101 protein-coding genes, 1 tRNA gene and 1 riboswitch (2 of these 103 running past the window's edge) are annotated in these 113,907 nt (G+C 63.0%); of the genes, 63 read left to right on the top strand and 39 right to left on the bottom strand.

What is annotated here, in order from left to right; genetic code table 11:
• The 14 genes from AC0L2H_RS23025 to trmB all read left to right on the top strand — a co-directional run.
• Nucleotides 1-164, top strand: partial view of a di-heme oxidoreductase family protein gene (locus AC0L2H_RS23025; protein ID WP_473592343.1) — the final stretch only. 1,360 nt of this gene lie to the left of the window's left edge; the window shows 164 of its 1,524 coding nt (coding positions 1,361-1,524); its start codon lies beyond the left edge, outside the window; it ends in the stop codon at nucleotides 162-164.
• Nucleotides 164-1,243 carry an imelysin family protein gene (locus tag AC0L2H_RS23020; protein WP_473592342.1) on the top strand — a complete coding sequence of 360 codons (1,080 nt, stop codon included), beginning with the start codon at nucleotides 164-166 and terminating at the stop codon, nucleotides 1,241-1,243. The genes AC0L2H_RS23025 and AC0L2H_RS23020 overlap by 1 nt, the downstream gene beginning before the upstream one ends.
• 2 nt (nucleotides 1,244-1,245) lie before the next feature.
• The gene (locus tag AC0L2H_RS23015) at nucleotides 1,246-2,352 is read left to right on the top strand and encodes a DUF1513 domain-containing protein (RefSeq protein WP_473592341.1); all 1,107 of its coding nucleotides are present in this window, start codon (nucleotides 1,246-1,248) and stop codon (nucleotides 2,350-2,352) included.
• A 155-nt stretch (nucleotides 2,353-2,507) separates the two neighbouring features.
• On the top strand, nucleotides 2,508-3,200 hold the full coding sequence (tsaB, locus tag AC0L2H_RS23010; protein WP_473592340.1) for a tRNA (adenosine(37)-N6)-threonylcarbamoyltransferase complex dimerization subunit type 1 TsaB: 693 nt from the start codon (nucleotides 2,508-2,510) through the stop codon (nucleotides 3,198-3,200).
• Complete coding sequence (rimI, locus tag AC0L2H_RS23005; protein WP_107649420.1) at nucleotides 3,200-3,694, top strand: ribosomal protein S18-alanine N-acetyltransferase; 495 nt, start codon at nucleotides 3,200-3,202, stop codon at nucleotides 3,692-3,694. The genes tsaB and rimI overlap by 1 nt, the downstream gene beginning before the upstream one ends.
• A gap of 45 nt (nucleotides 3,695-3,739) precedes the next feature.
• Entirely contained in the window at nucleotides 3,740-4,540 is an 801-nt protein-coding gene (gene olsA, locus AC0L2H_RS23000) for a lyso-ornithine lipid O-acyltransferase (protein WP_473592339.1), read from the top strand.
• Nucleotides 4,541-4,603: 63 nt separating this feature from the next.
• Complete coding sequence (miaB, locus tag AC0L2H_RS22995) at nucleotides 4,604-6,013, top strand: tRNA (N6-isopentenyl adenosine(37)-C2)-methylthiotransferase MiaB (RefSeq protein WP_473592338.1); 1,410 nt, start codon at nucleotides 4,604-4,606, stop codon at nucleotides 6,011-6,013.
• A gap of 83 nt (nucleotides 6,014-6,096) precedes the next feature.
• On the top strand, nucleotides 6,097-7,089 hold the full coding sequence (locus tag AC0L2H_RS22990) for a PhoH family protein (RefSeq protein WP_245437063.1): 993 nt from the start codon (nucleotides 6,097-6,099) through the stop codon (nucleotides 7,087-7,089).
• 17 nt (nucleotides 7,090-7,106) lie between these two features.
• Nucleotides 7,107-7,613, top strand: a complete 507-nt coding sequence (ybeY, locus tag AC0L2H_RS22985; RefSeq protein ID WP_473592337.1) for an rRNA maturation RNase YbeY — start codon at nucleotides 7,107-7,109, stop codon at nucleotides 7,611-7,613.
• A 28-nt stretch (nucleotides 7,614-7,641) separates the two neighbouring features.
• A complete protein-coding gene (locus tag AC0L2H_RS22980; RefSeq protein ID WP_097574343.1) occupies nucleotides 7,642-8,715 on the top strand; it encodes a hemolysin family protein in 1,074 nt (357 codons plus the stop codon).
• A 770-nt stretch (nucleotides 8,716-9,485) separates the two neighbouring features.
• Nucleotides 9,486-11,078 carry an apolipoprotein N-acyltransferase gene (lnt, locus tag AC0L2H_RS22975; protein ID WP_473592336.1) on the top strand — a complete coding sequence of 531 codons (1,593 nt, stop codon included), beginning with the start codon at nucleotides 9,486-9,488 and terminating at the stop codon, nucleotides 11,076-11,078.
• A gap of 142 nt (nucleotides 11,079-11,220) precedes the next feature.
• On the top strand, nucleotides 11,221-11,640 hold the full coding sequence (locus AC0L2H_RS22970; RefSeq protein ID WP_107649427.1) for a helix-turn-helix domain-containing protein: 420 nt from the start codon (nucleotides 11,221-11,223) through the stop codon (nucleotides 11,638-11,640).
• Between the two features lie 352 nt (nucleotides 11,641-11,992).
• Entirely contained in the window at nucleotides 11,993-13,270 is a 1,278-nt protein-coding gene (gene metK / locus AC0L2H_RS22965) for a methionine adenosyltransferase (RefSeq protein ID WP_473592335.1), read from the top strand.
• 11 nt (nucleotides 13,271-13,281) lie between these two features.
• Nucleotides 13,282-13,998: a tRNA (guanine(46)-N(7))-methyltransferase TrmB gene (gene trmB, locus AC0L2H_RS22960; protein WP_473592334.1), complete on the top strand. Its 717-nt coding sequence runs from the start codon at nucleotides 13,282-13,284 to the stop codon at nucleotides 13,996-13,998.
• Nucleotides 13,999-14,067: 69 nt separating this feature from the next.
• Here trmB and AC0L2H_RS22955 read toward each other — a convergent pair whose 3' ends face one another.
• Nucleotides 14,068-14,232 (bottom strand): hypothetical protein, encoded by a 165-nt coding sequence (locus AC0L2H_RS22955; protein ID WP_473592333.1) that lies wholly within the window; start codon nucleotides 14,230-14,232, stop codon nucleotides 14,068-14,070.
• A gap of 330 nt (nucleotides 14,233-14,562) precedes the next feature.
• Between AC0L2H_RS22955 and rimP the strand changes: the two genes are divergently transcribed.
• From rimP to AC0L2H_RS22905, 10 genes are all read left to right on the top strand, one after another.
• A complete protein-coding gene (rimP, locus tag AC0L2H_RS22950) occupies nucleotides 14,563-15,201 on the top strand; it encodes a ribosome maturation factor RimP (protein WP_473592332.1) in 639 nt (212 codons plus the stop codon).
• Nucleotides 15,202-15,256: 55 nt separating this feature from the next.
• Nucleotides 15,257-16,852, top strand: coding sequence for a transcription termination factor NusA (gene nusA, locus AC0L2H_RS22945; RefSeq protein ID WP_473592331.1), 1,596 nt, complete (start codon nucleotides 15,257-15,259; stop codon nucleotides 16,850-16,852).
• Between the two features lie 38 nt (nucleotides 16,853-16,890).
• Complete coding sequence (locus AC0L2H_RS22940; RefSeq protein WP_473592330.1) at nucleotides 16,891-17,541, top strand: RNA-binding protein; 651 nt, start codon at nucleotides 16,891-16,893, stop codon at nucleotides 17,539-17,541.
• Nucleotides 17,538-20,105 carry a translation initiation factor IF-2 gene (gene infB, locus AC0L2H_RS22935; RefSeq protein ID WP_473592329.1) on the top strand — a complete coding sequence of 856 codons (2,568 nt, stop codon included), beginning with the start codon at nucleotides 17,538-17,540 and terminating at the stop codon, nucleotides 20,103-20,105. Before AC0L2H_RS22940 ends, infB begins: the two co-directional genes overlap by 4 nt.
• A gap of 209 nt (nucleotides 20,106-20,314) precedes the next feature.
• Nucleotides 20,315-20,752, top strand: a complete 438-nt coding sequence (gene rbfA / locus AC0L2H_RS22930; RefSeq protein ID WP_473592328.1) for a 30S ribosome-binding factor RbfA — start codon at nucleotides 20,315-20,317, stop codon at nucleotides 20,750-20,752.
• Nucleotides 20,752-21,732: a tRNA pseudouridine(55) synthase TruB gene (gene truB / locus AC0L2H_RS22925; RefSeq protein ID WP_473592327.1), complete on the top strand. Its 981-nt coding sequence runs from the start codon at nucleotides 20,752-20,754 to the stop codon at nucleotides 21,730-21,732. The genes rbfA and truB overlap by 1 nt, the downstream gene beginning before the upstream one ends.
• Nucleotides 21,733-21,777: 45 nt before the next feature.
• Complete coding sequence (corA, locus tag AC0L2H_RS22920; RefSeq protein WP_473592326.1) at nucleotides 21,778-22,872, top strand: magnesium/cobalt transporter CorA; 1,095 nt, start codon at nucleotides 21,778-21,780, stop codon at nucleotides 22,870-22,872.
• Nucleotides 22,873-23,014: 142 nt separating this feature from the next.
• Complete coding sequence (gene rpsO, locus AC0L2H_RS22915; RefSeq protein ID WP_274609724.1) at nucleotides 23,015-23,326, top strand: 30S ribosomal protein S15; 312 nt, start codon at nucleotides 23,015-23,017, stop codon at nucleotides 23,324-23,326.
• 402 nt (nucleotides 23,327-23,728) lie between these two features.
• On the top strand, nucleotides 23,729-25,876 hold the full coding sequence (pnp, locus tag AC0L2H_RS22910) for a polyribonucleotide nucleotidyltransferase (RefSeq protein WP_473592325.1): 2,148 nt from the start codon (nucleotides 23,729-23,731) through the stop codon (nucleotides 25,874-25,876).
• A 74-nt stretch (nucleotides 25,877-25,950) separates the two neighbouring features.
• Nucleotides 25,951-26,964, top strand: coding sequence for a class I SAM-dependent methyltransferase (locus AC0L2H_RS22905; RefSeq protein WP_473592324.1), 1,014 nt, complete (start codon nucleotides 25,951-25,953; stop codon nucleotides 26,962-26,964).
• Between the two features lie 10 nt (nucleotides 26,965-26,974).
• On the opposite strand, the gene AC0L2H_RS22900 is transcribed toward AC0L2H_RS22905, so the two are convergent.
• The 4 genes from AC0L2H_RS22900 to fabA form a co-directional block, all read right to left on the bottom strand.
• Nucleotides 26,975-28,516, bottom strand: a complete 1,542-nt coding sequence (locus AC0L2H_RS22900) for a putative bifunctional diguanylate cyclase/phosphodiesterase (RefSeq protein WP_473592323.1) — start codon at nucleotides 28,514-28,516, stop codon at nucleotides 26,975-26,977.
• A gap of 82 nt (nucleotides 28,517-28,598) precedes the next feature.
• A complete protein-coding gene (gene fabI, locus AC0L2H_RS22895) occupies nucleotides 28,599-29,411 on the bottom strand; it encodes an enoyl-ACP reductase FabI (protein WP_473592322.1) in 813 nt (270 codons plus the stop codon).
• A gap of 15 nt (nucleotides 29,412-29,426) precedes the next feature.
• The gene (gene fabB / locus AC0L2H_RS22890) at nucleotides 29,427-30,647 is read right to left on the bottom strand and encodes a beta-ketoacyl-ACP synthase I (RefSeq protein ID WP_473592321.1); all 1,221 of its coding nucleotides are present in this window, start codon (nucleotides 30,645-30,647) and stop codon (nucleotides 29,427-29,429) included.
• Nucleotides 30,648-30,678: 31 nt separating this feature from the next.
• On the bottom strand, nucleotides 30,679-31,197 hold the full coding sequence (fabA, locus tag AC0L2H_RS22885; RefSeq protein WP_473592320.1) for a 3-hydroxyacyl-[acyl-carrier-protein] dehydratase FabA: 519 nt from the start codon (nucleotides 31,195-31,197) through the stop codon (nucleotides 30,679-30,681).
• Nucleotides 31,198-31,542: 345 nt separating this feature from the next.
• Between fabA and irrA the strand changes: the two genes are divergently transcribed.
• A complete protein-coding gene (gene irrA, locus AC0L2H_RS22880) occupies nucleotides 31,543-31,974 on the top strand; it encodes an iron response transcriptional regulator IrrA (protein ID WP_473592319.1) in 432 nt (143 codons plus the stop codon).
• A gap of 66 nt (nucleotides 31,975-32,040) precedes the next feature.
• Here the strand turns inward: irrA and AC0L2H_RS22875 are convergent, their stop codons facing one another.
• Nucleotides 32,041-32,598, bottom strand: a complete 558-nt coding sequence (locus tag AC0L2H_RS22875) for an SH3 domain-containing protein (protein ID WP_107649445.1) — start codon at nucleotides 32,596-32,598, stop codon at nucleotides 32,041-32,043.
• Between the two features lie 158 nt (nucleotides 32,599-32,756).
• On the opposite strand from AC0L2H_RS22875, the gene AC0L2H_RS22870 reads away from it, so the two are divergent.
• Nucleotides 32,757-33,758, top strand: a complete 1,002-nt coding sequence (locus AC0L2H_RS22870; RefSeq protein ID WP_473592318.1) for a 2-hydroxyacid dehydrogenase — start codon at nucleotides 32,757-32,759, stop codon at nucleotides 33,756-33,758.
• A gap of 39 nt (nucleotides 33,759-33,797) precedes the next feature.
• Here the strand turns inward: AC0L2H_RS22870 and AC0L2H_RS22865 are convergent, their stop codons facing one another.
• From AC0L2H_RS22865 to AC0L2H_RS22825, 9 genes are all read right to left on the bottom strand, one after another.
• On the bottom strand, nucleotides 33,798-34,286 hold the full coding sequence (locus AC0L2H_RS22865) for a GNAT family N-acetyltransferase (protein WP_473592317.1): 489 nt from the start codon (nucleotides 34,284-34,286) through the stop codon (nucleotides 33,798-33,800).
• Nucleotides 34,287-34,289: 3 nt separating this feature from the next.
• Complete coding sequence (locus tag AC0L2H_RS22860; protein ID WP_473592316.1) at nucleotides 34,290-35,039, bottom strand: molybdopterin-synthase adenylyltransferase MoeB; 750 nt, start codon at nucleotides 35,037-35,039, stop codon at nucleotides 34,290-34,292.
• A 31-nt stretch (nucleotides 35,040-35,070) separates the two neighbouring features.
• Nucleotides 35,071-36,216 (bottom strand): DNA replication/repair protein RecF, encoded by a 1,146-nt coding sequence (recF, locus tag AC0L2H_RS22855; protein ID WP_473592315.1) that lies wholly within the window; start codon nucleotides 36,214-36,216, stop codon nucleotides 35,071-35,073.
• Nucleotides 36,217-36,416: 200 nt separating this feature from the next.
• Nucleotides 36,417-37,535 carry a DNA polymerase III subunit beta gene (gene dnaN, locus AC0L2H_RS22850; protein WP_473592314.1) on the bottom strand — a complete coding sequence of 373 codons (1,119 nt, stop codon included), beginning with the start codon at nucleotides 37,533-37,535 and terminating at the stop codon, nucleotides 36,417-36,419.
• 346 nt (nucleotides 37,536-37,881) lie between these two features.
• A complete protein-coding gene (gene dnaA / locus AC0L2H_RS22845) occupies nucleotides 37,882-39,426 on the bottom strand; it encodes a chromosomal replication initiator protein DnaA (protein ID WP_473592313.1) in 1,545 nt (514 codons plus the stop codon).
• 849 nt (nucleotides 39,427-40,275) lie between these two features.
• Nucleotides 40,276-40,542 carry a 30S ribosomal protein S20 gene (rpsT, locus tag AC0L2H_RS22840; protein ID WP_473592312.1) on the bottom strand — a complete coding sequence of 89 codons (267 nt, stop codon included), beginning with the start codon at nucleotides 40,540-40,542 and terminating at the stop codon, nucleotides 40,276-40,278.
• A gap of 160 nt (nucleotides 40,543-40,702) precedes the next feature.
• On the bottom strand, nucleotides 40,703-41,476 hold the full coding sequence (locus tag AC0L2H_RS22835; protein ID WP_473592311.1) for an enoyl-CoA hydratase: 774 nt from the start codon (nucleotides 41,474-41,476) through the stop codon (nucleotides 40,703-40,705).
• 50 nt (nucleotides 41,477-41,526) lie between these two features.
• Nucleotides 41,527-42,417, bottom strand: a complete 891-nt coding sequence (gene mutM / locus AC0L2H_RS22830; RefSeq protein WP_473592310.1) for a bifunctional DNA-formamidopyrimidine glycosylase/DNA-(apurinic or apyrimidinic site) lyase — start codon at nucleotides 42,415-42,417, stop codon at nucleotides 41,527-41,529.
• On the bottom strand, nucleotides 42,410-43,648 hold the full coding sequence (locus AC0L2H_RS22825; RefSeq protein WP_473592309.1) for a phosphopentomutase: 1,239 nt from the start codon (nucleotides 43,646-43,648) through the stop codon (nucleotides 42,410-42,412). Before AC0L2H_RS22825 ends, mutM begins: the two co-directional genes overlap by 8 nt.
• Before the next feature lie 163 nt (nucleotides 43,649-43,811).
• Here AC0L2H_RS22825 and AC0L2H_RS22820 point away from each other — a divergent pair, with 163 nt between their 5' ends.
• Nucleotides 43,812-44,735 carry a phosphate/phosphite/phosphonate ABC transporter substrate-binding protein gene (locus AC0L2H_RS22820; RefSeq protein ID WP_473592308.1) on the top strand — a complete coding sequence of 308 codons (924 nt, stop codon included), beginning with the start codon at nucleotides 43,812-43,814 and terminating at the stop codon, nucleotides 44,733-44,735.
• A gap of 14 nt (nucleotides 44,736-44,749) precedes the next feature.
• On the opposite strand, the gene AC0L2H_RS22815 is transcribed toward AC0L2H_RS22820, so the two are convergent.
• From AC0L2H_RS22815 to AC0L2H_RS22805, 3 genes are all read right to left on the bottom strand, one after another.
• Nucleotides 44,750-45,370, bottom strand: coding sequence for a TadE/TadG family type IV pilus assembly protein (locus tag AC0L2H_RS22815; RefSeq protein ID WP_473592307.1), 621 nt, complete (start codon nucleotides 45,368-45,370; stop codon nucleotides 44,750-44,752).
• Nucleotides 45,371-45,407: 37 nt separating this feature from the next.
• Nucleotides 45,408-45,965, bottom strand: a complete 558-nt coding sequence (locus tag AC0L2H_RS22810) for a TadE/TadG family type IV pilus assembly protein (protein ID WP_473592306.1) — start codon at nucleotides 45,963-45,965, stop codon at nucleotides 45,408-45,410.
• 159 nt (nucleotides 45,966-46,124) lie between these two features.
• Entirely contained in the window at nucleotides 46,125-46,547 is a 423-nt protein-coding gene (locus AC0L2H_RS22805) for a pilus assembly protein N-terminal domain-containing protein (protein WP_473592305.1), read from the bottom strand.
• Nucleotides 46,548-46,904: 357 nt separating this feature from the next.
• Here AC0L2H_RS22805 and AC0L2H_RS22800 point away from each other — a divergent pair, with 357 nt between their 5' ends.
• The 9 genes from AC0L2H_RS22800 to AC0L2H_RS22760 all read left to right on the top strand — a co-directional run bounded on the left by AC0L2H_RS22800 (nucleotide 46,905) and on the right by AC0L2H_RS22760 (nucleotide 56,097).
• Entirely contained in the window at nucleotides 46,905-47,075 is a 171-nt protein-coding gene (locus AC0L2H_RS22800; protein WP_473592304.1) for a Flp family type IVb pilin, read from the top strand.
• Between the two features lie 157 nt (nucleotides 47,076-47,232).
• The gene (locus AC0L2H_RS22795) at nucleotides 47,233-47,751 is read left to right on the top strand and encodes an A24 family peptidase (protein WP_473592303.1); all 519 of its coding nucleotides are present in this window, start codon (nucleotides 47,233-47,235) and stop codon (nucleotides 47,749-47,751) included.
• Between the two features lie 225 nt (nucleotides 47,752-47,976).
• Nucleotides 47,977-48,792, top strand: a complete 816-nt coding sequence (gene cpaB, locus AC0L2H_RS22790; RefSeq protein WP_473592302.1) for a Flp pilus assembly protein CpaB — start codon at nucleotides 47,977-47,979, stop codon at nucleotides 48,790-48,792.
• Nucleotides 48,789-50,327, top strand: coding sequence for a type II and III secretion system protein family protein (locus AC0L2H_RS22785; RefSeq protein ID WP_473592301.1), 1,539 nt, complete (start codon nucleotides 48,789-48,791; stop codon nucleotides 50,325-50,327). The genes cpaB and AC0L2H_RS22785 overlap by 4 nt, the downstream gene beginning before the upstream one ends.
• A gap of 15 nt (nucleotides 50,328-50,342) precedes the next feature.
• Nucleotides 50,343-51,086, top strand: a complete 744-nt coding sequence (locus AC0L2H_RS22780) for a CpaD family pilus assembly protein (RefSeq protein ID WP_473592300.1) — start codon at nucleotides 50,343-50,345, stop codon at nucleotides 51,084-51,086.
• A gap of 129 nt (nucleotides 51,087-51,215) precedes the next feature.
• On the top strand, nucleotides 51,216-52,499 hold the full coding sequence (locus AC0L2H_RS22775; protein WP_473592299.1) for a CpaE/TadZ family protein: 1,284 nt from the start codon (nucleotides 51,216-51,218) through the stop codon (nucleotides 52,497-52,499).
• 29 nt (nucleotides 52,500-52,528) lie between these two features.
• A complete protein-coding gene (locus AC0L2H_RS22770; RefSeq protein ID WP_473592298.1) occupies nucleotides 52,529-54,031 on the top strand; it encodes a CpaF family protein in 1,503 nt (500 codons plus the stop codon).
• A 23-nt stretch (nucleotides 54,032-54,054) separates the two neighbouring features.
• Nucleotides 54,055-55,068, top strand: a complete 1,014-nt coding sequence (locus tag AC0L2H_RS22765) for a type II secretion system F family protein (protein WP_473592297.1) — start codon at nucleotides 54,055-54,057, stop codon at nucleotides 55,066-55,068.
• Nucleotides 55,069-55,080: 12 nt separating this feature from the next.
• Nucleotides 55,081-56,097, top strand: a complete 1,017-nt coding sequence (locus tag AC0L2H_RS22760) for a type II secretion system F family protein (RefSeq protein ID WP_107652316.1) — start codon at nucleotides 55,081-55,083, stop codon at nucleotides 56,095-56,097.
• Nucleotides 56,098-56,290: 193 nt separating this feature from the next.
• Here AC0L2H_RS22760 and AC0L2H_RS22755 read toward each other — a convergent pair whose 3' ends face one another.
• Nucleotides 56,291-57,112: a tetratricopeptide repeat protein gene (locus AC0L2H_RS22755; protein ID WP_473592296.1), complete on the bottom strand. Its 822-nt coding sequence runs from the start codon at nucleotides 57,110-57,112 to the stop codon at nucleotides 56,291-56,293.
• Nucleotides 57,113-57,232: 120 nt separating this feature from the next.
• Here AC0L2H_RS22755 and AC0L2H_RS22750 point away from each other — a divergent pair, with 120 nt between their 5' ends.
• The 5 genes from AC0L2H_RS22750 (at nucleotide 57,233) to pdeM (ending at nucleotide 63,250) form a co-directional block, all read left to right on the top strand.
• Complete coding sequence (locus tag AC0L2H_RS22750; RefSeq protein ID WP_473592295.1) at nucleotides 57,233-58,594, top strand: leucyl aminopeptidase family protein; 1,362 nt, start codon at nucleotides 57,233-57,235, stop codon at nucleotides 58,592-58,594.
• 57 nt (nucleotides 58,595-58,651) lie between these two features.
• Nucleotides 58,652-59,002 (top strand): MarR family winged helix-turn-helix transcriptional regulator, encoded by a 351-nt coding sequence (locus AC0L2H_RS22745; RefSeq protein ID WP_473592294.1) that lies wholly within the window; start codon nucleotides 58,652-58,654, stop codon nucleotides 59,000-59,002.
• A 55-nt stretch (nucleotides 59,003-59,057) separates the two neighbouring features.
• A complete protein-coding gene (locus AC0L2H_RS22740; RefSeq protein ID WP_473592293.1) occupies nucleotides 59,058-59,918 on the top strand; it encodes a C40 family peptidase in 861 nt (286 codons plus the stop codon).
• Nucleotides 59,919-59,987: 69 nt separating this feature from the next.
• Complete coding sequence (locus tag AC0L2H_RS22735; RefSeq protein ID WP_473592292.1) at nucleotides 59,988-62,537, top strand: ligase-associated DNA damage response DEXH box helicase; 2,550 nt, start codon at nucleotides 59,988-59,990, stop codon at nucleotides 62,535-62,537.
• Nucleotides 62,534-63,250 (top strand): ligase-associated DNA damage response endonuclease PdeM, encoded by a 717-nt coding sequence (gene pdeM / locus AC0L2H_RS22730; protein ID WP_473592291.1) that lies wholly within the window; start codon nucleotides 62,534-62,536, stop codon nucleotides 63,248-63,250. The genes AC0L2H_RS22735 and pdeM overlap by 4 nt, the downstream gene beginning before the upstream one ends.
• Nucleotides 63,251-63,253: 3 nt before the next feature.
• Here pdeM and AC0L2H_RS22725 read toward each other — a convergent pair whose 3' ends face one another.
• Genes AC0L2H_RS22725 through AC0L2H_RS22715 form a run of 3 tightly spaced genes read right to left on the bottom strand, consistent with a single transcriptional unit; the run spans nucleotide 63,254 to nucleotide 67,860 of the window.
• Nucleotides 63,254-64,183, bottom strand: coding sequence for a dimethyl sulfoxide reductase anchor subunit family protein (locus AC0L2H_RS22725; RefSeq protein ID WP_473592290.1), 930 nt, complete (start codon nucleotides 64,181-64,183; stop codon nucleotides 63,254-63,256).
• Nucleotides 64,184-64,198: 15 nt separating this feature from the next.
• Entirely contained in the window at nucleotides 64,199-64,933 is a 735-nt protein-coding gene (locus AC0L2H_RS22720) for a 4Fe-4S dicluster domain-containing protein (protein WP_473592289.1), read from the bottom strand.
• Complete coding sequence (locus AC0L2H_RS22715; protein ID WP_473592288.1) at nucleotides 64,930-67,860, bottom strand: molybdopterin oxidoreductase family protein; 2,931 nt, start codon at nucleotides 67,858-67,860, stop codon at nucleotides 64,930-64,932. The genes AC0L2H_RS22720 and AC0L2H_RS22715 overlap by 4 nt, the downstream gene beginning before the upstream one ends.
• Nucleotides 67,861-68,135: 275 nt before the next feature.
• Here AC0L2H_RS22715 and AC0L2H_RS22710 point away from each other — a divergent pair, with 275 nt between their 5' ends.
• Nucleotides 68,136-69,026, top strand: a complete 891-nt coding sequence (locus AC0L2H_RS22710; RefSeq protein ID WP_473592287.1) for a LysR substrate-binding domain-containing protein — start codon at nucleotides 68,136-68,138, stop codon at nucleotides 69,024-69,026.
• 5 nt (nucleotides 69,027-69,031) lie between these two features.
• Here the strand turns inward: AC0L2H_RS22710 and AC0L2H_RS22705 are convergent, their stop codons facing one another.
• The 4 genes from AC0L2H_RS22705 to AC0L2H_RS22690 all read right to left on the bottom strand — a co-directional run bounded on the left by AC0L2H_RS22705 (nucleotide 69,032) and on the right by AC0L2H_RS22690 (nucleotide 76,410).
• Nucleotides 69,032-70,288: an Hsp70 family protein gene (locus tag AC0L2H_RS22705; protein ID WP_473592286.1), complete on the bottom strand. Its 1,257-nt coding sequence runs from the start codon at nucleotides 70,286-70,288 to the stop codon at nucleotides 69,032-69,034.
• A gap of 249 nt (nucleotides 70,289-70,537) precedes the next feature.
• Entirely contained in the window at nucleotides 70,538-71,332 is a 795-nt protein-coding gene (locus AC0L2H_RS22700; protein ID WP_473592285.1) for a TIGR02186 family protein, read from the bottom strand.
• Nucleotides 71,332-72,255 carry a sulfite exporter TauE/SafE family protein gene (locus tag AC0L2H_RS22695; protein WP_473592284.1) on the bottom strand — a complete coding sequence of 308 codons (924 nt, stop codon included), beginning with the start codon at nucleotides 72,253-72,255 and terminating at the stop codon, nucleotides 71,332-71,334. The genes AC0L2H_RS22700 and AC0L2H_RS22695 overlap by 1 nt, the downstream gene beginning before the upstream one ends.
• A 192-nt stretch (nucleotides 72,256-72,447) precedes the next feature.
• Nucleotides 72,448-76,410, bottom strand: coding sequence for a peptidoglycan-binding protein (locus tag AC0L2H_RS22690; protein ID WP_473592283.1), 3,963 nt, complete (start codon nucleotides 76,408-76,410; stop codon nucleotides 72,448-72,450).
• A 474-nt stretch (nucleotides 76,411-76,884) separates the two neighbouring features.
• Here AC0L2H_RS22690 and AC0L2H_RS22685 point away from each other — a divergent pair, with 474 nt between their 5' ends.
• The 8 genes from AC0L2H_RS22685 (at nucleotide 76,885) to AC0L2H_RS22650 (ending at nucleotide 86,554) form a co-directional block, all read left to right on the top strand.
• On the top strand, nucleotides 76,885-77,346 hold the full coding sequence (locus AC0L2H_RS22685; protein WP_097572854.1) for a MerR family transcriptional regulator: 462 nt from the start codon (nucleotides 76,885-76,887) through the stop codon (nucleotides 77,344-77,346).
• Nucleotides 77,347-77,642: 296 nt separating this feature from the next.
• Nucleotides 77,643-79,439, top strand: a complete 1,797-nt coding sequence (locus AC0L2H_RS22680) for an acyl-CoA dehydrogenase (protein ID WP_473592282.1) — start codon at nucleotides 77,643-77,645, stop codon at nucleotides 79,437-79,439.
• Nucleotides 79,440-79,503: 64 nt separating this feature from the next.
• Nucleotides 79,504-80,676 carry an acyl-CoA dehydrogenase family protein gene (locus tag AC0L2H_RS22675; protein WP_473592281.1) on the top strand — a complete coding sequence of 391 codons (1,173 nt, stop codon included), beginning with the start codon at nucleotides 79,504-79,506 and terminating at the stop codon, nucleotides 80,674-80,676.
• A gap of 30 nt (nucleotides 80,677-80,706) precedes the next feature.
• Nucleotides 80,707-81,915 carry an acetyl-CoA C-acetyltransferase gene (locus AC0L2H_RS22670; protein WP_473592280.1) on the top strand — a complete coding sequence of 403 codons (1,209 nt, stop codon included), beginning with the start codon at nucleotides 80,707-80,709 and terminating at the stop codon, nucleotides 81,913-81,915.
• Nucleotides 81,916-81,929: 14 nt separating this feature from the next.
• Nucleotides 81,930-84,149 (top strand): 3-hydroxyacyl-CoA dehydrogenase NAD-binding domain-containing protein, encoded by a 2,220-nt coding sequence (locus AC0L2H_RS22665; RefSeq protein ID WP_473592279.1) that lies wholly within the window; start codon nucleotides 81,930-81,932, stop codon nucleotides 84,147-84,149.
• A 66-nt stretch (nucleotides 84,150-84,215) separates the two neighbouring features.
• Nucleotides 84,216-84,890, top strand: a complete 675-nt coding sequence (locus AC0L2H_RS22660; protein WP_473592278.1) for a methyltransferase family protein — start codon at nucleotides 84,216-84,218, stop codon at nucleotides 84,888-84,890.
• 142 nt (nucleotides 84,891-85,032) lie between these two features.
• Entirely contained in the window at nucleotides 85,033-85,683 is a 651-nt protein-coding gene (locus AC0L2H_RS22655; RefSeq protein ID WP_473592277.1) for a S24 family peptidase, read from the top strand.
• A gap of 10 nt (nucleotides 85,684-85,693) precedes the next feature.
• Nucleotides 85,694-86,554 carry a thermonuclease family protein gene (locus AC0L2H_RS22650; protein ID WP_473592276.1) on the top strand — a complete coding sequence of 287 codons (861 nt, stop codon included), beginning with the start codon at nucleotides 85,694-85,696 and terminating at the stop codon, nucleotides 86,552-86,554.
• Here AC0L2H_RS22650 and AC0L2H_RS22645 read toward each other — a convergent pair.
• Nucleotides 86,517-88,166: a lysine--tRNA ligase gene (locus AC0L2H_RS22645; protein WP_473592275.1), complete on the bottom strand. Its 1,650-nt coding sequence runs from the start codon at nucleotides 88,164-88,166 to the stop codon at nucleotides 86,517-86,519. The genes AC0L2H_RS22650 and AC0L2H_RS22645 overlap by 38 nt on opposite strands.
• A gap of 153 nt (nucleotides 88,167-88,319) precedes the next feature.
• Between AC0L2H_RS22645 and AC0L2H_RS22640 the strand changes: the two genes are divergently transcribed.
• A complete protein-coding gene (locus AC0L2H_RS22640) occupies nucleotides 88,320-88,733 on the top strand; it encodes a tellurite resistance TerB family protein (protein ID WP_473592274.1) in 414 nt (137 codons plus the stop codon).
• Nucleotides 88,734-88,791: 58 nt separating this feature from the next.
• Here the strand turns inward: AC0L2H_RS22640 and AC0L2H_RS22635 are convergent, their stop codons facing one another.
• Nucleotides 88,792-89,607, bottom strand: a complete 816-nt coding sequence (locus AC0L2H_RS22635; RefSeq protein WP_473592397.1) for a transporter substrate-binding domain-containing protein — start codon at nucleotides 89,605-89,607, stop codon at nucleotides 88,792-88,794.
• A gap of 270 nt (nucleotides 89,608-89,877) precedes the next feature.
• On the opposite strand from AC0L2H_RS22635, the gene AC0L2H_RS22630 reads away from it, so the two are divergent.
• The 3 genes from AC0L2H_RS22630 to AC0L2H_RS22620 all read left to right on the top strand — a co-directional run bounded on the left by AC0L2H_RS22630 (nucleotide 89,878) and on the right by AC0L2H_RS22620 (nucleotide 92,108).
• Nucleotides 89,878-90,609 (top strand): helix-turn-helix transcriptional regulator, encoded by a 732-nt coding sequence (locus AC0L2H_RS22630; RefSeq protein ID WP_473592273.1) that lies wholly within the window; start codon nucleotides 89,878-89,880, stop codon nucleotides 90,607-90,609.
• 97 nt (nucleotides 90,610-90,706) lie between these two features.
• On the top strand, nucleotides 90,707-91,345 hold the full coding sequence (locus AC0L2H_RS22625) for an acyl-homoserine-lactone synthase (protein WP_473592272.1): 639 nt from the start codon (nucleotides 90,707-90,709) through the stop codon (nucleotides 91,343-91,345).
• Nucleotides 91,346-91,358: 13 nt separating this feature from the next.
• Nucleotides 91,359-92,108, top strand: a complete 750-nt coding sequence (locus AC0L2H_RS22620) for an enoyl-CoA hydratase-related protein (protein ID WP_473592271.1) — start codon at nucleotides 91,359-91,361, stop codon at nucleotides 92,106-92,108.
• A gap of 74 nt (nucleotides 92,109-92,182) precedes the next feature.
• On the opposite strand, the gene ppk2 is transcribed toward AC0L2H_RS22620, so the two are convergent.
• Complete coding sequence (gene ppk2, locus AC0L2H_RS22615; RefSeq protein WP_473592270.1) at nucleotides 92,183-93,091, bottom strand: polyphosphate kinase 2; 909 nt, start codon at nucleotides 93,089-93,091, stop codon at nucleotides 92,183-92,185.
• Between the two features lie 122 nt (nucleotides 93,092-93,213).
• On the opposite strand from ppk2, the gene AC0L2H_RS22610 reads away from it, so the two are divergent.
• Together AC0L2H_RS22610 and phoU are read left to right on the top strand one after the other, a co-directional pair.
• The gene (locus tag AC0L2H_RS22610) at nucleotides 93,214-94,479 is read left to right on the top strand and encodes an ATP-binding protein (protein ID WP_473592269.1); all 1,266 of its coding nucleotides are present in this window, start codon (nucleotides 93,214-93,216) and stop codon (nucleotides 94,477-94,479) included.
• 211 nt (nucleotides 94,480-94,690) lie between these two features.
• Complete coding sequence (phoU, locus tag AC0L2H_RS22605; protein WP_473592268.1) at nucleotides 94,691-95,416, top strand: phosphate signaling complex protein PhoU; 726 nt, start codon at nucleotides 94,691-94,693, stop codon at nucleotides 95,414-95,416.
• A gap of 328 nt (nucleotides 95,417-95,744) precedes the next feature.
• Here phoU and AC0L2H_RS22600 read toward each other — a convergent pair whose 3' ends face one another.
• Entirely contained in the window at nucleotides 95,745-96,263 is a 519-nt protein-coding gene (locus tag AC0L2H_RS22600) for a GcrA family cell cycle regulator (protein ID WP_473592267.1), read from the bottom strand.
• A 357-nt stretch (nucleotides 96,264-96,620) separates the two neighbouring features.
• Between AC0L2H_RS22600 and AC0L2H_RS22595 the strand changes: the two genes are divergently transcribed.
• The 3 genes from AC0L2H_RS22595 to AC0L2H_RS22585 all read left to right on the top strand — a co-directional run bounded on the left by AC0L2H_RS22595 (nucleotide 96,621) and on the right by AC0L2H_RS22585 (nucleotide 99,892).
• Nucleotides 96,621-97,820 (top strand): acetylornithine transaminase, encoded by a 1,200-nt coding sequence (locus tag AC0L2H_RS22595; RefSeq protein ID WP_473592266.1) that lies wholly within the window; start codon nucleotides 96,621-96,623, stop codon nucleotides 97,818-97,820.
• 17 nt (nucleotides 97,821-97,837) lie between these two features.
• Nucleotides 97,838-98,749 (top strand): ornithine carbamoyltransferase, encoded by a 912-nt coding sequence (argF, locus tag AC0L2H_RS22590; RefSeq protein ID WP_107652291.1) that lies wholly within the window; start codon nucleotides 97,838-97,840, stop codon nucleotides 98,747-98,749.
• A 108-nt stretch (nucleotides 98,750-98,857) separates the two neighbouring features.
• The gene (locus AC0L2H_RS22585) at nucleotides 98,858-99,892 is read left to right on the top strand and encodes an Hsp33 family molecular chaperone (protein ID WP_473592265.1); all 1,035 of its coding nucleotides are present in this window, start codon (nucleotides 98,858-98,860) and stop codon (nucleotides 99,890-99,892) included.
• 6 nt (nucleotides 99,893-99,898) lie between these two features.
• On the opposite strand, the gene apaG is transcribed toward AC0L2H_RS22585, so the two are convergent.
• Entirely contained in the window at nucleotides 99,899-100,291 is a 393-nt protein-coding gene (apaG, locus tag AC0L2H_RS22580; protein ID WP_473592264.1) for a Co2+/Mg2+ efflux protein ApaG, read from the bottom strand.
• A gap of 325 nt (nucleotides 100,292-100,616) precedes the next feature.
• On the opposite strand from apaG, the gene AC0L2H_RS22575 reads away from it, so the two are divergent.
• Nucleotides 100,617-101,762 (top strand): ceramide glucosyltransferase, encoded by a 1,146-nt coding sequence (locus AC0L2H_RS22575; RefSeq protein ID WP_473592263.1) that lies wholly within the window; start codon nucleotides 100,617-100,619, stop codon nucleotides 101,760-101,762.
• Nucleotides 101,763-101,786: 24 nt separating this feature from the next.
• Here AC0L2H_RS22575 and AC0L2H_RS22570 read toward each other — a convergent pair whose 3' ends face one another.
• Nucleotides 101,787-102,977, bottom strand: a complete 1,191-nt coding sequence (locus AC0L2H_RS22570; protein ID WP_473592262.1) for an O-succinylhomoserine sulfhydrylase — start codon at nucleotides 102,975-102,977, stop codon at nucleotides 101,787-101,789.
• A 57-nt stretch (nucleotides 102,978-103,034) separates the two neighbouring features.
• Nucleotides 103,035-103,112, bottom strand: a riboswitch (SAM riboswitch).
• Between the two features lie 79 nt (nucleotides 103,113-103,191).
• Here AC0L2H_RS22570 and AC0L2H_RS22565 point away from each other — a divergent pair.
• Nucleotides 103,192-104,283, top strand: a complete 1,092-nt coding sequence (locus tag AC0L2H_RS22565; RefSeq protein WP_473592261.1) for a 2'-deoxycytidine 5'-triphosphate deaminase — start codon at nucleotides 103,192-103,194, stop codon at nucleotides 104,281-104,283.
• Between the two features lie 127 nt (nucleotides 104,284-104,410).
• Complete coding sequence (locus AC0L2H_RS22560) at nucleotides 104,411-105,184, top strand: ABC transporter substrate-binding protein (RefSeq protein WP_473592260.1); 774 nt, start codon at nucleotides 104,411-104,413, stop codon at nucleotides 105,182-105,184.
• 172 nt (nucleotides 105,185-105,356) lie between these two features.
• Here the strand turns inward: AC0L2H_RS22560 and araD1 are convergent, their stop codons facing one another.
• The 4 genes from araD1 to chvE form a co-directional block, all read right to left on the bottom strand.
• On the bottom strand, nucleotides 105,357-106,349 hold the full coding sequence (araD1, locus tag AC0L2H_RS22555) for an AraD1 family protein (RefSeq protein WP_473592259.1): 993 nt from the start codon (nucleotides 106,347-106,349) through the stop codon (nucleotides 105,357-105,359).
• Nucleotides 106,350-106,560: 211 nt separating this feature from the next.
• A complete protein-coding gene (gene mmsB / locus AC0L2H_RS22550; RefSeq protein WP_473592258.1) occupies nucleotides 106,561-107,853 on the bottom strand; it encodes a multiple monosaccharide ABC transporter permease in 1,293 nt (430 codons plus the stop codon).
• Nucleotides 107,850-109,382: a multiple monosaccharide ABC transporter ATP-binding protein gene (gene mmsA, locus AC0L2H_RS22545; RefSeq protein WP_473592257.1), complete on the bottom strand. Its 1,533-nt coding sequence runs from the start codon at nucleotides 109,380-109,382 to the stop codon at nucleotides 107,850-107,852. The genes mmsB and mmsA overlap by 4 nt, the downstream gene beginning before the upstream one ends.
• 99 nt (nucleotides 109,383-109,481) lie before the next feature.
• Nucleotides 109,482-110,546, bottom strand: a complete 1,065-nt coding sequence (chvE, locus tag AC0L2H_RS22540; RefSeq protein ID WP_473592256.1) for a multiple monosaccharide ABC transporter substrate-binding protein — start codon at nucleotides 110,544-110,546, stop codon at nucleotides 109,482-109,484.
• 291 nt (nucleotides 110,547-110,837) lie between these two features.
• Between chvE and AC0L2H_RS22535 the strand changes: the two genes are divergently transcribed.
• Nucleotides 110,838-111,827, top strand: coding sequence for a LysR family transcriptional regulator (locus AC0L2H_RS22535; RefSeq protein WP_473592255.1), 990 nt, complete (start codon nucleotides 110,838-110,840; stop codon nucleotides 111,825-111,827).
• A 98-nt stretch (nucleotides 111,828-111,925) separates the two neighbouring features.
• Here the strand turns inward: AC0L2H_RS22535 and AC0L2H_RS22530 are convergent, their stop codons facing one another.
• The 3 genes from AC0L2H_RS22530 to AC0L2H_RS22520 all read right to left on the bottom strand — a co-directional run.
• A complete protein-coding gene (locus AC0L2H_RS22530) occupies nucleotides 111,926-112,753 on the bottom strand; it encodes an MBL fold metallo-hydrolase (protein ID WP_473592254.1) in 828 nt (275 codons plus the stop codon).
• Between the two features lie 167 nt (nucleotides 112,754-112,920).
• A tRNA-Gly gene (locus tag AC0L2H_RS22525) sits at nucleotides 112,921-112,994 on the bottom strand.
• Nucleotides 112,995-113,071: 77 nt separating this feature from the next.
• On the bottom strand, nucleotides 113,072-113,907 hold the final stretch of the coding sequence (locus tag AC0L2H_RS22520; RefSeq protein ID WP_473592253.1) for an acyltransferase family protein. It continues 1,036 nt past the right edge of the window; only the last 836 of its 1,872 coding nucleotides appear in the window; its start codon lies beyond the right edge, outside the window; it ends in the stop codon at nucleotides 113,072-113,074.

The following is a 113,907-nucleotide window of genomic DNA, read 5'->3' as shown; positions in this document are numbered from 1 at the left end:
AGATCGTCAACGGCAACAATTTCTTCCTGCATGACGGGCGCGCCCGCACCTTGGCCGAGGCCATTCTTTGGCATGGCGGCGAGGCACGGAAGGCGCGCGACCGCTTTGCCGCCGCCAATGCGGCCGACCGCGATGCGCTGGTGAAATTCCTGGAGTCGCTCTGATGCTGAAACGTCTTTTGCCTGCTCTTGTTCTGCCGTTGGTTCTGCTCGGCGCCCACCCGGCGCCGGCGGCGGTCAAGGCCTCCGACATCATCCAGCGGGCGATCGACGGTTTCGTGCGTCCGGCCTACGCCAGCTTGCACCAGCACGCTGAAACCTTGACCAAATCGATGCGCAGTCTGTGCACCGCGCCCTCGCAAAAGGAGCTCGATGCGGCGCGCGCCGCGTTTTCGGCCACGGTCGATGCCTGGTCGGTCGCCGAGATCATCGGTTTCGGACCGATCAAGGAGAACAACCGGCTGGAACGCATGCTTTACTGGCCGGACCGCAAAAGCATCGGCCTGAGGCAGGTGCAGGCGGCGTTGGCAGGGAAGGATCCGACCGCCACCGATCCGGTGCAGTTGGCCAGCAAGAGTGTCGCCATGCAAGGGCTAGGCGCCCTGGAATTCGTGCTTTACGGCGATGGCGCGGAAACGCTCTCCGGCAAGGACGATCCCTATCGTTGCGCCTATGGCGCGGCTGTCGCCGGCAACATCGAAACGATTGCCGCCGATGTCAGCGACGCCTGGAACAAGCCCGATGGCTTTGCCGCGCTCTGGGCCAATCCGGGGCCGCAAAATGCGCTTTACCGCGACGGCACCGAAGCCGTGACCGAACTGGTCGGCGTCTTCATCAACGAGCTGGAGATGGTCCGCGACGTGCGGCTGAAAGGGTTTTTCGGCGGCAGCCCGGAGACCGACAAGCCGAAGCAGGCGATCTACTGGCGCTCCGAAAACACGACGCGTTCGCTGGCCGGAAATCTGTCGGGGATGGATGCGCTGTTCCAGGCCTCGCGGCTCGGCGACGCGCTGCCGCCCGACGCGCGCTGGATGGCGGAATCGATCCATATCCAGTTCGTCAACGGGGCGGCCGACGCCTCGGTCGTCAAGGGCCCGATCGCCAAGGTTCTTGCCGACCCGGCGCAACGCCAGAAGCTCGACCATTTCTCGCTGGTGACATCCAGCCTGACGACCCTGATCGGCACCAGGCTGACCGCTGAATTCGGCCTGACCGCCGGGTTTTCGTCGCTGGATGGGGACTGAGCATGCGCACGCCTTTGACCGACCGCCGCGATTTCCTCAAGGCGGCAGGCGCGGGTTTCATCGCGGCGATGGCGCCTTCGGCCTGGGCAGAGACGCTTGGCACTGATGCCGTCTTTGCCACCGCCTTCGTCAGGCGCGACGGCAGCTATGGCGCGGCCATCCTGTCCGAGGCCGGCAAGCTGCTGCATGCGATCGACCTGCCCGATCGCGGTCATGACGTCACCTTCGATCCGGTATCGAAACGCTCGGTGGTTTTTGCTAGGCAGCCCGGCACCTTTGCCGTCGTCTTCGACCACACCGGCCGCGTCGCGCCGCTGACCATCGCCAGCATCCCCGGCCGGCATTTCTTCGGTCATGGCGTGTTTTCGACCGACGGTGCGCTGCTCTACGCCACCGAGAATGATTTCGACAATGCCGCCGGCGTCGTCGGCGTTTACGACGCGCGCAAAAAATTCAAGCGTGTCAGTGAGTTCCCGACCTATGGCATGGGGCCGCACGAGCTTTTGCTGCTGGGCGATGGCCGCACCATCGCCGTCGCCAATGGCGGCATCGAGACCCATCCGGACTACGGCCGCGCCGAGCTCAACATCGCGACGATGCAGCCGTCCTATGTGCTGGTCGACAGGATCACCGGCGATCTCATCGAAAAGCACGAGCTGCCGCCGAAGCTGCACCAATTGTCGATCCGTCACATGGATGCCGACCAGTCCGGCACGATCTGGTTCGGTTGCCAGTACCGGGGGCCGGGCACGGACCGCCCGCTGCTGGTCGGCCGGGCCGCGCGCGGCAAGGAATTGCAACTGCTCGACATGCCGCAAGACGTGCTCTCGGGCTTCAGGAACTATATCGGCTCGGTCGCCGCGAACCCTGCCGCCGGCACCGTCGCCGTGTCCTCGCCTGAAGGCAATTCACTGGCCGTCCTCGACGCAGCCAGCGGCCGTATCCTTGCCACCAGCGCACTGGTCGAAGTCTGCGGCGTGGCGCCGGATGGAACGAGCTTCATGGCAACGACAGGCACGGGCGAAATCGTCGAAGCGGGCGGTGCGACGCGCTCCGAGCCGGACTATGTCTGGGACAACCACATGTTGCGCATCGGCGAGGTCGCGTAGTGCTCCTGATCACCTGAAGGTTGCGTTCGTTGATCTTCAGGCGAGGTCGAAGCGAAGCCGTCAAACGATTTATGCAATATCCCCTTGCGGGCACGGGCCATGGCAGGCAGAGGGGAACCACTGTTTTTCGAACCCATGCTCCAACCGGCCACCTTATGAAGTTGCTTGCCATCGACTGTGCCGCCAACCTTTGCGCCGCCTGCGTCTATGACGCGGTGGCCGGCAAAGAGCTTGGCCGTTCGGTGCTCGATCTCGGCAAGGGCCATGCCGAGCATCTGATGGCAGTCATCGATCAGGCATTGAAAGCCGCCGGAACCGGCTATGCCGGCCTTGGCGCCATCGTCGTCTCCGTCGGCCCAGGCTCCTTCACCGGCCTGCGCGTTGGCGTGTCGGCGGCGCGTGGCCTGGCGCTGGCGCTGAAAATCCCGGCCATCGGGGTGACGACGCTGGAAGCACTGGCGGCGGAGGCGGTGGCGGCATTTCCCGGCCGCGCGGCGCTTGCCGCCCTTGACGCCGGGCGCGAGGAAATCCACGCGGCATTCTACGACGAAGGCTCGGTTCTGCGCTATGGTCCGGCCGTGACCACGCTTTTGCAAGCCGTCGGCATGGCGGTTGACGGTTCTCCTGTTCTTGCCGGCACGGCGGCAACGCAGGTAGCGGCATCGGCTGGCCGGACCTTCGACATCGGTCCGACAGGCGCCACTGCCGACATCGCCGTCTATGCCCGGCTGGGTGCCGCCCAATATGCCGATAAAAAGCGCCAAGGCGAAAGGCCAAAGCCACTTTATTTGCGCGGCGCCGACGCCAAGCCGCAAGCGGGCTTCATCCTATCAAGGCAGAAAAACTGATGCGCATTCCCTTCCTCCAGCCGCGCCGCAGGGACTATGCGCTCGAACCGCTGACGATTGCCGACAGCCCGGCCGTTTCCGTGCTGCATCGCGAGGATTTCGTCCGGCCCTGGACAGATGGCGAGTTCGCCGCGCTGCTCGAGCAGGACACGGTGTTCGGCTACGCCGCCCGCGAGACCGGACAGGGCGGCAAGCCGCCGGTCGGCTTCGTGCTGGCGCGGTTGGCGGCTGGCGAAGGCGAGATCCTCACGGTCGCGGTGGCGCGCTCCCATCGCCGCCAGGGGCTCGGCTGGCAATTGATGGATGCCGTGCTGCGCGAGCTGCATGCGCAGCGCGCCGAAGCGCTTTTCCTTGAGGTCGACGAGACCAATACCGCCGCCATCGCGCTCTACCGGCGGCTGGGCTTCCGCGAGGTCGGCAAGCGCGCCAATTACTACAGATCGCCGGAGCACGGCCCCACCGGCGCGCTTGTCATGCGCCGCGATCTTCGCTAGCGCAGGCCCGAAAGTGGACGCACGTCGGGGCAGGGCCAGGACCGCATGATCGGAAAAATCAGGATTTTCCTGGCGCTGGGCCTTGTCGTCGCCGGCTCGTTGATTCTCGTGCCGTTGCAGATCCTGTCGATGAAGACCGGCTGGTGGCCGGAAACGTTCATCCTCAAGATCTGGCACAGGCTGATCGTCAGGGCGCTGGGCATGCGCATCCATGTCAGGGGTGCGCTGTCCGACAAGCGTCCGCTGCTGGTTGCGTCCAACCACATCTCCTGGACCGACATCATGGTGCTCGGCTCCATGGTCGACGTGAAGTTCATCGCCCGGGCTGACATGGAAGGCTGGCCGCTGATCGGCATGCTGTCCAAACTGCAGCGCACTGTCTTCATCGAGCGCGAGCGCAAACGTTCATCGGGCGACCAGGCGAGCGAGATCGCCAGCCGCATGGCCAAGGGCGACGCCATGGTGCTGTTTGCCGAAGGCTCGACCGGCGACGGCAACATGGTCCTGCCGTTCAAGAGCACGCTGTTCGGCGCCGCTTCGATGGCGATCTCCGAAGGGGCTGCGGAACAGGTCTTCATCCAGCCGGTGGCGATCGTCTATACGCGCCTGCACGGCGTGCCGCTCGGCCGCCGCCATCGGCCGATCGCCGCCTGGATCGGCGATGAGGATCTGATGCCGCACCTCAAGGTGCTGATGGCGCAAGGCGGTCTCGACGTCGAGGTGCATTTCGGTGATCCCGTTGCCTTTTCCAAGGGCTCCAACCGCAAGGAAACGGCAAGGCTGATGGAAAGCCAGGTGCGTGACATGATGCGAGCGGCGCTCGCCGACCCGCGTCCGAGCCGGTAAGCCGGAACAGGATCAGGCAGAATCGTCTGTTTTTTGTCACGAAAAGGCGTTAGAAGCCGCCGGATGGATTTGAACACGATAGAGCTGCCCGACACCGACATTGCCGCCGAAAGCGCGGCGTTGCCGTCCGCCGCAGCCAAAAAGGTCTTCGTCAAGACCTATGGCTGCCAGATGAACGTCTACGATTCGCAGCGCATGACCGATGCGCTGGCGGCCGATGGCTATGTCGCCACGGACGCCATCGGCGAGGCCGATCTGGTGCTGCTCAACACCTGCCATATCCGTGAAAAGGCAGCGGAAAAGGTCTATTCCGAGCTCGGCCGCATCCGCGAGATGAAGGCCGAACGGGCTCAGGCCGGGCGCGAGATGCTGATCGGCGTTGCCGGCTGCGTGGCGCAGGCCGAGGGGGCCGAGATCATCCGCCGCTCGCCGGCCGTCGATCTGGTCATCGGCCCGCAGACCTATCACCGTCTGCCCGATGTCCTGGCGCGGGTGCGCGGCGGCGAAAAGATCGTCGAGACCGACTACGCCATCGAAGACAAATTCGATCATTTGCCGCAGCCCCGGCGCGCCGAGATCATCAAGCGTGGCGTCACCGCCTTCCTCACCGTGCAGGAAGGTTGCGACAAGTTCTGCACCTTCTGCGTCGTGCCCTATACGCGCGGCTCCGAGGTTTCACGGCCGGTCGTGCAGATCGTCGCCGAGGCCGAACGGCTGGCGGCAGCCGGCGTGCGCGAGGTGACGCTGCTTGGCCAGAACGTCAATGCCTGGCATGGCCAGGGCGACAACGGCGAGGAATGGGGCCTTGGCCGGCTGCTGTTCAGGCTGGCCGAGATCCCCGGACTGGCGCGGCTGCGCTACACCACCAGCCATCCGCGCGATATGGACGACGAGCTGATATCGGCTCATCGCGACCTGCCTTCGTTGATGCCTTATTTGCATCTGCCCGTGCAATCGGGCTCGGATCGCATCCTCAAGGCGATGAATCGCAGGCACACGGCAAAGGATTATCTGGCGCTGCTCGACCGCATCCGTGCCGCGCGGCCGGATATCGCGCTTTCCGGTGATTTCATCGTCGGCTTCCCCGGCGAGACGGACGCGGACTTCGAGGCGACGGTGGAACTCGTGCGCCAGGTGAACTACGCCTCGGCGTTCTCGTTCAAATATTCGCCGCGCCCCGGCACCCCGGGCGCCGAGATGGCCGACCACGTGCCGGAAGCGATCAAGGACGAGCGCCTGCAGCGGCTGCAGGCGCTGTTCTTGAAGCAGCAGCAGGATTTCGGCTTGAGCCTGGTCGGTCGCACCATCGACACGCTGATCGAGAAGCCGGGCCGCCAGGCGGGCCAGAAGGTCGGCCGCTCGCCTTGGTTGCAGCCGGTTATTGTTGATGAAAAGGCCGGCGAAATCGGTGACATTATCCAGGTACGAATCACGAAGACGGGCTACAACAGCCTGTTCGCCGAATTGGCCTGAGGGTCTCGGCAGATGAGGAGAGACGGTTGAGCGCTGCCGAAGTGAAGAACCTGCCCCAGAATCCACCTTCAGGGGCCTCAGATATGGCGCACATCGTTCTGACTTTCGACAACAACAAGCTTGCCAGCGCCCTTTACGGCCAGTTCGACGAGAATCTGGCCAGGCTTGAGCAGAAGCTCGGCGTCGACATCCGCTCGCGTGGCAACCAGTTGACCATTAAGGGATCCGCCTCGGCCGCCGAACAGGCGCGGCGCGCCCTGGACAATCTCTACGGCATTCTCCAGAAAGGCGTCGACATCGGCCAGTCGGACGTCGATGGCGCCGTGCGCATGGCGATCGCCGCCGATGATCAACTGACGCTGCCGACGCTGGAGCGCAAGGGCAAAGTGTCCGCGGCCCAGATATCGACGCGTAAGAAGACGATCTACGCCCGTTCGCTCAACCAGGACGCCTATATGCGCGCGCTGGAGCGGTCAGAGCTTGTCTTCGGCATCGGCCCGGCCGGCACCGGCAAGACCTTCCTGGCGGTGGCGCATGCGGCGATGCTGCTCGAACGCGGCATGGTCGAACGCATCGTATTGTCGCGCCCCGCCGTCGAGGCCGGCGAACGGCTTGGCTTCCTGCCTGGCGATATGAAGGAGAAGGTCGATCCGTATCTGCGGCCGCTCTATGACGCGCTTTACGACATGATGCCGGCCGACAAGGTCGAGCGCGCGATCGCCGCCGAGGTGATCGAGATCGCGCCGTTGGCCTTCATGCGCGGCCGCACGCTGGCGCACGCCGCCGTCATCCTCGACGAGGCGCAGAACACCACGCCGATGCAGATGAAGATGTTCCTGACCCGGCTCGGCGAGAATTCCCGCATGATCGTGACCGGCGATCCGACCCAGATCGACCTGCCGCCAAACACCAAGTCGGGTCTGGTCGAGGCGTTGAGGATCCTTGACGGCGTCACCGGCATGGTGACGGTGCGCTTCAACGAAGGCGATGTCGTCAGGCACCCGCTGGTCGCCGAGATCGTCAAGGCCTACGATCGCGACGGCAAGCTGGCGCGTGGCCTGGACGCCGAGAGCTGATGTGACGATGCGGCCGCATGGCTGAAGACAGAAAGTCCGGCGACGGGGATTTTTCGGTTCCCGCCGACATCGATATCTCGGTCGAAGCGGGAGACTGGCCCGACGAGGCGGCGCTGACGCGGCTGGTTGATCGCGCCGTGCTGGCCGCCTTCGCCGAAACCGGCGCGGCCGGGCATTCCGAACTCAGCATCGTTTTTTCCGACGACGCCCATATCCGCGGTCTCAACGCCAACTGGCGCGGCAAGGACAAGCCGACCAACGTCCTGTCCTTCCCGGCTTTTCCTTTCGTGAAGAGCGGTCCGCTGCCGCCGATGCTGGGCGACATCGTGCTGGCCGCCGAGACGGTGGCGCGGGAAGCGGCACTGGAAGACAAGCCCCTGGACAACCATATCACCCACCTCGTCATCCACGGCCTGCTGCATCTGCTGGGCTACGACCACGAGACCGACACCGAAGCCGAGGAGATGGAAGCGATCGAGCGCTCAGCACTTGCGAGGCTTGCCATTCCCGATCCCTACGCGTAACTAAAAAAGACCAATTGACCGGACGACGATGAACGACAAACCAGAAACTGCCGCCCGCCCCGACGCCGGCAGTGCGACCAAGCCTTCAGAAACGGCGGAAGAGGGCTCGAGTCCGAGTACCACGACCGGCAGCATCGCCAGCGAGCCATCGCCTGCCGGTCCTTCCCTGTTCGATCGCGTGCTCGGCCTGTTCAGGCAACGCAACGGCACCAGCCTGCGCGAGGAGATCGCCGGCGCGCTCGCCGAGACGACGAGCGATGCGGAATCTTTCTCGCCCGGCGAGCGGGCCATGCTCAACAACATCCTGCGCCTGCGCGAAGTGCGCGTCGAGGACGTCATGGTGCCGCGCGCCGACATCGAGGCGGTCGAGATCACCACGACGCTCGGCGATCTTCTGGGGTTGTTCGAGCAGTCGGGCCATTCCCGCATGCCGGTCTATTCCGAGACGCTCGACGACCCGCGCGGCATGGTCCACATCCGCGACGTGCTGGCCCACATCACCAAGATCGCCCGCGTCAAGAAGGGCAGGACGACCAGGAAGACGCCGGTCGCGACGGTTCTCGATCTCGCCAAGGTCGATCTCGCGCGTACCATCGGCGACCTCAACCTGATCCGCCCGGTGCTGTTCGTGCCGCCGTCCATGCTCGCCTCCGATCTCATGGCGCGGATGCAGACGACGCGCACCCAGATGGCGCTGGTCATCGACGAATATGGCGGCACCGACGGCCTCGCTTCGCTGGAGGACATCGTCGAGATGGTCGTCGGCGACATCGAGGATGAGCATGACGACGACGAGCCGATGATCACCCAGACCGGCGAGGGCGTGTTCGTCGTCGATGGCAAGGCCGAAATCGATGATGTGACCAAGATGATCGGCGAGGATTTCGCCGCCGGCGAGCATGGCGAATATGTCGACACCATCGGCGGCATGATCTTCAACACGCTTGGCCGCGTTCCGGCCCGCGGCGAGGTGGTGCAGGCCATACCGGGCTTCGAATTCCATGTGCTGGATGCCGATCCGCGCCGGGTCAAGCGCGTGCGCATCGTGGAGACCCAGAAGAGCGAGCGCCGCCGCCGCGCCGCCCGCGCCGAACAGGCCTAGGTAAAGTCACGCTATTAGTTCTACCGTGTCATATCCATTATTGATAATTGTCGTCCCTTGGCGCTGCCCCTCACCTGCCTGCCGGCATCCTCTCCCCGTCACTATACGGGGAGAGATGTCCGGCAGGACAGTGAGGGGCAGCGCCAACGGTAAGGATTGCTGTTCAGTCAAAAACATGACGCAGTAGGATTAGTGTCTCGGTCTGAATAAGTACCTTAGCGGGTCGTGAGCGCCATTTGCAATTCCACTGAAGAGGACGCCGGCTATCGCCGAAATCGCAACGCTTGGAATAGCTGCGATAGCAAGCACGATCGTTAAATCGGTGTACTCCTCCCACGCATTAGGTGGTGATGGAGGAGACGTGAGCGCCAGTCCTCCCCACAAAACAACATTCAGGAAAGCACAACCGACAAAACCGATCACCCATCCCCATTTGGTATGACTTCGAAGCAAATAAAGCGAAACAAAAACACCGAGAACGATCAACCCTGGACCATGACTTGAAACGAAGGCGAGCCAAAAATCAGATATTGCAAATCTTCCGGTCCAAGGCTGTATCAGCACGAACAGCAGTAGAGCACTGGGAATGGAAACCATCAGGATGCTGAGAAGACGTAGAGAACGGAAAATCGCTTCAATCGAGGTGTGCTCCCATAACGATCGGCAGCATGCCATTCTTGACTAAGGACTGCAAACGTCGTGGTCGTTTGGTGCCCAGACCGCAGCCTGATAAATCTTGCTCCCTGATTCGCGCGACTCGGGAAATGTGCATGGAGCGCCTGGCCGGCCGGATAATTCTGCTATGGGGTTGGCGGCGCGCGCTGGTGGCGTTCCTTGCCGGGGCGCTGGCGGTTCTTGCCCAGGCGCCTTACGATTTCTTCGCCGTCTGTTTCGTTTCGTTTCCGCTGCTGGTCTGGCTGCTCGATGGCGCGACCGGCGAAGCTTCCGATGGTTGGCTCAGGCGTCTGCGGCCGGCTTTCGCCATCGGCTGGTGGTTCGGCTTCGGCTATTTCCTCGCCGGCCTGTGGTGGATCGGCCAGGCGCTTTTGGTCGAGGCTGACAGCTTCGCCTGGGCACTTCCCTTCGCCGTGGTCGGAATTCCGCTGGCGCTCGCCTTCTTCTACGGCTTCGCGACCGTGGTTGCCCGGCTGCTGTGGAGCAACGACATCGGCCGCATCGCAGCCCTTGCCTTCGGCTTTGCCCTGGCGGAATGGCTGCGCGGGTTCCTGTTCACCGGTTTTCCCTGGAATGCGATCGGCTACGCCGCGATGCCGGTGCCCTTGCTGATGCAGAGCGTGTCGGTGACCGGTATGGTCGGCATGAACGCGCTGGCGGTCTTCGTCTTCGCGCTGCCTGCCCTGCTTGCGGCGCGCCGGCATATCCGCCTGGGTACCGCATTGCTTGTCGTCCTCGTCGCGGGCCATGTCGGCTTCGGCTATGTCAGGCTTGCCGCTCCGGAGAAGCCGGCTGAGCGGAGTCTCGATGTCCGTATCGTGCAGCCGGCTGTCGACCTCTCGGAGAAGTGGGACGCTTCGGTGCGCGACCGCATCTTCGCCACCATGATGGGGCTCTCGGCCAAGACGCCCGAGCCTGGCCACGGCAAGCCGCAATTGATCCTGTGGCCGGAAACCTCCGTGCCGTTTCTTTTCACCGAACGTCCCGATGCGCTGACCGCGTTGGGAAATATGCTCAGCAACGGCCAATTGCTGATCGCCGGCGTCGTCCGGGAGGAGGGCGGCTCGGCGGCAAGCGCCGACGCCCGGTACTACAATTCCGTGGTGGCCATCGACGACAAGGGAGAAATCGCTGACGCCGTCGACAAGGTTCACCTGGTGCCGTTTGGAGAATATCTGCCTTTCGCCGGATTGCTCGGCCGCTTCGGGCTCGAGCAGCTGGTCGCCGGGCCGATGAATTTCGCGGCCGGCAATGAACGGCATCCGATCACGCTTCCCGGCGGCATCCGTGCGCTTCCGTTCATTTGCTATGAAGTCATCTTTCCCGACCTGGTAGCGGTTGACGCAACGTCAGCCGAGCTTATTGTGAACGTCACGAACGATGCGTGGTTCGGGGACACGCCTGGCCCCTACCAGCATTTCAGACAGGCGCAGGTTCGTGCGGTGGAGAACGGGGTGCCCCTCTTGCGCGCAGCCAATAACGGCATTTCCGCCGTGGTCGATCCGCGCGGACGCATCGTCGATGCGCTGGCGATCGACGCCCGCGGAGCCATAGATGTCCGCGTGCCGATTTCCAATCAAGCCATCGTCTCCTCCGGCCAAAGACGCATTAACGGAATGCTGATCATGTTGCTTCTTGCCCTTGCAGCTTGCGCATTGAATGTAAGGCAGAGGCTACGGGTGAATTGACAGTCGACACATTAGAAACTCATACTGTAAGCGCCTGAAGTTTCTCGAAGTCGGTGGGTGGTAGTGTTGGGGCACTGGCCGCTAGCTTAGTTTGGGCGGGAAAAAATAGAAAAAAGCCGGAAAAATTCGGCGAGGAAAAATAATGACAGAAGAGAACAAGAAGAAACCGAATCCTATCGATATCCATGTCGGAAGTCGTGTCAGGCTTCGGCGCAACATGTTGGGAATGAGTCAGGAAAAGCTGGGTGAGAATCTCGGCATCACCTTTCAGCAGATCCAGAAGTACGAAAAGGGGACCAATCGCGTCGGCGCCAGCCGCTTGCAGGCAATCGCCTCGATTCTCGGCGTGCCTGTCGCCTTCTTTTTCGAGGACGCGCCGGGCCAGGAGGCCGTGGGTAACCGCGGGTTTGCCGAAGACGCATCGATGACTTTTGCCGTTGAATTCTGCGGCAGTCCGGAAGGTCTCCAGCTCAACCGGGCTTTCGTCAAGATCGCCGACGTGAAGGTTCGCCGCAAGATCATCGAACTGGTGAAAGCCCTTTCCGTCGACGAAGTTGATTGATCCGGGAAGTTGATTGATCTGGCAGGCCGCTGAGAAGGTCGAAAAAGACCGGGAGCGTCGTAGCGGGGCACGCAAATTCCCGCAGTCGCGGACATTGTGGAATTCGCGTTCCATGGACACCACGGGACGGGATCGGTTTTGCTCGACACGCGTCCCCAAAGCCCTTTTTCTTGCGACCTGTGAAAAAGCAAGGGACGACGGCGGCGCCCTGGAGCCGTCCAGGATACGAAGATAATGGCATCGAAATTCACGCCGGGGCGGAGACCCCGCTTGACGAGCGGCGGCTGGCACCGCTAACACGTGGCGCGCCAGGATCGGCAGCCTGCCGATACTTTTTCGAGAGGGGACACCCGTGACGCGGCAGAACTACTTCTTCACCTCGGAATCCGTTGCCGAGGGCCATCCCGACAAGGTTTGTGATCGTATCTCCGACGAGATCGTCGATCTGGTCTATCGCGAGGCCAGGAAGACCGGCATGGACCCCTGGAAGGTCCGCGTCGCCTGCGAAACGCTGGCGACCACGAACCGCGTCGTCATCGCCGGCGAAGTGCGCGTCCCCGATACGCTGCTCAAGAAGGACAAGGAAGGCAACATCCTGAAGGATGCCGCCGGCCATCCGATCGTCAATCCGGCGAAGTTCAAATCGGTCGCCCGCAAGGCCATCCGCGAAATCGGCTACGAACAGGCCGGCTTCCACTGGAAGACGGCAAAGATCGACGTTCTGCTGCATGGCCAGTCGCCGGATATCGGCCAGGGCGTTGATAATGCGTCCGACCGCCAGGGCGAGGAAGGGGCCGGCGACCAGGGCATCATGTTCGGCTACGCCTGCCGCGAGACGCCGGATCTGATGCCGGCGCCGATTTATTACAGCCACAAGATCCTCGAACTGCTGGCTGCTGCGCGCCATGAAGGCAGTGGCGATGCCGGCCGGCTTGGTCCGGATGCCAAGAGCCAGGTCACGGTCCGCTATGTCGACGGCAAGGCGGCCGAGGCAACGCAGATCGTCCTGTCGACCCAGCATCTCGATGCGAGCTGGGATTCCCAGAAGGTCCGCAAGGTCGTCGAACCCTATATCCGCGAGGCGCTTGGCGATCTCAAGATCGCCGACAATTGCAACTGGTACATCAACCCGACCGGCAAGTTCGTCATCGGCGGCCCTGACGGCGACGCTGGCCTGACCGGCCGCAAGATCATCGTCGACACCTATGGTGGCGCGGCGCCCCATGGCGGCGGTGCTTTCTCCGGCAAGGACACCACAAAGGTCGACCGCTCCGCCGCCTATGCGGCGCGCTACCTCGCCAAGAACGTCGTGGCGGCCAAGCTCGCCGACCGCTGCACCATCCAGCTTTCCTACGCCATCGGCGTCGCCCAGCCATTGTCGGTCTATGTCGACCTGCACGGCACCGGTAAGGTCGACGAGGCAAGGCTCGAGCAGGCTCTGCGCAGCGTAATGGACCTGTCGCCGTCCGGCATCCGCCGCCACCTCGATCTCAACAAGCCGATCTACGCCAAGACGTCGTCCTACGGCCATTTCGGCCGCAAGGCCGGCCGTGACGGGTCGTTCTCCTGGGAGAAGACCGATCTGGCCAAGGCGCTCAAGGACGCGGTCGCCGACCCGGTCGCCGCCTAGCCGCGGCGCCCATGGACCCGAAAGACCGGGATCCGAGAGACCGGCCAAGCCGTGCGACCGAAGCGTTTTTCGGCCGCCGGCGCGGCAAGACCATCCGCCCGCAACAGCAGGCGGCACTGGAAACCGGCTTCAGGACATACAGGCTCGAGTTGACGGCGGCGGCGGCGCCCGATCTGCGCGGCCTGTTCGAAGCCGATGTCGGCGCCATCCATCTCGAAATTGGTTTCGGCGGCGGCGAGCACCTCTTGCACCGCGCGACGGCGGCTCCGGCGACCGGCTTTATCGGCGTCGAGCCTTTCGTCAACGGCATGGCCAAGATGATGATGGCGGTCAGGGAACGGCCGCTTGCCAATCTTCGGGTTTATGATGATGACGCCACGCGCCTGCTCGACTGGCTGCCGCAAGCCTCGCTCGACGGTATCGACCTTCTCTACCCCGATCCCTGGCCGAAGAAGAAACACTGGAAGCGCCGCTTCGTTAGTCCGCTCAATCTCGACCGTTTCGCGCGCGTCCTGAAGCCTGGCGGAAAATTCCGCGTTGCCTCCGATATCGACAGCTATGTGAACTGGACGCTGCTCAACTGCCGGGCGCATCATACGTTCGCCTGGCAGGCCGGCGAAGCGGCCGACTGGCATCAGCCTTATGAGGGTTGGCCGGGGACGCGCTACGAGGCAAAGGCCATTCGCGAGGGCCGGCGGCCGGCCTATCTCACCTTCATCAGAAAATAGCGCCTTTTCGGAAATACCACCCTCAGCGTGACGCTCGGATGGGCCAAGCCCTACGCCAGATGCTTCGCTTCAGAAACGGCCAATCTTGTCGAAGGCGGCCGGGTCCATGCCGAGCTTGCGCAGATCGCCGGCGCGCGGCTTGCGGCCAGCCTCGACTGCTCTCGACGCGGCAACGGCGCTGCCGAATGTGGTGAAGATGTCGCCAATGGCGGAAAACAGTTTACGGCTGCTCATGATATCAAACCTTTCGCGCGCCACCGCGCGCTCTTTGTGCAATGCAACATAGATAGGTGTGGGGCGTCTCCAATCACAGCGGCGTTACTGCATGGTCGCCCTGCGTCAGGCGCAAGGCTGCCCATCTCCTCCTCGGTCGGTCACATCATTGCCGGGCTACCCATCTGCTGCCCGATCTACACAGGGCTTCCAAGCAGACTTGAAACGCCGGCCGGTATCGTCTATATCAGCCTCAAATTCTTGGTCGGTATGACGAAGAGTGGGTCCACCCGGTCCCGCTCTTTTTTATTACCTGCCGGCCAGTCACGGAAAAGACAGCGACAGGATCGAATGACCGCAGCGACAAGCCAGGCCGACGACCGCATCATCCGCGAAAGCGGCATCGATGCGCGTATCGCGCTGATCGTGCAGCCGGTGCTGCGCGGCATCGGCTTCCGACTGGTGCGGGTGCATCTGTCGGGCCAGAACGGGCTGACGCTGCAGATCATGGCCGAACGCGAGGACGGCACCATGACTGTCGAGGATTGCGAAGAGGTCAGCCGCGCGGTGTCGCCGGCGCTCGATGTCGATGATCCGATCGAAAAGGCGTATCATCTCGAAGTGTCGTCGCCCGGCATCGACCGGCCGCTGGTGCGCAAGTCGGACTTCGTCACCTGGACCGGCCATCTGATCAAGATGGAAACCTCGGTCCTGGTCGCCGAGCGCAAACGCTTCAAGGGCAAGATCGCCGAGGCCGGTGAGGACGACGTGCTGATCGCTCGCGACAAGGCCGCCTATGGCGAGGAGCCGACGGTGCGCGTGCCCTACGACGCGATTGCCGATGCGCGGCTGGTGCTGACCGACGATCTCATCCGCGATGCCCTGTCGAAGGACAACAGGGCGCGCAAGGAAGCCAGGAAACGCCGCGGCGAACCCGAAGACGACGCGCCAGAGGGCGCGGAAGCGGACGCCACGGAAGAAACCGAATAGGAAATGTGATTGGGCTGCCGGGCGAAGGCTCGGCAACAAGCTCGGGAGAAAAGAAATGGTTGTAAGCGCCAACAGGCTTGAACTGCTGCAGATCGCCGACGCGGTCGCGCGTGAAAAGTCGATCGACAAGTCGATCGTCATCGCCGCCATGGCCGATGCGATCCAGAAGGCAGCGCGCTCGCGCTACGGCCAGGAGACCAATATCCGCGCCGACATCAACGCCAACACCGGCGAGATGAAGCTGCAGCGGCTGATGGAAGTGGTCGAGAAGGTCGACGACTACGCCACGCAGATCGCCATTTCCTCGGCGCGCGAGCGCAATCCCGACGCCCAGCTCGGCGACTTCATCGCCGAACAGCTGCCGCCGATGGACTTCGGCCGCATCGCCGCCCAGTCGGCCAAGCAGGTCATCGTGCAGAAGGTGCGTGAGGCCGAGCGCGATCGCCAGTATGACGAATACAAGGACCGCATCGGCGAGATCGTCAACGGCACGGTCAAGCGCGTCGAATACGGCAACGTCATCGTCGATCTTGGCCGCGGCGAGGCGATCATCCGCCGCGACGAGCTGATCCCGCGCGAGAACTACAAATATGGCGATCGCGTCCGCGCCTATGTCTATGACGTGCGCCGCGAGCAGCGCGGCCCGCAAATCTTCCTGTCGCGCACCCATCCGCAGTTCATGGCCAAGCTGTTCACCATGGAAGTGCCGGAGATCTACGACGGCATCATCGAGATCAAGTCGGTGGCCCGCGATCCGGGTTCGCGCGCCAAGATCGCCGTCATCTCGCGTGACTCATCGATCGACCCGGTCGGCGCCTGCGTCGGCATGCGCGGCTCCCGCGTCCAGGCGGTGGTCGGCGAATTGCAGGGCGAGAAGATCGATATCATTCCGTGGTCGCCTTCGGCCGCGTCCTTCATCGTCAACGCGCTGCAGCCGGCAGAAGTCGCCAAGGTCGTCCTCGACGAGGATGCCGAGCGCATCGAGGTCGTGGTGCCGGACGACCAGCTCTCGCTGGCCATCGGCCGCCGCGGCCAGAACGTGCGGCTTGCCTCGCAGCTCACCGGCTGGGATATCGACATCCTGACCGAGCAGGAAGAGAGCGAACGTCGCCAGAAGGAATTCGTTGAGCGTTCGGCGCTGTTCATGGAAGCCCTCGACGTCGATGAGATGGTAGGTCAGGTGCTCGCCTCCGAAGGCTTCACCAGCGTCGAGGAGGTCGCCTATGTCGATGCCGGCGAGATCGCTTCGATCGACGGCTTCGACGAAGACACCGCTTCGGAAATCCAGACCCGCGCCCGCGAATATCTCGAGAAGATCGAGGCCGAGCACGACGAGAAGCGCAAGGCGCTGGGCGTGACGGACGAATTGCGCGAGATCCCCGGCGTCACCACCGCCATGATGGTGACGCTCGGCGAGGACGGCGTGAAGACGATCGAGGACTTCGCCGGCTATGCCGCCGACGATCTGACCGGATGGAAGGAACGCAAGGACGGCGAGACGAAGGTGTTCCCCGGGGTGCTTGCCAATCACGGCGTGTCGCGCGCCGATGCCGAGCAGATGGTTCTGGCTGCCCGCCTCAAGGCTGGCTGGATCACCGAGGACGAGGTTGCGGCCCAGGAAGCGCCGGCTGACGAAGCCGTTGGTGCGTGAGGTGAAACCGCATCGCACACAACCCGCCCTTGGACGAGATGAACGATCGCACCTGCATCGTTACGCGCAGACAGGCCGAACCGGATGAATTGATCCGTTTCGTCGTCGGCCCGGATTCGGCCGTCGTTCCCGACATCAAGAAAAACCTGCCCGGCCGTGGTTGCTGGGTGACGGCCGACCGCCTACATATCGACAAGGCGGCAGCGAAAAACCTGTTTGCCCGCGCCTTCAAGGCGCAGGTGACCGTGCCGGCCGATCTCGGCGGCATGGTCGACGGGCTGCTCTCCAGATCCGCTTTGGGTATGCTGGGCCTTGCTCGCAAGGCAGGCGCAATCGCGCTCGGCGCCACCAAGGTCGAGAGCGCGGTGCGCGGCGGACTGGCGCTTTTCGTGCTCCACGCAGCCGAGGCGTCCGATGACGGGGTTCGCAAGATCAGCCAGGCGCGGCGGGCAACCGTCCATCTTGGTGGCCCCGCCATCCTTGCCTACAAACTTTTCTCCGAAGCCGAGTTGAGCTTGGCATTGGGGGGCACAAATGTGATACATGCTGCCGTTCTCGCGGGAGACGCGGGCAGGGCGGTCCAGAAGCGCATGGTTGCGCTCGACCGGTATCGGGGCGGTTCCCCGGACGATCTGGCAATGCTTGCGGCCGTTGCTGACGAAGATGATGCCGCAGAGGATATGGAATGAGCGATACGAAATCTGGCGACGACAAGACGTTGAGTGTTACGCCGAAGAAGACCTTGACGCTGAAGCGCCCCGGTACGGAGCAGGGCATAGTGCGCCAGAATTTCTCGCACGGCCGCACCAAGTCGGTCGTCGTCGAGACCAAGAAGCGCAAGTTCTCGCTGCCCGGCGACAAGCCGGAGCCGGCCGCTGCTCCTGTGTCCGTCTTCACGCCGAAGCCGCCGGTAGCGGCGGCACCTGTGGTGCAGGAAGCGCCCAAGGCGCCGCCTCCGCAGCCGGTCGAGCGCAGCGGCATGGTGCTGAACGAATTGTCGCGCAATGAGATGGAAGCGCGCCGCCGGGCCCTGGAAGGTTCGAAGGTGCGTGACGTCGAGGATCGCCAGCGCGCCGTCGAAGAGGCCAAGCGCCGCGCCGAGGATGAAGAGCGCCGCAAGCGCGAGCGCGAGGAATCCGCGCGCCGTCAGGCCGAGGAAGAGGCGCGGCTGCAGACCGAGGCCGAGTCCCGTCGCCGGGCCGAGGAAGAGGCGCGCCGCCGCGCGCCGCTGGCCGCCGAACTGGCGACCGCCGACGAGGAAGAGGACGTCAAGCCGAAACGCGCCGGCGCCGGTGCTCCGGTGCGCCGTCTGGTTACGCCCGAAGTGGCGCGTCCGGCCAAGCCCACCAAGGGCGAGGAAGATCGCCGCCGTGGCAAGCTGACGTTGAACTCGGCGCTGTCCGACGAGGATGCGCGCGCCCGTTCGCTGTCGTCGATGCGTCGGCGTCAGGAGAAATTCAAGCGCGCGATGCACAACGAGCCGCGCGAGAAAGTCATGCGCGAAGTGATCCTGCCCGAAACCATCACCATCCAGGAACTGGCCCAGCGCATGTCCGAGCGCGCCGTCGACGTGGTCAAGTTCTTCATGAAGCAGGGCCAGATCCTGAAGCCGGGCGACGTCATCGATGCCGACACGGCCGAGCTGGTGGCCACCGAATTCGGTCATACGGTCCGCCGCGTCGCCGAGTCCGACATCGAGGAAGGCCTGTTCAACATCGCCGACCGTCCCGAGGATCTCGAGCCGCGTCCGCCGGTGGTGACGATCATGGGCCATGTCGACCACGGCAAGACCTCGTTGCTCGACGCCATCCGCAACGCCAATGTCGTGTCCGGCGAGGCCGGCGGCATCACCCAGCACATCGGCGCGTATCAGGTCGAGAAGAACGGTCACAAGATCACCTTCATCGACACGCCCGGCCACGCCGCCTTCACGGCGATGCGCGCCCGTGGCGCCCAGGCCACCGATATCGCCATCCTCGTGGTGGCGGCCGACGACAGCGTGATGCCGCAGACGATCGAATCGATCAGCCACGCCAAGGCGGCCGGCGTTCCGATCATCGTGGCGATCAACAAGATCGACAAGCCGCAGGCCGATGCGCAAAAGGTGCGTTCGGAACTGCTGCGCCATGAAGTCTTCGTCGAATCGATGGGCGGCGAAGTGCTGGACGTCGAAGTGTCGGCGACCAAGGGCACCAATCTCGACAAGCTGCTTGAAGCGATCCTCCTGCAGGCCGAAATCCTCGACCTCAAGGCCAATCCGGATCGTACCGCCGAAGGCGTCGTCATCGAGGCCCAGCTCGACAAGGGCCGTGGTCCCGTCGCCACCGTGCTGGTGCAGACCGGCACGCTGATGCCGGGTGACATCCTTGTCGCCGGCAACGAATGGGGCCGGGTGCGCGCGCTGGTCAACGATCGCGGCGAGCAGGTCAAGGAAGCGCCGCCGGCAATGCCGGTGGAAGTGCTCGGCCTGCAGGGAACCCCGCTGGCCGGCGACCGCTTCGCCGTCGTCAACAACGAGGCCCGTGCCCGCGAGATCACCGAATACCGCCAGCGTCTGGCGCGCGAGAAGGCGGTGGCCAAGCACGCCGGCCAGCGTGGCTCGCTCGAACAGATGATGTCGCAGTTGCAGACAAGCGGACTGAAGGAATTCCCGCTGGTCATCAAGGGCGACGTGCAGGGTTCGATCGAGGCGATCAATGCCGCGCTCGACAAGCTCGGCACCGACGAGGTGCGGGCGCGCATCGTCCATGCGGGCGCCGGCGGCATCACCGAAAGCGATGTGTCTCTGGCGGAGACCTCCGGGGCTGCGATTATCGGCTTCAATGTCCGCGCCAATGTACAGGCGCGCGCCGCTGCCGCGGCGGCGGGCATCGAGATCCGCTACTACTCGATCATCTACAATCTCGTCGATGACGTGAAGGCAGCGCTTTCGGGCCTGCTCTCGCCGGAGCGTCGCGAGACCTTCATCGGCAATGCCGAGATCCTCGAGATCTTCGACATCACCAAGGTCGGCAAGATCGCCGGCTGCCGTGTTACCGAGGGCAAGGTCGAGCGTGGCGCGGGCGTGCGCCTGATCCGCGACAACGTCGTCATCCACGAAGGCACGCTGAAGACCCTGAAGCGCTTCAAGGACGAGGTCTCGGAAGTGCCGGGCGGCCAGGAATGCGGCATGGCCTTCCAGAACTACGAGGACATGCGCGTCGGCGACGTCATCGAATGCTTCCGCGTCGAGATGGTGACCCGGACGCTCTGAGTTCGTGGACTGTCGAATGACCGGGCGGTGGTCGAAAGGCCGCCGCCTGGAGCCATGATCCCGAAAAGTGGAATCCGGTTTTCGGATAAGATCATGGTCAGACAAAAAGATAGAGCCTGATCCATTTCGATTCTATCGGGTATGGATCGGGCTCTATGAGACATGTGGTGCGGTCCCATCCCGAGCCTCACGATTCCAGGACAAGAAAAATGCCTCGTTCAACCACCTTAGGCCCGTCCCAGCGCATGCTGCGCGTCGGCGAACAGGTGCGCCATGCTTTGTCGGAGACCTTGCAGCGCGGCGAGATCATCGATCCGTTGATCGAGAATGCCGTGGTTTCGGTCTCCGAAGTGCGCATGTCGCCCGATCTGAAGATCGCCACAGCCTTCGTCTCGCCACTCGGCGCCGGCGACGCCGGGGCAGTGGTCGAAGCGCTCAACAAGCACGCGAAATTCGTGCGTGGCCGCGTCTCCGGCGCGCTCCGGCAGATGAAGTATATGCCTGAATTCCGCTTCCGGCTCGACACCAGCTACGACAATTTCCAGAAGATCAACGAATTGCTGCACTCGCCCGAAGTGGCGCGTGATCTTGGCACGGATGCCGGGATCGACGGCCAGCGCAAAGACAACGACGAGGATGAAAAATAGTGGCGCGCCGCGGCAAGAAGAAGGGCCGGCCGGTCTCCGGCTGGCTGGTGCTGGACAAGCCGGTCGGCATGGGCTCGACCGAAGCCGTCTCCAAGATCAAATGGCTGTTCCAGGCGGAAAAGGCCGGCCATGCCGGCACGCTCGACCCGCTCGCCTCCGGCATGCTGCCGATCGCGCTCGGCGAGGCGACCAAGACGGTGCCCTACGTGCAGGATGGCGCCAAGATCTATCGCTTCACCGTAGCCTGGGGCGAGGAGCGTTCGACCGATGACCTCGAAGGCCCGGTGACGAAGAGTTCCGAGCAGCGACCGGCGGAAGCCGATGTGCGGGCGCTGCTGGCGAAATACACCGGCATCATCATGCAGACGCCGCCGCAATTCTCGGCCATCAAGATCGCTGGCGAACGCGCCTACGACTTGGCTCGGGAGGGGGAGATCGTCGACATACCGGCGCGGGAGATCGAAATCGGCCGCTTGGACGTCATCGAGCACGCCGCCGACCACACCATTTTCGAGGTCGAATGCGGCAAGGGCACCTATGTCCGCTCGCTGGCCCGCGACATGGGCCGCGACCTCGGCTGTTTCGGCCACATCGCAGAGCTGCGCCGGATCGAGGTCGAGCCGTTCACGCAGGAAGACTTCGTCACCATCGCCGAATTGGAGGCAGCGCGTTTCGGTGAACGGGGCGATGAGGAACCGGATACGGCCGATGATGCATCCGACGCTCCCGAGCTGCCGGTCGACTTCACGGCCATCGATGCGCTTCTGGTCGACACATCGGCGGCGCTCGATTGCCTGCCGCAGATCGCCATCAGCGACGATGCGGCGACAAAAATCCGCCTCGGCAATCCGGTCATCATCCGCGGCCGCGACGCGCCGGTTGAGGCCGAGGAAGCCTGCGCCACCGCGCGCGGCAAGCTGGTCGCCATCGGCGCCATCGAACAGGGCATGTTCAAGCCGAAGCGGGTCTTTGCCGGGTGACGGCTCTCATCCTGATCTCGGCCAGAGAGTACACCCGAGGGGCCTATGGCAAAGGTTGAGACGATCAAGAAGCGGGCGCCGATAGTAACGCGACGACCGCCGGTCGGCGCATCGCCCGGCACGCTGATTGCAGATCCCGCGGCCCGCCGGTCCGAACTGCGGCTGACATTGATCGCTCCCGACAAGTTCGAGACGATCGAAAATGCCAGCATCGACGATCTCAACATCCATTGCGACAATTGGCCGGTTGTCTGGCTGGACTGCACCGGGCTTGCCAACATCCCGCTGATCGAGGAGATCGGCCGCACCTTCAGTCTGCACCCGCTGGCTCTGGAGGATGTCGTCAACACCGGCCAGCGGCCGAAGGTGGATTTCTTCGAGGACCATGCCTTCGTTGTCGTCAGGATGATCGACGATGTCACGGCGCATCGCTACGAGCAGATCGCTGTCTTCTTCGGCAGGAAATTCGTCGTCACCTTCCAGGAGCGCGAGGGCGATCCGTTCGATCCCGTGCGCAAGCGCATCGAAAGCTCGGTGCCCAACCGCCTGCGCTCGCGCGGCGCCGATTACCTCGCCTATGCGCTGATTGATGCCATCGTCGATAGCTATTTCCCACCGATCGAGACCGCCGGCGAAATGGTCGACGGCATCGAGGATCAGATGCTGAACACGCCGCACAAGCACCAGATGCGGCAGCTGCACGAGTTGCGGCGCGATGCCAACGTGCTGAAGGGCGTGCTCTGGCCGATGCGCGATGCGCTGGCGACGCTGATCCGCAACGACGTGCCTTATGTGAAGCCCGAGACCAAGGTCTTCCTCAACGACACGCTCGATCATTCGCTTCGGCTGATCGAACTGGTCGAAACCCAGCGCGACATGCTGACCGGCCTGATCGAGATGCATCTGTCGCTGAGCCAGGCGCGCACCAACGACGTCATCTCCTATCTAACCATCGTTTCGGTCATCTTCATGCCGCTCACCTTCCTCGTCGGCGTGTGGGGCATGAATTTCGACCCCGATACCTCGCCATGGAACATGCCGGAACTGAAGGCCTATTATGGTTACCCGGTATCGCTGTTGTTCATGGCGGTCGTGGCTGCTGGATTGATCGCCTTCTTCAAGTGGAAGAAATGGCTTTAGCGTCAGCTTGAAAGTCTTCGTTTCTCTCGCGAAAGCCGGCTTGTGAATTGGGCTGGTGTTTTCCGGGGAATTGCACTATATGCGCCGCAGCATCGCGCTCTGACGCCTTGCTTGCACCGGCCCCTGCTGGACGACATCCCGGCTGAGGGCGACCCGTTTCCTCAAACAGATAAGGAAAAACACGATGTCGATCACTGCCGAGCGCAAGAAGGAATTGATGGGTGAATTCGCAACTGCCAAGGGCGATACCGGGTCTCCGGAAGTCCAGGTGGCCATCCTTTCCGAGCGCATCAAGAACCTGACCGATCATTTCAAGGACCACAAGAAGGATAACCATTCCCGCCGTGGTCTGCTCGCTCTCGTCTCCCAACGCCGCAGCCTGCTTGACTATCTCAAGCGCAAGGATGACGCGCGCTATCAGACGCTGATCGAGAAGCTCGGTCTGCGCCGTTGACGAATTGGCCGGCGGGCTTTCCTTGGGAGAGCCCGCCGGTCGCGCATTTGAGTGTCGGATGTTGCTCAAATGAAGGAACAGAGCGCCGCGCCTCGATCTGATGGGCAAAGGACGCTTTGATTGAATTTGCGCATGACGCTTGCCGAAAGCCGTGGTTTTCGGGGTCACGCGCAAGGCCAGTCGGATCGATTGGCCAACCCGGTTTCGAGACAGCAGAGGGCCATTCGAAACCGCCCATGGACGGTCATGGGGCAGGATTGCAGGACGCTCGTTGCGGCCACTGTGCCGGACTACCCGAGCTTCCCGTTGTCTTGCCCGTGGCTGCCCGAGAAAGGAAGCCAGGGAAAGGGCATTCGCGCACGCTGAAACGGCGCGGCCCTTTCCGCATAGTAAGGACAAGACATGTTCAATCACCACAAAGTGGAAATCGAATGGGGCGGTCGCCCGCTCATCCTGGAAACCGGCAAGATCGCGCGCCAGGCTGACGGCGCGGTGCTCGCCACTTACGGCGAAACCAAGGTTCTCGCCACCGTCGTTTCGATGAAGGAGCCGAAGCCCGGCCTCGATTTCTTCCCGCTGACCGTCAATTATCAGGAAAAGACCTACGCCGCCGGCAAGATCCCGGGTGGCTATTTCAAGCGCGAAGGCCGTCCGAGCGAGAAGGAAACGCTGGTTTCCCGCCTTATCGACCGCCCGATCCGCCCGCTTTTCGCCGACGGCTACAAGAACGACACGCAGATCGTCGTTACCGTCGTCCAGCACGATCTCGAGAACGATCCGGACATCCTGTCGATCGTCGCCACTTCGGCGGCCCTGACGCTTTCCGGCGTGCCCTTCATGGGCCCTGTCGGCGGCGCCCGCGTCGGCTACATCAACGGCGAATACGTTCTCAACCCGCATGTCGACGAGATGCAGGAATCCAAGCTTGACCTCGTCGTCGCCGGCACCGCCGACGCCGTGCTGATGGTCGAGTCGGAAGCCAAGGAACTCGGCGAGGATCTGATGCTCGGCGCCGTCATGTTCGGCCACAGGGGCTTCCAGCCGGTGATCGACGCGATCATCAAGCTGGCCGAAGTCGCCGCCAAGGACCCGCGCGATTTCACCGCGCCGGACTATTCGGCGCTCGAAGCCGAGATGCTGAAGATCGTCGGCGACGAGCTCCGCGACGCCTACAAGATCACCGACAAGCAGAAGCGCTATGCCGCCGTCGACGCCGTCAAGGCGAAGGTCAAGGCCGCGTTCGCGCCGGCCGAAGGCGAAGAGGCCAAGTACACCTCCGAGCAGATCGGCAGCGTGTTCAAGGAGCTTCAGGCCAAGGTCGTGCGCTGGAACATCCTCGACACCGGCTCGCGCATCGACGGCCGCGACCTGAAGACGGTTCGCAAGATCGTCTCCGAAGTCGGCGTCCTGCCGCGTACCCACGGTTCGGCGCTGTTCACCCGCGGCGAGACCCAGGCGCTGGTCGTTGCCACGCTCGGCACCGGCGAGGACGAGCAGTATGTCGATTCGCTGACCGGCATGTACAAGGAGAAGTTCCTCCTGCACTACAACTTCCCTCCCTATTCCGTCGGTGAGACTGGCCGCATGGGTTCGCCGGGCCGCCGCGAAATCGGCCACGGCAAGCTCGCCTGGCGCGCTATTCGTCCGATGCTGCCGAGCGCCGACCAGTTCCCCTACACGCTGCGCGTGGTCTCGGAGATCACCGAGTCCAACGGTTCGTCATCGATGGCCACCGTCTGCGGCACCTCGCTGGCGCTGATGGATGCCGGCGTGCCGCTGGCCAAGCCGGTTGCCGGTATCGCCATGGGCCTGATCAAGGAAGGCGAGCGCTTCGCGGTTCTGTCGGACATCCTGGGTGACGAAGATCACCTCGGCGACATGGATTTCAAGGTCGCCGGCACCGCCAACGGCATCACCTCGCTGCAGATGGACATCAAGATCGAAGGCATCACCGAGGAGATCATGAAGATCGCGCTGGACCAGGCCAAGGACGGCCGCCAGCATATCCTCGGCGAGATGGCTCATGCCCTGACCGGCGCCCGCCCCGAACTCGGTGAGTTCGCGCCGCGCATCGAGGTCATGCACATCCCGACCGACAAGATCCGCGACGTCATCGGCTCCGGCGGCAAGGTTATCCGCGAGATCGTCGAGAAGACCGGCGCCAAGATCAACATCGAGGACGACGGCACGGTCAAGATCGCTTCGTCCAACGCCAAGGAGATCGAGGCGGCGAAGAAGTGGATCCACACCATCGTCGCCGAGCCGGAAGTCGGCGAGATCTACGAAGGCACGGTCGTCAAGACCGCCGACTTCGGCGCTTTCGTCAACTTCTTCGGTCCGCGTGACGGCCTCGTCCACATCTCGCAGCTTGCCAACGACCGGGTCGCCAAGACCTCGGACGTCGTCAAGGAAGGCGACAAGGTCTGGGTCAAGCTGATGGGCTTCGACGAGCGCGGCAAGGTCCGCCTGTCGATGAAGGTCGTCGACCAGGCCACCGGCAAGGAAGTCGTTCGCGACAAGAAGGCCGAAGGCGAAGAAAACGCCGCCTGAACTGTCATACAATGAGGTTGAAACGGGCGCGGCACATGTCGCGCCCGTTTTCGTTTAAGACATGAGATCGAAGAATGTCCGTCGAGCCGCTGAAGACGCTGTTCCATCCGTTCGAGGCCGAGGCGATCGCCTTGCCGCGAAAGGGAGAGCGTGTGCTCTTTCTGGGTGCGGAGCCCGGCTTTCGTTTGCCCGAAGGCTTTGAGGCAGCGCTCCATCTCGTGCAGGGTTTCCGGCCGCATTTTCGCGCCTTGCAGGCTTCGGGTTTCAGCATCGCTCCGCAAGCCGAAGGCAGCGCATTCGACACGGCGCTGATCCTTGCCGGCCGTCATCGGGGACAAAACGAATTGCGCATCGCCGAGGCGCTGGAGCGCGTGGCATCAAACGGTTTGATCGTGGTTGCCGGCAGCAAGGACGACGGCATTGCCAGTCTGCGCAAGCGCATCGAGGAGTTTGTGTCACTTGACGGTCATCTGCCGAAACATCACGGCATCGCCTTCTGGTTTCGCCGGACGGCCGCCGCAGAGGTCGCGGCAGCGCTTCGCGCCGGCAATCCGGACCTTGTGTTGGAGGGCCGTTTCCACACTGCGCCGGGGATGTTCTCTTTCGACAAGGTCGACAACGGCTCCAGATTGCTCGTGGAGAACCTGCCCGGAGACCTGCGTGGCAACATCGCCGATTTCTGCGCCGGCTGGGGCTATGTGGCGGCCGAGGTGGCGGCACACTCGCCTGGCATATCAGGGCTCGACCTTTACGAGGCGGACTTCGCCTCGCTCGAAGCGGCGAAGCGCAATGTCGGCAAAGGCACCGTTGAATCGCGCTTCTTCTGGATTGATCTGCTGAACGAACCGGTCGAGCGCCGCTACGACGCAATCGTCATGAACCCGCCCTTTCACCGCAGCCGGGCCGCCGAACCGGAGATCGGCGCCGGCATGATCCGCGCGGCGGCGAAGGCGCTGAAACCGGGCGGACGGCTGTTCATGGTGGCGAACCGTCAACTGCCCTACGAGCCGGTGCTGGCGGCCACTTTGTCCAGCCACGCCGAGATCGCCCGCGACGGCATGTTCAAAGTCTTCGCCGCGCGGCGTTAAGGAAGCAAATTCAGTTCAGGTTGGCGACGCGCTGTTCGCGGGCAGTGAGTGCTTCAGCAAACTCGATCTTGAGCGGCGCCGGCCGTCCGTACAGAAAGCCTTGCACCACTTCGCACCCGGCTGCCCTGAGCAGCGTCGCCTGGTTTTCGGTCTCGACGCCTTCGGCGATGATGCTGACGCCGAGCGCCCGCGAGAGCCCGACAATGGTCGAAACCACCGCGCCGGAGCTGGAATCGGTGTCGATGCGGCTGACGAAGGAACGGTCGATCTTCAGCTTGCCGAACGAGAAATCGATCAGATAGCTGAGATTGGAATAGCCGGTGCCGAAATCGTCGACGGCGACCGAGATGCCCATCTCGGCAAGCTGCCGCAGTATGGTGGCGGCGCGGTCGCGGTCCTGCATCATCGCCGTCTCGGTGACTTCCAGCTCCAGCCGTGATGGCCGGATGCCGGTGCTCGCCATCGTATCGCGCACGATGCCGACGAAATCCTTGGTCATGAACTGGACCGGCGAGATGTTGACGGCAACAAAGCAGTCTTCGGGCAGATGGCGGGCATCGCTGCAGGCCTTGCGCAGCACCCATTCGCCGATCGGGCCGATCATGCCGGTTTCCTCGGCAATCGGTATGAATTCCATGGGCGCGATCATGCCGCGTTCGGGATGCCGCCAGCGGATCAGCGCCTCATAGCCGACGATACGGCCGCTCGGAAGGTCGAGTTGCGGCTGGTAATGGAGATCGAAATCGCCGCGGTCGAAGGCGATGTGCAATTCCGATTCGATCCACTGTCGATAATCCGCGACCTGGCCCATGTCGGAATGGAAGACCGACCAGTTGCCCACCCCGCTGGCGCGCGCGTTCTGGAGCGCCAGATTGGAACGGCGCAGGACGAGCACGGGATCGACGCCATCCTTCGGCATGGCCACGATGCCCACCGACAGGCTGACCGATTGCAGGTGGGAGCTGAGCTGGTACGGCTCCATCAGCTTCTCGATGAGCTTTTCGACGGCGCTTTCCAGGGACCCTTCTATCTCCCGGTCGGTGATGAGCACGGCGAATTCGCCGGCGCCGATGCGCCCGATCACCGCGCCCTCCGGCATGGATGCCTTCAGCCGGCTGGTGAAGGCGCCGATCAGCTCGTCGCCCTGGCTGTAGCCGATCGCGTCGTTGATCTGCTTGAAACGGTCGATATCGATGTCGATGAGAAACACCGGTTCGCCGGTTTTCATGGTCGCGGATGCGGCGTCGGCAATCCTGCCGACCATTGCCGGGCGCGCCAGCAGGCCGGTCAGCTTGTCGAGATGGGTTTCCTTGAAGACATAGTCCGCCGATTCATCGACGCCGGCAAAGAAGGACAGCGCTGCTCCCGCTGAAGCGAGCGCGCAAAGCGCCGCGATGATGCCAATCATCGTTCCGGTCTGCACGCCGGCAAGGCTGTCGCCGAAACCGAATTTGAGGCCCCACAGCCCGAGGACGAAACTGCCGATGCCCGAACTGGCAATGGTCAGCAATCGGAATATCGGTGTTCGCGTCGGATTGCTGGCAGCAGCCATTACAAAGTCCCCAGTAACGGGACCTTCTAGCGGACATATCCTTAAAATTAGTTGCGGCGAATATTAATAATTTTACTGGACACTAGTCCTTGCCGCCGTCGGTCTGCTTCAACTCGTCGAGCGTCGGCATGGAAACGATGTGATAGCCGGAATCGACATAGTGGATTTCGCCGGTGACGCCCGACGACAGGTCGGACAGGAGATAGAGCGCCGAACCGCCCACCTCGTCGATGGTCACGGTGCGACGCAGCGGTGAGTTGCGCTGCTGGTAGGAAAACATGTGGCGTGCATCGGAAATGCCGGCGCCGGCCAGTGTCCGCACCGGTCCCGCCGATATGCCGTTCACCCTGATCCCGCGCGGGCCGTAGTCATTGGCGAGATAGCGAACGCTGGCCTCCAGCCCGGCCTTGGCGACGCCCATGACGTTGTAATTCGGCATGACGCGGACGGAGCCCGCATAGGTCAGCGTGATCATCGAGCCGCTGTCCACCATCAGCCTGGCGGCGTGGCGGGCGATCTCGGTGAAGGAGTAGCAGGAGATGACCATGGTGCGGACGAAATTGTCGCGGCTGGTGTCGGCGTAAAGGCCCTTGAGCTCATTCTTGTCGGAAAAGCCGATGGCATGGACGACGAAATCCAGCCCGCCCCATTCCTTGCCCAAAGTCTCGAAGGTGGCGCTTACCGATGCGCTGTCCTCGACATCGCAAGGCACCACCAGGGACGCGCCAAGCCTGTCGGCGAGTGGCTTGACCCGCCGCCCGAACGCTTCGCCCTGATAGGTGAAAGCGAGCTCCGCCCCATGTTCGGACAATTTCCTGGCGATGCCCCAGGCGATCGAGTGGTCGTTGGCGACACCCATGACAAGCCCGCGCTTGCCCTTCATCAATCCGTCCATGGCCGGCGAAATCCCTTATGCGGAATAGCGCTGGAAAACCAGCGTTGCGTTGGTGCCACCGAAACCGAACGAATTGGACAAAACAGTGTCGATACTGGCGTTATCGATGCGCTTTCGCACGATCGGCATGCCCTCGAATTCCGGGTCGAGGTTCTCGATATGGGCGCTTTCGCCGATGAAGCCGCCTTGCATCATCAGGATCGAATAGATCGATTCCTGCACGCCGGCCGCGCCCAGCGAATGGCCGGTCAGCGATTTCGTCGAGGTGATGAAAGGCATTTTTTCGCCGAACACCTCGCGGATCGCGCCCATTTCCCTGGAATCGCCGACCGGCGTCGAGGTGCCGTGCGTGTTGATGTAGTCGATCGGCGAAGAGATGGTCGCGATCGCCTGCCGCATGCAGCGCACCGCACCTTCGCCCGAAGGCGCCACCATGTCGTAGCCATCGGAGGTAGCGCCATAGCCGACGATCTCGGCATAGATCTTGGCGCCGCGCGCCTTGGCATGTTCGAGCTCTTCCAGAACCAGCACGCCGGCGCCGCCGGCAATGACGAAACCATCGCGATCGACATCGTAGGCGCGGGACGCGACCGATGCCCTGTCGTTGTATTTCGACGACATGGCGCCCATCGCGTCGAACAGGTCCGACATCGTCCAGTCGAGATCCTCATGGCCGCCGGCGAAGACCATGTCCTGCTTGCCCCACTGGATCAGCTCGTAGCCATTGCCGATGCAATGGGCCGAGGTCGAGCAGGCCGAGGAGATCGAATAGTTGACGCCGTGGATCTTGAACCAGGTGGCGAGCGTCGCCGAAGCGGTCGACGACATCGCCTTCGGCACGGCGAACGGGCCGATGCGCTTGGGGCTGCCGTTCTTGAGGGTGGTCTCGGCCGCCTCGACGATGGTTCGGGTCGACGGTCCGCCAGACCCCATGACAATGCCGGTGCGTTCATTGGTGATGTCGTTCTCGCCAAGCCCGGCATCCGCGATCGCCTGGTCCATGGCGACATGATTCCAGGCGGCACCTTGCGACAGGAAACGCATGGCCCGGCGATCGATCATGGCCGAGGGGTCGAGCGTGGGCGCCCCCCAGACCTGGCAGCGGAAGCCGTGCTCGGCGAAGGAATCGGAGAAGCTGATGCCGGATTTGGCATCGTGGAGCGAGGCCTGCACCTCGTTGGCATTGTTGCCGATCGACGACACGATGCCGAGGCCTGTTACTACGACCCGTCTCATGGGCTGCTCCTTCCAGAGTGTCCGGTGACGGTCAGGAGACCGCCGATTGCTTCGACAGACCCACTTTGAGATCCGTTGCCGCGTATATGGGCTCGCCATCCGCTTTCAGCCAGCCATCGGCGATGCCAAGCACCAGCCGCCCGCGCATCACGCGCTTGAAGTCCACGCCATACTCCACCTTTTTGACCGATGGCGTGACCATGCCCTTGAACTTCACCTCGCCGGTCGACAGCGCCATTCCCTTGCCCGGCTCGCCGAGCCAGCCGAGGTAGAATCCCGTCAGCTGCCACATGGCGTCGAGGCCGAGGCATCCCGGCATGATCGGATTGCCGATGAAGTGGCAGGCGAAGAACCACAGGTCAGGCTTGATGTCGAATTCGGCGCGGATGAAGCCCTTGTCGAAGGCGCCGCCCGTCTCGCTGATCTCGGTGATGCGGTCGAACATCAGCATCGGCGGATAGGGGAGCTGGGCGTTTCCTGCTCCGAACAGCTCGCCACGGGCGCAGGCAAGCAATTCCTCGTATTCGTAGCTGGATTTCGTACCCGCCATCAATCGTCCCCGTAATCATCCCGGGCGGTAGGTGCCCTTGTCCTTGGTTTCCTAACACAATCTGTTTCAGGCCGGAAACCGGCGTCTGCGCTTAACCTGCCCATCTGCCCGGGTCAATGCGCGCGGTCCCATCGGTCCGGAAATCGGAATCGATTTCCGGAAAGCACGATGCGAGGCTAAAAAAGTGATAGAGCGTACTGTTGTGCGTCCAACAGGACGCACGTCGCTCTATTGATCGTATTCGGCCGACAGAATATATGTCAGGAGGTGTCCAGTTTCGGTCGATATTGGTTTTCTGCCATTCTGGGCACGTTGTGGGGCGGAACTGTGAGCATCGACGAATAGATGGATTTGGACTGCCGGAAGGAAAATGTCGCTGTGGACAAGCGGGTTCGCGAAGCCGGCCTGAGGCCGACGCGTCAGCGCATCGCGCTGGCCGATCTGCTTTTCGCCAAGGGCGACCGCCATCTGTCGGCCGAGGAACTGCACGAGGAAGCGATCGCCGCCGGCGTGCCGGTGTCGCTGGCCACCGTCTACAACGCCCTGCACCAATTCACCCAGGCTGGCCTTCTGCGCATCCTGGCCGTCGAAGGCTCGAAGACCTATTTCGACACCAACACCTCCGACCACCACCATTTCTACATTGAAGGCGAAAACAGGATCTTCGACATCGCCAGCGGTCCCGTCACCGTCTCCAACCTGCCGGAGCCGCCGGAAGGCATGGAGATCGCCAATGTCGACATCGTGGTGAGGCTGCGCCCCAAACGCTGCGATTGACCGGCGTTCCGGCGCTGAGTGGTATTTGCTTCACTGGCCTTGTTCGAATGGATTCGTGGTCAGAGGTCAGTTCTTGACCCGCTCGCCCGGATAGGCGCCCCACACGAGTGACTGCGCGAGCCAGCCGGTATGGCCGTCGAAAGTCATCTCGCACCACTGGCCGTCGCACGACTTGATCGTGCCCATCACGCCCGGTTCGACGATGGCGACGACGCTGGCACCCTTCTCCGGGTCGTCGAGAAGGTTGATTCGGCCACCCTTGCCGCGCTGCCAGGGCGCCACGATCGCCGTGCGGCGGCCCGAGAGCAGCGACTGGTTGATCCAGCCTTCCGAGCCGTCGGCGTCGCGCACGCGACGCCAGGTATCGAATTCCTGGATGATTTCCATCGGCAGGCCAGGCTTCATGTACATCCAGTCGACGGAGTAGTTGACGCCTGGTCCGACGCGGGAGTTGACGCGGCCCGATTTCAGGCTGACGAAGCGCGGCAGCGGCAGGCCGCTCGGCCCGAGCGTGATCGTCTGTGCGGGCGCTGCCGCACTTTGCGCCGCCGCAACAGGGGTGTAGAGCAGAGCGCCGAGAAATGCTGCGCAAATGGTCAGGCGGAGCGACGCGAAACCAGACACTTTCGTTCCTTTCGGCGCTCGCCCATCGGCCCCGGCGCCCCTTTTTCTTTGTCTTCGGCGGCACCGCTTGTTACATGGATGACCGGCGCCGTGATCGGTTCGCAGTTTCGCCGGTCTTGGTTAAAGAGGTCTCAACGGGATCGGGATTCGAGGGAACAATGGCAGGCAAAAAAAAGCCGCTCGTGGTCATAACGCGCAAGCTGCCCGACCCGGTCGAGACCCGCATGCGCGAGCTGTTCGACGCCCGGTTGAATGTCGAGGACAGGCCGATGACGCAGCCGGAGCTGGTCGCGGCGGTCAAGGAAGCCGACGTGCTGGTGCCGACCGTGACCGATCGTATCGACGCGGCGCTGATCGCCCAGGCCGGCGAGAATCTGAAGCTGATCGCCAATTTCGGCAATGGCGTCGACAAGATCGACGTGGCGGCGGCGGCCAAGAAGGGCATCACCGTCACCAACACACCCAACGTGCTGACCGAGGATACGGCCGACATGACGATGGCGCTGATGCTGGCGGTGCCGCGGCGGCTGGCGGAAGGCGCCAATGTGCTGACCGGCGACAAGAAATGGGCCGGCTGGTCGCCGACCTGGATGCTGGGCCGGCGTATCTGGGGCAAACGCCTCGGCATTGTCGGCATGGGCCGCATCGGAACCGCGGTTGCCAAGCGGGCCAAGGCCTTCGGTCTTTCGATCCACTACCACAACCGTCATCGCGTACTGCCGGCCGTCGAGGACGAGTTGGAGGCGACCTACTGGGAGAGCCTCGACCAGATGCTTGCCCGCATGGACATCATTTCGGTCAACTGTCCATCGACGCCGGCAACCTTCCACCTGCTGTCGGCGCGGCGGCTGGCGCTTATGCAACCCTCCGCTTACATCGTCAACACGGCGCGCGGCGACATCATCGACGAGGAATCGCTGGTCAAGCTGGTCCAGGACGGCAAGATCGCCGGTGCCGGCCTCGATGTCTACGAGCACGAGCCGGCGCTGAACCCGAAACTCTTGAAGCTCGCCGCCAAGGGCAAGGTCGTGCTTTTGCCTCACATGGGCTCGGCGACGCTCGAGGGCCGCATCGACATGGGCGAGAAGGTCATCATCAACATCCGCGCCTTTTTCGACGGTCACCGCCCGCCGGACCGCGTGCTGCCGTTGCGGGCGTGATCGGCTGACGGCGCTTACTCATCTGCGATCAGCGCAGGCTTACGAAAGCACCTTGCGCATGGTGATCGAGGTCGCTCGGCTATAGCCGTGATGCGCCGTCCGCTCCGTTTCGCGAAAGCCGAGGCGGGCGAAGGCCGCGTGATTTCCGGTCAGTTCGATCCGCGTCTGCAACGCGATCGCGGGCTTGTCTCGGTCGCGGGCAAGAGCTTCGGCAGCCTGCATCAGCCGCCTGCCAATGCCTTGCCCCTGAAAGTCCGGTTCGACGGCAAGCTTTCCGACATAGAGATGGTCAGTCCGCTCCAGAACGAACACACAGCCGATGATTCTTCCCTTCGTCAGCGCGGCGAAGACTGTCTCCCGCCCGGCCTTGTCCCGGAGATTGTCCGCTGTAAGCCGATGCGCCGACGATGGCGGATCGATGACGCCGTCCATCGTGGCAAAGGCGCGCATGATCAGCGCCAGCACCTCGTCCCAACGACCGCAATCGGCCGGAAGCTGGGCGATTGACACGCCCGCGGTGCGGTCCATGGTCTAGTTCTTCTTGTAGCGGATCGTGTCGAAGCGCGCGGCCAGTGCATCATAGAGCAGCAGCCGGCCGACGAGCGGCTCACCGATGCCGGCGATCAGCTTGATCGCCTCCATTGCCTGCAATGTGCCGATCACGCCGGTAAGCACGCCGAGCACGCCGGCGACGGCGCAGGACGGCACCAGTCCGGGCGGCGGCGCCTCTGGGAAAAGATCGCGATAGCTCGGATTCGGCCTGCCGTCGGTGCCGGTCTCGAACGGTTTCAGCACCGTCACCGAGCCGTCGAAGCGGCCGACGGCGGCATGCACCAGTGGCCGCTTTTCCGCCGCGCAGGCGTCGGCCACGGCATAACGCGTGTCGAAATTGTCGGAGCCGTCGACGACGACATCATAGCGGGCGACGAGGGCAGGGGCGTTGTCCGCCGTCAGCCTGAGATTGTGCTCTTCCACGGTTACGTGGGGGTTGATACGGGCGATCGCCTCCTTGGCGCTTCCGGTTTTCGCCATGCCGACCGCGTCGGTGCCATGGATCACCTGCCTTTGCAGGTTTGACAGCGAGACGGTGTCGTCGTCGACGATGCCGAGCGTGCCGACGCCGGCGGCCGCCAGATATTCGAGCACTGGCGCACCCAGCCCGCCGGCGCCGATGACCAGAACCCGTGCACGTTTCAATTTCTGCTGGCCGGGCCCGCCGATTTCGGGCAGCACGATGTGGCGGGCATAGCGTTCGAGTTCTTGGTCGGTCAGAGAGGTCATCTGCAAACCTTACTGCGGTGCAAAAAACTTGTCAGGCGTCTTCGGTTGGCCCAACGGTGCCGTGGTCGACCGTCAGGAACCGTGCCCGTCCCCTGAGGCTGGAAAACAGCGCCGCGTCGGTTCCCGTCATGAAGGCCTGGCAGTTCAGCTCTTCCAGGATCGAAAACAGTGCGGCGCGCCGGCCGCCGTCGAGATGGGCTGCAATCTCGTCGAGCAGCAGGATCGGCGTCATGCCGGACATCTCGCCGGTCAGCCTTGCATGCGACAGCACGATGCCGACCAGCAGCGCCTTCTGTTCGCCGGTCGAGCAGAGTTCGGCCGGCATAGCCTTTGGCCGGTGCCGCACCACGAGATCCGAACGGTGCGGACCGTCGAGCGTGCGCCCGGCGGCGCGGTCGCGATCGCGGCCTTCGGCAAGGGCGCGGCGAAACCGTTCCTCGACATCGACAGCTGGCGAGTTGGCGACTGCGCCTTCCAGTTCGCCGAACAGGCCGATATCGGCTTGCGGAAACGGACTGTCGTTTGGCAGCCTGTCGATCATGGCGGCGAGCAGGCGCACCAATTCGGCACGTGCCGCGGCAATCGCCACGCCGGTTTCGGCCATCTGCGTCTCGATCGCGTCGAACCATGCGCCGTCGCGCGAATTCTCCGTAAGCAATCGGTTACGGCCGCGCATCGCCTTTTCATAGTCGAGCGCGCGCTGGCCATGACCGGGATCGATCGCCAGCACCAGGCGATCGAGGAAGCGCCGCCGGTCGGCGGCCGGGCCAGGAAACAGGCCATCCATCGCCGGCGTCAGCCAGACGACGCGCAGCCATTCAAGCATGTCGTCGGCCGAGCGCGCTGCGGCGCCATTGATCCGCACCCGCCGGCCGCCATCGCCAGCGTTGTCGCCGCCCGAAATCCCGGTGCCGATCTCGACCGGACCATCCGGCCCATCGAGCCGGGCATGCAGCGCGAAGCCACCATCGCCGCCCTCCCGAGCTACATCGGCGTAAGGGGCGCGGCGCAGGCCACGTCCCGGCGTCAGCAGCGATATCGCTTCCAGGAGATTGGTCTTGCCTGCGCCGTTGTCGCCGGAAAACACCACGGCTCCGGGCGCGAGTTCGATCGACAGCGCGGCATAGTTGCGGAAATTAGTAAGTGTAAGCTTACTTATATAGGTTTGTTCCGGCAACCGCTATCCGCCTATTATGCATATCGCGCAAAAGCATGCCCACGGGCCTGACCCGAGGGTATGAAGCGGTTTTGCGATAACGACATGCATAAAACAAGAATCTAAAACGCGTCGCATGAGGCCGATTGAACGCAGCGCGCTTATAGAAGTTGCCGCAATCATTCTCGTCTGGCGCGGCCGGATCACCGACGCAGCGCGGCTTACACCCGCATCGGCATCAGCACATAGAGTGCGGTTTCGTCGGCCATGTCGTGGATAAGCGTCGGCGAACCGGCGTCCGCCAGCATGAATTTTGCCTCCGTGCCGGTCAGCTGGGCGGCGACGTCGAGCAGGTATTTGGCGTTGAAACCAATCTCGATCGGATCGGATGAATAGTCCGCGGCCAGTTCCTCGGTGGCGCTGCCCGAATCCGGATTGTTGACCGCAAGCGTGACTTGCCCCTCGGCGATCGAAAGCTTCACGGCTCGGCCGCGTTCGGAAGAAATGGTCGAGACACGGTCGACGGCGGCGGCGAAACTCTGGCGATCGATGATCAGCTTCTTGTCGTTGCCGGTCGGGATGACCCGCTGATAGTCAGGGAAGGTGCCGTCGATCAGCTTCGACGTCAAAACCACGCTGCCGATGGTGAAGCGGATCTTGGTATCGGACAATTCGGTGGTGACGGCGACATCGGGGTCGTCGACCAGCTTTTGCAGCTCGCTGACCGTCTTGCGCGGAATGATGATGCCAGGCATGCCCTCGGATCCGGCCGGCGCATCGATCTCGGCGCGCGCCAGGCGATGGCCGTCGGTCGCAACCGAACGCAGCTTCAGCTTGCCGCCGGCCTCATGCGTGTGCAGATAGATGCCGTTGAGATAGTAGCGCGTCTCTTCGGTCGAGATGGCGAACTGGGTTTTCTCGATCAGCCCTTTCAGCGCCACCGAATCCAGCCGGAAGATATGCGAGAACGACCCGGCCGAAAGCTCCGGGAAATCGGACTGGGGCAGGCATTGGAGTCGGAAGCTCGAGCGGCCCGAGGTCACGGTCATGGCGTTGCCGTCCTCGTCGGTCTTCAGCATGACCTCCGCTCCATCGGTCAGCTTGCGCACGATGTCGTAGAGCAGGTGCGCCGGGACCGTCGTCGCGCCACCGCGCTCGACCTTGGCGGGCGTGGCTTCGGTCACCTCCAGGTCGAGGTCGGTCGCCTTCATTTCGAGAGTGGCGCCTTCGGCGCTCAACAGCACGTTCGACAGGATCGGTATGGTGTTGCGCCGCTCGACCACGCGGTGAACGTGATTGAGCGATTTCAGGAGATTTGACCGTTCCAGGATAACACGCATGACGAAACAGGCTCGCTTGAATGAATGAACGGGTCTCCGGCAAGCGGCTCCCCGCGAAAGGTCTGAACAGGCTCAGAATCTGCACAAACTGACAGGAAAAACCCCGCAAACGCAAGCCCGCGCTACCGGTTCGGGGCGGTTACGCGGGCTTTCTGGGGATAAAGCCTGCCAATGCATGTCGCGCAAAAGTGCGCAGCGGTTTTGCGACGACGACATGCATGAAAACAAACGCATGTCGCGCAAAAGTGCGCAGCGGTTTTGCGGCGACGACATGCATGAAAACAGAGATCTCAAGCGCGTCGCATGAACCAACCAAACGCGACGCGCTTTCGTTCTTTGGAGCCGATCAAGCCTGATCGTTGATCAGTCTTCTCAGCAATTCGAGCTCCTGCGCCAGCGTGTTGTCGACGCCCGAGAGATCCTCGATCTTGCGCACGGCATGCAGCACCGTCGTATGATCGCGGCCGCCGAAACGCCGGCCTATCTCCGGCAAGGAGCGTGGCGTCATCACTTTCGACAGATACATGGCGACCTGACGCGGCTTGACGATGGTGCGCGTGCGCCGGTTGGACAAGAGTTCGGTCTTCGACACATTGTAGTGGCGCGCCACGATGCGCTGGATGTCCTCGATGCGCACCCGCTTGGGTTCGCCCGAACGATAGATGTGGCCGAGAATCTCGTCGATACGGTCGATGGTGATCTGCGGTTCGAAGGACTGGCGAAACAGAAGCTGGTTGAACGCGCCTTCGAGTTCGCGCCCGCTGCCGGTCACTGTGCGGGCGACATGGTTGAGGATCTCCTCGGAAATGTCGAGCGAGGCGTCATCGGCCTTGGCGGTGGCAAGACGCAGCTTGAGCATGCCGATGCGCATGGCGAAATCCGGCGCCGACATTTCGAGCGCGACGCCGCCATTGAGGCGCGAGCGGACGCGCGGCTCCAGCGATTCCAACTCTGACGGTGGCCGGTCGGCGGCAACCACCACCTGCTTGGCACTGTCGAGCAACATGTTGATAAGATGGCAGAATTCGTGCTGGATCGATTTGCCCTGCAGGAACTGCATGTCATCGATGATGAGGAGATCGATGTCGCGCAACTGTTCCTTCAGCGTCAGCGCGTTGTTGTCGCGGATCGCGGTGGCGAAGCGCCACATGAAATATTCGGCTGTGAGGTAGACGACGCGCGATTTCGGGTTCTGCTTCAACGATTCCGCCGCGATCGCCTGCAAAAGGTGCGTCTTGCCGAGCCCGACCGTCGCATGGAGAAAGAGTGGGTTGAAGCGCACCGCGCTCGATTGCGATTCCGCCACCGCTTTGGCGGCGGCGAACGCCACCCTGTTCGACGGTCCCTCGATGAAGGAGCCGAACGTGTAGCGCGGGTCAAGCGGGGAACCGAGCACATTGTGCCTGAACTCGGTCTCGGTCGGCACACCTGGGCGAGGTGCCGGTGCACGCTCGACCCTGCCTGGACTTGCCGTTCCGGCGGCCAGCGCCGTCTGCGCCTGCCTTGTCATCTTGCGCGCCGGCACCGCTTCGGGCTCGACGCCGTTGCGCCCCGGGCGGGTAGCATTGCGCACGACGATCTCGATCTTGAGGATTTCGGAATCCTCGTGTTTCCACAACTCGGCGATGAGGTCGAGATAGTGACCGTTGATCCACGAGCGCAGGAAGGCGGTGGGCACGGAGATACGGACAATGCCCCGGGAGGCCTCGGCGACCTTCATGCGTCCGAACCAGCTCGAATAAACCTCGGTTCCCAGACGCGCCTTCAACTGGGCCTTCACCCGGTCGAACTTTTGTTCCGCGTCGTTGGAAGCCGGCATGTCGTCCCCTCCGATCAAGGTTCCAGGAAATGGAAGGTCGCTCGTAAGCTCCCTTTCGATGCCGCTCTGCATGATAGAGTTCCTTGTCCTTTTGTACCTTTATTTCCGCCGGGGATACGCCTCCTGCATCCATGTTTCCGGCGACCGTGTCTTCGCTGCGACATCATCGCCGCCGCCGGCAATAATGTCGTCTCGTTGTCTAGAGACCGGCGCCGACCTCTGAAGAGTCAGCCCGCTTTGGTCATGCCAAGGCAAAGCAATTCCACCCGGCGAAAACGCCGGCGCGTCGTTGACCTGCCATGTACAATTACGCCAGTCCCCTACCGCATCGAAAGACAAACCAAACCCGTGCGCGGAAATGATCCACGTCGTGAATTCCGCCATTTTCAGCTGGCCGATTCAGGCTGGGTTTAAGGGCCAATGGCCCGTCCCTCTCGATAGAGAGACATTAACGAAATCGTTGTGGATAGGGCAAGGCCACGACTAACGGATTTTTAAGGAATCTGGTTAGCACAGGCGGGTCAGGACGCTATGCTGCAACCGCACATTTTGACAAAGCCATTGTGATTCAAACCCTTTTCCGGCGAATATGAAAAAGGCCGCACCGCGCGAAATTTTCTGAAATAATTTCCTTGACAGCCAATTGTCCACGATCCCCCGCCCGCGATGTGAACAAGCTGTGGACGACCACCCGTAACCGTTTGAAATAAATAGATAATTTATGACAGCCTATATTTTATAGGCAGGCCTCTTTCGAGGACATGAACATCAGCGGACATGTATATGCCGGCAAAGCATTTGGGACTTTGAAATCCATCCGCAGTGTCGTTTGCGGGCTTTCCTTTTTAAGTACTTGCCGGCAAACGAAAAAACCCGGCGCGATCGGCCGGGCTTGAAGAAGACAAGTTTAGGAAAGGTATATTAGGCCGACAGCACTTTAAGGCGCTGGGCGAGTCGCGACACCTTGCGGGATGCCGTATTCTTGTGCACCACGCCCTTGGTCGCGGCGCGCATCAGTTCCGGCTCCGCTATTTTGAAGGCCGCCTGCGCGGCAGCCTTGTCGCCCGAGGCGAGCGCCTCTTCGACCTGACGGACATAGGTCCGCACGCGCGAGCGGCGGTTCTTGTTGATCTCCGCGCGGCGGGCGATCTTGCGCGTTGCCTTTTTGGCCGAGGAGGTGTTGGCCATGATGCCTCTCTTCTGGTCTGGTGGGCGCCCGCGGGATGCCGCAGGGCGCAAAAAACAAACGGGCAGCCACGCGGCCGCCTCGGTTGGAGCGGCTTATAGTTCAGCTTTTCCGGCGCGTCAACGCCGCTTCGCCCTCTTTTTGGCCGGCAATGCCGAGGTTCTAGCGGTTGGTGAAATTCGGCTTCCGCTTTTCGGCAAAGGCCGCCATGCCTTCCTTCTGGTCGTCGAGCGCAAACAAGGAGTGAAACAGGCGGCGTTCGAACCGCAACCCTTCGGCTAGCGTCGTTTCAAAGGCCCGGTTGACGGCCTCCTTGGCCATCATCACCGACGGCAACGAAAAATCAGCAATCTTGGCTGCCGCCTTCAGCGCTTCCTCGATCAACTCGCCGGCAGGCACGACGCGTGACACCAGGCCGCAACGCTCGGCCTCCGCCGCATCCATCATCCGTCCGGTCAGGCACATGTCCATCGCCTTCGACTTGCCGACGAAGCGGGTCAGGCGCTGCGATCCGCCCATACCCGGCATGACGCCAAGCGTGATTTCGGGCTGTCCGAACTTGGCATTGTCGGCGGCGATGATGAAATCGCACATCATCGCCAGTTCGCAGCCGCCCCCGAGCGCGTAGCCGGCAACCGCCGCGATGATGGGCTTTCGCGTCCGCGTGAGCTCTTCCCAACCGACGAAGAAGTCCTGCACGTAGGCGTCGACAAAGGAGATCGCCTGCATTTCCTTGATGTCGGCGCCAGCGGCAAAGGCCTTCTCGGAACCGGTGATAACCATGGCGCCGATATCGGGGTTCGCGCCGAACACGTTCACGGCCGCCACCACCTCCTTCAGAACTTCGGAGTTCAGCGCGTTGAGCGCCTTCGGCCGGTTCAGCGTGATCAGCCCGACATTGCCGCGCGTTTCCACAATGATGGTCTCATAGGCCATGGCTTCGCCTCCTCGTTCCGGGCAATCGATGAATGTCGATCGGTCCTAGCTTACCCCTGGCAGGTCCGGCAATAGAAGGTCGAGCGCCCGCTTTGCACGATGCGCTCGATATGGCCGCCGCAACCAGGCCTGGAGCAGGGTTCGCCTTCCCGATCGTAGACCGCGAACGAATGCTGGAAATAACCCAGTGAGCCATCGGTCTGCATATAGTCGCGCAGCGACGATCCCCCGGCGGCGATCGCATCGGCAATAACCGAACGGATCGCCGCGGCGAGGCGTTCAGCCTGATCGCCAGCCTTCTTCCCGGCCTTGGCGATGGTGCCCGCTTCGCGCAGCGGCGACAGGCCGGCGCGCCACAGCGCTTCCGATACGTAGATGTTGCCGAGCCCGGCGATCAGCCGTTGGTCGAGCAGTGCTGCTTTCAGCGGCGACTTGCGGCCTTTCAGCAGCGAGGCGAGCAGCGCGCCGTCCAGCGCATTGCCTGTCGGCTCGACACCCAGCCCCGCCAGCATCGGATGTGTGTCGGGCGCCCCTTCCGCAAACAACATGAAGCCAAATCGGCGCGGGTCGTTGAAGATCACGCGCGATCGGCCGCCTTCCGACGAGACGACATCGAACACGACATGATCATGTGCAGCGCTTTTTGAACGCTCGTGATAGAACACGCCCGGCAGGCCGCTGCTGCCGGCCGTTTCGATGCGGAACGAACCCGACATGCCGAGATGGCAGATCAGCACCGGACCACCGTCCAGATGCATCGTCAGATATTTGGCCCGGCGGCCGAGCGCCGTGATCGTCTTGCCGGTCAGCCGCTCCGAAAATCTCTCCGGAAACGGAAATCTGAGGTCTGCTCGACGCGCCTCGACGCCGGCAATGCGTGCGCCTTCCAGCACCGGCTGCAGGCCGCGTCGGACCGTTTCGACTTCCGGCAGCTCAGGCATGGGGGCCTATCGTCGCATGGAAGGAGGTACCGTGACGGCCGCGCGCCAGCCCGAGATGCTCGGCGACGGTTTCACCGATGTCGGCGAAGGTTGTTCGCAGCCCGATATCGCCGCCCTTCAACCCCGGTCCCATGCCGATCACCGGAATGCGTTCGCGCGTGTGGTCGGTGCCGCGCCATGTCGGATCATTGCCATGGTCCGCGGTGAGGATGAGCAGGTCGCCCTGCTTCAATTTGGCCATTGCTTCGGGCAGGCGCCGGTCGAAGGTCTCGAGTGCCGCCGCATAGCCGGCGACGTCGCGTCGGTGGCCGAACTCGGTGTCGAAATCGACGAAATTGGCAAAGACGAGATCATTGTCGCCGGCATCGTCGATCGCGCCCAGTGCCTTGTCGAACATCGCCATGTTGCCGGCGGCCTTGCGCACCTCCGAGATGCCGCGATGGGCGAAGATGTCGCCGATCTTGCCGACCGCGATAACCTTGCTGCCGCGCGCCGTCAGCCGGTCGAGCAAGGTCGGTTCCGGCGGCGGCACGGCGTAGTCGCGGCGGTTGTGCGTCCGTTCGAAGCTGCCCGCGTTTTCTCCGATGAAGGGCCGTGCGATGACACGGCCGATGTTCAGCGGATCGACCAGCCTGCGCACCACCTTGCAGAATTCGTAGAGCCGCTCCAGGCCGAAGTGAGTTTCATGGGCGGCGATCTGCAGCACCGAATCGACGGAGGTGTAGCAAATCGGCTTGCCGGTGCGGATGTGCTCCTCGCCGAACCGCTCGATGATCTCGGTGCCCGGGGCGTGGCAATTGCCGAGAATGCCCGGCACCTTTCCTTCCCGGATGATTGCTTCGGTCAGTTCGGCTGGAAAGGCAGGGACCGTGTCCGGGAAATAGCCCCAGTCGAAGCGCACCGGCAGAGCGGCGATTTCCCAATGGCCCGACGGCGTGTCCTTGCCGCTGGAGACTTCCTGCGCCGCCCCATGAAAAGCCGTCGCCTGCGGCAACTCGCCGTTGCCGAGTTTCAGCCCGGTCGCGGTCTCGGCCGCACGGGCAAGCCCGAGCGAGAACATGTTGGGTACGAAAAGTGGTCCCTTGCGCAAGCCTTCACGATCCGCGCGGCCTTCCGCGCAGGCGATGGCGATGTGCCCGAACGTATTGGCGCCGGCGTCGCCATAGCGCTCGGCGTCGGCTGCGCCGCCGATGCCGAAGGAATCGAGAACGAAAAGGAAGGCGCGCGCCATTGTCAGGAATTCATTATTCTCTGTCTGTTGGCCAAGACATAGGGGGCCGCGCCGCCATTGGCAATTCGGAAACCAAACGGCAACGGCGTGGCGCTATAGTTGATAGTTGAGACACAGCGATTGCCGAATGGCATGGCTCGATGGAAATCCGGCGGGGGAACACATGAAACATGCCTTGAAGGCCTCGGCTGCCGTCCTGGCGCTGCTTGGCGTTTCATGGCCCGGCCCAGCGCGCGCCGACTGGCGGGATGATATTGGTACGTTTCGCATCGGCATTGTCGCCGAAACCGGCGCCGGCAACAGCGTTCCGGGTCTGGCTCTGTTGACGGACGCCTACACCAAGGCGCTTGGCATGAAGGTGGAGTTCGTCGTTGCCCGCGACTATGCGGCGCTGATCGAGGCGCAGGCCGATGCCCGCATCGAATATGCGGTCTATTCGGCGACCGCCTACGCCACCGCGTCGGAACGCTGCGGCTGCGTCGAACCTCTCGTGGCGCCGGTCGATTCCGACGGCGCCGTCGGCATCCGATCGGTCCTGCTGACGCGGGGCGGCAAGGTTCCTGATCTGGCGGCGATGGCAGGGCACCGCATCGTCATGGCGCCCTCGGACAGCGTCGGCGGCTCGCTCCTGCCGCTTGCAGGATTGGCCGCTGAAGGCGTCAAGGTCGCCGAGAACGCGCCGTTTCTGACGCACGCCGGTTCGGCTGCGGCGGCCGAAGCAATGCTGGTCGATGGCGAGGCCGATGCCCTGTTCGGCTGGATACCGTCAGCAACCGACGACGGGCCGGATATTGCGGGTGGCACCGTCGCCAGGCTGGAAGCGGCAGGACTTTCGAAGACGGCACTTCAGGTCGTGTGGAGGTCCGGCCTGCTGCGGTATGGGCCCCATGCGGTTCGCAGCGACCTCAACCCCGAGGCCAAGCGGCGGCTCACCGTGTTCCTCACCAATCTGAGATCGATATCGCCGGATATCTACGATCTCCTGGAAGCGAAACATTCCGGCGGGTTCACCGTTGCCCGTCCGCAGGATTACGCAATGGCCGCGGCCATCGTGCGCCTGGTGTCAGGCGGCGACCAACGGCAATAGATGGCCATGTTGTCTCAGCAGTCGCTGCAGGGGATCGTCGGGCTCCTACGGGCCCTGAGAAAGTAGGTTTCGCCCATCGATATGTTGGAGAAGGCGGCGGTCAATCCAAGTGGCTTCGCGTTCTCGGCCGTCCATGCGATGATCGGCTTATAGCCGAGATCGCTTTCGACCCGGATGAGGAAAGTGCCCTGGACGTTAAGCGCTGCTGGAACGGTCGTGAGGGACGCCTTCGCCGCGTCTGCGCTGAAGGCGCCATTGACCATCTTGCGCGACCAGACAACCTGCACCCTCGGCGTCGTATCGCTCGTGACCTCTATCGCGGTGATGATGATTTTCGGGCTCGAGCGGTTATAGGGCTGAAGGGTGGAATTGCCGATCTGCATGATCGCATCGAGCTGGGCCTTGTTCACGGACTGCTGCTGGGTGACGAGATCGGCCACCATGCTGCCGATGCGGCTGACCTTCTTGCTGGTCTCGATGGCCTGCGATGCCTCCAAGGTCATGAAGTACATGATCAGCAGGACAGGCACGATCAAGGCAAACTCGACGGCCGCAATACCGCGGCGGTCGCAGCAAAACCGGATTGCTCTCGTACAGAAGCCTGCGATGCCCAGATGTGCCCCCGCACGAATCATGCCCTTGTCCTTTTTTGCTCGCACGACGGTGCAATTCTCAGTTGTCAAACGGCTCGTTCTGCCAGGTAATCGACGCGAAGTGCAGCGTCTTGCCGCCTTCCAGATTGGCCATCGAACTGGCCATCAAATCGGTCATGACAGGCCATTTGTAGAAAACCCGCAGCATGTTTATTGATTCGGCCAGGCCCGGGGATACCGTAAAAGTCGTTGGAGTCGTGCCCGTCAGCACGATTTTGCGGTCCTGGATCTTGAAGCCTGCGGCTGCGGCGGCAGCGAAGGTCGGATATTCGCGCAGATCCACCTCCAATCCGGGGCAGTCCTTGGCGACCATGATTTCCAGCCGGCTGCAGATCTTCTGCTTTATCGCGGCCGCGGTCGCATCCGCCTGCCTGATCTGGCCTGTCCGCAGCTGACGGGCGACGTCGTCGGTGGCGTTGGCCATCACCTCTTGCCCCGCGAAAGAAATGCAGCTCTCCAGGATGGCGAAGACCAGTAGGGCGAATGGAATGGCAAGGATCGCGAATTCCAGCGCCGTGCTGCCGCGCCGGTCGTGGACGAAGCGTCCGAAAAAACCTGTTCGCCCTGCTTTGCCCATACTCTATTCCTGCCGATCCTGACGCGGTGTCGGGAGGAGCATTAGCGGAAATGCATTGAGGTCCAGTTTGGATGGCCGATAAATTCTGCGGAAGGATTTTAACCGGCCGGTAACCGGAGCGACACGTCGGCGAGATGAAGAAGAGAATAGTCCGTTCGCCTACCGGCCGGCGTTCATCTCGGCTTCGGAGGTCTTCTCCGCTTCGCTCTTGTACGAGCTTTCGCAATATGGCGCGCAGGACATGGTCTGCACTTCGGCGCGTCGGTAAATGCGCACCGACGACGCGGCCTGCCGCACGACGGTGATCTGCTCGTCGACGATCGGACTGCCGTCCTGGTCGAGCACAACCAGGTTGGTGACGCCGAAGCCCTTGCCTGTCAGCACGATCGTCGATGCATCCTGCACGGAAGCGTCGGCGATAGCCGGATTACCGACGACGACGGTGTCCGCGGGGCGCGACAATTTGACGATCTTGGCCTGGTTCATCGTGACCTCGATGCCGGCGCCGGCGTTGGCCGGCACGACAAAGGTCGCGGCCGCCAGAAACGCGGCAATCGAAAATGACGATCTCGGCCCGGTCATTGAAGCGCTCCACGGCGACAAACTGCTCAACGGAATATGAACGAGATTGGTGAACCAACGGTTAAGCGAACGGGAACTCCCGAAGGTGCCGGGGAAGAACCTTGTGATCCGCTTGCTCGGCCGGATCGCCGGGTTCAAATCCCGGAACCCGGTCCTTTGGGGCCGGTGGTCTGCTTTTCAGCGCCTTGGCCTTACTTTAGCTGCTGATTAACCACACAATGCCCAGGAAGCGCGAAAGGAATCGGTAAGGCTGTTTATTAAGCCGATCGAAAGAGCTTCTCCATAGATTGGCAGCATCCGATCAACCACCAAGAGAAGTTGACGGACTTGCTGTAACACTCGGAGTAGGAGTTCTCGATGTCTAATCTCATTGCACGTTTCGTGAAGGACGAATCCGGCGCGACCGCCATCGAATACGGTCTGATCGCCGCTCTCATCGCGCTCGCCATCATGGTCGGCGCCGGCTCGCTGGGCACCGCGCTGAACGCGAAGTTCAACACGATCGCCACCAAGGTCAACGGTTCGTAATAGCCGGCAACCTAAATATTGCCTCTGGAGAAAGGGCCGTCCAATCGTCGGCCCTTTTTCCATTTCACAGGTTACTTTCGAATTCCCGACCTCATCAATCGTTAATCGAATATGCCTAGGATTGGCCAGTTGCAGTTTGACAACAGGCGCCGCGCCGATGCTTGAAGCCTTGATCTTCGTCGTCTTCCCGTTCTGCATGCTTTTCGCCGCGATCTCCGACATGCTGTCGATGACGATCGCCAATCGCGTGCCGATACTGCTTGTGGTTGTCTTCGCCCTGGTTGCGCCGTTGACGGGCATGGACTGGGCGACCTATGGCTGGCATTTCGCCGCCGGCGGCCTCGTTCTCGCCGTGACGTTCGGTCTGTTTGCGCTCGGCGGCATGGGCGGCGGCGACGCCAAATTGTTGGCCGCCACCGCCATCTGGATGGGGCTGAACATCCATCTCGTCGAATATCTCGTGGCCTCGACATTCATCGGCGGCCTGCTGACGCTTGCCATTCTCGTCTATCGGAAATCGCCGCTGGCGGCCATTACGAGCCACAACCCATTTTTGCGCCACTTCGCGGATGAGAAGACCGGCGTTCCCTATGGCATCGCGCTCGGCATTGGCGGGCTGCTCACCTTTCCGGCTTCGCCGTTGATGGCGTGGGCTCTCGCAAGGCTGGCGGCCTAACTTCTTTTTCCAGGATGTGTTCGCAAGAGGCGGCTTGGCCGCCTCTTTCTTCGTGCTAGGCAGGAGGCGGCTTGGCCGCCTTTTTGCCTGCCAGGCCGGATCGCTCTAATTTATGTAAACCTTAAATTAATCACGATCGTAAGCATTACATTAACCTTGTTTTGACGATTGCCGCTGCAATGTCCGGCTTGGCTACGTGGTTTGCCAAGGGCGAGGTTCGGACAGATGCCAGCATCCCGACTGATCATTCTAGGCGTGGCGGTGGCTGCGGCGGGTGGCGCAGGCTATGTTGCGAAAAACATGGTGGCGGCTCCTCCGCCGCAAATCGTCGAGTCCGGGCCCCAGGCGCCGGCGATCGCGCTGCAGGACGTCCTTGTCCTGTCCGGCGATGTTACGATGGGAAGCCAGCTTGAGAACAACATCAGTTGGCAATCCTGGCCGGCTGACGGGATCAACGCGAATTTCATCACGCGCGCCGCCGAGCCGGAAGCGCTGGAGAAGTTGAAAGGCGCCGTCGCCCGTATGGCGATGTATGCCGGTGAGCCGCTGCGGCGCTCCAAGCTGGTCGGCGAGGGGCAAAGCTTCATGTCGTCGATCCTGCCCTCCGGCATGCGGGCTGTCGCGACAACCATATCGGCCGACACGTCGGCTGGCGGCTTCATTCTCCCCAACGACTTCGTCGACGTTATCATGACCCGCAGAGCCGATGCCACCAACGGCGCGCCCGCAGGGTTCACGACCGAAACCATTCTCAAGAACATCCGCGTCCTGGCGATCGACCAGACCATCCAGGAAGACGAGGAAGGCAAGAAGACCAGGGTCGGCCAGACAGCCACGCTGGAATTGACGCCGCAACAGGCGGAGATCATCACCGTCGCCCAGCAGATGGCGGATCGCCTGACCTTGGCGCTGCGGTCGATCACCGACACCCAGGAGAAGAATCTGGGCGAGGCCGATTATCTTGTTTCCGGCAATGGGCGGCGCGGAACGGTGCGATTGATCAAGTCGGGCGAAGTTTCCGAAGTGGGGACAAGGAAATGAGGCTAAACGGCAAACTACCGGTCACCCTGGCTACGGCAATCGGCCTTCTCCTTGCAGCGAATACGCATGGCCTCGTCGAGGCGAATGCGGCGGGCAGGAATGCCGAGGTGACGGCGTCGACCGCCACCCAGCGCGTCAAGCTCGGATTGAACAAATCGGTGGTCATCGACCTGCCGAGCGACGCCTATGACATTCTCGTCGCCAATCCGACCGTCGCCGATGCCGTGACCCGCACCGCCAGGCGCATCTATCTGTTCGGAAAGCAGGTTGGCGAGACCAACATCTTCGTCTTCGGCTCCAATGGCGAACAGATCGCCAGCCTGGATCTGTCGGTCGAACGCGACGTGGCGGGACTGGAAGACTATATCAAGCGCTTCATCCCGTCGTCGCAGGTCAAGGTCGAGTTGCTGAACGACAACGTCGTTCTGACCGGGACCGTCGACACCCCGCTGGACGCCAAGCGTGCCGCCGATTTGGCCAACATATTCGTCACCGGCGGCGAAGCGACCACGGGCCAGTATTCGCAGACCGCTGCCGGCGGCTCGGCCGACGCTGGCGTCGCCATCGACAATCCGGATGCCGAGCGCCGCGTCTCGAAGATCGTCAACCTGTTGCAGATCATCGGCGACGACCAGGTGACGCTGAAGGTGACGGTCGCGGAAGTCAGCCGCTCGGTGATGAAGCAGCTCGGTGTCAACATGGTCGGCCAAGGCACCTCGAATGGCATCAGCTACGGCGCGACGAGTTCGCCCAATTACGGCTTGGGTAAGCCTCTTTCGACGAATTCATTCTTGAGACTGGGTGACGGGCTGGGAAATGGACTTCAGGCCTATATCAACGCGATGGAACAAAGCGGCGTCATGAAGACGCTTGCCGAACCGACCCTCACTGCCGTTTCGGGCGAGAAGGCGACATTCAAGGTCGGCGGTGAATTCAATCTCATCACAGCCCGGACGAACAATGTTTCAAACGACAATCAAACGGGCCAGGTTACCTACTCCAATGAAAAGCTCGAATATGGCATTGGGCTTGAATTCCAGCCCGTGGTGCTCTCGGCAGGCCGCATCAGCCTCAAGGTGAGGACGTCGGTTTCGGAGCCCACGACGGAGGGCGCCACAACGCTCGGAGGGGGCGGCAGCTTGCCCGGTCTCACTTTGATGTCAATCCGCAAACGCCTCGCGGACACCACTGTTGAATTGCCTTCCGGCGGTTCGATGATGATTGCCGGTCTCGTTCGCGATGATGTCCGGCAGGCGGTCGCGGGGCTGCCCGGCCTGACCAAGATACCGGTGCTCGGCACGCTGTTCCGCAGCAGGGATTTTGTCCGCAACGAGACCGAGCTCGTCATCATCATCACGCCCTATCTGGTAAAGCCGGTGGCGCGCAACGATCTAGCCAAGCCGGACGACAATTTCAACGCCGCCAGCGATGGCGCCGGCATGTTCCTTGGCCGCGTCAATCGCGTCTACGGCACCATGCAGACCGACAGGCCCAACGGCCGCTATCACGGCGTTGTCGGCTTCATCTACAAGTAAGCGGGGAAGCGGGATATGTCTCAGTCAGCATCGAAGGCAAGGACGATCACCGCGGCGGTGTGGTCCGGCTATTTGCGAACCTATCGGCCAGCCATTCCAGTCCTGGCGGTCGCGGTCGCGGCATTGCTTGCCGGTTGCGCCGACCTCAAGCGCGACAGCATCACGGTCGGCGCTGTTCCGGATGATTATCGCACCACCCATCCGATCGTGATCGCGGAGAAGAACGAGAAGATCGACCTCCCGGTCGGCGCCGGCGACCGCGGCATGACCCGCTCTCAGAGGGACACGCTGCTGGGCTTCCTCGACGGCTATGACAAGAGCGCCGCTCCCACCCTGACCATAGCGATCCCGAGCGGCTCGGCAAACGAGATCGCCGCCACCGCTGCCGGCCGTGACTTCGCCAGGCTGGCGATTGCCAGCGGCATCAGCCGCAACCGGATCGTCATGACCACCTATCAGTCGGTTTCGGCCGAAGCGTCCGCGCCAATCCGCGTCGCCTATGTCTCGGTGAAGGCCCAGACCGACAAATGCGGACGCTGGCCCGAAGACCTGCTGCAGACCTCGGAAAACAAACACTATGCCAATTTCGGCTGCTCGTATCAGAACAATCTTGCCGCCCAGATGTCCAATCCGGCCGATCTGCTCGGGCCGCGCAAGCAGACGCCCATCGACGCGGAGAATCGGAGCGCGGTGATCGACGTCTACCGCGACAGGGGCATTTCGGACGAATTCCTCGGCAATTCGGAAGTGGAATACTAGTGCATGTTGCCCAACGTGCTCAGTGGTTTTGGGACGATGATATGCATGAAACTGAGATTCAGGCGCGCCGCATAAATCCCGTCAAACGCGGTGCGCTATAGGCTGCGCCAGTCACGGAAAGAGATGACAATGAGCAATCTTGCTTACGAAACCGGGGTGGATGGCGGCGAAACCTCGCAGCAGGATATCGCCGCTATGCAGGCCTTGCGGCCGATCCCGCGCATCTCGATCCAGGCATTTTGCGAGACCGATGGTGTTGCCAATCCGGTCGAGCGCGCCGGTGAGGACCGCCGCATGGCCAAGGCCCATCTCAAGGTCCATATGGGGGGCATCCCTACCGCCATCGAATTCTACCAAACGGCGCCGACGCCGAACCTGATCCTGCTGGAATCACGCAGCGAGCCGAAGCAGTTGCTGGAACAACTCACGCAACTCTCCGAATATTGCGATCCGACCTCGAAGGTCGTCGTCATCGGCCACTACAACGATGTCGGCCTCTACCGCGAGCTCATCCGTTCCGGCATTTCGGAATATGTCATCGCGCCGGTGTCGATGGCCGATATCGTCAGCGTGATATCGTCGATCTTCGTCGATCCGGAAGCCGAGCCGATCGGCCGCTCGATCGCCTTCATCGGCGCCAAGGGCGGCGTCGGCTCCTCGACCATCGCCCACAATGTCGCCTGGGCGATGTCGTCCCTGTTCAAGTCGGAAGTGCTCGTCGCCGATCTCGATCTTGCTTTCGGCACGGCCAACATCAATTTCGATCAGGATCCGGCCCAGGGCATTGCCGAGGCGGTCTTTTCACCGGAACGTATCGACGAGGTCTATCTCGACCGGCTGCTTGCCCAATGCGCCGAGCACCTGTCGCTGCTTGCAGCGCCTTCGACGCTCGACCGGGTCTACGATTTCGATCCCGATGCCTTCACGCAGCTTGTCGACACCGCCCAACGCAGCGTGCCGCTTCTGGTGCTCGATGTCCCGCATATCTGGACGGGCTGGACCAAGAACACGCTGACCAAGGCCGACGAAATCGTCATCACGGCGACGCCGGAACTGGCCAATCTGCGCAACACCAAGAACCTGGTCGACATGTTCAAAAGGCTTCGCCCGAACGATCCGCCGCCGAAGCTGATCATCAATCAGACCGGTGTGCCAAAGCGTCCGGAGATCGCGTCGTCCGATTTCGCCGACTCGCTCGGCATCTCGCCAATGTCGGTCATTCCTTTCGAGCCGCTGCTGTTCGGAAACGCCGCCAACAACGGGCGCATGCTCGGTGAAATGGATGCCAAGAATCCGGTCGTCGGCATGGTCAACGAGATTGCGCATGTGCTGACCGGGCGCAGCGAAATCAAGGCGAGAAAGAAAGCGGGCCTTGGCAACCTCCTCGGCAAGTTCTCGCGCAACAAGAAATGATGTTTCCGTGGCGAAATTGGTAGTCGATCATGTTTGGTAAGAGAGGCAGTGACGACGGCAGCCGGTTCACGCCGGAATTCCGTCAGCCGGCACCTGCGCCTGCCGCCCCGGTGCCGGCAAACCCGTCGGAAACGGCGGTTCTTGCCAAGCCCGCGCCGCCGTCCGGTGCGGCTGCGCCGGCGCCCGCGCGCCGCGCGGTCGAGGCGCCGCCATTGGCGCCGGAGCCCAGACGGGTCCAGCGCGAAAAGAGCGAAACCTACTACGACACCAAGAGCCAGGTCTTCTCGGCGCTCATCGATACGATCGACCTGTCGCAGCTCGCCAAGCTCGACCCCGAAAGCGCACGCGAGGAAATCCGCGACATCGTCAACGACATCATCGCGATCAAGAATTTCGCGATGTCGATTTCCGAGCAGGAAGAGCTGCTCGAGGATATTTGCAACGACGTGTTGGGCTACGGGCCGCTGGAGCCATTGCTCGCCCGCGACGACATCGCCGACATCATGGTCAACGGCTCCAAGAACGTCTACATCGAAGTCAACGGCAAGGTCGAGCAGACCGGCATTCGTTTCCGCGACAACCAGCAGCTCCTCAACATCTGTCAGCGCATCGTCAGCCAGGTTGGCCGCCGTGTCGATGAATCGAGCCCGATCTGCGACGCGCGTCTCCCCGACGGCTCCCGCGTCAACGTCATCGCGCCGCCGCTCGCCATCGACGGCACCGCGCTCACCATCCGCAAGTTCAAGAAAGACAAGCTGACGCTCGATCAGCTGGTCAAGTTCGGCGCCATTTCGCCGCATGGCGCCGAGATCCTCAAGATCATCGGCCGCGTCCGCTGCAACATTGTCATTTCGGGCGGGACCGGCTCGGGCAAGACGACGCTGCTCAACTGCCTGACCAACTATATCGACCGCGAGGAGCGCGTCATCACCTGCGAGGATTCGGCCGAGCTGCAACTGCAGCAGCCGCATGTCGTGCGTCTGGAAACCCGCCCGCCCAATCTCGAAGGCGAGGGCGAGGTGACCATGCGCGACCTGGTCAAGAACTGCCTGCGCATGCGGCCCGAGCGCATCATCGTCGGCGAAGTGCGCGGACCGGAAGTGTTCGACCTTCTGCAGGCGATGAACACCGGCCATGACGGCTCGATGGGAACGATCCACTCGAACAGTCCGCGCGAATGCCTGAACCGTATCGAATCGATGATCGCGATGGGTGGCTACACGCTGCCGCAAAAAACCGTGCGCGAAATCGTCGTCGGTTCCGTTGACGTGATCATACAGGCCGCGCGCCTGCGCGACGGATCGCGGCGCATCACCCACATCACCGAGGTGATCGGTATGGAAGGTGATGTCGTCATTACGCAGGACCTCGTCCTCTATAACATCAAGGGCGAGGACGCGAACGGCAGGCTGTTGGGCGAGCATGTGTCGACAGGCATCGGTCGCCCGCATTTCTGGGACCGCGCCCGCTACTATGGCGAGGAACAGCGTCTCGCCAATGCGCTCGAGGCGATGGAGAAACGTGCTGACTGACGAAGGGGCAGGGGTCACGGTCGATGTTCGGAATTGACGCCACCGTATTGGCATTCATCGCGCTCGCCGGCTTCAGTGCCGGCGGGATTGCCTATGCTTTTTTGTTCAATCAGATCAGCGAGGAGAAGCAGGTCGGCAGGCGGCTGGAGACGATCAAGACCGCCGAGACGGATCGTGCCGTCGTCAAGGCCTCGCGCGATCGTGTGGTGGAAGCCGCCAAGCGGCGCAAATCGGTGCAGGACTCGTTGAAGGAACTCGAACAAAAACAGAAGTCCAACCAGCGCATCGTCAAGAAGCCACCCCTGAAAGCCCAGATCCGCCAGGCCGGCATGAAGGTCTCGCTCGAGCGTTTCTATGTCTACTCGGCCGTTTGCGGCGCCGTCCTGACGTTTGTTGCCTATTTCATAGGTGCGCCGCTGCTTGCGTTGCCGGGCGTGCTGCTGGTGGGTGCTCTCGGCCTGCCGCGCTGGTTCGTCTCGTTTTCCCGTGCTCGCCGGGTCAAGGCTTTCCTCAACGAATTCCCGAATGCGCTCGACATCATTGTGCGTGCGGTCAAATCAGGCCTGCCGCTGAACGACGCCATCCGCCTGATCGCCAACGAATCTCCCGAACCCGTCAAGACCGAGTTCCGCCGCATCGTCGATTCGCAGCAGATGGGCCTGTCGATCCCCGACGCCTCGTTGCGCATGGCCGAAACCATGCCATGCACCGAGGCGAGCTTCTTCGGCATCGTCATCCAGATCCAGTCCCAGGCCGGCGGCAACCTTTCGGAGGCGCTTGGCAATCTTTCGCGCGTGCTTCGCGACCGCAAGAAAATGAAGGCCAAGGTCCAGGCGCTGTCCATGGAAGCGAAGGCATCCGCCGTGATCATCGGCGCCCTGCCTTTCATCGTCGGCTTTCTCGTCTACCTGACCAGCCCGAACTACATCATGCCGCTGTTCACCACCAGCGTCGGCAATCTGATCCTCGGCTGTTCGGCCGTCTGGATGTCGATCGGCATCCTGGTGATGCGCAAGATGATGAACTTCGAAGTCTAGGATTGAGAGCGCATGACCGAACACGTCATCGGAACCCTGACCGACCCGGCAATTCTCATTGCCATGCTGGTCGCCATCGCGGTGTTTGCGACCGCCCTCACACTGTTGCCCGCCTTCGGCGGGAACCAGCTCAAGACTCGCATGAGATCCGTTGCGCTGGAGCGTGACGAGTTGCGCGCCAAGCAGCGCGCGCGGCTGGCCGCCGAGGCCGACCGCCGTCGCAAGGGCCTGCGCGAGGAACAATCGATCGGCATGCGCAACATCGTCGATCGCCTCGATCTGAGGCGCGCTTTGGCCGATGAAGGCACGTTGCAGAAGCTGAAAGTGGCAGGCTTTCGCGGCCAAAACCCGCTGACGCGGTTCCTGTTCTTCCGCCTGGTCCTGCCCTTTGTCGGCTTCGCGCTGGCTTCGATATACCTGTTCGTGCTCGGCGGATTGCCGGAACAACCGCCTTTGATCAAGGTATTCGTCTGTATCGTCGTCGCCTATGCGGGTTTTTACGCGCCGGTGCTCTATGTCAACAACCGAGCCACCAAGCGCAAGCAGTCGATCCAGATGGCCTGGCCGGACGCACTCGACCTGATGCTGATCTGCGTCGAGTCGGGCATGTCGGTGGAGGCGGCACTTCGCAGGGTCGCCGACGAGATCGGCGCACAGTCGGTAGCGCTCGCCGAGGAGTTCATCCTGACCAATGCCGAGCTTTCCTATTTGCAGGAACGTAGGCAGGCTTACGAAAACCTTGCAAGCCGCACCGGCCTGGAATCGGTGAAATCGGTATCGCAGGCACTGGTCCAGGCCGAACGCTACGGCACGCCGGTGGCGCATGCGCTGCGCGTGCTGGCCGCCGAAAGCCGTGACATGCGCATGAACGCCGCCGAGAAGAAGGCGGCGGCCTTGCCGCCCAAGCTCACCGTGCCGATGATCCTATTCTTCCTGCCGGTGCTGTTCGCCATCATTCTAGGCCCCGCAGGCATTCAGGTGAGCGAGCGCGGCATCTTTGGCGATACGCCGAAAACCAGCAGCCAGTAAGCGACCTGTCGAAGCCAAGGAGAAAGCCGCGCTGCTGACGCCGCGCGGCTTTGATGTCTAGCACATGTCGCGCAAACTCTCAAAAAGCGACGTGCTTCAGATTCTTGTTCTTATGCATGTCGTTACCACAAAACCGCTGCACACTTTCGCGCGACATGCATTAGGCGGCTGGATATCGAGGTAGCTGCTATTGTCAGTTGGTGGCAGGCTTTGCCTTGTCCTGGTCCTTGAGCTGGCTCCAGGCATTCTGCTGGGCAAGCATCTGGCGAAGATAGGCCACGTTCGCCTGCGCCTGCTCGGGCGACAGTTCCTGCGAAGCGATCTTCTCGGCCTCGTCGAAACGGCCCTGCAGGCCGACGACCAGCGCCAGGTTCTGGCGGACCCGGCTGTCCGCGTTCGGTTGCCGGGCGGCCGTGCGCATATAGGTTTCAGCCGTGCGCAGATCGCCTTCCAGCACATAGGACATGCCGAGGTTGGAAAGGATCGAGGGCTCGTTCGGCTTGAGGTCGAGCGCCTTGCGGTAATCCTGGCGCGCTTCGTCCTTCTGGCCGAGCTGGTCGAGAATGGCGGCCTCCGCCGATACCAGCTTCCAGTCCGGATATTCCGGCGTTTGCGCCCGGCGCACGGCGTCGAGTGCCGGCTCGAACTGGCCGTTGGCGGCGAGCGCCTTGCCATAGGCAGCAAGCACGTCGCGGTCCTTTGGCAGGGCGATCGCCAGCTTGCGCATCACCGCCAGCGACTGGTCGGCATCGCCATCCATCTGCAGCGCGGCTGCATAGTTCGTCGCGATCCGCTTGTCGTTGGGGTTTTTGGCATAGGATTCGCCAAGTCTGGTTGTTGCGCTATGCAATTCGCCAGCCGACATGGTTTCCAGCGGTTTGCCGCTGGAACGCGCGATCGAGCCGGTGGTGAGTTTGCTGGTTCCGCAGCCGGCGACGCCGGCTGCAAGCGCCATCATCAGCGCCGTGGTGATCAGCCGTTTTCCCGTGGCGTTCATCGTTCGGTTGCTCGGCATCAACGTCGGCCTCTATCCGTGCGCGTGGCCATTGCGTGGCCGTCTTTCCTCCCAAAGAAATATTCTGTTAACCCTAACGGAGAGTTAAGAAACGCCGACTCGAAAGCCGGAGACCATTCCATGCCCGTCGAACTCGTCGAGACGAAACCCAAGAACGCGCTGCCGGTGCATCTGGTCGCCAGGGACGGTCTGGAGACAGCAAGCCTTGCGCCATCTTCGATCGCCTGGGCGAGGGCCAACGGCTTCTCCGGCGAGGCCGGCAGGACGCTCATCGTACCCGGTGAAGGCGGCGCGCTGGCCGGCGCGCTGTTTGGCGCTGGCGATGGCGCGCTCGCCATCGGCGCTCTGGCGAGAGCCTTACCGGAAGGCGACTGGCATTTCGCCTCCGCATTGGCCGAGCCGGAACTCGCGTCGATTGCACTGTTGCTTGGTGGCTATGCCTTCACCCGCTACGGCAAGAAACCGGGCAAGGCACTGCGCTTCGCGCTGCCGCATGGCGCCGATGCGGCGCGCGTTCGCCGCATCGGCGACGGCGTCTTCCTGACGCGCGATCTGGTCAACACGCCGACCAGCGATATGGGGCCGGACCAGCTGGAGGCGGCGGTTCGGACACTGGCCGCGGCGCACAAGGCCGAAGTGTCGGTGACCAGGGGCGACGATCTGCTGACGCAGAATTTCCCCATGATCCACGCGGTCGGCCGTGCATCGGCCGATGCGCCGCGCCTGATCGGTATGAACTGGGGACCGAAGAATGCGCCGAAGGTGACATTGGTCGGCAAGGGCGTCTGCTTCGACACCGGCGGCCTCGACATCAAGCCGTCGTCGGGCATGCTCTTGATGAAGAAGGACATGGGCGGTGCCGCCAATGTTCTGGGTCTCGCTTCGATGATCATGGCGGCCAGGCTGAAGGTCCGGCTGCGGGTGCTGATCCCGGCGGTCGAGAATTCGATCGCCGGCAACGCCTTCCGGCCCGGCGATGTGCTGGCGAGCCGCAAGGGCATCACCGTCGAGATCGGCAACACCGACGCCGAGGGGCGGCTGGTGCTGGCGGATGCCCTGGCGCTGGCCGATGACGAGAAACCGCAATTGCTGGTCGACATGGCGACCCTGACGGGGGCCGCGCGCGTCGCGCTCGGTCCCGACCTGCCGCCTTTCTACACCGGCGACGAAGCGCTGGCGTCCGAACTGGCGGCGGCCTCCGTTACGGTCGAGGATCCGCTGTGGCGCATGCCGCTGTGGAGCCCCTACGACGCAAAGCTGTCGTCGAGGATTGCCGACATCAACAACGTCACCACTGACGGCTTCGCCGGCTCGATCACCGCGGCACTGTTCCTCAAGCGTTTCGTCGAGAAAACGGCCGCCTGGGCGCATTTCGACATCTTCGCCTGGAACCCGTCCGATCGTCCCCATGGTCCGGCCGGCGGCGAAGCGCAAGGCATTCGCGCGCTGGAGAGCGTCATCTCCAAACGCTTTGGCTCATAGCCAACGAAGGTTCGCGACTGAAACGGAACCGAAACAATTTGCCGTCATGCTGGCCGGATGTCGATCGCGATGCGTCCGAGCCAGGCCATGCGACTGTGGCAGCAGGTCATGCTGTCGCAGGTGCGCGAGAACGCGCCTGATCTTACCATGCGCCAGACGGCGATCCTGTTCACTATCTATCTCGATCCACCGCCGCATACCGTGCGCGGGCTGGCCGCACGGCTCAACGTCACCAAGCCGGTCATCACCCGCGCGCTCGACGCGATGGGCGCGCTGAAGCTGGTGTCGCGCCATCGCGACGAACTCGACAAGCGCAACGTGCTGGTCAAGCGCACGGTCGAAGGCGCGCTCTTTGTCGAGCGCTTCGGCGATGGTATCATCGCCAGGGCCCAGGAACTGCCCATCTAGGGCAAAAGCTCAAACGCCAAGATAAAAACAGCCAAAATAGAACAGAGTTGCCGATTTGACCGCCCGTGACGCTCGCCTCCACGCCTTCCGATCCGATCTCGCCGACGCTAGGCTGAAGGGCGAGGTTGCCGCCGAGCGCTTTGTCGCCGGCCGGTCGGCGCGGATCACAGCGTCCGTGGCCGACATACGCAAGGCGCCGCGGCCCGATGCCGGCGTCAACACGCAAGCCCTGTTCGGTGACGATGTCCTCGTCTTCGAGGACGCTGAAGGCTGGGCCTGGATCCAGGCTGAGCGCGACGGTTATGTCGGCTATGTAGCCGACACTGTGCTGGGCGCGCGGGATCACACGCCGACCCATGTCGTTTCGGTGCCGCGCACCTTCCTCTATCCCGGCCCGGATTTGCGGTTTCCCATCACTGGACAACTCTCGATGGGATCGGCGGTAACGGTGACTGGTGCTGCTGAAACGCGCGGCACGCACTATGCGCTGCTGCCATCCGGCGAGGCGATCATATCGGGCCATTTGCGGTCAGTCGGCGAGGCGGCTGACGATTATGTCGCCGTCGCGGAGACGTTTCTCGGGACGCCCTATCTGTGGGGTGGCGCTTCCGGCTTCGGTATCGACTGTTCCGGCCTCGTGCAATTGGCGCTGCGCATGGCCGGCAGGCAAGTGCTGCGCGATTCCGACATGCAGGCGGCAACCATCGGCGAGCCGCTCGACCCCGGCCCGGATTTTGCCGGGCTCAGGCGCGGCGACCTGGTGTTCTGGAAAGGCCATGTCGCTGTCATGACCGATGCCAGGACCATGATCCACGCCAACGGCCACACCATGCTGGTCTCGCGCGAGGGGTTCAAGGATGCCGTTGCCCGCATCGGGTATCTCTATGGTGGGCCGACGGGATTCCGACGGCCTTAGAGCGAATCTTGATCCCTTTTTGTTCCGATTCCGCTTGGCGATTGCACGCCGTCGCGCTACCTCTGGCGCGTGACAGAGCAGCCGCGCCTTGCCGAACAAAATACTGCCGTGATCTTGCCGGAGCCATTCGTCAAATGGTTCGCGCAAAAAGGCTGGTCGCCGCGCGTCCATCAGATCGAGTTGCTGGCAAAGGCTCAAGCAGGGCAGTCGGTATTGCTGATTGCGCCGACCGGCGCCGGCAAGACGCTGGCCGGGTTCATGCCGTCGCTGACCGAACTGGCCAATCGGCCAAGGAGCAGGCCAGGACAAGCACGGCGCGGCATCCACACGCTTTACATTTCGCCGCTGAAGGCGCTGGCCGTCGACATCGAGCGCAATCTCGGCAAGCCGGTGGAAGAGATCGGACTGCCAGTTACCATCGAGACGCGCACCGGCGACACGCCGGCACACAAGCGCCAGCGGCAGAAGCTGGCGCCGCCCGACATCCTGCTCACCACGCCCGAGCAACTGGCGTTGTTGATCGCAGCCGGCGACGCCCGGCGGTTCTTCGAGGATCTGCGCTTTGTCGTGTTCGATGAACTGCATTCGCTGGTAACCTCAAAGCGCGGGCATCTGCTCGCGCTCGGACTGGCGCGGCTGCGCAGCTACGTGCCTGGCCTGCAGACGATTGGGCTTTCCGCCACAGTCGCCGAGCCCGACGAATTGCGTCGCTGGCTGGTCGGACAGAACCCGCCCAAAAACTCGACAGGCCCCGGCATGGCCGAACTGATTGTGGTCACTGGCGGCGCCAAGCCCGAAATCTCCATTCTCGACTCGGAAGAGCGTGTGCCCTGGGCCGGACATTCGGCTCGCTACGCGACACCAGAGATCTACCGTGAGATCAAGCGCCACAAGACGACCCTGCTTTTCGTCAACACGCGCAGCCAGGCCGAGCTGCTGTTCCAGGAGTTATGGCGGGTCAATGAAGATACCTTGCCGATCGCGCTGCATCACGGCTCGCTCGACGTCGCCCAGCGCCGGCGCGTCGAGAAGGCGATGGGCGAGAATGCGCTGCGCGCCATCGTCGCCACTTCGACGCTCGACCTCGGCATCGACTGGGGCGATGTCGATCTTGTCGTGCATGTCGGCGCGCCGAAGGGGGCGAGCCGCCTGGCGCAGCGGATCGGCCGCGCCAACCACCGCATGGACGAGCCGTCCAAGGCCATCCTGATCCCGGCCAATCGTTTCGAGGTGCTGGAGTGTCGGGCGGCGCTCGACGCCAACTATCTCGGCGCCCAGGATACGCCGCCGCTGATCGATGGCGGACTCGACGTGCTGGCCCAGCATGTGCTGGGCTGCGCCTGCGCGGCCCCGTTTCGTGCCGATGCGCTGTACGAGGAAGTGCGGACCGCAGCGCCCTATGCCAGCCTCGACCGGCCGACATTCGATCGCGTCGTCGATTTCGTTGCCACCGGCGGCTATGCGCTGAAGAACTACGAGCGGTATTCCCGCATCCGCCTCAACAAGGACGGATTTTGGCGGGTGTCCAATCCCCGGGTTGCCCAGCAATACCGGCTGAATGTCGGCACCATAATCGAGGTGCCGGCGCTCAACGTGCGTTATGTCAGGGCTGGCAGCAGAGGCTCGGCTTCGCGCGGCGGCCGGGTTCTTGGCAAGATCGAGGAGGCTTTCCTCGAAACGCTGACGCATGGCGACACATTCATGTTCGCTGGCAAGGTGCTGCGCTTCGAGGGCATTCGCGAGAATGAGTGCTTCGTGTCGAACGCGCCTGGCAGCGATGCCAAGGTGCCCTATTACGGTGGCGGCAAGTTTCCGCTTTCGACGTATCTTGCCGAGCAGGTCCGCATCATGCTGGACGACCCCCGGCGATGGAAGAAGCTGCCGGAACAGGTCGCCGACTGGCTGCGATATCAGGCCGACAAATCGGTGCTGCCCAAACGCGACGATCTGTTGATCGAGACCTTTCCGCGCGGCAACCGGCATTACATGGTCGCCTATCCATTCGAGGGCAGGCTGGCGCACCAGACGCTTGGCATGCTGCTGACACGCCGCCTCGACAGGGCTGGAGCCAGGCCGCTCGGCTTCGTCGCCACCGACTATGCGCTTGCCATATGGTCGCTGGCCGACATGGGCCAAATGTTCACGGCGAAGAAACCATCGCTCGCCGCACTCTTCGATCAGGACATGCTGGGCGACGATCTTGAAGCTTGGCTGGCCGATAGCTGGCTCCTGAAACGAACTTTCCGCAATTGCGCGCTGATCTCGGGACTGATCGAGAAACGCCATCCGGGCCAGGAGAAAAGCGGCCGCCAGGTTACCGTGTCGACCGACCTGATCTACGACGTGCTGCGCAGCCATGAACCCGACCACATCCTGCTTCAGGCGACGCGCGCCGATGCCGCCACGGGTCTGCTTGATGTCAGCAGACTTGCCGAGATGCTCTCGCGCATTCAGGGACGAATCGTGCATAGGAACCTCGAGCAGATTTCGCCTCTCGCCGTGCCGATCATGCTTGAGATCGGCAAGATGCCGGTGCATGGCGAAGCCGATGAAACACTGCTGATGGACGCGGCGACACTGGTCGAGGAGGCGATGGGTCCGGGAATGAGTGAAGCATGAACTATTCGCTGGCGCGCGCATCGCTGACCGCCGAGGCCGACTTCGTCGGAATCGCCGGCGAACGTGCGGTTTGCGACCCGCGCGGCGTGCTCTATTTTCCGGAGCTTCGGCTTCTCGTCGTCTCGGATCTGCATCTCGAAAAGGGATCGTCGTTTGCCCGGCGCGGTGCCCTGATCCCACCTTACGACACCGGCGCGACGTTGTTGAGGCTGCAAGCGGTAATCGCGGATTACCAGCCTGCCATTGTCATCAGCCTGGGCGATAGCTTTCACGATGGCGGCGGCGCCGCGCGCATGCACGCAAGCTTCCGCGAAAGGCTGGAAGCACTGATGGCCGGCCGCGACTGGTTCTGGGTCGCCGGCAATCACGATCCGGAGGCGCCCGCCGACCTGCCCGGCGACACCGTGCGCGAACTCGCCATCGGTTCGCTGCTGTTCCGGCACGAACCCTCCAAGGTGCGCGTCGAAGGCGAAATATCAGGTCATCTCCATCCTTGTGCTCGCATCGTCCAGCGTGGCCGTTCGGTGCGGCGGCGCTGCTTTGCCGGCGATGGTGGCCGCATGATCATGCCGGCCTTCGGCGCCTATACCGGCTCGCTCAACGTGCTCGACCGCGCCTATGCCGGTCTGTTCCGCCGCGAGAGCCTGATGGCCTATATGCTGGGCGCCGAGCGCATCTTCGCTATTTCCGGCTCGATGCTGCGGCCGGGCTGAAACCTATCTGCCGTAGTATAGCGTAACTGTGTGCTTTGCTTCGGCGAAGAACAGCCAGCGCTCGACCAGCATCCCGGCGAATTGGGCCGCCGCCGCTAGCACCGACAGCACCGCCGCAGCCTGCCAGGGCAGGGCCAACACAATGGCAAGCAGCAGGACAGGCAAGGCGAAAGCCAGCAATTGCGTGATCCGGCGCAGTTTCGCGGCGTGCTTGCGCGCGATGCGAAAGCCCATTTCCTTGAGCAGATAGTTTTCCTCGGTGTGCGGCCATTCCAGCGACCGCACCGTGCCGCCGGCCAAGCCCGTCGCGGTGTTGGCGGTGGTCGGTATTTCCAATCGGTCATTGTGCCGCCAGGTCGCCAGCTTCCAGCCCCAGCCAAGCAAGGTCAGGCAAACCGCCAGAAGGATGTTCGAGCCGACGGCAAAGCCCTGCAGCAGCGCGTTCAGAAGCACGCTGCCGGTCATCGCCGAAAAAATAAGGTAGCCCGGCAAGGTATAGCGGCTGTGCCACTGGGCGATCGGCTTCAGCGACGCATAGATCATGCCGGTGGTGCAGACGGTGACGACCGCGCCGACGGCCGCCAGCAATCCGGCAATGGCCACCCAGCCATCCGTGCGGCCGAGCAGCACCCAGCCTATGCCGAACAGTCCCGCCGGGACAAAGGTGACGACCGACGCAACGCCCTCGCGCGACAACCAGGAGCTGCGCCATTGCGAGAAGGCGCGCCATGCCCGCTCCGGCCGGCCGAGATGGCCGGTCGAGGACAGCAGGCCAGCGGCGATCAGGCCGAGCGCCAGCCCCAGGCCAATGAAACCGAGCCAGAAATCGGGTGGGATCGCACCGGCGCCGGCAAGCACGCCGAGCAGCGCGAGCAGGCCGTAACCGGCGCCCGTGGCGGTGGTGAAAAAAACGACGGAGAAGGCTGGATGCATGAGGCTGGTTGCTGGTCAGTTCGAAAGCATGCGGTCGACCCAGCCAAGGAAACCGCCTTCGGTCCGCACTGGCTCGAGCGCTGGCGCCGGAACCGATGCGGCGCGCGTGGTATGGGCGCGCGGCGGCAGGTACTTGTTGGTCGGGTGATAGCCCATCTCAGGCATCAGGTCGACGCCGCCACGCTCGGCCACCAGCTGCGACACCGCCGAGGTTGGATCGCCGAGGTCGCCGAAATGCCGGGCACTGGTCGGGCAGGCGGCGACGCAGGCCGGCACGCGGTCCTCCTCGGCCAGATTGTCGTTGTAGATGCGGTCGACGCAGAGCGTGCATTTCTTCATCACACCAACATCGGTGTCGAATTCACGCGCCCCGTAGGGACAGGCCCAGCTGCACAATTTGCAGCCGATGCATCTGTCCTCGTCGATCAGCACGATGCCGTCCGAAGCGCGTTTGTAGGAGGCTCCCGTCGGGCAGACGGTGACGCAGGCCGGCGTCTCGCAATGCAGGCAGGAGCGCGGGAAGTTCACCGTGCGCCCGCCCATCTCGGTCGTGTGCTCGTAGCTGTGGACGCGGTTGAACCAGACACCGTCGACATTGCCGCCATAGGGGTCGATGTCGGTCAGCGGCGCCATATGGCCGCCAGTGTTCCATTCCTTGCAGGCGGTGACGCAGGCCTGGCAGCCGACGCAGGTGTCGAGATCGATGACCAGGCCAAGCCTTTTGTCGGTGTGAGCGGGAAGGCAGGTCATTCGGCGGCTTCTCTTTTCATGCGGAACTCGGCGCCGAAGCGGAGTATGTCAGGCGAAGGCGCGAAATGCGGCGGCTGGCGGAAACGTTCGAACTGCGGCTCGGTGAAGCCGGCTTCCTCTCTCGCACATTTGACGATGCGCACGCGCAGGTCGAACCATGCCGCCTGGCCGGTGACGGGATCGGAATTCGAGTAGCGCTTGCCGTTCGCATCGGCAGAGGTCTGGTCGCCGATGATGTGGTTGAGCAGGAAGCCGCGACTGCTTTCCGCCGCATCGTCCTTCAGGCCCCAACTGCCGCGCCGCTTGCCGATGGCGTTCCAGGTCCACACCGTGTCGGGGTTGACGCCGTCGACCAGCTTGATCTGCCCCTTCACCCGGCCGTTGATGCTTTCGATCCACACCCAGTCGTCGTCGACTAGGCCCAGATTGGCAGCCGTTTTCACGTGCACGAACAGCCGGTTCTGGCTGGTGATCTGCCTGAGCCAGGCGTTCTGCGAGCCCCAGGAGTGATACATGTGCATCGGCCGTTGCGTCAGCGCGTGCAGCGGATATTTCTGAAGGTCGACCACGGCTTCCTCGAACGGGGCGTACCAGAACGGCAGCGGGTCCATATAGGTCTCGATGCGGCCGCGCTCGCTCGCCGGCGGCTGCACCCGCCCATGGCCGCGCGCCGCAAGGCGGAAGCGCTGCATCGGTTCGGAATAAAGCTGGAAGACGATGGGCTCGGCCTTCGGGATGAAGCCCATCTGCTCGGCGAAGCCGAGGTAGGAGCGGTTGGCCATCTTGTAATAACGCTGGTCGGCGGAAAAGTCGTGGTGCCAGAAGCCGCCATTGTCGATGTAGCGCTGCAACTGATCGGGATTGGGCTTGCCCTTGCCGATAGACGCCCCGTCCTTGCCGCGCCAGCCGGCGAGCGGACCGATGCCCGGTGTGCGCTGGTGATTGACGATGTAATCGGCGTAGTCGCGATATCTGGCCGAGCCGTCATCATCGACGAAACCAGGCAGGCCGAGCCGCGCGCCGAGCTCGATCAGCACGGACTGGAACGGCCTGACGTCGCGGTCAGGCTCGACGACGGGATGGCGGATGGCGTCGCCCGGCCCGTCGGCATGGCTGATCGGCCGGTCGAGCAGGCTGATGCAGTCATGCCTTTCGAGATAGGTCGTGTCCGGCAGCACCAGATCGGCGAACGGCACGGTCTCGGAGTAATAGGCATCGGAATAGATGATGAACGGGATCTTGTAGTTGCCGGCCTCGTCCGCGTCGGTCAGCATACGAATCGTCTCGACGGTGTTCATCGACGAGTTCCAGGCCATGTTCGACATGTACATCAGCAGCGTGTCGATAGGGTAGGGATCGCCCGCCCAGGCGTTGCGGATCACCGTGTGCATGAGCCCGTGCGCGGCCAGCGGCGCGTCCCAGGAATAGGCCTTGTCGATGCGGATGGGCGTGCCGGCTTCATCGACCAGCAGATCGTCCGGCCCGCAGACGAAGCCGAGCGGCATGCCCTCCAGCGGTGTCATCGGCTGCACATTCTTGCCCGCGGGCTTCGGTCCCGGCGGCGCCGACCGGGGATAGGGCGGCTTGAAGCGGAACCCGCCGGGTACATCCACCGTGCCGAGCAGCACCTGCAACAGGTGGATGGCGCGGCAGGTGTGGAAGCCGTTCGAATGGGCCGAGATGCCACGCATCGCATGCATGGCGACAGGGCGGCCCTTGATCGTTTCATGGCGGCGGCCGGCCCAGTCGGTCCAGGCCACCGGCAGTTCGATCGTCTGTTCGAAGGCGACATGCGCCAGCTCGGCGGCGATCCGGCGGATCGTCTCAGTGGGAATGCCGCAGCGCTCCGCGACCGCGTCGGGTGCATAGCTTTCGTCGAGGTAACGGTCGGCGATGAGCTGGAACACCGGAACGCAGCGGCGCCCATCGACCGTGAAGCTGCCGGTCAGTGCCGGTTTCGCATCGGCGTTCGTGGCGTTGACGGGATTTTTTGCCACCCTGTCCCAGGCCAGCGGATTGCAGGCGCCGTCGCGCACGAACAGCCCGTCATCGGCGGCGCCCGGCTCCTGAATGACGAGCTGATGTGCATTGGTGTAGCGCAGCAAATAGTCGAGATCGACGCGGCCGGCCTTCAGCAACTCATGGATCAGGGCGAACACGAACAGGCCGTCGGTGCCGGGCCGGATGCCGATCCAATCGTCGGCGATGGCGTTGTAGCCGGTGCGGCAGGGATTGATCGAAACGACCTTGGCGCCGCGCGCCTTGAGCTTGCTCAGGCCGATCTTGATCGGATTGGAATCATGGTCCTCGGCGACGCCGAACAGCATGAAGTATTTGGTGTTGTCCCAGTCGGGCTCGCCGAATTCCCAAAACGAGCCGCCGATCGTGTAGAGCCCACCGGCCGCCATGTTGACCGAGCAGAAGCCGCCATGGGCGGCGAAATTCGGCGTGCCGAACTGGCCCGCCCACCAGCCGGTCAGAGATTGCGACTGGTCGCGTCCGGTGAAGAAGGCGAGCTTCTTCGGATCGGTCCGGCGGATGGCCGACAGCCGCTCCGTTGCGATCGAAAAGGCTTCCTCCCACTCGATCTCGCGGAACTCTCCCGAACCACGTGCACCGGTGCGAAGCAGCGGTTTCTTCAGCCGCGCCGGGCTGTAGTGCTGCATGATGCCGGAGCTGCCCTTGCCGCAGATCACGCCGCGATTGACCGGATGGTCCTTGTTGCCATTGATGTAGCGGACCTTGCCGTCCTTGATGTGGACGTCGATGCCGCAGCGGCAGGCGCACATGTAGCAGGTGGTCTTGGCGATGCGGTCGGAGACGTCGGGCGAAGTGTCGACGCCGTCGCCCTCGTCGGGCGCGCGCGTGTCGGCGAGCGGCCGTTGGGACGGTGCGGAATTGGCGCCGCGCGGCGGTCCTTGGGTCATGATCTGCTTTTGTCGTTCGAGTATTTGGCTCGTGTCTTTGGCCCGGGTCCACGCATGTAATGTTCTTCCGGGTGATAGCCGTCGCCCGCGAGCCGCCGCCGCAGGCTGCGGGTCCAACTGGCAAACAGCGACTTGAACCGCCCTATCAATTTCTAGCCCTTGCCGCTTGGCTGCGATTTTTTTCCAACTTCGGTCAGAAATTTAGAACAAAGCAATCGATCTGTCTAATAACTTGCTCTTGTAATTCCAATCGATTTTGCTTCTTAATCAGGAGCATGACCCTGGACCAGTTGCGCATCTTCGTCGCCGTCGCCGAGCGTGGCCATATGACCAAGGCGGCCGAGCTTTTGGGCATCTCCCAATCGGCGGCGTCGGCCGCCATCCGCTCGCTTGAGCAGCAGCATGGCGTCCGGCTGTTCAACCGGGTCGGCCGCAACATCGAGCTTGCCCAGACCGGACTCCGGTTCCTGCCCGAGGCCAAGGCCGTGCTCGAGCGCGCCGCCGCCGCAAGCAATGTGCTGGAACATGTCTCACAGACGATTACTGGGAGCCTGTCCATCGCCGCCAGCCAGACCATCGCCAGCTACTGGCTGCCGCGCCGGCTGGCCTCTTTCCATGAGGCCTATCCCGCCGTTCGGCTGAGCGTCACCATCGGCAATACGAGACAGGTCGAGACCCATGTTCTCGATGGCACGGCGGATTTCGGCCTGGTCGAGGGGCGCACCGAATCCGACGTGCTGCGGCGCGCCAAGGTCGATGTCGACAGGCTGCTGCTGGTCGTGGCGCGATCCCATCCAAAGATCGCTGCGCCGCCGCACGGCCCCCCTGATATCAGGGAGCTGCGCTGGATCATCCGCGAAGCCGGCTCAGGCACGCGCGAGGTGCTGGAGGATCTGGCGCGCCGCCAGGCGGTCTCGCTCGCCGACCTCCAGATATTCCTGGTCCTGCCGAGCAACGAGGCGATCCGCCAGGCGGTCGAGGCCGGCGCCGGGGCGACCATCATCTCGGAGCTTGTCGTCGCCGGCGCAATCGCCGAAGGCAGCCTGCGCTCGGTGCCGATCGACCTGCCGCGGCGCGACTTCGCCATCATCACCCACCGCGACCGGCAGGCAAGCCTCGCCCAGATGGCGCTCAAGACGCATCTTGTTGCGAAGCCCAAGGCGTAAGCGGATCAGCCAAATTTCCGCTGGGCGTCCAACGCCAACCCAAGCCCCACCGAACCGAACATGTCGCCTTCGATGACGGACGCCTGCGGCACCAGCGCCAGGATCTCCTGTCTCGCCAGCGGGATCGCGGTCGAGCCGCCGGTCAGGAACACCGCGGTGATGTCGGACGGCTTCACCCGGGCATCCCTGATGGTCTGTTCGACCGTGGCCGTCACCTGCCCGATGTCTCGGGCGATGGTTGCCTCCAGCCCGGCGCGCGTGATTTCGGCCGCGAATTCCACGCCCGGCAGCCCAACCGCGACCTGCGCCGACAATTGCCCGGTCAGCTCGATCTTGGCCCGCTCGACCAAGGCGGCCAGCGCGTGCCCGTAGCGGTGCTCGACGACATGAATGAAGCGGTCGACCAGGTCGGCGCGTTCCGCCTCGTAGCGGATCTGCCTGAGATGCGTCATCGCCCTGGCGGTGTAGACGAGGTTGATGCGCTGCCATGTCGCCAGGTCGATGAAGTAGCTGGCCGGCAGATTGCGCTTGCCGTCCTTGGTCGGCGTCAAATAGCCGAGTTCGGGCATGACATGGGCGATGCTCAGCAGTCGGTCGAAGTCGGTGCCGCCGATATGGATGCCGCGGCTGGCCAGGATATCGTCCTTGCGGTCGAGCGAGCGGGCGCGCTGCGGCGAGACCCGTACGATCGAGAAGTCGGACGTGCCGCCACCCATGTCGACGATCAGCGCCAATTCTTCCCGCGTCACCTTCTGCTCGTAATCGAGCGCCGCGGCGATCGGCTCGAACTGGAAGGCGATATGCGTAAAGCCTTGGGCGCGGGCGGCGTTTTCAAGCTCGCCCTGCGCCTTGGCGTCGGCTTGCGGATCGTCGTCGACAAACTGCACCGGACGGCCGAGCACCACGCTCTCGACCGTCTCGCCGGCATCCTCTTCCAGCCGCTTCTTCAGATGGCCGACGAATAGGCCGACGATCTCCATGAAGCCGATCGACCGCGACTTGATGCGTGTCTTTTCGTGAGCAAGCGAACTGCCGAGCACGCTTTTCAGCGAGCGCATCAGCCGGCCCTCGATGCTGTCGGTGTAGTCGGCAATCGCGCGGCGGCCGTAATAAGTGTAACCGTCCTCGAAATTGAAGAACACCGCGCTTGGCAAGGTGGGCTGTCCGCCCTCAAGGGGTACCAGCCGTGGCCGGCCGTCGTGGATGACCCCGACGGTGGAATTGGACGTGCCGAAGTCGATGCCGCCGAATGCCGGTCGCATGGTCGCTCCCTGTCATGGCTTCTCGGGCAAAGAACCAGCGGCGTCGGAAGACGCGCCGTGGTCCGGAGGACCGGACCGTTCTGCCGAATTGATCTGTGCGTGTTTACCCGTGGGCTGGGAGGCGGCGGTCTATCGCAAGATCGCCGAAAGGGAAACCCCTGTCCCCGGGAAAATGGCTTTCCATTTGTCCCCCGGGAAAATGGCTTTCCATTTGTCCCCGGGCAAATGGGCTTCCGTTTTCCCAAGACGTCAATCCTTGCGGAAGACGAGCCTTCCGAGCCAACCCGTCAGCATGGCCAGCGATACGGCGAAGACGCCGTAGAGGAAGGAATAGTCGTGCGCGACGCGGAAGATCGACTGTTCGAAGCCGGACTTGCGGATTTCGAGCTGGGCGGAGCTTTCCTTGATGAACAGGCCGCTCTTGAACAGGAAGGCGCGGGCCTTGTGGGTGCCGACCGGAACGTTGGGAGCAAGCCTGACGGTGGCGCGAAACAGGTTCTGCGACAGGAACTGCACGCCGCCGACATTCTCGCTGTAGAGGCCGGTCGCCGTCTTGCGCTCGCGCAGTGCCGCGGTGAACTCCTGGATCGTCGCCGGACTGTCGCCGGCATCGGCCGGCTGCATGTAGAGGTTGGAGGCGCCGAGCGACAATTGCTTATAGCTGTTCGGGTCGGTGACGTCCTGCAGCGGCCGCGTCGTCGCCACCGAATAGGACACCGGCACGTTCTCGAAGGTCTCGGATTCGAGATTGATCCAGATGCCCAGCACCCGGTCCTTGCGGCGCACGACAACCGGCCGGGCCGGGCCTTCCAGAACGACGATGACATCGTAGCGCCCCTGGCGCGCGACAAGCGGGTCGGCGTTTTCCAGTGAGCCGAAAATGGTGAGGTCGGCGCCGGAAAAGCCAGCGGTGATCGAGACATTGTCGGTGGACAGGCCGATCTGGATGTTTTCGGTCGGTGGCGTCTGCGCCATGGACGGCAACGCGGCGACGACCGAGAGCGTCAGCCAGGCAGCGGCAACGAACCCCCTCGCGCCTGCCATCAGCCCAGATCCACGCCGGTGAGCGAATAGCGGTTGGGCGGCGTCACGAACAGGTCGATGGCAAGCCGGATCGCTACCGCCAGCACCAGCAGCGCCAGCAGCGCCCGGAGCTGCTCGCCGCGCAGCCTCTGGCCGGCCTTGGCGCCATATTGCGCGCCGGCGACGCCGCCCGCCATCAACAGGAAGGCGAGCATGACGTCGACCGTCTGGTTGGTGGTGGCGTGGACCAGCGTGGTGTAGGCCGAGGTGAAGATGATCTGGAACAGCGAGGTGCCGATGACGACGTTGGTCGGCACTTTCAAGAGGTAGATCAGCGCCGGCACCATGATGAAGCCGCCGCCGACGCCCATGATCGACGACAGGAAGCCGATGCCGGCGCCCAGTCCAAGCACCGGGATGACGCTGACGAACAGCTTCGAGGCCCTGAAGCGCATCTTGAGCGGCAAGCGGTGGATCCAGTTGTGCTGGCCGGATTTCTTCAGCACCGGGGCGGCGCCACCGCGGGTGGCGCGCAGTGCATTGACGCTCTCGACCAGCATCAGCCCGCCGACAGTGCCGAGCAGCACGACATAGAGCAGCGAGATGAACAGGTCGAGCTGGCCGAGCCGGCGCAGGAACCCGAAGACGAAGATGCCGGCAGTGGAGCCGACGATGCCGCCGGCCAAAAGCACCCCGCCGAGCTTGAAGTCGAGCGTCCCGCGTTTCACATGCGACAATGCGCCGGAGAAGGAGGAGGCGATGACTTGGTTGGCGCCGGTGGCGACCGCGATCGCAGGCGGAATGTTGTAGAAGATCAGCAGCGGCGTGATGAGGAAGCCGCCGCCCACCCCGAACATGCCCGACAGGAAACCCACCGCCGCGCCCATGGCCAGCAGCACGAAGACGTTGACGGAAATTTCCGCGATCGGGAGATAGATGCCCACCCGTCAGTCTCGATCAATATGCCTGTCGGCGAATGCAACCGTTGCGGGCATCTTGCGCCAAAAAAGCTAAATTGTTCTTGCGCCGGCCGGACGGCGAAGTCAAACCGCGCCGCGCCGCCGAAACAAAAAACAACTCAATCAGTTAACAGGCAAATGTGTGGCAAGGGCATCGTGTAAACGACGCATCTGCCGTTATTTGCGCGCCAGCAACGCCTTGACCAGCTTTTCGTCCACCGTACCGGTCGCCTTCATCTTGTTGTCGGTCTGGAAAGCCATGATCGCGGTCTTGGTTTTCCCGCCCATCACGCCGTCGGCGTTGCCAGCCTCATAGCCGTTCTTGTTGAGGATGCGCTGAATGTTCTGAACCGCCTTTTTCATGTCGACGCTGGCGGTGGTCTGAGGCGTGCCGTCCTGCCAGGATTCGGGAATGTCGGCCGAATTGGCGGCCGGATCGAGCGGCTTTGCCTTCCACAGTTCGGCGGCGGCGCGTGCGCGCTCCAACTGCTCGGGCCTGAGCGCGTTGGCGATCTCGTCGCGCTTTGCCGCCGCGTCCTTGTCGCCGGTCTTGGCGACGAGTGCGAACCATTTATAGGATTCTTCGAGGTTCTGCTTCATCCCGACGCCTTTCGCCGCCAGGATGCCGAGATTGAACTGGCTGTCCTTGACGCCGAGATCGGCGGCCGCCTGGAACCACTTGGCAGCCGATTCATTGTCGGTCACGCCGTCCGCCGCCATGGCGAAGAGCACGGCCAGATTATGCATGGCGCTGGCGTTGCCCTGTTCCGCGGCCAACTGGTACCAGGTCTTCGACTTCTTGACGTCGCGCGCGACGCCCACGCCCTTCTCGTAGAAATTGCCGATGCGGTACTCCGCCGGGGCGAAGCCGAGTTCGGCTGATTTCTCGTACCATTTGGCGGCCGCGGCCATGTCTTCCTTGACGCCGCGCGATTCGGCATAGCGCGAGCCGATCTCGAACAACGCCTTGGCGTCGCCGCCGGCCGCCGCGTCGCGCAACGCCGCCGGGCCGGCATCGGCCGGTATATCGATCCTGGCAATGGCTGGCGTCGTCGAATCATCCGCGGGCGCAACCGCCCCGGTCATGTCCTGGGTGCTCGGCGTGGTCGCCGGCGCAGTGGCCATTGGCTCGGCGGTGGTGGGTTCTGCGGATGTCGAGGCAGTCGCTTCCGGCGATGCGGCCATCGGATCAGGCGACGCCGCCGATGCCATTGGAGCAGGAGCCGTGGGAGCAGGGGCTGGCTCCGCGGACACGGAGTCCATCGGGGTTTCGGCGTTGGTCGGCGCGTAGACAGCGGTCTGCGCCGTCATATCGTCCTTGGTCAGGGATGCGGATGGCTCTGCCTGCCTGACAGTACGGTCCGGCTCGCTGTCCCGATCGGCGGTTTGCGCAGCCGTCTTCGGCCCGCTGGTGGCGCCGGCCGACGCGGCTTCCACCGGTTGCGCCGCCACGATCGGCGCCGCATCGTTGCTGGCCATTTCGACGGGGTCGGAGAAGAAGGCCTTGCCAAGTTGCAAGCCGGCGAGCGCCAGCATGATTGCGGCGGCGGCCATCAGGATCGGCTTGCGTCGCTTCTTGAGCAGGTCGCCGATTCTGAGCGCCTTCACCGGGCCGCTCTTCGTCGACTGCCGCTTGAGAACCTCGGCCTCGGCAGCCGCGGCCTGTGCCGCTCGTCTGGCCGCCGCGATGAAATCCGACTTGGCCGTATCGGTGTCGCCGCTCCTGGCGGCCGGCCCACGCTCGTCGCGAACGCGCTTCATGATGGCATTGAGGTCGGGTGCGCCGGAGCCGGGCTCCAGCGGCCGGTTGGCGAGCTTGGGGTCGAGTGGCTCGTCAAGGTCGACGCTTGGCATCTCGACACCAGGCGCCGAGCCGGCAAGCGGCGGAATGTCCGCCTCCTTCTTGCCCTTGAAGGCGCGCGCCAGTCCACCGAACATCGACTTGCGGCCGCCGGCCGGTTCGTCCGTCCCCGGCTGCGTGTCGGAGCCAAGCGCGGCCATGGCCGCCGCGGCTGCGGCTTCGGCCGGTGTGCGCTGGTTTGGTCCGTTGCGCATGATGGCAGCGGCACGGCTCTCGAGTTCGGCCATGTCACCCGTCAGCGGCAGTGGCTGGTCGATATCCATGGACGGCGCGGCCTGAACGGTCATCTTCGCCCGCCGCCCGCCGCGCCAGCTGTCCTGATCGGCCGGTTGTACATTCAGAAGTTCGCTGACCGCGTCGGTCGGCTCGCTGGTTTCCAGCGACCCCAGCCGGTCGACGATCTTGAGCAGCGTGTCGTGGATGGCCTCGAAGGTTCGCGAATTGCGCTCGTCGGAACGGCGCGTCAGGGCTTCGAGCGTCTTCAGATCCTGGGCGAGCCCGGAAACGGCCGCTGTGTTGGCGCTGGAGCCGGCCAGCGAGCTGACGGCGTTCTCAGCCGCCTCGCGCGCCACGGTGAGGATGGAATCGCGGGTTCCAGCCAGCGACTTCTCGATTTCGTTGAGGCGCGGGCTGATGTCCTCGAATTCCGGCAGTGGTGTGCCGGGTTTCGAAAGGTGGGCCGACAGACCCGCGACCTGCGCTTCCAGGCTGCGGATCAGCGCCGGGTCGATGCCGGCGACTTGCGCCGCGGACGAATCCAGCCGGTGAGAGATATCTTCCAGCCGGCTTTCCAGGCCACGGATCGCTGCCTCGCCGGCGGGATCGGGAGCGCGCGTTTCCATGCGCTTGGCGAGCGCGGTGAAGCGGGCGTCGATGGCGTCCATGATGCCGGCGCTGTCGACCTGTGACGGGCGCTGGTCCAGCCGGTCGGCGACTTCGTCCAGCCGGCGCTCAAGATCGCGAAACAGCATGTTTCCCTGCTCGATGGCGTCGCCCTGGCGCCGCTCCATCATGCCTGACAGCACATCGAAGCGCTGTTCGAGGCCCTGGAAAATATATTCGGCGTCCGGCATGGCCGGCGCCCGGTCGATCTTGTCGGCAATGAGCGCGATCTGATTGCCGAGACGCTCCATCGCCTGCTCCGGCAGATTGGCGCGGCCGGCGAGATCGTCGACCCGGCTCGACAGCATGTTGAGCTGGTCGATCACCTGATTGCCAGGCCGGTCCTGCGCGACTTCCTCGATCTGCTGGGCAAGCGAGGCGATGCGCTTCTCGATGCGTTCGAAGGGTTCCGGATCGAATGAATTGGCCTGCGCTGCAACGGTCGATGCGACGATGGCGCGGGAAATCTCGTCCAGCCGCTCGTCGATCATGCCGAATGTGCCGGTGCTGCGATTGTCCTGCTGGCTGGCGAAATGGTCGACGGCGCCGGCAAGCGTGCGGACTTTGTCTTCGAGCGAACGCAGCGACAGCGATTCCGGCAGATTGTTGACGGCATTGCTGATCTGTTCGAGCCGATCGGTCAGCATCGCAAGGCCGGGCGCATCCGATCGCTTCTGCTGATCGGCATCGACACGATCTTCGAAAGCGCTCCAGCGGCGGTCGAATTCGTCCCAGCGGCGGCCGACCGCCTGAACGCTCTCCTCGCGCGCCAGCGTATCGAGCGCGGCCTTGACCTGCTCCAGTTCAAGACGAAGCATGTTGACGCTTCTGTCGTCGCTCTTTTCGGCCAGCGTCTGGATGGCGCCGGAAAGCCGCTCGAACTCGACGCCGAGTTCGGCGCTTCCCTTGCCGCCTGCCGACCGGCCGCCCGGCTGAGCGCTTGCCTGGAAGGCCCGCTCGATATCCTTGCGCAGGGCCTCGAACTCACGTTGCAAGCCGACGGTCATCTGGTGGCGCAGTTCTTCGCGCAGGCCGCGCAATTCGCCGGCGATCTTGCCGACCACGGCGACGCCGTCCTCCTGGCCGCGCACGCGGTCGATATCTCGGGCGATCGCCTCGTAATTCTGGTCGAAGGCGGCCGGCGCCGGATCTTTCGGCCGCTGCTGCGCGGGGCGCGGCTCCTCATGCCAGCGCTGCTGGCCATAGGGTTCGGCGCTGGCATAGCGCGGCTCCGCGGCCGGCCGGCGCGGATCGGGACGCACATTTGCGTCCTCGCGCGTGCGCTCCAGCCGCTGCTCCAGCGTTTCCAGGGAACGGTTGAGCTCCTCAAGCGTGGTATGCGGCCGGCGTTGTCTGCCGGCGTTGAGTGTATCGAGATAGGACCGCTTGCTGTTCATCAATGCGCCCGTTTCAGAATTGCTGGCTTATGGCCAGTTTCCCAAAGTCCTGCCGGGAAACGAGGCGACCGAGCGGTTTTGCCGCGGTGGAAGGCGAACTTCCCGGGATCTCACCCGCGCTTCGAAAAACCGTGAAAAATTCGCTACAGGATAAACACGGGGTACCGACATGCGCACATTTCGCCCAACGTGGTAAACAACGCGTTAACCAAACTTAAGAAGTTGCAACGTTGTCGAGATTACCGCCGCGCCAGGTGTCCGTGCGCCGGGATGCGGCATAACGTTCCGCCCACACAATGCCCTTGCGTCGTGAGGCGGCTATCGGTATAGAATTGACGTAAACGTAAAAGGTGCACAGACCGCGTCTTTTGCGATTTGTTTGTTGAAACCACGACTGGAAGCACGCCCCCGCTTCCACTCAGGCGACGCAAGGTCCCGGACCGCGATGCCACCAGACGGGGAAAGCCAGTGACCATGAAACTTGTTTCGCCCGGCGAAGCCGCGGCCAATACCAATAATATGTCTGTCGAAGCCGGCGAGGACCTTGCCCGCATCGGCGAGATGGCCAAGAATTACGGAGTAACGCTGCGCACCTTGCGTTTCTACGAGGACAAAGGTCTTCTCAATCCGCAGCGCGACGGCTCGACCCGCCTCTATACGCGCCGCGACAAGGCGAGGCTGAAACTGATCCTGCTCGGTCGCAAGGTTGGTTTCTCGCTGCGCGACGTCAAGCAGATGATGGATCTCTACGATCCGACCGGCTCCAACACCAAGCAGTTGCGGCTGGCGCTCGACAAGTCGGAGAAGCAGCTTGCCCGCCTGCAGAAGCAGCGGGCGCTGATCGAGGACGCCATCGGCGAGTTGAGCAATTCGATGGCGGCGGTGCGCCAGATGCTGATCGAGCGTTCGGCGCCGCAGGCCAGCGTCGCCAGCTAAATCCGTCCGCCGCTTCGGCGAACGGCCTTCCGACCAACGAACAAGAGCCGCGTGGCCTTCGCCGCGCGGCTTTTCGCGTTGCTTCGAGGGCATCTCACATGAAGACATTCCATGTTCCGTGCTGGCTTACGAGGCGTCACGCCGCTACGCTACGTGAGAGGCATCGGGAAATTTTGTCGCATCAAAAAATTGACGTTTACGCAAACGTCAATTTTTGCTATCCCGACCTCAACGTTGGTCCGCCCGCCGTGCAGGGCTTGATTCCGGGACCAAGTCCGCATGGTGGAGGGAAAAGCATGCCGATCTACAGGGCGCCGGTCCAGGATACGCTGTTCGTGCTGAACGAGGTGCTGGGCTACCAGCGCTATTCCAATCTTCCGGGCTTCTCCGATGCGACGCCGGATGTGGTCGAGGCGATCCTCGCCGAAGGCGCCAAGCTCGCCGAAAACGTCATGCAGCCGCTGAACCGCGTCGGCGATATGGAAGGCTGCGTGCGCCATGACGATGGCTCGGTGACGACCCCGAAAGGCTTCAAGGAGGCCTTCGACCAGTATCGCGAGGGCGGCTGGATGGGGCTGGCCGCGCCTGTGGAGTTCGGTGGGCAGGGCCTGCCCTACGCGGTTCATACCGCGGTCGCCGAATATATGGTGTCGGCCAACATGTCGCTGATGATGTATCCCGGCCTGACGCAGGGCGCGATCGCGGCCATCATCACCCATGGCACCGACGCGCAGAAGGCGACCTGGCTGCCGAAGCTGGTCGAGGGCGCCTGGACCGGCACCATGAACCTGACGGAACCGCATTGCGGCACCGATCTTGGCCTGCTGCGCACCAAGGCCGTTCCCAACGGCGACGGCACCTACAAGATCTCGGGCCAGAAGATATTCATCTCGGCCGGCGAGCACGACATGTCGGACAACATCGTCCATCTGGTGCTGGCCCGCATCGAGGGCGCGCCGGAAGGCGTGAAGGGCATTTCGCTGTTCATCGTGCCGAAACTCAAGCTCGATGCATCAGGCAATCCCGGCGAGAGGAACACCGTCTCCTGCGGCTCGATCGAGGAGAAGATGGGCATCCATGGCAACTCGACCTGCGTGATGAATTATGACGAGGCCGAGGGCGCGTTGCTCGGCGAGGCGAATGGCGGGCTGAAGGCGATGTTCACGATGATGAACGAGGCCCGCCTCGGCGTCGGCCTGCAGGGGCTTTCTCTGTCGGAGGTCGCTTACCAGAACGCCGTCTCCTACGCCAAGGACCGTCTGCAGGGCCGCTCGCTGTCCGGGGCCAAGGCACCGGACAAGAAGGCCGACCCGATCATCGTCCACCCCGACATCCGCCGCGGCCTGATGACCATGAAAGCCTTCAACGAGGCCGGTCGCGCGCTGGCGCTGTGGACGGCGATCAAGTCCGATATCGCCCACCGCTCCGCTGACGACAAGGACCGCCAGGCCGCCGACGACTACACCGGGCTGATGACGCCGGTGGTCAAGGGCGTGCTCACCGACAAGGGCTTCGACCACGCCGTCATGGCGCAGCAGGTGTTCGGCGGCCATGGCTATATTGAAGAGCACGGCATGAGCCAGTTCGTGCGCGATGCTCGCATCGCCATGATCTATGAAGGCGCCAACGGCATCCAGGCGCTCGATCTCGTCGGCCGCAAGCTTGGCCTGAACGGCGGCCGGGCCGTGCAGGCCTTCTTCAAGGAGGTCGGCGAGTTCTGCGAGGAGAACCGCTCCGATGAGAAGATGGCGCCCTTCACCAAGGCGCTGAAGAAGGGCCTCAACGATCTGCAGGCAGCGACCATGTGGCTGGTGCAGAACGGCATGGCCAAGCCCGACAATGCCGGTGCGGCCTCGACCGACTACATGCATCTCTTCGGCCTGGTGGCGCTGGGCTACATGTGGGCGCAGATGGCCAAGGCCGCCGGCGCGAAGCTGGCGAACGGCGCCGACGGTGCTTCGTCCTTCTACGACAACAAGCTGGTGACGGCGCGCTTCTTCATGGAGCGGATCATGCCCGAGACGTCGGCGCACCTCGCCCGCATCTCCAGTGGCGCGGACACGCTAATGGCGCTGCCGGCGGAAGCGTTCTAGGGTTCGTTCTAGCTTTGGCGGGCCGGCACAGCCGGCCCATAATTGTCGGAACGCGGAGGAAATCGTGGCGACAAATCCAGCCGAAATTCTTGGCCTGCCGAAGCCCGCGTGGGCGGCGGACGAGGTCGGCATGCTCTACGACATGGCGTCCCGCTTCATGTCGGAAGAGATCGCGCCGCGCTACGACGAGTTCGAGAAGAACGAGATGGTCGACCGCGAGTGCTGGCTGAAAGCGGGTGCGGCCGGGCTGCTTTGCGCTTCGATGCCGGAAGAATATGGCGGCTCCGGCGGCACCTTCGCGCATGAGAGCGCCATCATCGAGGCGATCGGCCATGTCGGTGTCGACGGTTTTGGCATCGGCCTGCACAATTCGATCGTCGCCCCTTACATCCTTCACTATGGCTCGGAAGAGCAGAAGAAGAAGTGGCTGCCGAAACTCGCCACCGGCGAGTTGATCGGCGCCATCGCCATGACCGAGCCTGGCGCCGGCTCCGATCTGCAAGGCGTCAAGACACGCGCCGAGAAGGACGGCAACCAGTACAAGCTCAACGGCTCCAAGACCTTCATCACCAACGGCCAGCTCGCCAATTTCATCATTGTCGTCACCAAGACCGATCCGGACAAGGGCGCCAAGGGGACCTCGCTGATCGTCGTCGAGACCGACGAGGTGGACGGCTTCGAGCGCGGCCGCAACCTCGACAAGATCGGGTTGAAAGCCAACGATACGTCGGAACTGTTCTTCAATGACGTGCGCGTGCCGACCTCCAATTTGCTCGGCCATGAGGAAGGCCAGGGTTTCGTCCAGCTGATGCAGCAATTGCCGCAGGAGCGGCTGCAGATCGGCACCGGGGCCATCGCCATGATCGAGCGCGCATTGGCGCTGACCATCGAATACGTCAAGGAGCGCAAGGCCTTCGGCAAGGCGATCATCGATTTCCAGAACACCCAGTTCAAGCTCGCCGAATTGAAGACCGAGGCGACCATCGGCCGCGTCTTCTACAATGATTGCGTCGCCCGCCACATCAATGGCGGCCTCGATCCGGTCACGGCCTCGATGGCCAAATACTGGCTCAGCGACCTGCAGGGAAAAGTCGTCGACGAATGCCTTCAATTGCATGGCGGCTATGGCTACATGAATGAATATCCGATCGCCCGCATGTTCCGCGACGCCCGCGTCCAGCGCATCTACGGCGGCACCAACGAGATCATGAAATTGCTGATCGGGCGCTCTCTCTGAGCGAGCTCAGCAAACCCAAGGAGCAGAAAAATGGCCGAAGCTTATGTCTATGACGCCGTGCGCACGCCGCGCGGCAGAGGCAAGAAGGATGGCTCGCTGCATGAAGTGCCGGCGGTAAGGCTCGGCGCCAAGGTGCTCGAGGCGATCCGCGACCGCAACGAACTCGACACCGGCGCCGTCGACGACATCATCTTCGGCTGCGTCGACCCAGTCGGCGAGGCGGGTTCCGTCATTCCGCGCGCGGCCGCCTTTGAAGCCGGTTACGCGACCTCGGCGCCCGGCATGCAGATCTCGCGCTTCTGTGCGTCGGGCCTCGACGCCATCAATTTCGGCGCCGCCAAGATCGCGCAAGGCGCCGACGAGATCGTCATTGCCGGCGGCGTCGAATCGATGTCGCGCGTCGGCATGGGCGCCTCCGGCGGCGCCTGGTTCATGGATCCCTCGGTCGGCCTGCCCGGCTGGTTCGTGCCACAAGGCATCTCGGCCGATCTGATCGCCACCAAATACGGTTTTTCGCGCGACGACGTCGACGCCTATGCCGTCGAGAGCCAGAAGCGCGCCGCCAAAGCCTGGGGAGAGGGCCGCTTCAAGAATTCGGTGATCTCGATCAAGGACCAGAACGGCCTGACCATCCTCGACCATGACGAGCACATGCGGCCCTCGACCGACATGCAGTCGCTGGCGGCGCTCAATCCGTCCTTCGTCATGCCCGGCGAAATGGGTGGCTTCGACGCCGTTGCGGTGCAGAAGCATCCCGAGGTCGAAGAGGTCAACCATGTCCATCACGCCGGCAATTCATCGGGCATCGTCGATGGCGCGGCCGCCGTTCTGCTCGGCTCGAAGAAGGCCGGCAAGGCGATGGGCCTGAAGCCCCGCGCGCGCATCCGTACCTTCGCCAATATCGGCTCGGAGCCGGTGCTGATGCTCACCGGCCCCGTCGACGTCACCGAGAAGCTGCTGAAGCGCGCCAGGATGAAGCTGTCCGACATCGACCTGTTCGAGCTCAACGAGGCTTTCGCTGCGGTGGTGCTGCGCTACATGCAGGCTTTCGACATTCCGCATGACAAGATTAACGTCAATGGCGGCGCCATCGCCATGGGCCATCCGCTCGGCGCCACCGGCGCGATGATCTTCGGCACGGTGCTCGACGAGCTTGAGCGGCGCGACCTGAACACCGCGCTGGTGACGCTCTGCATCGGCGCCGGCATGGGCACCGCCACGATCATCGAACGCGTCTGACCGGGAGAAAGACGATGAGCTACACCAATTTCACCCTCGACATCGATGCTGACGGCATCGCGCTGGTCACCTGGGACATGCCCGGCCGCTCGATGAATGTCTTCACCGAAGAAGCGATGCTCGAACTCAATGCCATTGTCGACAAGGTGGCTGAGGACACCGCCGTCAAGGGCGCGGTGATCACCTCCGGCAAGGACACCTTCTCGGGCGGCGCCGACATCACCCTGCTGCAGAAGATGCTGACCACCTTTGCCGCCGACAAGGCCAAGAACGCCGAGCAGGCGACCAAGGCGCTGTTCGACAACGCCGGCAAGATGACCGGACTGTTCCGCAAGCTGGAGACTTGCGGAAAGCCATTTGTGTCGGCGATCAACGGCACCTGCATGGGCGGTGCGTTCGAATTGTCGCTCGCTTGCCACGGCCGCGTCGCGGCCGATTCCGACAAGGTCAGGATGGCGCTTCCCGAAGTGAAGATCGGCATCTTCCCGGGTGCTGGCGGCACCCAGCGGGTGCCACGGCTGACCGACCAGCAGCAGGCGCTGCAGATGCTGACCTCCGGTCAGGCGGCGTCGCCGCAGAAGGCCAAGTCCATGGGCCTGATCCATGAGATCGCCGAGCCCGGGAAGCTGGTCGAGACCGCCAAGGCAATGATCAGGAACGGCCTGAAAGCCGTCCAGCCATGGGACGAGAAGGGCTTCAAGCTTCCCGGCGGCCCGATCTATTCGGTGGCCGGCGCCAATCTGTGGCCGCCAGCCATCGCCATCCTGCGCCGCGAGACCTATGGCAACTATCCTGCCGCCGCCGCGATCCTGAAATGCGTCTATGAGGGCCTGCTGGTGCCGTTCGACACCGGCTTGCGCATCGAGCAACGCTATTTCACCGAGATCATGCAGACCAGGGAAGCCGCGGCGATGATCCGCTCGCTGTTCGTCTCGCTGCAGGAACTCAACAAGGGCGCGCGCCGCCCGGCCGGGGTACCGGAGACGAAGTTCAAGAAGATCGGCATTCTCGGCGCCGGCTTCATGGGTGCCGGCATCGCCTATGTCACGGCCAAGGCCGGCATCCCGGTGGTGCTGCTCGACCGCGACATGGAATCCGCCGCCAAGGGCAAGGCGCATTCCGACAGCCTGGTCTCGGATCAGGTGAAGAAGGGCCGCGCCAAGCCGGAGGAAAAGGACAGGCTCTTGTCGCTGATCACGCCGACGGCCGACTACGCCGATCTTGCCGGCTGCGACCTTGTCGTCGAGGCGGTGTTCGAGGATTCGGCCGTCAAGAAGGCAGCCACCGAACAGGCGGAAGCCGTGCTGAAGCCGTCGGCGATCTTCGCCTCAAACACCTCCACCATCCCGATCACCGCTTTGGCCAAGAATTCGGCGCGGGCGAAGAATTTCATCGGCATTCATTTCTTCTCGCCTGTCGACAAGATGATGCTGGTCGAGATCATCCTCGGCAAGAAGACCGGCGACAAGGCGCTGGCCACCGCGATCGACTTCGTGCGCGCTATCAAGAAGACGCCGATCGTCGTCAACGACACGCGCGGCTTCTATGTCAATCGCTGCGTGCTGCGCTACATGTCGGAAGCCTACAAGATGCTGATCGAGGGCGTTCCGGCGCCGATGATCGAGAATGCGGCGAAGGCCGCCGGGATGCCGGTCGGTCCCTTGGCGTTGACCGACGAAACGGCGATCGACCTTGCCCAGAAGATCATGAAGCAGACCATCAGGGATCTCGGCGACAAGGCGGTCGATCCCAAGCAGATGGCGCTGATCAACACGCTGGTCGACACGCATGGCCGCTTCGGCCGCAAGAACGGCAAGGGCTTTTACGACTATCCGCAAAAGCCGGCCAAGAAGAAGCTGTGGCCCGGCCTCAAGGATCTCTACCCGCAGCTTGCGCCGGAAAAGGTCGACTATGAGGAGCTGAAGCAGCGGCTGCTGGTCACCATCGCGCTGGAAGCGGCGCGGGTGATGGAGGAGGGCATCGTCACCGATCCGCGTGAGGCCGATGTCGGCTCGATCCTCGCCTTCGGCTTCGCGCCTTTCACCGGCGGCGTACTGTCCTATATCGACGGCATCGGCGCCAGGAAGTTCGTCAAGATCGCCAAGGGCTTGCAGAAGAAATACGGCGCCGAGTTCAAGGCGCCGAAGCTGCTGCTCGATATGGCCGAGAAGGACGAGACCTTCTACCAGCGCTTCGACCCCTACGCGAAGGGCGAGGTGAAGAAGGCGGCCTGACGCCGCCTGGCTTGGGGGCGACGCCAAGCGGGTTGACGGCCAGCGCCGTCAACCCGGGAGAAAGCGATGGACCTTGCCATCCGCACCCTGAAGTCGGCCCTTGTCGGCCTGCTCGTGCTCGCTGCCGTCATCTTCGTGCCGGCGGGAACGCTGGCCTATTGGCAGGGCTGGACCTTTCTTATTGTCTTCACGCTTTCGACCAACATCATCGGCATCTACCTCGCGCTCAGGAACCCGGCGCTGCTGGAACGGCGCATCAAGGCCGGCCCCGGCGCGGAAACCCGGCCGGCGCAGAAAGCCATCATCACGCTCGCCTTCGCCGGCGCGATTGCGCTGGTGATCGTCTCGGTGCTCGACTATCGCTTCGGCTGGTCGCATGTCCCGGCCTGGATCTCGGTATTCGGCAATTTTCTCGTGGCGCTCGGCTTGATGATCGATCTCGTGGTCTTCCGTGAGAACAGCTACGGCGCTTCCACGATCGAGAAGATGGAAGGCCAGACCGTCATCTCCACCGGCCCCTACGCACTGGTGCGGCATCCCATGTATGTCGGCGTGCTGATCCTTGTCATCGGGATGCCGCTGGCACTGGGGTCTTGGTGGGGATTGCTCTTCATGCTGCTCAACGTGCCGATCCTTATGCTGCGCATCCTGGACGAAGAAAAAATGCTGGGATCGGAGCTCGACGGCTATACGGAGTATGCGCGAAGGGTGCGCTACCGGCTCGTCCCCGGCCTGTGGTGATGGACACATGCCCGTCAGTGGACAAACCGGCGATGGAAGACTAGAACGGGGAAGGTATTTTTTCCTGTTGCAGAGCGCCGGACCGAAAAGCGTGCAGCGGTTTTCGCAAACATCCGGTGCTCAAACCAAGAGGCAGAGCAAAGTGCTCTCGCATGATCGGGTATGGGCCGCCATCGACGCTCTGGCTGAGCGCTATTCGCTCTCGGCCTCAGGACTGGCGAAGCGCGCTGGCCTTGATTCGACCGCCTTCAACAAGTCGAAGCGGCTGTCCTCGGATGGCCGCCCGCGCTGGCCCTCGACCGAATCGCTGGCCAAAATCATCGAGGCGACCGGCGCTTCGCTCGACGAATTCATCAGTTTGGTCGAAGGCCGGGGCAAGCCCGGCCCCGGATTCCTGCCGGCGCAGAAGTCTTCGGTACCGCTGCTCGGCTTCGCCCAGGCTGGCGCCGGCGGCTTCTTCGACGATGCCGGCTTTCCAGCGGGGCAGGGCTGGGACCTGGTCGAGCTTCCGGCGCGAGCGACGGAAACCTCCTATGCGCTGCAGGTCCAGGGCGATTCCATGCTGCCGCTTTACCGCAACGGCGACGTGCTGATCGTCGAGCCTGGCGCCGCCACCCGCCGGGGCGACCGCGTCGTCGTCAAGACCAACGCCGGCGAGGTCATGGCCAAGGTGCTCGACCGCCAGACGGTGAAGTCGATCGTGCTGGTCTCGCTCAATCCCGACCATCCGGACCGCGACATCCCCATGCGGGACGTCGAATGGGTGGCGCGGATCGTCTGGGCAAGCCAGTAGGGTGCCGCCGATGCGCCCGCTTCAAGCTGCTGTTGCGGTGTTGATTGTCCTGGCGATGGGGACGGCGATTGTCGCCGGCGGTCGCGTCGTTCGTCATGACGAGAACGCCAGCCCCGGCAACCAGGTGCAGGCCGGCCTCGAAGCCCGATCCGACATGCCTGCCGCCACCGCAATTCCGGAACACCAGGCGGCAAAGCCGGAAGCGCACTCCAGGACCATCGATCCCGAGATCGTCGCGCAGCCGCAGCTTCAAACCGAGGAACTCCAGCGGGTCGAGCCGCGCGCCCCGTTGAGCGAGTTGGCGCTGGCCGGCCCGCCCAAGCCGCCCAAGACGAAAATGCCCGACGACTGGAACGGGACGAAACTGTTCCAGCCGGTCGCGACGGCCGCCGGCGTGATCGAGGCCAAAGGCTATTCGGTCGCGGTTTCCGGCATCGACATCGTCCAGCAGGACGAAACCTGCACCGATGGCGGCAAGTCTTGGGCCTGCGGTGTCCGGGCGCGCACCGCGTTCCGCGCCTTTCTGCGCGGCCGGGCCGTGGTCTGCACGGTGCCGCCAGAAGGTGGTCGCGACCTGATCGCCGCCGAATGCCGCGTCGGCAAGCAGGATATCGGCCAGTGGCTGATCGAGAACGGCTGGGCGCGCGCCGCCAAGAGCAGCCCTTACGTTGAGGCCGGCGAGAAGGCGCGTGAGGCCAGGAAAGGCATTTTCGGACCGGCGCCAAAGCTCTCCGGCCTGCCGCCGGCGCCGGCTGTCGTGACAGCACCGACAGCCACGCAGCCGATACTCGACCCGTCGGCGACGACGGCTACGCCGTCGACCGAGACGACCGCTACGCCGCCAGTTGACCAGCCAGAGCCTTCCGAATGAGCGCGCGCGTCTCCTCGATGCCGTAGAGCGCGACAAAGGAGCCGAAGCGCGGACCACGCTCCTGTCCGATCAGCACCTGGTATATCATCTGGAAGAACGCGACGGAGACGCCAGGCCCGCCTTCGGGGCTCTGCTTCGAATGGTCCTGATAGCGCTCGATCCTGCGTGCGACGTTGAGCGCAGCGTTCTGGATCGCTTCGCCGGTAGAGCCGGCGGGAAGCGAGGCAAGCGCCTGCGACAGCTCCGCCAGGGCCTCGCTCTCGACATCGTCGGCCGCCCGAAAGGTTTTCGTCGGCTTCACGAAATCGTCGAAATAGCGGATTGCATAGCCCGTCAGCCTGTCGAGCTCGGGATGCGTCTCAGGCGTTACGCCAGGTACATGGCGCGAGATGAAGCCCCACAGCACATCCTTATTCTGGGCGTTGGAGGCACTGACGAGATTGAGCAGCAGCGAGAAAGGCACCGGCAGGTCGATAGCAGGCGGGTTGCCGTCATGCATGTGCCAGACCGGATTGCCCAGCCGCTCTTTCCAATCCTGCCTGGGATAGGCGGCGAGGAAGGTGTAATATTCGTCCACCGCCCTTGGGATGACGTCGAAGTAGAGCTTCTTGGCCTGCCGTGGCCGCTGGTACATATAGAGGCCGAGGCTCTCGGTCGGCGCATAGGTCAGCCACTCGTCGATGGTCAGTCCGTTGCCCTTCGACTTCGAGATCTTCTGGCCATTCTCGTCGAGGAACAGCTCATAAACGAAGTGCTCCGGCGCCCGCCCGCCCAGAATGTTGCAGATCCGGTCATAGACCACTGCATTGGTCTGGTGGTCCTTGCCGAACATTTCGAAATCGACGCCAAGCGCTGCCCAGCGCATGCCGAAATCCGGCTTCCACTGCAGCTTCACCTTGCCGCCCTTGATCGAAAGCGTGGTTTCGGTGCCGTCGTCGTCGAAGGTGATGGTGCCGGCCTTGGCGTCGACATGCTTCATCGGGACATAGAGCACCCGGCCGCTCTTCGGTGAAATCGGCAGGAACGGGCTGTAGGTGGCCTGTCGCTCCGGCCCAAGCGTCGGCAGCATCACCGCCATGATCTGGTCATAGCGTTCGGCGGCGCGCAGCAGGACTGCGTCGAAACGGCCGGCCTTGTAATATTCGGTTGCGCTGGCGAACTCGTAGTCGAAGCCGAACGTGTCCAGGAAGCGGCAAAGCATCGCATTGTTGTGGTCGGCGAAGCTCGCATAGTCGCCGCCAAACGGATTGGGCACCGACGACAGCGGCTTGTGCAGATGCGGTTCGAGCGCGGCGCGATCCGGCACGTTGTCGGGAATCTTGCGCATGCCGTCCATATCGTCGGAAAAGCAGAGCAGCTTGGTCTTGACCGTATCCCTGGTCAGGACGCGGAAGGCGTGGCGCACCATCGAGGTGCGCGCGACCTCGCCGAACGTGCCGATATGCGGCAGGCCCGACGGACCATAGCCGGTTTCGAACAGTATGGTCTCGGGAAAGTCGGTGCCCTTGTAGCGCTCGACGATCTTTTTGGCTTCCTCGAACGGCCATGCCTTGCTTTCGGCCGCTGCCGCAAGCACCTCGGGATTGAGATCGATGATGTTGGATCCCGCCATGTCACTGTTCCAGGTCGTTCATCCGGCAAAGCCGCTAGATTTTTCAACCGGTCTCTAGGCGTGCCTGTCTTGGGCGTCAACGCGTGGAACGCTTTTTCCTTGCGGCACAGATGCCGCGTTCCTAAGTTCGGAAGCAGTTCAAGGAGTAAAAAAATGCCGTTGCCGACGCCGCATGAAGCCCTGATCTACCTGATGGTCATCACCTCGGCGTCCGATCGCGACATGACCGATGTCGAACTGGCGCGGATCGGCGACGTCGTCCGCTCATGGCCGGTGTTCGAGGATTTCAACCATGATCGGCTGGTCGAGGTCGCCCAGGCCTGCCAGAAGAAGCTGCATGAAAAGGACGGCCTGGAAGGCGTTTTGGCCAGTGTCGCCGAGGTCCTGCCGGAACGATTGCACGACACGGCCTACGCCGCCGCCTTCGAAGTGGCGGCCATCGACCTCGAAATGCGACTGGAAGAGGTGCGGGTGCTGCAGCTCATCCGCCGCGAGCTCGATCTCGACACTCTGACCGTCGCCGCCATCGGCCGCGCGGCGAAGGCCCGGCTTCGGACGCTGACTTAAAGCAGGATCGTCAGAAAAAGCTGACCGGGCCGGATCAGAAAAAGCTGACCGGGCCGGATCAGAAGAAACTGACCGGGAAATAGCGCAGATAGAATTCGGTGAAGATGCCCTTCACCGAAATCTCCTGCAACGCGTAGTCGAATGCCGCGGCCAGCGCCGGATCGTCGGCCCTGGTGGCGATGGCCATGCCGGAGCCCAGATATTCCGGGGCCAGATAGGGGCCTCCGGCAAAGCGGCAGCAGCCCGCGGCATCGGAGCCGCCCAGCCAGAAGGCGAAGCGCATGCCGTCGCCGAAGGCGGCGTCGATCTTGCCGGCCTTGAGCTCGGCGTAGAGATCTTCCGGCTGCCCGAACGGGATGACCTCAACGGCGCCGAAATAGTCGCGCAGCATCCGCTCATGCGCGGAGCCGGCGACCACGCCGACGCGCTTGCCGCGCAGTTTGTCGAAGATCGGTTCCGTCAGCGCTTTCGTCTTCGGCACGATGAAGCGCGCCGGAAACTGCAAATAAGAGCGCGAGAAGGCATATTTCGACCGAGCCTCCGGCGTGGCTGCGATGCCGGCGATAATCGCTTCGCCTTCGCCCTTCTTTAGCGCGTCTTCCAGCTCGGCCCAGGGCAGCGCCTGGATCTGACATTTGTCGGCGATGTCGAGTTCGGCGCAGATGGCCCGCGCCAGATCGACGTGAAAACCGGACAACCGGCCTGCGCCGTCGAGGAAGTTGAAAGGCGGAAAATCGGTGGTGGTCAGGAAACGCAACCGGGGCAGTTTGGAAAGGTCCGGCTTCGGCAGCCGCTCCTTGGCATCCCACAAGACCGGCACTTGTGGCTCCGCGGCGCGTGCCGTCGGCGACTGCGCTCCCATCAATACCAGCATCATGACAATGGCTATCCGCCGAATTGCCATCCTGCGCTCCTCCCCATCCTGTTCCAATTCGCTTTTTGTACCAAAGGAGCAAAGGCGCAAGTTTTTGATTTCATCAAGCTGATTTAGGGATATGATTGGTAAGCTTGCAAATGATTGCATCGCCTCGGCTGGGGTGGCCGTTGGTAATGCGGGCAACAAATTTGCACCCGGGATCGATGGCAAGGTGAAGCGCCGGACTGCCGGTCTCAATGCGGAAGGCAGCATGGGGTAGATGTTGCGATGGGCCATTTCGATCGCACACTGGAATTCATCGATGATCTGCAGCACGCCAACACGGCGGCGGCGGTCTGCGAAAAGCTGCTTGGCGTAACCTCGGAGTTCGGCCTGACGGCGCTCATGGCCGGGACGGTTCCGCAGCCAGGCACGCCAAAAGGCCAGCAAAAGGAGCATGTGCTGCTTTGCGAGTGGCCGGTTGAATGGCTGGAGCGCTATGTGTCGCGCAACTATGTCGACCATGATCCCGTCGTCAGCCATATGAAGCAGCTTCAGGCGCCGTTCCAGTGGCGGGAAGCCGCGCAAGGCATTCGCATCGACAAGAGCAGCGGCGAAGTGATGGGCGACGCCGGCGAGTTCAAGCTGCGCGACGGGCTGGCCTTCCCGCTGATCACATTGGACGGCCAGATCGTCATGGTATCGCTGGGTGGCGAGGCCGTCGAACTGTCGGGGGCCGAATTTGGCCTGGTGTCGCTGGTGTCGACCTATGCCGTCGGCCGCGCCATGCAACTCCACACGATGGCCAACAAGACCATCGATCACATCGAACTGACGCCGCGCGAGCGCGAATGCATGCAATGGGCGGCTGTCGGCAAGTCCGAGTGGGAGATTTCGCAAATCCTCGGCATATCGGAACACACCTCGGAGAAACACCTTCTTAACGCCAAGAGCAAACTCGGTGCCGTCAACCGGGTGCAGGCGGTCGCGGAAGCGATAAGGCGCGGCTATATTAGTTAGGTCGGCCGCGCCGGCCTAGAAATTCTTGCCTACGCGATCGCGTAATTTTCTCGGGAAAGCCCGGCCGTATCTTCCTCTTAAAACCAGGAGACGGCGAATGCTTTTTTCCCTAAACACTCAGGAATTGATGGAACGACCCGACCTTTGGGAGGCGGTTCATCGCTTGCGCTACAAGATCTTTGTCGAGGAGATGGGCTGGACCGATCTGAAGCGCCCCGACGGCCTTGAGATCGACCAGTTCGACCACGACGAAGCGGTACATCAGCTTGTCATCCGCAATGGCGAACTGGCCGGTTATCAGAGGATGTTGCCGACGACGCGGGCGCATCTTCTGACCGATGTGCTGACGGACCTCTATGAAGGTACGCCTCCCTCGGGGCCGAATATCTGGGAACTGACCCGCTACGCGGTGGCGCCGGGATTTCGCGACGGCAAGCGCGGCGTGTCGACGGTGGGCACCGAGCTGATTGCCGGTTTCGTCGAGTGGGGGCTGAAGCGCAACGTCAACCAGGTGATCATCGAATTCGAGCCGATGTGGGTCCTGCGTGCGCTGCAACTGCACTTCCTGGCCACGCCGCTTGGCTACCAGCGTACTTACGGCAACCAGCAGGTCGTCGCTACGCTGCTTACCTTCAACGACCATACGCTGGACGTGGTGCGTTCGCGTCGCAACCATCATGCGCCGGTATTGGCCAGGGGATATCCCGACATGCTCGGGATGAGGCGGGCATCGTGAGATGGAGACGGTCATGAACATCCACGCGCAAACGGAGTTCCGCAATCATACGCTGATTGTCACGGTGTCGTCGGACGATGGCCGGCCGGTGCTGGACAGGCGAGCCTATGAAAGCCTGGCGAGGACCTTCCACGAAGCTGCCGTCGACGATGAAGTACGGGTCGTGGTGCTGCGAGGCCTGGCCGGCTGCTTCTGCCTCGGTGGCGACTTTTCCGAATTCCTCGATGCCACCAAGCATCAGCGGTTGATCGCCGCCGTCACCGACATGTTCCGCACTTTGGCGACGTTTCCGAAGCCAGTCCTTGCCTGTGTCGATGGCGACGCCGTCGGCGTCGGCTGCACCATCCTGTTCCATTGCGACATGGTGATCGCCTCTGATGAAAGCACGTTCCGGGTGCCGTTCGTCGATTTCGGCCTCGTGCCGGATGCGGCGACCAGCATTCTGGCGCCACGGAAGCTCGGTTATGCCGGCGCTTTCCGCTTCTTCTGCCTGGGCGACACGCTCCGCGCCGAGGATGCCAAGGCGCTCGGCCTGGTCACGGAGATCGTGCCGGGCGGCAGTGTCGAGGAAGCGGCGCTTGGTAGGGCCAGGCAACTCGCCAAGAAGCCGGTCGCCGCACTGTTGCAGACACGCGACCTGCTGCGGGGCGACACCGATGTGCTCTGTGACCGCATCGACCAGGAGATCTCGCTCTTCCAGCAGGCTTTGCAGGACGACGTCACGCTAAAGCGGCTGCAACGGATCGCCAGGCTGGCGGCTTGAACGGTCACGCCGAAGAAAGAGCGATCGATGGATCGAGCTCCGCGCGGCAGAGAGGCCGCGCGGCGCTGGAGGCGTCAGTCCTGTTTTCCCAGGAATGACGGCCCTTCGCCGATGATCTTCTTGTCCTCCTTGCCGATGGCGTCGAGGTCGCGGCCCTCATAGGGCAGCGACAGCAGGATGCGCCGGATGACGGCCAGCCGCGCGCGCCGCTTGTCGTTGGCCCGCACGATGATCCAGGGCGCGAACTCCTTGTGCGTGCGCTCCACCATCAGGTCGCGCGCCTTGGTGTAGTCGTCCCATTTCGTGATGCCGGCGACGTCGATCGGCGAGAATTTCCAGTTCTTGAGCGGGCTCCAGCGGCGATCGTGGAACCGTTCGAGCTGGGCTTCCCGGCCGATATTGAGCCAGATCTTGAAGAAATGGATGCTATCGTTGCAGATCATCCGTTCGAAATGCGGCGTCTCGTCGAGAAACTTCTCATGCTGCTGCGGCGTGCAGAAACCCATCACCGGTTCGACCCCGGCGCGGTTGTACCAGGAACGGTCGAAGCTGACGAATTCTCCCGCCGTCGGGAAATGATCGACATAGCGTTGGAAATACCACTGTCCGCGTTCGGTCTCGGTCGGCTTGGTAAGCGCCACATTGCGCGCGGTGCGCGGGTTCATGTACTGGTGCAGCACGAAGATCGTGCCGCCCTTGCCGGCGGCGTCGCGTCCCTCGAACAGCGTCATCACCCGCTTGCCCGTCGACTGCAACCAGGCCTGTGCCTTGACCAGTTCGATCTGCAACCGCTCGAGCGGCTCGTCATAATCCTCGCTCTTCATTTTCTTGTCGTAAGGGTAGCCGCCCGAGGTCAGCTTGTTGTCCTCCACCCAGTCGGGAAGTTCGGGGTTCTCGATGTCGAATTCCCGTTCCTTGCCGTCGATCCTGATCTTCAGCGGACCTGACGCAGGTGCTGTGGGATTTTCCTTGGGCTTTTTCATCGAGACGAACCTTTCCAGCTTCGGGACTCATGCTATTGGGAGCCTTACTGCATCGGCCCGAAAATCGGAATCGATTTTCGGAAACAGGATGCCGGGCACGAGGTGCGCGCGAATGGCTGACAATGGCTGAGATGGGCGCGGAGCATGAAGGCGCGGCGCAGACGGTCGCTATCCGGCTGTGGAACAGCCGCTGGCTGCTTGCAGCCGGCATCGTCGCGGTTCTGGCGGTTTATTGGTTCGCCGGCATGTCCGGCTATGTCGTGCTGTTGGCCTGTGCCGTACTGCTTGCCGCCGCGATGCTGCAGACCGACGTTGCGCGCCATTCCGCCGAGAGCGGCGCGGCGATCGAGGCCAGCGGGCTGCAGCGGCTGTCGGGCGAATATCTGGCGGCGGCCGTTGCCGATCCGCTGATCATCTTCGACCGCACGGCCATGATCGTCCATGCCAACGCTGCCGCCTTCGCCGCCTTTGGCGGCATCGCGCCGGGACTGTCGCTGTCGCTCAAATTCCGCGCGCCGGAAATGCAGGCCCTGCTGGACAGCATCTTGTCGGGAAATGTCGCCTCCGATGTCGTCGACTACACCGAAAAGCTGCCGGTCGAACGAGCCTACCGGGTGAGCGCCTCTTCGGTCGGCCACGGCACCGATCTCTATGTGCTGGTGTTCAAGGACCAAAGCGAGGCCCGCCGGATCGACCGGATGCGCGCCGATTTCATCGCCAACGCCAGCCACGAATTGCGCACTCCGCTGGCTTCGATATCAGGCTTCATCGAGACGCTGCGCGGGCCGGCCCGCAACGATCCGACGGCGCGCGAGCAGTTCCTGCAGATCATGCAGAACCAGACTGGCCGCATGGCGCGCCTGATCGACGATCTCTTGTCGCTGTCGCGGCTGGAGATGAAACCCTATCTGAAGCCGGGAAACGAGGTCGATCTCCGCCAGACCGTTGACAGCGTCATCGATTCGCTCGGGCCGCTTGCCAGGGAAAACGGCGTCGCCATCGAGCGGGATTTCGCGGAAGGGCCGCTTGATGTGCCGGGGGACCGGGACGAACTCTTCCAGGTCTTCGAGAACCTGCTGGAAAACGCCTGCAAATACGGACAGTCGGGCGGACGCGTCGTGGTGTCGATCGCCCATGGCGATGCCGGTCCCGAGCCGGGCATCGACGTCACCATCAGGGATTTTGGTCCCGGCATAGCCGAGGAGCATATCCCGCGTATCACCGAGCGCTTCTACCGCGTCGACGTCGAGAACAGCCGGACCCAGAAAGGCACGGGCCTCGGCCTGTCCATCGTCAAGCATATACTGACGCGCCACAACGCCAGACTTTCGATCAAGTCCGAGGTCGGCAAGGGCGCAGCCTTCTCGGTCCATTTGCCGAGGCACTGACGTCGCACTATGTGCTAACGCATCGGCCCGAAAATCGGAATCGGTTTTTCGGAAAAGCACGATGCGTGGATATAGGAGTTAGGGCGTCCTTTGTGCGTCTAATCGGACGCAGGTCGCTCTAACTGTTTCTTTTTTCTGTCATCCCGCTAGCGTATCAGTGGAGGATTCGAGAAGACGACTCGGTGAGAAGACCATGGAAGGGCATTCATCCATGCAGTCCGTGCACATCGTCAGCGCCTATGACGAGGAGCTGCAATACCTGTCGAAGCGCATCGCCGCGATGGGCGGGCACGCCGAGCGCATGGTCGAACAGGCGATCGCGGCCCTGGTCAACGCAGATCCCGGCCTCGCCCAGAAGGTCATCCGTGACGACCTGGTTCTGGACGAGGGACAGCGCGAGATCGACGACAAGGCGATCGTCATCATCGCCAAGCGTCAGCCGATGGCGACGGATTTGCGCGAGATCGTCGGGGCGATCCGCATCTCGGCCGATCTCGAACGGGTCGGCGACCTCGGCAAGAATGTCGCCAAGCGGGTGGTTGCCGTCATCGAAGGACGCCAGCCGACCAGCCTGTTTCGTGGCCTGGAGGCACTGGCCGACCTCGCCTTGACGCAGCTCAAGGAAGTGCTCGACGTCTACGCGTCGCGCTCGGTGGAGAACATCGGCTTCGTACGCGACCGCGACGATCAGATCGACGCCATGTACACCTCGCTGTTTCGCGAATTGCTGACCTATATGATGGAGGATCCGCGCAACATCACGCCGTGCACGCATCTCCTGTTCTGCGCCAAGAACATCGAACGGATCGGCGATCACGCCACCAATATCGCCGAGACGATCTATTACATCGTCACCGGCGACCAGATGCCGGCCGACCGGCCAAAACGCGACAAGACAGACAAGATTGCCCTTCCCGCTATGCAGCCGGTGAAGTGAACGCACCACCTCTCGAACGTATGGCTAATTTAGGCTAGGCTTCCCTGAACGTTCCTGATCCCGGCCCTGGGCCATGCCTCAAGGCGGCGGCGATGGAAAACTTTCGGAACCTGAGCACCGCCCCGCCGTCGTCCGGCATCATCGCGTCGAGCGTCTATATGGCCGGTCGGCGTGGGCGCTGCCGCTGTACTGGCGGCGATCGCTGCGATCTGCTCTTTCCTGTACTGGCGGTTTCGCACGAATGGTTGGCTGTGAAAAGAGAGGGCAGTAGGGCTCAAGCGCAGCCCAAACATACTGCCCTACTGCCTTACTCCCCTATTCCCCCTAACTACCTGCTGCGCCGCCGCTCCGAAGCCGGCTGGAACGCGATGCGAGAATGGTATTTGCAATAAGGCCCGGTTTCGGCGGCGTCATTGCCGCAGAAATGGAAATCTTCCGAAAGCGGATCGCCATTCGGCCATTTGCAGGTCCGCTCGTTCAATTCGACGAGCTGCAGATGCCGCGAGATCGGTACAACGACGTTCTCGACCGGGCGGATGTAATGACGCGCCACCGGCTCGGCGTCGAATTGCGCCTGCAGCGCGGTCGCTCCGATCGACGTGGTCATATGCCGCGCCGCGCTTGCCGCCCGTGATACCGATTTCTGGACGCTCGATCCCTGCACGCTCTTCTTCTGGCGTGCCGGTGCGGCTGTTGATCGGCCGCGCCCCGACAATTTCAGCCGGTGTACCTTGCCGATGACCGCATTGCGGCTGACGCCCCCGAGCTGTGCGGCGATCTGGCTTGCGCTCAGTCCTTCCGACCACAATTTCCTGAGAAGTTCGACTCGCTCGTCAGTCCAGTTCATGAGACCGCGCTCCTGCTGAGGCGTGCGGCGATCGGAATCCTTTCCCGACCCGGCTCTCGCCGGGCGAACAACACCAGATATACCGGGTGATTAGGTCCGCCGCACGAAATCTAGTTATTTCTCGACTACAAATACCTATGCGTTGACTCAGTGACAAGAGTCTCAAGGGCAACACGAATCGGTTTTTTCGGTTTTCCCCAACTTGCCCGGTCGCTTATGAGCCGGCGTCTCGCTGAGGGGCTTGCCGCGCGTCCTTGCGCGACGTTTTCGTTGACTTCATGGCCGAAAAACACGATAAGCCGCAAAGGCCGCCGCTTTGGCGGCTTTTTTGATTTTCCGGTTCCGGAGAAGCATATAATGAGCGGTTCGGCGCTTTTCGAGACCTTTGCCCGCGCACCCTTGGCTTTCGACCATGGGGAAGGCACTTGGCTGGTTACCGACAAGGGCGAGCGATATCTCGATTTCGCCGGCGGCATCGCCGTGAACTCGCTGGGCCACGGCCATCCGCATCTGGTCGCCGCGCTCACCGAGCAGGCGGCCAAACTCTGGCATGTCTCCAATCTCTACGAGATTCCGGGGCAGAGCCGCCTGGGTGAGCGGCTGGCCGAAGCCACCTTCGCCGACAAGGTGTTCTTCACCAATTCCGGCGCTGAGGCATTGGAATGCGCGATCAAGACGGCGCGGCGCTACCACTTCGTCAAGGGCCATCCCGAGCGCTTTCGCATCATCACCTTCGAAGGCGCCTTCCATGGCCGCACCCTGGCGACGATAGCGGCGGGCGGCCAATACAAATATCTCGAAGGGTTCGGACCCAAGGTCGAAGGATTCGATCAGGTCGGTTTCGATGATATCGATGCCGCCGAAAAGGCGATAACAGCTGAGACGGCAGCGATCCTGATCGAGCCGGTGCAGGGCGAAGGCGGCATCCGCCCGGTGCCGACGCAGTCGCTTAAGCGGCTGAGGCAGCTCTGCGAACAGCATGGCCTGCTCTTGATTTACGATGAGGTCCAGTGCGGCATCGGTCGCACCGGGAAACTGTTCGCGCATGAATGGTCCGGTGTGACGCCTGATATCATGGCGATCGCCAAGGGCATCGGCGGCGGCTTTCCGATGGGCGCCTGCCTGGCCACCGACGAGGCGGCGGTCGGCATGACCGCTGGCGTGCACGGCACCACCTTCGGCGGCAATCCGCTGGCGATGGCGGTCGGCAATGCCGTGCTCGACGTGGTGCTGGAAGACGGTTTCCTGGAGGATGTTCAGCGCAAGGCACTGTTGCTGAAGCAGGGCCTGGCCGGCGTCGCCGATGAATTTCCCGACGTCATCGAGGGTATCCGGGGAACCGGGCTGATGCTCGGCCTCAAATGCGCGATGCCCAACGCCAAGGTAAACACTGCGCTGCGCGATCAGCATCTGCTGACGGTTCCGGCGGGCGACAACGTCATCCGCCTGCTGCCGCCGCTGACCGTCACCGATGCCGAGATCCATGAAGCGCTCGACCGCATCCGCGCCGGTGCCCGGGGCTTGGCTGACGCCATCGCCGCGGCTGCCGCGAAGTAATCCCGGAACCAGTCCTGATGTCACTTCGCCATTTCACCGATCTCTCCGCCGTTTCCGCGGGCGACCTGCGCTTCATGCTGGACGACGCGGTGGTGCGAAAGGCGCGCCTCAAGGCCGGCGAGCGGACGAAGCCGCTCGAAGGTAAGGTGCTGGCGATGATCTTCGACAAGCCGTCGACGCGCACCCGCGTCTCCTTCGACGTCGGCATGCGCCAGCTCGGCGGCGAAACCATCATGCTGACCGGCACCGAGATGCAGCTCGGCCGCTCCGAAACCATCGCCGACACCGCCAAGGTGCTGTCGCGCTATGTCGATGCGATCATGATCCGCACCACCTCGCATGAGCGGCTGCTGGAACTGACCGAGAATGCCACCATACCCGTCATCAACGGCCTGACCGACGACACCCATCCTTGCCAGTTGATGGCCGACATCATGACCTTCGAGGAACATCGCGGTCCGGTGGCCGGCAAGACCATCGCCTGGACCGGTGACGGCAACAACGTGCTGCATTCCCTGCTGGAAGCCTCGGCGCGGTTTGCCTTCAACCTGAATGTCGCGGTGCCCGAAGGCAGTGAGCCGGGCGAGAAGCATGTCGACTGGTCGAAGCGGCATGGCGGCAAGCTAAACTTCACCCGCTCGCCCGAGGAGGCTGTCCACGAGGCCGACTGCGTCGTCACCGATTGCTGGGTGTCGATGGGCCAGGAACACCGCGCCCGCGGCCACAATGTTTTCCTACCCTACCAGGTCAATGCGGCGCTGATGGCCAAGGCCAAGCCCGACGCGCTCTTCATGCACTGCCTGCCGGCGCATCGCGGCGAGGAGGTCACCGACGAGGTCATCGACGGGCCGCATTCGGTGGTGTTCGACGAGGCCGAGAACCGGCTTCATGCCCAGAAGGCGGTCCTGGCCTGGTGTCTGGGCGCTTGATTCGGGCCACCTTGATCGGGCCCATCTTGATCGGGCAATGCGTGGTGCCTATCTCAGGCCCATCACGCAAAATGAGCGCGTTTAGACGCATGCGCCCCGGAGGGCGGCATGGCCGCGCCCCGGAGCTTTGTCATGTTGGAAACCCGTCAATTGGCTGAACATCAACCCAAACTCGGCGAATTCGGCTACGCTGGCGACGATCATGTCGTGCCCTTCGAGGTTGGGCCGCTCGATGTGCGCGGCCGCACCGTCCAGCTCGGGCCGATGCTCGACGCCATCCTTTCCCGTCACGATTATCCCGAGCCGGTCGCCCGCCTGCTGGCGGAAGCCTGCGTGCTGACGGTGCTGCTTGGCACCTCGCTCAAGTTCGAAGGCAAGTTCATCCTGCAGACCCGCACTGACGGGCCGGTCGACATGCTGGTGGCGGATTTTTCCACGCCGTCCGCATTGCGCGCCTATGCGCGTTTCGATGCCGACCGGCTGGAGGTGTTGACGGCCGCCGGCGAGACGTCGCAGCAGACGTTGCTCGGCAGCGGCGTGCTGGCGCTGACCATCGACCAGGGCGCCCACACGCAACGCTATCAGGGCATCGTCCAGCTCGACGGCGAGACGCTGGAAGAGGCGGCGCGCACCTATTTCCGCCAGTCGGAGCAGATCCCGACCGATCTCCGGCTTTCGGTGGCCAAGCTGTTGACGCCCGGCATTGGCGGCGCTCGCGAGCAATGGCGGGCCGGTGGCATTCTGGCGCAGTTCCTGCCGCAGTCGCCAGAACGCATGCGCGTGCCCGATCTGCCGGGCGGCGACGGCGACCCGCGCGAGGAAATCCACGATCCGGACGACAATTCCTGGCAGGAACTGCTGGCGCTGCTCGGCACCATCGAGCCGACTGAGCTGATCGATCCGACGATCGGCGCAGAGCGGCTGCTTTATCGGCTGTTCCACGAGCATGGCGTGCGCGTCTTCGGCGGCGTGCCGGTCGCCGACCAGTGCTCATGCTCGAGGGACAAGATCCGCGGCATTCTCGAAGGCTTCTCCGCCGACGAGATCAGGGACAGCACCGAGGAGGGCGGCATTCATGTCGCCTGCGAATTCTGCTCGAAGCAATATGACTTCGATCCGGCGGAATTTACCGCGGCGCAGTAACAGCTGTCAGTTCACCGTGCGTCGCGTGTCTGGCAGGTCGAGCGAGAAGGCGGGGATGGCGATGTTGAACGTCTCGCCCCGCGCGTTGCGCATCGTGTAGTGGCCGACCATGATGCCGGATGGTGTCGGCAACGGGCAGCCGGACGTATATTGATAGCTGTCGCCGGGGTTGAGTTCGGGCTGGTCGCCGACGACGCCGGCGCCGCGCACTTCCTCGACGCGGCCGGCGCCGTCCGTAATGTGCCAATAGCGCGACAGAAGCTGCACGAACTCGTCCGACTGATTGTCGATGGTCACATGGTAGCCCCAGACATAGCGGTTCTCCGACGGATCCGAGCGATCTTCCAGGTAGAACGGCCTGACCAGCACTTCGATGTTGCGCGTAACGGCGCGGTACATGGACTACTCCGGTTGCTGCGGCAGGGAACATTTGTCCCGCTGCGCGGTTTGATGCGGGAGCGCAGACCCGTTTTGCCGGCCTCAAAGCGCACGTGCCGAAAAACAATGTCATTTAAGTGACACATGACAATGTTGGTGTGCACGGACTGTGCCGGGCGACTCGAGCGCTCTGTCGCTGCCGCATCGGCCCGAAGATCGAATTCGACTTTCGGAAAGCACGATGGGTAGCCTCAAAAGCGTTAGAGCGTCCTTTGCGCGTTCAAACGGACGCGCGGCGCTCTAATGAAACGGCCGCGGGCGGCCTTTCCGGAGTGACCAGATCTCGATGGAACTGACTCTCGCAGCCGCCTTCGCTTCTTCAGCCCTACTTCTTGCAAATCTCGCCAGTATCGTGCTCGCCTCGTCGCGGCTGAAGGCGCGGCGGGTCATCGCCGCACCCTCCGGCAAGCCGCCGCCTCTCTCGATCGTCGTGCCGTCGCGTGGCGTGGAGCCGTTCACTGAGGAGACGCTTCAGCACGCCTTCTCGCTCGATTGGCCACACTACGAATTGATCTTCTGCGTCGCCCATGCCGACGACCCGGTGGTCAAGCTCATCGACGCCGCGATCGCCCGCTATCCCAACGTGCCGGCGCGGCTGCTCACCGGCGATGACCGCATCAGCGCCAATCCCAAGCTCAACAACTGCGTCAAAGGCTGGGAAGCCGCGCGCCATGACTGGGTCATCCTTGCCGATTCCAACGTGTTGATGCCCAAAGACTATGTCCAGCACCTGATGGCCGCGTGGCGGCCGGACACAGGCCTCGTCTGCTCTACGCCGATCGGCTCTCGGCCGGATGGGTTCTGGGCCGAAGTCGAATGCGCCTTCCTCAACACGCTGCAGGCGCGCTGGCAATATGCCGGCGAGGCACTCGGCCTCGGCTTTGCCCAGGGCAAGAGCATGTTGTGGAACAAGCCTATGCTTGACGCCAACGGCGGTATCCATGCGCTCGCCGCCGAGATCGCCGAGGACGCTGCCGCGACCAAGCTGGTCAATGGGCTCGGCTTGCGCGTCAATCTCGTCGCCTCGCCATTCGAGCAGCCGCTCGGCCAGCGCACCTTTGGCGAAATCTGGTCGCGCCAGGCCCGCTGGGCGCGCTTGCGCCGCGTCACCTTCCCGCTGTTCTTCGCGCCGGAGATCCTCACCGGCGTGGCAATGCCACTGCTGTTGGCGCTGATCGCGGCGGCAAGCGCCGGCATCAGTCTGCCCACCACGGCTCTATGCGTGCTGCTGGTTGCCTATCTGCCGGAATGCATGCTCGCCTGGTCCAAGGGCTGGTATCGGTCGCCACGCATCGTCACAGCCATGATCGTGCGGGATTTAATGCTTCCCGCCATCTGGGCACGTGGCTGGCTGGGCGGTGCTGTCGAATGGCGCGGCAACGCCATGACCATCCGCACCAAGGCGATGACCGAGTTGGAAGAAGGCGTCTGAGCAATCCCTGCCGCGCGGCGGCGGCTATTTGGCTGATTTGAGCGCCTGCTCGACATCCCCGAGCAGATCGTCCGTATCTTCAAGCCCGACCGAAAGCCTCAGCGTGCCCGGTCCGATGCCGAGTTCGGCGCGTGCCTCGTCGCTGAGATTCTTGTGGGTTGTCGTCGCCGGGTGAGTGATCAGGCTCTTGGCGTCACCAAGATTGTTGGAGATCAGCACGATGTCGAGGGCGTTCTGGAAGGCGAAAGCCGCCTGCTTGCCGCCCTTGACGTCGAGGCAGATCAGCGTCGAGCCGCCCGTCATCTGCTTCTTCACGACGGCCGCCTGCGGGTGATCGGCGCGGCCGGGATAGATGACGCGGGCGATCTCAGGCCGCTCGGCAAGGAAATCCGCGATCTTGCCGGCACTTTCCGTCTGCTGGCGCACGCGCAGCGGCAGCGTCTCCAGGCCCTTGAGCAGCGTCCAGGCATTGAACGGCGACAGGCTGGGGCCGGTATGGCGGAAATAGTCGTGCAAATTCTCGTCGATCCACTTCTTGTCCGACAGGATGACGCCGCCCAGACACCGCCCCTGGCCGTCAATATGCTTGGTCGCCGAATAGACGACGATGTGGGCGCCGAGTTGCAAAGGCTTCTGCTGCAAGGGGGTGGCAAAGACGTTGTCGACGATCAGCCGCGCCCCGATCGAATTGGCAAGCGTCGCGACGGCTGATATGTCGACCACTTCCAGCGTCGGATTGGTCGGGCTTTCCAGGAAGAACAGCTTGGTGTTTGGCCTGACCGCCTTCTCCCAGTTGGCGATGTCGGTGCCGTCGACCAGCGTCGCCTCGATGCCGTATTTCGGCGCCAGCGTCTCGACCACCCAGCGGCAGGAGCCGAACAGCGCGCGCGCCGCCACGATATGGTCGCCGGCCCTGGCGCTGCACAGAAGTGCGGCGGTCACCGCTGCCATGCCGGACGCGGTGGCGCGCGCGTCTTCCGCGCCTTCCAGCGCGCACATGCGTTTTTCGAACATGTCGACGGTGGGATTGGCGTAGCGCGAATAGATGAAGCCCGGTTCCTCGCCCTTGAAGCGGGCTTCCGCCGCCTGTGCCGTCTCGTAGACGTAGCCCTGGGTGAGGTACATCGCCTCGGAGGTTTCGCCGAAGCCGGAACGCAGCGTCCCGCTATGCACGAGTGCGGTTTGAGGCTTCCAGTTACGCTTCTTGGTGCTCATCGCTTTTGTTCCAGACACAAAAAAACCGGCCGCGAAAGTCGCAACCGGTCCATACGGCCTTGCGGCCCGACGGTCCTTTAGCGACTTGTTTAACGTGGCTGCAAGCCGACCGGCCAAATCACCACGGGATAACGACCCTTTAGACCCGCGCCGCGCTTGCGTCAATTGCCGGCATGATTAAGAGGTTTGTACCAGCGGCCTCTTGGAGCAGCCTTTGCGGCAGACAGGCATTCTTCCCGATCACGACATTTCCGCGCTGTTCCAGTCCGGCGCGCTGAAGGCGCCTGCGCTTGATGCCGATCAGATCCAGCCGGCCAGCCTCGATCTCAGGCTCGGCGACAAGGCCTGGCGCGTGCGCGCCTCCTTCCTGCCCGGCCCGAACCATAAGGTCGCCGAAAAGCTCGACCGGCTGAAGCTGCACGAGATCAATCTGGCCGAGGGCGCCGTGCTCGAAACCGGCTGCGTCTACATCGTGCCGCTGCTCGAAAGCCTGGCGCTGCCAGAGAACATTTCGGCTTCGGCCAATCCGAAGAGCTCGACCGGGCGGCTGGACATCTTCACCCGCGTGATGACCGATCGCGGCCACGAGTTCGACAAGATCGCCGCCGGCTACACCGGGCCGCTCTATCTGGAGGTCAGCCCGCGCACCTTCCCGATCGTGGTCCGCACCGGCTCACGGCTGTCGCAGATCCGGTTCCGCACCGGCAACGCGCTTCTGTCGGAAGCAGAACTGCACGAATTGCATCGCGCCGAGACGCTGGTCGCCACCGAGCCGCCCAACATTTCGGGCGGCGGTATCGCGCTCTCTATCGACCTCGACGGTGACAAGGACGGGCTGGTCGGCTACCGCGGCAAGCATCACACCGGGCTGGTCGACGTCGACAAGCGCGCCGCGCAGGATGTCGTCGATTTCTGGGAGCCGCTCTACAAGAGCGGCGCCGGCGAGTTGGTGCTCGATCCCGACGAATTTTACATCCTGGTCAGCCAGGAGGCGGTGCATGTGCCGCCGCTCTACGCAGCCGAGATGACGCCCTTCGATCCGCTGGTCGGCGAATTCCGTGTCCACTATGCCGGCTTCTTCGATCCGGGTTTCGGCCATTCGGCGGCCGGCGGCACCGGCAGCCGGGCGGTGCTCGAAGTGCGCAGTCATGAAGTGCCGTTCATCCTTGACCACGGCCAGATCGTTGGCCGCCTGGTCTACGAGCACATGCTGAAGCGGCCGCAGGCGCTCTACGGCACCGATCTCGGCTCGAACTATCAGGCGCAGGGCCTGAAACTGTCCAAGCATTTCCGCGCCGCGCGCTGATCCTTCCGCCAGCCGCACATTGTGCCGGTCGCACATTGTGCTTGCCTCACACTGCGCTTGCCTGACCGGGCGCGCCATGCTTGGCTATGCCGACCTTCAAATGAGCAACCGCAAGGGGAACAACAAAATGCGGATTTCGAGATGGATCATATCGGCAGCGGCTGCTGCAATGCTGGTGGCCGGCCCTGGTTTCTCGTTGGCGCAGGCACAGGAAAAACTGAAGATCGGCACCGAGGGTGCCTATCCGCCGTTCAACACCATCACTGCGGACGGCAAGCTGGTCGGCTTCGACATCGACATCGCCGATGCGCTTTGCGCTCAGATGAAGGTCGAATGCGAGCTCGTCACCCAGGACTGGGACGGCATGATTCCGGCGCTCCAGGCCAAGAAGTTCGACGCCATCGTCGCCTCGATGAGCATCACCGAGGAGCGCAAGAAGCAGGTCTCCTTCACCAACAAATATTATACGACGCCGCTTTCGCTGGTGGCGCTGAACGACACCGAGATCGCTTCGACCGAGGCTGAGGCGCTTGCCGGCAAGACGGTGGGGGCGCAGGCCTCCACGACCCAGGCCGACTATGCCCAGAACGTCTATGGCAAGGCCGGCGCCGAGGCGAAGCTCTATCCGACCCAGGAAGAGGCGATCACCGACCTCATGAACGGCCGCCTCGATGCCGTCCTTTCGGACAAGTTCGTGCTGATGGACTGGATGAAGAAGGCGAGCGACGGCTGCTGCAAGATGGTCGGTGACGTCAAGGGCACCGAGACGCAAGCCGGCATTGCCGTGCGCAAGGAAGACAATGAACTGCGCGAAAAGCTCAACGCTGCCATAGACGCCATCGTTGCCGACGGCACGTACAAGAAGATCCAGGCCAAGTATTTCGACTTCGATATTTATTGAGGTTTGTTGTCTCCCCCCTTGAGGGGGAGATGGCCGCGAAGCGGCCAGAGGGGGTCGTCTCACATAGAGCGCGGCACCCTGCAGACGCGAAGAGGAGGCTGGCGCTCTACGCGAGACGACCCCCTCTGTCGCCTTCGGCGACATCTCCCCCTCAAGGGGGGAGATCACCCGCTCAAAGCGCCTTCACCGCCACCTTCACCGGCTTCTCGATCTCGAGCGGATTGCGCAGCGGCAGGCCGAAATCCCCGGCCTCGATCTCGAAGACGTCGCCGGCCTCGGTCCGGATGCCGTCGGCAAACGACAGCGTCGCCGTGCCGAACATGTGCACATGCACGTCGCCCGGCTGGCGGAAGGCCGAATATTTGAAATGGTGGTGCTCGAGATTGGCGATAGTGTGCGACATGTTCGCTTCGCCCGACAGGAACGGCTTTTCCCAAAGCAGCTTGCCGTCGCGCAGGATGCGCGAGGAGCCCTTGATGTCGGACGGCAGGTCGCCGATCAGGATCTCCGGTCCGAACGAGGCGTTGCGCAGCTTGGAATGGGCGAGGAACAGATAGTTCACGCGCTCGGTGACATGGTCTGAAAACTCGTTCGACAGCGTGAAGCCGACGCGGAACGGCGCGCCGTCGTCGCCGATGACGTAGATGCCGGCGATTTCCGGTTCCTCGCCGGCGTCCTGCGCGAAAGCGGGCGACATCAGAGCCGCGCCCGGCGCCACCGCCATTGTGCCATTGCCCTTGTAGAACCATTCCGGCTGCACGCCCATCTGGCCCTTGGCCGGCTTGCCGCCCTCCAGCCCCATGCGGAACATCTTCATGGAATCGGTGAGCTGTTCCTCGCCGTCGGTGTTGAGCTTCTTGTGCATGGAATCGCGGGTCGCCGCGGAGCCGAGATGTGTCAAGCCCGTGCCGGTGAGATGAAGATGCGCGGGATCGGGATGGTTGATCGGCGACACCAGCCGCCCCTTTTTATAGATGGTATCGAGATCGACCGTCTCGCCGTAGCCCTTGCGTTCGATGAGCGCTTCGAGGCCCGTGCCGGTGCGGGCGGCCTCCATCGCCAGCGAATAGACGCTGCGGGCGCCGTTGATGATCCGGGTCTTGCCGCCGTTGCGGGCAACGACACGGATCGTCTCGGCGTCGTCGAGTATCTGGGAGATCAGCATGATGTACCCTCTCTGGAATTGCCTTGGCGGCCTGCCGGTGCGGCAAACCCTTCCAAGCGCGACCCGGACCAGGTCCGCGCCACGGGTGAAATTCTTCGTCCGGATTGCGCTCGCTGGCCTGGTCTCTCAGGAGACTTCTTCGCACCGGCCTCTTGCCGGCAGCCGCGATGTGACCCGTATGGTTTCCTCGTCCGGCCAGGTTGTTCCCGGCTCAACCCTTGTTCTTGTTGTAGACGTCGAAGACCACGGCGCCGAGCAGCACCAGGCCCTTCACAACCTGCTGCCAGTCGACATTGACGCCCATGATCGACATGCCGTTGTTCATGACGCCCATGATGAAGCCGCCGACCACCGCGCCGATGACCTGGCCGACGCCGCCCATGGCCGAAGCGCCGCCGATGAACACGGCGGCGATGACGTCGAGCTCGCTGCCGAGCCCCGCCGCTGGCACGGCCTGCCCCAGCCGCGCCGCGATGATCAGGCCGCCAAGCGCCGACAGCACGCCCATATTGATGAACACCATCAGGGTCAGCCGTTCGGTCTTGATGCCCGACAGCTGCGCCGCCTTGGCGTTGCCGCCCATCGCGTAGATGCGGCGGCCGATCGTCATCCTTTTGGTGACGAAGACGAACAGCGCAATCAGCACGCCCATCACCATGAGGACGATCGGCAGGCCCCTGTAGGTGGCGAATTGGTAGACCAGGAACAGCGCCAGCGCGCTGGTCACCAGGGTCTTGACGACGAACAGCGTGAAGGGTTCGGCCTCATAGCCATGCCGCTCGCGGCTGCGCCTCGCCCTGAGCCCGAAATAGGCATAGGCAAGCACGGCGGCGAGGCCGATCACGATAGTCGTCATGTGCAGCGTCAGCCCGCTGCCGACGATGGTCTTGCCGGCGGCGTTCACCACCGGCGGGATCAGCGTCAACGAGCCGATCACGTCGGGAATGAAGCCGGAGCTGAGCGCCTTGAAGCCGGCCGGAAGCGGCCCCACGGAAGAGCCGCCACCCAGCAGCGCCTGGCAGATGCCGCGGAAGATCAGCATCCCCGCCAGCGTGACGATGAAGCTCGGTATTCGGTGATAGGCGATCCAGTAGCCTTGCGCGGCGCCGATCGCGCCACCCACGATCAGGCAAATGACCGACACCACCAGCGGATTGCTGAAGGGGCCGAGCGGCCAGATGACCATCATCATCGCCGCCAGCGCGCCGATGAAGCCGGCGACGGAGCCGACGCTGAGATCGATATGGCCGGAGACGATCACCAGAAGCATGCCCAGCGCCATCACGATGATGAAGCTGTTCTGCTGCACCAGATTGCTCAGGTTCACCGGCTTGAACAGCGTTCCGGACGTCGTGAACTGGAAAAACACCATGATGGCGATCAGCGCCAGGATCAGCCCGTATTCGCGCAGATTGGTGACCAGCGCCGAGACGGCAATGCGAGGTGTCTGTTGTAGGTCCTGGGCGACGCCGCTCTGCGGCCCGGGAGCGCTTTCGGTGCTCATGATGCTTTTCCTTCTCCGCGGACGATGGCGCGCATGATTTTTTCCTGACTTGCGTCGCTTGCGGCCATTTCCCCCACGATGCGTCCTTCATTCATGACGTAGATGCGGTCGGTGATGCCGAGCAGCTCGGGCATTTCCGACGAAATGACGATGATCGCCCTGCCTTCGGAGGCGAGACGGGCGATGATCGTATAGATTTCATATTTGGCGCCGACGTCGATGCCGCGCGTCGGCTCGTCGAGGATCAGCACGTCGGGATTGGCGAACAGCCACTTCGACAGCACCACTTTCTGCTGGTTGCCGCCCGACAGATTGCCCGTCATCTGGTAGACGCTGGACGAGCGGATGTTGGTCTTGGCCTTGTATTCATTGGCAACGGCGAGTTCGCGCAGATCGTCGATCACGCTGTGGCGCGACACGCCGCCCAGATTGGCCAGCGTGATGTTGTGCTTGATATGGTCGATCAGGTTGAGGCCGTAGGTCTTGCGGTCCTCGGTGACGTAGGCGATGCCGTGTTCCACCGCCTTGCTCACCGAGGAGACATCGATCGGCTTGCCCTTGAGCAGCACCTCGCCGCTGATGCGGCGGCCGTAGGAGCGGCCGAACAGGCTCATGGCGAATTCGGTGCGTCCGGCGCCCATCAGCCCGGCGATGCCAACCACTTCGCCCTTGCGGACATTGATGTCGATGCCCTTGATCACTTGCCGATCGGCATGGATCGGGTGATAGACCGACCAGTTCTTCACCTGGAGCACGATCTCGCCGATGTCCGGCTCGCGCGGCGGATAGCGGTCGTCGAGCGAGCGGCCGACCATCGAGGTGATGATGCGGTCTTCCGAAATGTCTTTCTTGGCAAGCGTTTCGATCGTCCGCCCGTCACGGATGATGGTGACCTTGTCGGCGACCCGGTTGACCTCGTTGAGCTTGTGCGAGATCAGGATCGAGGTGATGCCTTGCCGCTTGAATTCGAGCAACAGATCGAGCAGCGCCTGGCTGTCCTTTTCGGACAGGCTCGCCGTCGGCTCGTCGAGGATCAGCAGCTTCACTTCCTTGCTCAGCGCCTTGGCGATCTCCACCAGCTGCTGCTTGCCGACACCGATATTGGTGATCAGCGTCTTGGGGTCCTCCTTGAGGCCCACCTTCTTGAGCAGGGCGCTGGTGCGTGTCTCGTTGGCATCCCAGTCGATGACGCCGTACCTGGCGTGCTCGTTGCCAAGGAAAATGTTTTCCGTGATCGACAGCATCGGCACCAGCGCAAGTTCCTGGTGGATGATGACGATGCCCTTGTGTTCGCTGTCGTGGATGCCTTTGAAATGGCATTCCTCGCCACGGTAGACGATCGCGCCGTCATAGGTGCCGGACGCATAAACGCCCGACAGCACCTTCATCAGCGTCGACTTGCCCGCGCCGTTCTCGCCGACCACTGCGTGGATCTCGCCCTCTTCGACGCTGAGATTGACGTTGGACAGCGCCTTCACGCCGGGGAACGTCTTGGTGATGTCGCGCATCTCCAAAATCGTCGAGGTCATCAGGAATTAAGCTCCTCCGAGATCGGCAAACATACCGGGCTCGCTGGTTAACGAAAAGGGGCCCTGCGTTGCGCAGGACCCCAGACTTTGCAACCGGGATTACTTCAGTTCGTCGGCCTTGATGTAGCCGGAGTCGACCACCAGCGCCTGGTAGTTCGACTTGTCGACATCATGCGGCGTCAACAGGATCGAGGGGACGACCTTGACGTCGTTGTTGTAGGTCGTGGTGTCGAGGCCTTCCGGCTTGCCGCCCGTGAGCACCTTGTCGACGAGCTCGACGGTGGCCTTGGCGAGTTCCCGGGTGTCCTTGAACACGGTCGAATACTGCTCGCCGGCGATGATCGCCTTGACCGAAGCGGTCTCGGCGTCCTGGCCGGTCACGATGGGCCACGGCTGGTCGGCGGTGCCGTAGCCGACAGCGCGCAGCGAGGCGATGATGCCGCGCGACAGGCCGTCATAGGGCGACAGAACGCCGTCGACGCGGCTGCCGTCCGAGTAGTTGGCGGAGAGCAGATTGTCCATGCGGGCCTGGGCGGTGGCGGCCAGCCAGCGCAGCGTGCCCACCTTGTCCATGCCCATCTGGCCGGACTTCACGACCAGCGTCTTGTCATCGATCAGCGGCTGCAGCACCGACATGGCGCCGTTGTAGAAGAAGAACGCGTTGTTGTCGTCCGGCGAACCGCCGAACAGCTCGATGTTGAACGGACCCTTCTTCTCCGGATAGCCGAGGCCCTTGAGCAGCGATTTGGCCTGGATGACGCCGACACCGAAATTGTCGAAGGTGGTGTAGTAGTCGACATTGGCCGTCTTCTTGATCAGGCGGTCATAGGCGACGACGACGACGCCGGCGTCGGCGGCCTTCTGCAGCGCGTCCGACATGGTGGTGCCGTCGATCGAAGCGATGATCAGCGCCTTCGGGCCCTTGGTGATTTCGTTCTCCAACTGGCTGAGCTGGTTTGGAATGTCGTCCTGCGCGTATTGCAGGTCGACGGTGTAGCCGAGCGCCTCGAGCTGGGACTTGACGGCGTCGCCGTCATTGATCCAGCGCTGCGAGGTCTTGGTCGGCATCAGCACGCCGACCAGGCCTTCGCCTGCCTGCGCGGGCAGCGTCATGGCCGCGATGCCAAGGGCCGCCATGGCGGCCAGTGTCTTGATGATTTTCACAGTAACTCTCCCTGGTTGATGGACGCGACACCTCGGGGCTTCGCGGGCCGCGCAGTCGAGCAGAAGCGCGAGCGCCGCTGTCGTCTATCGATCTCCGGTATCCTCCCAATCGGCCCCGGTACGCTTGTTTCAATCGATACGATTTTTCTCGTCATCGACGGACACGTCTCGGGACGCGCGGAGGGTGTGTCCCTTTGACATAACTGTCAAATGCGATCTCTGATGGTTGCTATATCGAAACTGGTATATGAATGAAGCAGTCCGAGACATAGGCGGGAGCTGGCGAAGATCATGGCGGCATTGCGGAATCCCCAGGGAATCTCAAGCGGTTACGACGACGTTCCGGGCGACGGCGAAACCTTGCTGCGCAGCGGCTTGAGCCTGCGCCACATGCGCATGATCGCCGCACTCGACGATCACGGCCGGGTGAGTGCGGCAGCGCAGGTGTTGAACATCTCGCAACCCGCCGCCTCGCGCATGATCGCCGAGATGGAGGCGGTGCTCGACGTCAAGCTGTGCGAAAGGCTGCCGCGTGGCATCACGCTGACGCCCTACGGCAAGGCATTGGCCAGGCGCGCGCGTTCAATCCTGCTCGAAATGCGCGAGGTCGACCGCGAAATATCAGAGCTCAAGGCCGGCAAGGGCGGCTCTGTGTTCCTCGGCGCGGTGACGGCGCCGGCCATCGAACTGGCCGTGCCGGCAATCCGCGAAATCCGCCGCATCTATCCGCGCATCGAGATCACCATGCAGGTCGAGACCTCCAATGTGCTGGCGCGCGAGTTGATCGCCATGCGTCACGATTTCATCATCGCGCGCATCCCCGACGACCTCAATCCGCGGCTATTCGAATCGCGCGTCATCGGCGTCGAAAAGGCTTGCCTGATCGTGCGCCGCGGCCACCCGCTGAGCAAGGGCAAGGCGGTGCGGCTGGAAGAGACCGCCGCCTATGACTGGGTTTTCCAGTCGGGCGGCTCGCCACTGCGCCAGGCGATGGAAAGCAATTTCCTGAACCGCAACATCGCTTTGCCGGACCGCATCCTCAACACCAGCTCGCTGTTGCTCACCCTGGTCATGGTCGCCCAGTCCGACGCCATCGCGCCGGTGTCGATCCAGGTGGCGAAATTCATCCAGAACCCCGAGGGGCTCTCCGGCGCCATCGACGTCGTCCAGACCGAGTTCGATATCGAAGTCAGGCCCTACAGCCTGATCACCGTGAAGAACCGCGTGCTGTCGCCGGCCGCCAAGATGCTGCACGATTTCATTTTGCGGGAGGTGGGCTGAAGCGCAAATTAAACTGGAGCGAATCCGCGCCTTCAGCTTGGGAAGCTGCACCTTTCGATGTATGCCCAATGACTTGGCTGCAGACCGGCTGAAGGGCGTCAAACCCCTTCGAGAATGACGATCGTCGGCCGGTCAGGCAGGGACTTCAGCGAAACCGACAGCGACCGGCCGGAGCGGAATTCCACGGCGAAATCGTCTCCCATCCTGCCTGTGAATTCGCCGATCGGGGTCGCATGGCGATGCATCGGCAGGATCATCGAGGAATAGAGCCGCGTGGTGATTTCGGTCATCCGGTCGAGCGACAGCGTCATGCCGCCGTCGATAGGCACCATCAGGATGTCGAGCCGGCCGATGGCGCCGTAATGCGCGTCCTCCAGCCGGTGGTGCAGATGGCCGAGATGGCCGATGCAGAGCCCCGCCACTTCGAAGATGAAGATGGAATTGCCGTCCTTGCCGAGATCGCCGCCATTGCGGATATCCGTCGGTACGTTGCGGATGTAGACATCGTCCACGACAAGGGCGTGGCGCGCCGGACCGCCGTCCGGATTCCAGCCGCGCAGCACATATTCGATGGCGGGATCCGGATGGTCCGAATAATGGGTGCGGTGGGCCTTGTTCATGGTCACCACGCGCGGCAGCGGCTCAGCGCCGTAGACGCCGGAAAAGTCGGTGGCGATCCTGACGCCGGCGGGCGTCTCGATGATGTAGGTCGAATGGCCGGCATAGGTGATCGTGACGTCGCCGTCGACGAAGGCCTGGGCCAGCAGGGACGTCTGCCCCTTTGGCGCCGTGAAGCTGGCATAGGTGGCCGACGGCAGCGCTTGCGCGATCGCAACGCATCGCGACGGCGGCGGCTCCTCCTGGGCCGAAGCGGCGAGCGGCCACAAAGCCAGGGTCAGCAGAGCGGCTGCGGATAGGCGGAGCATGGCTGTCTCCCGTGGCAGGACTGGCGCCCATGCACGATAGCGCCAGCGATTATGATGGCTATCGGCGCGACAGTCACGTTTTCGCGAGCGCCTGAGGGGCTGACTGTCAATTGTCGCTAAGGCGCGGCGGATCGGAGTATCGCCTGGCCAGCGCCTATGGCCCAAGCTGGAGCGGGTAGCGGGAATCGAACCCGCGCGTTCAGCTTGGGAAGCTGACAAGCTACCATTACATCATACCCGCGCGAGCCCTCGTTACCACGCAAGCCGGCATGCGGGCAATCGTTATGCGCATGCTTGTGTCTTGCCACCCGCCCACTGTTACTTCGCCGTGGCGAGGGCGTCGTTCGCGGCAAAGTTCGGCCAGTATTTCGAAATTGCCAGCGTGGCCCCAATTGTCGAGAAATGGCCATAGTCGAAATAGAGAAACTGACCTGAATCGGCGAAGGAACAGCGTCCCGCGCTGCACAGGAATTTTAGCGGATCGATGAAAGTGGCGCCTTTGGTGAATGCGCGCACACGGTCGTTGATGCCGGGATCCATGGCCATTGGCCAGGATGTATCATCCAGATTTCTGCGCTTTGCGAAGAACGCGATTTTCCGGACGTCGGCTATGAACTCCGGAGACTGCCCGATGACAAACACCCGCACGCCCAGGCCATGAAGCGTATCGATCGTTTGCTGGAGACCGTCGAAACTTCTCGCCGCGTAGTCGGTCCACCGGCCGCTAAGTATGACCGTCCGGATACCGGCATCGCCAATGATTTTCAGGGCTTGCTGATTGAATCGCGTGCAATTTGGACGTGCATAGGAGAAATAGGAGAGAATCGGCGGACAGCCCGCATAAGTGTATTCCACGACATTGGCTTGAAGCTGATTTGCGTTGGCGTCCAGGCCTGAAACATAGTGGGCGGCGAACGAGTCGCCCCACAACAAGACATTCGTCTTGAAACCGTGGGTGCGTGTGCAATCCCCGAGATTCCAGTTCTCTATCTGGCTGGAGCCCTCGTTGAAACAGATGCCATTGCGCCAGTCGCCGACGGGAATCCGCTGTTGGGCAAAGTCCGGAAACCGTTGCGGAAAGCCGTTGCCGAGTGCCCCGGCCGCGCCGCCAACACAAAGCAGAGCAATCGCGCCTGCTGAAAAGGCGAAGATGG

It is taken from the genome of Mesorhizobium sp. WSM4871 (genome assembly GCF_055811295.1).
Note: the sequence above shows the minus strand (reverse complement) of the source record. Positions and strands in the feature narration are given on the sequence as shown.

Bases quoted from the DNA above. Each gene is read 5' to 3' on its own strand.
- AC0L2H_RS22650 (WP_473592276.1), top strand. From the start codon at position 85,694: ATGCGCCCGCTTCAAGCTGCTGTTGCGGTGTTGATTGTCCTGGCGATG.
- AC0L2H_RS22585 (WP_473592265.1), top strand. From the start codon at position 98,858: ATGGCCGCGCCCCGGAGCTTTGTCATGTTGGAAACCCGTCAATTGGCT.
- AC0L2H_RS23020 (WP_473592342.1), top strand. From the start codon at position 164: ATGCTGAAACGTCTTTTGCCTGCTCTTGTTCTGCCGTTGGTTCTGCTC.
- AC0L2H_RS22665 (WP_473592279.1), top strand. From the start codon at position 81,930: ATGAGCTACACCAATTTCACCCTCGACATCGATGCTGACGGCATCGCG.
- AC0L2H_RS22860 (WP_473592316.1), bottom strand. From the start codon at position 35,039: ATGACCTCTCTGACCGACCAAGAACTCGAACGCTATGCCCGCCACATC.
- AC0L2H_RS22610 (WP_473592269.1), top strand. From the start codon at position 93,214: ATGGCTGAGATGGGCGCGGAGCATGAAGGCGCGGCGCAGACGGTCGCT.
- AC0L2H_RS22575 (WP_473592263.1), top strand. From the start codon at position 100,617: ATGGAACTGACTCTCGCAGCCGCCTTCGCTTCTTCAGCCCTACTTCTT.
- AC0L2H_RS22900 (WP_473592323.1), bottom strand. From the start codon at position 28,516: ATGGCTGCTGCCAGCAATCCGACGCGAACACCGATATTCCGATTGCTG.
- ppk2 (WP_473592270.1), bottom strand. From the start codon at position 93,091: ATGAAAAAGCCCAAGGAAAATCCCACAGCACCTGCGTCAGGTCCGCTG.
- lnt (WP_473592336.1), top strand. From the start codon at position 9,486: ATGGAGCGCCTGGCCGGCCGGATAATTCTGCTATGGGGTTGGCGGCGC.
- AC0L2H_RS22865 (WP_473592317.1), bottom strand. From the start codon at position 34,286: ATGGACCGCACCGCGGGCGTGTCAATCGCCCAGCTTCCGGCCGATTGC.
- fabB (WP_473592321.1), bottom strand. From the start codon at position 30,647: ATGAGACGGGTCGTAGTAACAGGCCTCGGCATCGTGTCGTCGATCGGC.
- AC0L2H_RS22795 (WP_473592303.1), top strand. From the start codon at position 47,233: ATGCTTGAAGCCTTGATCTTCGTCGTCTTCCCGTTCTGCATGCTTTTC.
- AC0L2H_RS22570 (WP_473592262.1), bottom strand. From the start codon at position 102,977: ATGAGCACCAAGAAGCGTAACTGGAAGCCTCAAACCGCACTCGTGCAT.
- AC0L2H_RS22535 (WP_473592255.1), top strand. From the start codon at position 110,838: ATGGCGGCATTGCGGAATCCCCAGGGAATCTCAAGCGGTTACGACGAC.
- AC0L2H_RS22770 (WP_473592298.1), top strand. From the start codon at position 52,529: ATGTTTGGTAAGAGAGGCAGTGACGACGGCAGCCGGTTCACGCCGGAA.
- dnaA (WP_473592313.1), bottom strand. From the start codon at position 39,426: ATGCAGAGCGGCATCGAAAGGGAGCTTACGAGCGACCTTCCATTTCCT.
- AC0L2H_RS22625 (WP_473592272.1), top strand. From the start codon at position 90,707: ATGCTTTTTTCCCTAAACACTCAGGAATTGATGGAACGACCCGACCTT.
- AC0L2H_RS22990 (WP_245437063.1), top strand. From the start codon at position 6,097: ATGGCGCACATCGTTCTGACTTTCGACAACAACAAGCTTGCCAGCGCC.
- phoU (WP_473592268.1), top strand. From the start codon at position 94,691: ATGCAGTCCGTGCACATCGTCAGCGCCTATGACGAGGAGCTGCAATAC.
- AC0L2H_RS22640 (WP_473592274.1), top strand. From the start codon at position 88,320: ATGCCGTTGCCGACGCCGCATGAAGCCCTGATCTACCTGATGGTCATC.
- araD1 (WP_473592259.1), bottom strand. From the start codon at position 106,349: ATGCTGATCTCCCAGATACTCGACGACGCCGAGACGATCCGTGTCGTT.
- AC0L2H_RS22905 (WP_473592324.1), top strand. From the start codon at position 25,951: ATGTCCGTCGAGCCGCTGAAGACGCTGTTCCATCCGTTCGAGGCCGAG.
- rbfA (WP_473592328.1), top strand. From the start codon at position 20,315: ATGCCTCGTTCAACCACCTTAGGCCCGTCCCAGCGCATGCTGCGCGTC.
- AC0L2H_RS22760 (WP_107652316.1), top strand. From the start codon at position 55,081: ATGACCGAACACGTCATCGGAACCCTGACCGACCCGGCAATTCTCATT.
- AC0L2H_RS22660 (WP_473592278.1), top strand. From the start codon at position 84,216: ATGGACCTTGCCATCCGCACCCTGAAGTCGGCCCTTGTCGGCCTGCTC.
- dnaN (WP_473592314.1), bottom strand. From the start codon at position 37,535: ATGCGTGTTATCCTGGAACGGTCAAATCTCCTGAAATCGCTCAATCAC.
- rimI (WP_107649420.1), top strand. From the start codon at position 3,200: ATGCGCATTCCCTTCCTCCAGCCGCGCCGCAGGGACTATGCGCTCGAA.
- AC0L2H_RS22720 (WP_473592289.1), bottom strand. From the start codon at position 64,933: ATGACCTGCCTTCCCGCTCACACCGACAAAAGGCTTGGCCTGGTCATC.
- corA (WP_473592326.1), top strand. From the start codon at position 21,778: ATGGCAAAGGTTGAGACGATCAAGAAGCGGGCGCCGATAGTAACGCGA.
- nusA (WP_473592331.1), top strand. From the start codon at position 15,257: ATGGTTGTAAGCGCCAACAGGCTTGAACTGCTGCAGATCGCCGACGCG.
- AC0L2H_RS22745 (WP_473592294.1), top strand. From the start codon at position 58,652: ATGTCGATCGCGATGCGTCCGAGCCAGGCCATGCGACTGTGGCAGCAG.
- rpsT (WP_473592312.1), bottom strand. From the start codon at position 40,542: ATGGCCAACACCTCCTCGGCCAAAAAGGCAACGCGCAAGATCGCCCGC.
- AC0L2H_RS22835 (WP_473592311.1), bottom strand. From the start codon at position 41,476: ATGGCCTATGAGACCATCATTGTGGAAACGCGCGGCAATGTCGGGCTG.
- rimP (WP_473592332.1), top strand. From the start codon at position 14,563: ATGACCGCAGCGACAAGCCAGGCCGACGACCGCATCATCCGCGAAAGC.
- AC0L2H_RS22715 (WP_473592288.1), bottom strand. From the start codon at position 67,860: ATGACCCAAGGACCGCCGCGCGGCGCCAATTCCGCACCGTCCCAACGG.
- AC0L2H_RS22765 (WP_473592297.1), top strand. From the start codon at position 54,055: ATGTTCGGAATTGACGCCACCGTATTGGCATTCATCGCGCTCGCCGGC.
- AC0L2H_RS22710 (WP_473592287.1), top strand. From the start codon at position 68,136: ATGACCCTGGACCAGTTGCGCATCTTCGTCGCCGTCGCCGAGCGTGGC.
- mutM (WP_473592310.1), bottom strand. From the start codon at position 42,417: ATGCCTGAGCTGCCGGAAGTCGAAACGGTCCGACGCGGCCTGCAGCCG.
- AC0L2H_RS22820 (WP_473592308.1), top strand. From the start codon at position 43,812: ATGAAACATGCCTTGAAGGCCTCGGCTGCCGTCCTGGCGCTGCTTGGC.
- AC0L2H_RS22635 (WP_473592397.1), bottom strand. From the start codon at position 89,607: ATGCTGGTATTGATGGGAGCGCAGTCGCCGACGGCACGCGCCGCGGAG.
- pdeM (WP_473592291.1), top strand. From the start codon at position 62,534: ATGAACTATTCGCTGGCGCGCGCATCGCTGACCGCCGAGGCCGACTTC.
- AC0L2H_RS22705 (WP_473592286.1), bottom strand. From the start codon at position 70,288: ATGCGACCGGCATTCGGCGGCATCGACTTCGGCACGTCCAATTCCACC.
- irrA (WP_473592319.1), top strand. From the start codon at position 31,543: ATGGATTTGGACTGCCGGAAGGAAAATGTCGCTGTGGACAAGCGGGTT.
- AC0L2H_RS22670 (WP_473592280.1), top strand. From the start codon at position 80,707: ATGGCCGAAGCTTATGTCTATGACGCCGTGCGCACGCCGCGCGGCAGA.
- olsA (WP_473592339.1), top strand. From the start codon at position 3,740: ATGATCGGAAAAATCAGGATTTTCCTGGCGCTGGGCCTTGTCGTCGCC.
- argF (WP_107652291.1), top strand. From the start codon at position 97,838: ATGTCACTTCGCCATTTCACCGATCTCTCCGCCGTTTCCGCGGGCGAC.
- AC0L2H_RS22755 (WP_473592296.1), bottom strand. From the start codon at position 57,112: ATGCCGAGCAACCGAACGATGAACGCCACGGGAAAACGGCTGATCACC.
- ybeY (WP_473592337.1), top strand. From the start codon at position 7,107: ATGGCTGAAGACAGAAAGTCCGGCGACGGGGATTTTTCGGTTCCCGCC.
- AC0L2H_RS22620 (WP_473592271.1), top strand. From the start codon at position 91,359: ATGAACATCCACGCGCAAACGGAGTTCCGCAATCATACGCTGATTGTC.
- AC0L2H_RS22940 (WP_473592330.1), top strand. From the start codon at position 16,891: ATGAACGATCGCACCTGCATCGTTACGCGCAGACAGGCCGAACCGGAT.
- apaG (WP_473592264.1), bottom strand. From the start codon at position 100,291: ATGTACCGCGCCGTTACGCGCAACATCGAAGTGCTGGTCAGGCCGTTC.
- AC0L2H_RS22970 (WP_107649427.1), top strand. From the start codon at position 11,221: ATGACAGAAGAGAACAAGAAGAAACCGAATCCTATCGATATCCATGTC.
- AC0L2H_RS22775 (WP_473592299.1), top strand. From the start codon at position 51,216: ATGAGCAATCTTGCTTACGAAACCGGGGTGGATGGCGGCGAAACCTCG.
- AC0L2H_RS22700 (WP_473592285.1), bottom strand. From the start codon at position 71,332: ATGGCAGGCGCGAGGGGGTTCGTTGCCGCTGCCTGGCTGACGCTCTCG.
- AC0L2H_RS22805 (WP_473592305.1), bottom strand. From the start codon at position 46,547: ATGACCGGGCCGAGATCGTCATTTTCGATTGCCGCGTTTCTGGCGGCC.
- AC0L2H_RS22825 (WP_473592309.1), bottom strand. From the start codon at position 43,648: ATGGCGCGCGCCTTCCTTTTCGTTCTCGATTCCTTCGGCATCGGCGGC.
- trmB (WP_473592334.1), top strand. From the start codon at position 13,282: ATGGACCCGAAAGACCGGGATCCGAGAGACCGGCCAAGCCGTGCGACC.
- AC0L2H_RS22690 (WP_473592283.1), bottom strand. From the start codon at position 76,410: ATGAACAGCAAGCGGTCCTATCTCGATACACTCAACGCCGGCAGACAA.
- fabA (WP_473592320.1), bottom strand. From the start codon at position 31,197: ATGGCGGGTACGAAATCCAGCTACGAATACGAGGAATTGCTTGCCTGC.
- AC0L2H_RS22955 (WP_473592333.1), bottom strand. From the start codon at position 14,232: ATGAGCAGCCGTAAACTGTTTTCCGCCATTGGCGACATCTTCACCACA.
- AC0L2H_RS22750 (WP_473592295.1), top strand. From the start codon at position 57,233: ATGCCCGTCGAACTCGTCGAGACGAAACCCAAGAACGCGCTGCCGGTG.
- AC0L2H_RS22530 (WP_473592254.1), bottom strand. From the start codon at position 112,753: ATGCTCCGCCTATCCGCAGCCGCTCTGCTGACCCTGGCTTTGTGGCCG.
- tsaB (WP_473592340.1), top strand. From the start codon at position 2,508: ATGAAGTTGCTTGCCATCGACTGTGCCGCCAACCTTTGCGCCGCCTGC.
- AC0L2H_RS22785 (WP_473592301.1), top strand. From the start codon at position 48,789: ATGAGGCTAAACGGCAAACTACCGGTCACCCTGGCTACGGCAATCGGC.
- AC0L2H_RS23015 (WP_473592341.1), top strand. From the start codon at position 1,246: ATGCGCACGCCTTTGACCGACCGCCGCGATTTCCTCAAGGCGGCAGGC.
- AC0L2H_RS22980 (WP_097574343.1), top strand. From the start codon at position 7,642: ATGAACGACAAACCAGAAACTGCCGCCCGCCCCGACGCCGGCAGTGCG.
- AC0L2H_RS22815 (WP_473592307.1), bottom strand. From the start codon at position 45,370: ATGATTCGTGCGGGGGCACATCTGGGCATCGCAGGCTTCTGTACGAGA.
- AC0L2H_RS22780 (WP_473592300.1), top strand. From the start codon at position 50,343: ATGTCTCAGTCAGCATCGAAGGCAAGGACGATCACCGCGGCGGTGTGG.
- AC0L2H_RS22685 (WP_097572854.1), top strand. From the start codon at position 76,885: ATGAAACTTGTTTCGCCCGGCGAAGCCGCGGCCAATACCAATAATATG.
- pnp (WP_473592325.1), top strand. From the start codon at position 23,729: ATGTTCAATCACCACAAAGTGGAAATCGAATGGGGCGGTCGCCCGCTC.
- AC0L2H_RS22595 (WP_473592266.1), top strand. From the start codon at position 96,621: ATGAGCGGTTCGGCGCTTTTCGAGACCTTTGCCCGCGCACCCTTGGCT.
- infB (WP_473592329.1), top strand. From the start codon at position 17,538: ATGAGCGATACGAAATCTGGCGACGACAAGACGTTGAGTGTTACGCCG.
- AC0L2H_RS22645 (WP_473592275.1), bottom strand. From the start codon at position 88,166: ATGGCGGGATCCAACATCATCGATCTCAATCCCGAGGTGCTTGCGGCA.
- AC0L2H_RS22560 (WP_473592260.1), top strand. From the start codon at position 104,411: ATGCGGATTTCGAGATGGATCATATCGGCAGCGGCTGCTGCAATGCTG.
- AC0L2H_RS22810 (WP_473592306.1), bottom strand. From the start codon at position 45,965: ATGGGCAAAGCAGGGCGAACAGGTTTTTTCGGACGCTTCGTCCACGAC.
- cpaB (WP_473592302.1), top strand. From the start codon at position 47,977: ATGCCAGCATCCCGACTGATCATTCTAGGCGTGGCGGTGGCTGCGGCG.
- AC0L2H_RS22600 (WP_473592267.1), bottom strand. From the start codon at position 96,263: ATGAACTGGACTGACGAGCGAGTCGAACTTCTCAGGAAATTGTGGTCG.
- AC0L2H_RS22800 (WP_473592304.1), top strand. From the start codon at position 46,905: ATGTCTAATCTCATTGCACGTTTCGTGAAGGACGAATCCGGCGCGACC.
- fabI (WP_473592322.1), bottom strand. From the start codon at position 29,411: ATGGACGGATTGATGAAGGGCAAGCGCGGGCTTGTCATGGGTGTCGCC.
- AC0L2H_RS22870 (WP_473592318.1), top strand. From the start codon at position 32,757: ATGGCAGGCAAAAAAAAGCCGCTCGTGGTCATAACGCGCAAGCTGCCC.
- AC0L2H_RS22630 (WP_473592273.1), top strand. From the start codon at position 89,878: ATGGGCCATTTCGATCGCACACTGGAATTCATCGATGATCTGCAGCAC.
- mmsA (WP_473592257.1), bottom strand. From the start codon at position 109,382: ATGACCTCGACGATTTTGGAGATGCGCGACATCACCAAGACGTTCCCC.
- mmsB (WP_473592258.1), bottom strand. From the start codon at position 107,853: ATGAGCACCGAAAGCGCTCCCGGGCCGCAGAGCGGCGTCGCCCAGGAC.
- AC0L2H_RS22725 (WP_473592290.1), bottom strand. From the start codon at position 64,183: ATGCATCCAGCCTTCTCCGTCGTTTTTTTCACCACCGCCACGGGCGCC.
- AC0L2H_RS22680 (WP_473592282.1), top strand. From the start codon at position 77,643: ATGCCGATCTACAGGGCGCCGGTCCAGGATACGCTGTTCGTGCTGAAC.
- miaB (WP_473592338.1), top strand. From the start codon at position 4,604: ATGGATTTGAACACGATAGAGCTGCCCGACACCGACATTGCCGCCGAA.